Annotated in this window: 84 protein-coding genes and 1 pseudogene; 36 read left to right on the plus strand and 49 right to left on the minus strand. The window is 68.8% G+C overall.

Going from position 1 to position 95,062, the window contains the following annotated elements; translation table 11 throughout:
• A pseudogene (locus V8688_RS04245) lies at nucleotides 1-2,011 on the minus strand (hypothetical protein); the annotation flags it as partial.
• A 386-nt stretch (nucleotides 2,012-2,397) separates the two neighbouring features.
• Between V8688_RS04245 and V8688_RS04250 the strand changes: the two are divergent.
• Genes V8688_RS04250 through V8688_RS04260 form a run of 3 tightly spaced genes read left to right on the plus strand, consistent with a single transcriptional unit; the run spans nucleotide 2,398 to nucleotide 3,769 of the window.
• Nucleotides 2,398-2,781 carry a hypothetical protein gene (locus tag V8688_RS04250; protein ID WP_316573542.1) on the plus strand — a complete coding sequence of 128 codons (384 nt, stop codon included), beginning with the start codon at nucleotides 2,398-2,400 and terminating at the stop codon, nucleotides 2,779-2,781.
• A gap of 41 nt (nucleotides 2,782-2,822) precedes the next feature.
• Nucleotides 2,823-3,320, plus strand: a complete 498-nt coding sequence (locus tag V8688_RS04255) for a DUF6301 family protein (protein WP_218719441.1) — start codon at nucleotides 2,823-2,825, stop codon at nucleotides 3,318-3,320.
• Complete coding sequence (locus V8688_RS04260; RefSeq protein WP_342800204.1) at nucleotides 3,317-3,769, plus strand: hypothetical protein; 453 nt, start codon at nucleotides 3,317-3,319, stop codon at nucleotides 3,767-3,769. The genes V8688_RS04255 and V8688_RS04260 overlap by 4 nt, the downstream gene beginning before the upstream one ends.
• 30 nt (nucleotides 3,770-3,799) lie before the next feature.
• Here the strand turns inward: V8688_RS04260 and V8688_RS04265 are convergent, their stop codons facing one another.
• The 3 genes from V8688_RS04265 to V8688_RS04275 form a co-directional block, all read right to left on the minus strand.
• Entirely contained in the window at nucleotides 3,800-4,117 is a 318-nt protein-coding gene (locus V8688_RS04265; protein WP_218719439.1) for a hypothetical protein, read from the minus strand.
• A gap of 114 nt (nucleotides 4,118-4,231) precedes the next feature.
• Complete coding sequence (locus tag V8688_RS04270) at nucleotides 4,232-5,026, minus strand: ESX secretion-associated protein EspG (protein WP_218719438.1); 795 nt, start codon at nucleotides 5,024-5,026, stop codon at nucleotides 4,232-4,234.
• A complete protein-coding gene (locus V8688_RS04275) occupies nucleotides 5,023-7,032 on the minus strand; it encodes a hypothetical protein (protein WP_342800205.1) in 2,010 nt (669 codons plus the stop codon). Before V8688_RS04275 ends, V8688_RS04270 begins: the two co-directional genes overlap by 4 nt.
• Before the next feature lie 257 nt (nucleotides 7,033-7,289).
• On the opposite strand from V8688_RS04275, the gene V8688_RS04280 reads away from it, so the two are divergent.
• Complete coding sequence (locus tag V8688_RS04280) at nucleotides 7,290-8,789, plus strand: hypothetical protein (RefSeq protein WP_342800206.1); 1,500 nt, start codon at nucleotides 7,290-7,292, stop codon at nucleotides 8,787-8,789.
• A gap of 32 nt (nucleotides 8,790-8,821) precedes the next feature.
• Nucleotides 8,822-9,265: a D-aminoacyl-tRNA deacylase gene (gene dtd, locus V8688_RS04285; RefSeq protein WP_218719452.1), complete on the plus strand. Its 444-nt coding sequence runs from the start codon at nucleotides 8,822-8,824 to the stop codon at nucleotides 9,263-9,265.
• Between the two features lie 33 nt (nucleotides 9,266-9,298).
• On the opposite strand, the gene map is transcribed toward dtd, so the two are convergent.
• The 10 genes from map to V8688_RS04335 all read right to left on the minus strand — a co-directional run bounded on the left by map (nucleotide 9,299) and on the right by V8688_RS04335 (nucleotide 15,808).
• Nucleotides 9,299-10,096 (minus strand): type I methionyl aminopeptidase, encoded by a 798-nt coding sequence (gene map, locus V8688_RS04290; protein ID WP_316573537.1) that lies wholly within the window; start codon nucleotides 10,094-10,096, stop codon nucleotides 9,299-9,301.
• Nucleotides 10,097-10,121: 25 nt separating this feature from the next.
• Entirely contained in the window at nucleotides 10,122-10,667 is a 546-nt protein-coding gene (locus V8688_RS04295; protein WP_218719434.1) for an adenylate kinase, read from the minus strand.
• Nucleotides 10,664-11,986, minus strand: a complete 1,323-nt coding sequence (secY, locus tag V8688_RS04300) for a preprotein translocase subunit SecY (RefSeq protein WP_218719433.1) — start codon at nucleotides 11,984-11,986, stop codon at nucleotides 10,664-10,666. The genes V8688_RS04295 and secY overlap by 4 nt, the downstream gene beginning before the upstream one ends.
• A 155-nt stretch (nucleotides 11,987-12,141) precedes the next feature.
• Nucleotides 12,142-12,585: a 50S ribosomal protein L15 gene (gene rplO, locus V8688_RS04305; RefSeq protein WP_019045071.1), complete on the minus strand. Its 444-nt coding sequence runs from the start codon at nucleotides 12,583-12,585 to the stop codon at nucleotides 12,142-12,144.
• 1 nt (nucleotide 12,586) lies between these two features.
• Nucleotides 12,587-12,766 (minus strand): 50S ribosomal protein L30, encoded by a 180-nt coding sequence (gene rpmD, locus V8688_RS04310; protein ID WP_019045070.1) that lies wholly within the window; start codon nucleotides 12,764-12,766, stop codon nucleotides 12,587-12,589.
• Nucleotides 12,767-12,768: 2 nt separating this feature from the next.
• Nucleotides 12,769-13,419 carry a 30S ribosomal protein S5 gene (rpsE, locus tag V8688_RS04315; protein ID WP_218719432.1) on the minus strand — a complete coding sequence of 217 codons (651 nt, stop codon included), beginning with the start codon at nucleotides 13,417-13,419 and terminating at the stop codon, nucleotides 12,769-12,771.
• A 31-nt stretch (nucleotides 13,420-13,450) separates the two neighbouring features.
• Nucleotides 13,451-13,858 (minus strand): 50S ribosomal protein L18, encoded by a 408-nt coding sequence (gene rplR / locus V8688_RS04320; RefSeq protein ID WP_218719431.1) that lies wholly within the window; start codon nucleotides 13,856-13,858, stop codon nucleotides 13,451-13,453.
• Between the two features lie 2 nt (nucleotides 13,859-13,860).
• Entirely contained in the window at nucleotides 13,861-14,400 is a 540-nt protein-coding gene (gene rplF, locus V8688_RS04325; RefSeq protein ID WP_019045067.1) for a 50S ribosomal protein L6, read from the minus strand.
• 15 nt (nucleotides 14,401-14,415) lie between these two features.
• A complete protein-coding gene (gene rpsH, locus V8688_RS04330) occupies nucleotides 14,416-14,814 on the minus strand; it encodes a 30S ribosomal protein S8 (RefSeq protein WP_067491077.1) in 399 nt (132 codons plus the stop codon).
• A gap of 271 nt (nucleotides 14,815-15,085) precedes the next feature.
• A complete protein-coding gene (locus tag V8688_RS04335; RefSeq protein ID WP_342800207.1) occupies nucleotides 15,086-15,808 on the minus strand; it encodes a YoaK family protein in 723 nt (240 codons plus the stop codon).
• 326 nt (nucleotides 15,809-16,134) lie between these two features.
• Between V8688_RS04335 and V8688_RS04340 the strand changes: the two genes are divergently transcribed.
• Entirely contained in the window at nucleotides 16,135-17,709 is a 1,575-nt protein-coding gene (locus V8688_RS04340; RefSeq protein ID WP_342800208.1) for an alpha/beta hydrolase, read from the plus strand.
• Nucleotides 17,710-17,718: 9 nt separating this feature from the next.
• On the opposite strand, the gene V8688_RS04345 is transcribed toward V8688_RS04340, so the two are convergent.
• The gene (locus V8688_RS04345; RefSeq protein ID WP_342800209.1) at nucleotides 17,719-17,931 is read right to left on the minus strand and encodes a hypothetical protein; all 213 of its coding nucleotides are present in this window, start codon (nucleotides 17,929-17,931) and stop codon (nucleotides 17,719-17,721) included.
• A gap of 67 nt (nucleotides 17,932-17,998) precedes the next feature.
• A complete protein-coding gene (locus V8688_RS04350; RefSeq protein WP_342800210.1) occupies nucleotides 17,999-18,253 on the minus strand; it encodes a hypothetical protein in 255 nt (84 codons plus the stop codon).
• 147 nt (nucleotides 18,254-18,400) lie between these two features.
• On the opposite strand from V8688_RS04350, the gene V8688_RS04355 reads away from it, so the two are divergent.
• Nucleotides 18,401-18,838: a hypothetical protein gene (locus tag V8688_RS04355; RefSeq protein ID WP_342800211.1), complete on the plus strand. Its 438-nt coding sequence runs from the start codon at nucleotides 18,401-18,403 to the stop codon at nucleotides 18,836-18,838.
• A gap of 278 nt (nucleotides 18,839-19,116) precedes the next feature.
• On the opposite strand, the gene V8688_RS04360 is transcribed toward V8688_RS04355, so the two are convergent.
• Genes V8688_RS04360 through rplN form a run of 4 tightly spaced genes read right to left on the minus strand, consistent with a single transcriptional unit; the run spans nucleotide 19,117 to nucleotide 20,560 of the window.
• Nucleotides 19,117-19,302 carry a type Z 30S ribosomal protein S14 gene (locus tag V8688_RS04360; protein ID WP_014981705.1) on the minus strand — a complete coding sequence of 62 codons (186 nt, stop codon included), beginning with the start codon at nucleotides 19,300-19,302 and terminating at the stop codon, nucleotides 19,117-19,119.
• A gap of 4 nt (nucleotides 19,303-19,306) precedes the next feature.
• Nucleotides 19,307-19,870, minus strand: coding sequence for a 50S ribosomal protein L5 (gene rplE / locus V8688_RS04365; RefSeq protein ID WP_019045062.1), 564 nt, complete (start codon nucleotides 19,868-19,870; stop codon nucleotides 19,307-19,309).
• A 1-nt stretch (nucleotide 19,871) separates the two neighbouring features.
• Nucleotides 19,872-20,189 carry a 50S ribosomal protein L24 gene (gene rplX, locus V8688_RS04370; RefSeq protein WP_019045061.1) on the minus strand — a complete coding sequence of 106 codons (318 nt, stop codon included), beginning with the start codon at nucleotides 20,187-20,189 and terminating at the stop codon, nucleotides 19,872-19,874.
• Between the two features lie 2 nt (nucleotides 20,190-20,191).
• Nucleotides 20,192-20,560, minus strand: a complete 369-nt coding sequence (rplN, locus tag V8688_RS04375) for a 50S ribosomal protein L14 (RefSeq protein WP_043647623.1) — start codon at nucleotides 20,558-20,560, stop codon at nucleotides 20,192-20,194.
• Nucleotides 20,561-20,863: 303 nt separating this feature from the next.
• Here rplN and V8688_RS04380 point away from each other — a divergent pair, with 303 nt between their 5' ends.
• From V8688_RS04380 to V8688_RS04450, 15 genes are all read left to right on the plus strand, one after another.
• A complete protein-coding gene (locus V8688_RS04380; RefSeq protein WP_218719426.1) occupies nucleotides 20,864-21,310 on the plus strand; it encodes a hypothetical protein in 447 nt (148 codons plus the stop codon).
• Nucleotides 21,311-21,496: 186 nt separating this feature from the next.
• Nucleotides 21,497-23,479 carry a M13 family metallopeptidase gene (locus tag V8688_RS04385; RefSeq protein ID WP_342800240.1) on the plus strand — a complete coding sequence of 661 codons (1,983 nt, stop codon included), beginning with the start codon at nucleotides 21,497-21,499 and terminating at the stop codon, nucleotides 23,477-23,479.
• Between the two features lie 108 nt (nucleotides 23,480-23,587).
• On the plus strand, nucleotides 23,588-24,565 hold the full coding sequence (locus tag V8688_RS04390) for an ABC transporter substrate-binding protein (RefSeq protein WP_342800212.1): 978 nt from the start codon (nucleotides 23,588-23,590) through the stop codon (nucleotides 24,563-24,565).
• A 39-nt stretch (nucleotides 24,566-24,604) separates the two neighbouring features.
• A complete protein-coding gene (locus V8688_RS04395; RefSeq protein ID WP_342800213.1) occupies nucleotides 24,605-25,954 on the plus strand; it encodes a SagB family peptide dehydrogenase in 1,350 nt (449 codons plus the stop codon).
• Between the two features lie 93 nt (nucleotides 25,955-26,047).
• The gene (locus tag V8688_RS04400; protein ID WP_342800214.1) at nucleotides 26,048-26,554 is read left to right on the plus strand and encodes a YbaB/EbfC family nucleoid-associated protein; all 507 of its coding nucleotides are present in this window, start codon (nucleotides 26,048-26,050) and stop codon (nucleotides 26,552-26,554) included.
• A complete protein-coding gene (locus V8688_RS04405) occupies nucleotides 26,551-26,868 on the plus strand; it encodes a type VII secretion target (RefSeq protein ID WP_218719422.1) in 318 nt (105 codons plus the stop codon). The genes V8688_RS04400 and V8688_RS04405 overlap by 4 nt, the downstream gene beginning before the upstream one ends.
• Nucleotides 26,869-34,062, plus strand: coding sequence for a toxin glutamine deamidase domain-containing protein (locus V8688_RS04410; RefSeq protein WP_342800215.1), 7,194 nt, complete (start codon nucleotides 26,869-26,871; stop codon nucleotides 34,060-34,062).
• A 26-nt stretch (nucleotides 34,063-34,088) separates the two neighbouring features.
• Complete coding sequence (locus V8688_RS04415) at nucleotides 34,089-34,619, plus strand: SMI1/KNR4 family protein (RefSeq protein WP_342800216.1); 531 nt, start codon at nucleotides 34,089-34,091, stop codon at nucleotides 34,617-34,619.
• A gap of 14 nt (nucleotides 34,620-34,633) precedes the next feature.
• Complete coding sequence (locus tag V8688_RS04420; protein WP_342800217.1) at nucleotides 34,634-34,933, plus strand: hypothetical protein; 300 nt, start codon at nucleotides 34,634-34,636, stop codon at nucleotides 34,931-34,933.
• Nucleotides 34,934-35,267: 334 nt separating this feature from the next.
• Nucleotides 35,268-36,506, plus strand: a complete 1,239-nt coding sequence (locus tag V8688_RS04425; protein ID WP_342800218.1) for a hypothetical protein — start codon at nucleotides 35,268-35,270, stop codon at nucleotides 36,504-36,506.
• 299 nt (nucleotides 36,507-36,805) lie between these two features.
• Nucleotides 36,806-37,306: a DUF3558 domain-containing protein gene (locus tag V8688_RS04430; RefSeq protein ID WP_342800241.1), complete on the plus strand. Its 501-nt coding sequence runs from the start codon at nucleotides 36,806-36,808 to the stop codon at nucleotides 37,304-37,306.
• Between the two features lie 52 nt (nucleotides 37,307-37,358).
• Nucleotides 37,359-37,700: a hypothetical protein gene (locus V8688_RS04435; protein WP_316573528.1), complete on the plus strand. Its 342-nt coding sequence runs from the start codon at nucleotides 37,359-37,361 to the stop codon at nucleotides 37,698-37,700.
• Entirely contained in the window at nucleotides 37,700-39,049 is a 1,350-nt protein-coding gene (locus V8688_RS04440; RefSeq protein WP_342800219.1) for a hypothetical protein, read from the plus strand. The genes V8688_RS04435 and V8688_RS04440 overlap by 1 nt, the downstream gene beginning before the upstream one ends.
• Nucleotides 39,046-39,861, plus strand: a complete 816-nt coding sequence (locus V8688_RS04445; RefSeq protein ID WP_342800220.1) for an ESX secretion-associated protein EspG — start codon at nucleotides 39,046-39,048, stop codon at nucleotides 39,859-39,861. The genes V8688_RS04440 and V8688_RS04445 overlap by 4 nt, the downstream gene beginning before the upstream one ends.
• A gap of 2 nt (nucleotides 39,862-39,863) precedes the next feature.
• The gene (locus V8688_RS04450) at nucleotides 39,864-40,097 is read left to right on the plus strand and encodes a hypothetical protein (protein ID WP_342800221.1); all 234 of its coding nucleotides are present in this window, start codon (nucleotides 39,864-39,866) and stop codon (nucleotides 40,095-40,097) included.
• Nucleotides 40,098-40,194: 97 nt separating this feature from the next.
• Here V8688_RS04450 and V8688_RS04455 read toward each other — a convergent pair whose 3' ends face one another.
• From V8688_RS04455 to V8688_RS04480, 6 genes are all read right to left on the minus strand, one after another.
• Nucleotides 40,195-40,527: a VOC family protein gene (locus V8688_RS04455; RefSeq protein WP_218719414.1), complete on the minus strand. Its 333-nt coding sequence runs from the start codon at nucleotides 40,525-40,527 to the stop codon at nucleotides 40,195-40,197.
• Nucleotides 40,528-40,643: 116 nt separating this feature from the next.
• Nucleotides 40,644-45,329 (minus strand): amino acid adenylation domain-containing protein, encoded by a 4,686-nt coding sequence (locus V8688_RS04460; protein WP_342800222.1) that lies wholly within the window; start codon nucleotides 45,327-45,329, stop codon nucleotides 40,644-40,646.
• A 28-nt stretch (nucleotides 45,330-45,357) separates the two neighbouring features.
• Nucleotides 45,358-50,412, minus strand: a complete 5,055-nt coding sequence (locus V8688_RS04465) for an amino acid adenylation domain-containing protein (RefSeq protein ID WP_342800223.1) — start codon at nucleotides 50,410-50,412, stop codon at nucleotides 45,358-45,360.
• A gap of 14 nt (nucleotides 50,413-50,426) precedes the next feature.
• The gene (gene nbtC, locus V8688_RS04470) at nucleotides 50,427-53,579 is read right to left on the minus strand and encodes a nocobactin polyketide synthase NbtC (RefSeq protein WP_342800224.1); all 3,153 of its coding nucleotides are present in this window, start codon (nucleotides 53,577-53,579) and stop codon (nucleotides 50,427-50,429) included.
• Nucleotides 53,572-54,897 (minus strand): polyketide synthase, encoded by a 1,326-nt coding sequence (locus V8688_RS04475; protein ID WP_342800225.1) that lies wholly within the window; start codon nucleotides 54,895-54,897, stop codon nucleotides 53,572-53,574. Before V8688_RS04475 ends, nbtC begins: the two co-directional genes overlap by 8 nt.
• Nucleotides 54,894-55,646: an alpha/beta fold hydrolase gene (locus V8688_RS04480; protein ID WP_342800226.1), complete on the minus strand. Its 753-nt coding sequence runs from the start codon at nucleotides 55,644-55,646 to the stop codon at nucleotides 54,894-54,896. Before V8688_RS04480 ends, V8688_RS04475 begins: the two co-directional genes overlap by 4 nt.
• Before the next feature lie 255 nt (nucleotides 55,647-55,901).
• On the opposite strand from V8688_RS04480, the gene V8688_RS04485 reads away from it, so the two are divergent.
• On the plus strand, nucleotides 55,902-56,567 hold the full coding sequence (locus tag V8688_RS04485; protein WP_342800242.1) for a GNAT family N-acetyltransferase: 666 nt from the start codon (nucleotides 55,902-55,904) through the stop codon (nucleotides 56,565-56,567).
• A 339-nt stretch (nucleotides 56,568-56,906) separates the two neighbouring features.
• On the opposite strand, the gene V8688_RS04490 is transcribed toward V8688_RS04485, so the two are convergent.
• Nucleotides 56,907-58,196, minus strand: a complete 1,290-nt coding sequence (locus V8688_RS04490; RefSeq protein WP_308248552.1) for a SidA/IucD/PvdA family monooxygenase — start codon at nucleotides 58,194-58,196, stop codon at nucleotides 56,907-56,909.
• A 156-nt stretch (nucleotides 58,197-58,352) separates the two neighbouring features.
• Here V8688_RS04490 and V8688_RS04495 point away from each other — a divergent pair, with 156 nt between their 5' ends.
• The 3 genes from V8688_RS04495 (at nucleotide 58,353) to V8688_RS04505 (ending at nucleotide 61,038) form a co-directional block, all read left to right on the plus strand.
• Nucleotides 58,353-59,060 (plus strand): siderophore-interacting protein, encoded by a 708-nt coding sequence (locus V8688_RS04495; RefSeq protein ID WP_342800227.1) that lies wholly within the window; start codon nucleotides 58,353-58,355, stop codon nucleotides 59,058-59,060.
• Nucleotides 59,061-59,174: 114 nt separating this feature from the next.
• Entirely contained in the window at nucleotides 59,175-60,533 is a 1,359-nt protein-coding gene (locus tag V8688_RS04500) for a hypothetical protein (RefSeq protein WP_342800228.1), read from the plus strand.
• A gap of 85 nt (nucleotides 60,534-60,618) precedes the next feature.
• Nucleotides 60,619-61,038, plus strand: coding sequence for a TIGR03667 family PPOX class F420-dependent oxidoreductase (locus V8688_RS04505; protein ID WP_342800229.1), 420 nt, complete (start codon nucleotides 60,619-60,621; stop codon nucleotides 61,036-61,038).
• Nucleotides 61,039-61,087: 49 nt separating this feature from the next.
• Here V8688_RS04505 and V8688_RS04510 read toward each other — a convergent pair whose 3' ends face one another.
• Both V8688_RS04510 and V8688_RS04515 read right to left on the minus strand, forming a co-directional pair.
• Complete coding sequence (locus tag V8688_RS04510; protein ID WP_342800230.1) at nucleotides 61,088-62,824, minus strand: ABC transporter ATP-binding protein; 1,737 nt, start codon at nucleotides 62,822-62,824, stop codon at nucleotides 61,088-61,090.
• Nucleotides 62,821-64,662, minus strand: coding sequence for an ABC transporter ATP-binding protein (locus V8688_RS04515; protein ID WP_342800231.1), 1,842 nt, complete (start codon nucleotides 64,660-64,662; stop codon nucleotides 62,821-62,823). Before V8688_RS04515 ends, V8688_RS04510 begins: the two co-directional genes overlap by 4 nt.
• Nucleotides 64,663-65,091: 429 nt before the next feature.
• Here V8688_RS04515 and V8688_RS04520 point away from each other — a divergent pair, with 429 nt between their 5' ends.
• The 3 genes from V8688_RS04520 to V8688_RS04530 all read left to right on the plus strand — a co-directional run bounded on the left by V8688_RS04520 (nucleotide 65,092) and on the right by V8688_RS04530 (nucleotide 67,483).
• Complete coding sequence (locus V8688_RS04520; protein ID WP_342800232.1) at nucleotides 65,092-65,646, plus strand: putative glycolipid-binding domain-containing protein; 555 nt, start codon at nucleotides 65,092-65,094, stop codon at nucleotides 65,644-65,646.
• Nucleotides 65,647-65,666: 20 nt separating this feature from the next.
• Nucleotides 65,667-66,608: an RluA family pseudouridine synthase gene (locus tag V8688_RS04525; RefSeq protein ID WP_218719402.1), complete on the plus strand. Its 942-nt coding sequence runs from the start codon at nucleotides 65,667-65,669 to the stop codon at nucleotides 66,606-66,608.
• A gap of 137 nt (nucleotides 66,609-66,745) precedes the next feature.
• Nucleotides 66,746-67,483, plus strand: coding sequence for a CPBP family intramembrane glutamic endopeptidase (locus V8688_RS04530; RefSeq protein ID WP_342800233.1), 738 nt, complete (start codon nucleotides 66,746-66,748; stop codon nucleotides 67,481-67,483).
• Between the two features lies 1 nt (nucleotide 67,484).
• Here the strand turns inward: V8688_RS04530 and V8688_RS04535 are convergent, their stop codons facing one another.
• On the minus strand, nucleotides 67,485-68,141 hold the full coding sequence (locus V8688_RS04535) for a TetR/AcrR family transcriptional regulator (RefSeq protein ID WP_218719400.1): 657 nt from the start codon (nucleotides 68,139-68,141) through the stop codon (nucleotides 67,485-67,487).
• A gap of 102 nt (nucleotides 68,142-68,243) precedes the next feature.
• Here V8688_RS04535 and V8688_RS04540 point away from each other — a divergent pair, with 102 nt between their 5' ends.
• Together V8688_RS04540 and V8688_RS04545 are read left to right on the plus strand one after the other, a co-directional pair.
• Nucleotides 68,244-69,065, plus strand: a complete 822-nt coding sequence (locus V8688_RS04540) for an SDR family oxidoreductase (protein WP_342800234.1) — start codon at nucleotides 68,244-68,246, stop codon at nucleotides 69,063-69,065.
• 113 nt (nucleotides 69,066-69,178) lie between these two features.
• Nucleotides 69,179-71,683 carry a hypothetical protein gene (locus V8688_RS04545; RefSeq protein WP_342800235.1) on the plus strand — a complete coding sequence of 835 codons (2,505 nt, stop codon included), beginning with the start codon at nucleotides 69,179-69,181 and terminating at the stop codon, nucleotides 71,681-71,683.
• Nucleotides 71,684-72,005: 322 nt separating this feature from the next.
• Here the strand turns inward: V8688_RS04545 and V8688_RS04550 are convergent, their stop codons facing one another.
• From V8688_RS04550 to rpsJ, 13 genes are all read right to left on the minus strand, one after another.
• Nucleotides 72,006-72,443, minus strand: a complete 438-nt coding sequence (locus tag V8688_RS04550; protein ID WP_342800236.1) for a PIN domain-containing protein — start codon at nucleotides 72,441-72,443, stop codon at nucleotides 72,006-72,008.
• Nucleotides 72,440-72,664 (minus strand): ribbon-helix-helix domain-containing protein, encoded by a 225-nt coding sequence (locus V8688_RS04555; protein WP_342800237.1) that lies wholly within the window; start codon nucleotides 72,662-72,664, stop codon nucleotides 72,440-72,442. The genes V8688_RS04550 and V8688_RS04555 overlap by 4 nt, the downstream gene beginning before the upstream one ends.
• A 118-nt stretch (nucleotides 72,665-72,782) precedes the next feature.
• Nucleotides 72,783-73,052, minus strand: coding sequence for a 30S ribosomal protein S17 (gene rpsQ / locus V8688_RS04560; protein WP_110037226.1), 270 nt, complete (start codon nucleotides 73,050-73,052; stop codon nucleotides 72,783-72,785).
• The gene (gene rpmC / locus V8688_RS04565; RefSeq protein WP_019045024.1) at nucleotides 73,049-73,288 is read right to left on the minus strand and encodes a 50S ribosomal protein L29; all 240 of its coding nucleotides are present in this window, start codon (nucleotides 73,286-73,288) and stop codon (nucleotides 73,049-73,051) included. The genes rpsQ and rpmC overlap by 4 nt, the downstream gene beginning before the upstream one ends.
• On the minus strand, nucleotides 73,288-73,704 hold the full coding sequence (rplP, locus tag V8688_RS04570; protein ID WP_019045023.1) for a 50S ribosomal protein L16: 417 nt from the start codon (nucleotides 73,702-73,704) through the stop codon (nucleotides 73,288-73,290). The genes rpmC and rplP overlap by 1 nt, the downstream gene beginning before the upstream one ends.
• 3 nt (nucleotides 73,705-73,707) lie before the next feature.
• Nucleotides 73,708-74,502, minus strand: coding sequence for a 30S ribosomal protein S3 (gene rpsC / locus V8688_RS04575; RefSeq protein ID WP_067982377.1), 795 nt, complete (start codon nucleotides 74,500-74,502; stop codon nucleotides 73,708-73,710).
• Entirely contained in the window at nucleotides 74,503-74,913 is a 411-nt protein-coding gene (rplV, locus tag V8688_RS04580) for a 50S ribosomal protein L22 (RefSeq protein WP_189030373.1), read from the minus strand.
• A complete protein-coding gene (rpsS, locus tag V8688_RS04585) occupies nucleotides 74,910-75,191 on the minus strand; it encodes a 30S ribosomal protein S19 (RefSeq protein WP_019045020.1) in 282 nt (93 codons plus the stop codon). The genes rplV and rpsS overlap by 4 nt, the downstream gene beginning before the upstream one ends.
• Nucleotides 75,192-75,205: 14 nt before the next feature.
• On the minus strand, nucleotides 75,206-76,042 hold the full coding sequence (gene rplB, locus V8688_RS04590; protein WP_019045019.1) for a 50S ribosomal protein L2: 837 nt from the start codon (nucleotides 76,040-76,042) through the stop codon (nucleotides 75,206-75,208).
• A 33-nt stretch (nucleotides 76,043-76,075) separates the two neighbouring features.
• Nucleotides 76,076-76,381, minus strand: coding sequence for a 50S ribosomal protein L23 (gene rplW, locus V8688_RS04595; protein WP_019045018.1), 306 nt, complete (start codon nucleotides 76,379-76,381; stop codon nucleotides 76,076-76,078).
• Nucleotides 76,378-77,052: a 50S ribosomal protein L4 gene (rplD, locus tag V8688_RS04600; RefSeq protein ID WP_019045017.1), complete on the minus strand. Its 675-nt coding sequence runs from the start codon at nucleotides 77,050-77,052 to the stop codon at nucleotides 76,378-76,380. The genes rplW and rplD overlap by 4 nt, the downstream gene beginning before the upstream one ends.
• Nucleotides 77,049-77,714 carry a 50S ribosomal protein L3 gene (rplC, locus tag V8688_RS04605; RefSeq protein WP_019045016.1) on the minus strand — a complete coding sequence of 222 codons (666 nt, stop codon included), beginning with the start codon at nucleotides 77,712-77,714 and terminating at the stop codon, nucleotides 77,049-77,051. The genes rplD and rplC overlap by 4 nt, the downstream gene beginning before the upstream one ends.
• A 14-nt stretch (nucleotides 77,715-77,728) precedes the next feature.
• Nucleotides 77,729-78,034, minus strand: a complete 306-nt coding sequence (gene rpsJ, locus V8688_RS04610) for a 30S ribosomal protein S10 (protein ID WP_003938093.1) — start codon at nucleotides 78,032-78,034, stop codon at nucleotides 77,729-77,731.
• A gap of 529 nt (nucleotides 78,035-78,563) precedes the next feature.
• On the opposite strand from rpsJ, the gene V8688_RS04615 reads away from it, so the two are divergent.
• The 4 genes from V8688_RS04615 to V8688_RS04630 all read left to right on the plus strand — a co-directional run bounded on the left by V8688_RS04615 (nucleotide 78,564) and on the right by V8688_RS04630 (nucleotide 82,404).
• Nucleotides 78,564-79,040, plus strand: a complete 477-nt coding sequence (locus V8688_RS04615; protein ID WP_218719395.1) for a hotdog fold domain-containing protein — start codon at nucleotides 78,564-78,566, stop codon at nucleotides 79,038-79,040.
• 71 nt (nucleotides 79,041-79,111) lie between these two features.
• A complete protein-coding gene (locus V8688_RS04620; RefSeq protein ID WP_218719394.1) occupies nucleotides 79,112-79,990 on the plus strand; it encodes an ATP-binding cassette domain-containing protein in 879 nt (292 codons plus the stop codon).
• Nucleotides 79,987-81,168 carry an ABC transporter permease gene (locus tag V8688_RS04625; RefSeq protein ID WP_308248548.1) on the plus strand — a complete coding sequence of 394 codons (1,182 nt, stop codon included), beginning with the start codon at nucleotides 79,987-79,989 and terminating at the stop codon, nucleotides 81,166-81,168. Before V8688_RS04620 ends, V8688_RS04625 begins: the two co-directional genes overlap by 4 nt.
• Nucleotides 81,169-81,219: 51 nt before the next feature.
• Nucleotides 81,220-82,404: a lycopene cyclase family protein gene (locus V8688_RS04630; RefSeq protein ID WP_308248547.1), complete on the plus strand. Its 1,185-nt coding sequence runs from the start codon at nucleotides 81,220-81,222 to the stop codon at nucleotides 82,402-82,404.
• Between the two features lie 28 nt (nucleotides 82,405-82,432).
• Here the strand turns inward: V8688_RS04630 and V8688_RS04635 are convergent, their stop codons facing one another.
• From V8688_RS04635 to V8688_RS04645, 3 genes are read right to left on the minus strand one after another with little or no spacing between them, the layout of a single operon-like run.
• Complete coding sequence (locus V8688_RS04635; protein ID WP_316573508.1) at nucleotides 82,433-83,290, minus strand: ABC transporter permease; 858 nt, start codon at nucleotides 83,288-83,290, stop codon at nucleotides 82,433-82,435.
• Between the two features lie 5 nt (nucleotides 83,291-83,295).
• Nucleotides 83,296-84,099 (minus strand): ABC transporter permease, encoded by an 804-nt coding sequence (locus tag V8688_RS04640; RefSeq protein WP_218719391.1) that lies wholly within the window; start codon nucleotides 84,097-84,099, stop codon nucleotides 83,296-83,298.
• 5 nt (nucleotides 84,100-84,104) lie between these two features.
• The gene (locus V8688_RS04645) at nucleotides 84,105-85,106 is read right to left on the minus strand and encodes an ATP-binding cassette domain-containing protein (protein WP_218719390.1); all 1,002 of its coding nucleotides are present in this window, start codon (nucleotides 85,104-85,106) and stop codon (nucleotides 84,105-84,107) included.
• Nucleotides 85,107-85,402: 296 nt separating this feature from the next.
• On the opposite strand from V8688_RS04645, the gene V8688_RS04650 reads away from it, so the two are divergent.
• Nucleotides 85,403-86,917, plus strand: a complete 1,515-nt coding sequence (locus V8688_RS04650) for an aldehyde dehydrogenase family protein (protein WP_342800238.1) — start codon at nucleotides 85,403-85,405, stop codon at nucleotides 86,915-86,917.
• On the opposite strand, the gene V8688_RS04655 is transcribed toward V8688_RS04650, so the two are convergent.
• From V8688_RS04655 to V8688_RS04665, 3 genes are all read right to left on the minus strand, one after another.
• A complete protein-coding gene (locus V8688_RS04655) occupies nucleotides 86,914-88,161 on the minus strand; it encodes a TetR/AcrR family transcriptional regulator (RefSeq protein WP_218719388.1) in 1,248 nt (415 codons plus the stop codon). The two genes, V8688_RS04650 and V8688_RS04655, sit on opposite strands and share 4 nt — an antisense overlap.
• 171 nt (nucleotides 88,162-88,332) lie before the next feature.
• Entirely contained in the window at nucleotides 88,333-89,355 is a 1,023-nt protein-coding gene (locus V8688_RS04660) for an alpha/beta hydrolase family protein (RefSeq protein ID WP_218719445.1), read from the minus strand.
• Nucleotides 89,356-89,527: 172 nt separating this feature from the next.
• Nucleotides 89,528-95,062: amino acid adenylation domain-containing protein (locus V8688_RS04665; protein WP_342800239.1), on the minus strand; the 5,535-nt coding region annotated here is incomplete at its 5' end.

A 95,062-nucleotide genomic window follows, 5' to 3' on the forward strand; every position in this document is an offset into this window, starting at 1 on the left:
CGGCCCCGCCGCGCGGTTCGGCGGCGCCCGCCCGGCTTTCGCCGTCGGCGCGGGTGTCGCCCGCACCGTCGGTGTCGGCTCGCGACTCGCCGGTGCCGCCGTCTCCGAGGACTTCCGGTGTGGCGGAACGACTTTCCGGAGCCGACGGGGTTCCGTCGGGCAGTCCGGTCCGAACCTCCGGCGCGCCGGGGCGGGTCGACGGCTGTCCGCCCTGCCCCTGCGAGGTCTGCTGACCGGGCGTCGCCTGCTGCCCCGGTGTGGATTGAGCTGGGCTGGAAGGTGTTTGCGCCGGGGGGGCCGCAGGCTGACCAGCAGCGGGGGTCGCCGCTTGGCCCGTGACGGGCGCCTGGCCGGTCGCCCCCGGGGTCGGCCCGCCGGTGGCCACCGGGCCTGCACCGACCATCCCGGTCGCCGGCGCCGCACCGACCTGGGCGGTGGCGTCCCGGTTGGCCATCTGGGTGTCGTTGGCCTGGGTGACCGGCTGACCGCCGGACTGCGCGTCGGTGCGGGTCCCGTCGTTGACGCCCACACCGCCGGCGTCCGCCTCGGCTTCCCCGGCGCGCGAGGTATCGGGCCCCGAATCAGACTGTGCCACAGGGCCTTCACCCTCGGCACGGGCGCCGCTGTCCTGACTGCCACCGTCCTGACGCCCACCGTCGCCGACCTGTGTGTCCCCGGTCTGCACCTCCGGCTTGGACTCCTGGCGTCCGCTCCCGGCACCGCCGCCATCGGACGCCGTCTGCCCGTCGTCTCCGGAATCCTGATTCGCCTGTCCCGCAACGGTATTCGTCGGGCCGTCACCCTCGGCTTCCGGCGTGGTCCCGCCGGCGGGGCGCATGGACTGGCTGTCGTCGCCCGCGCCTGCCCGCGCCTCACCCGAGCCTTCGTCGCCCATGGTGTCGTCGCCCGCACCGGCGCGCACGCCGTCGTCGCCGCCCACACCGGTCGCACCGTCGTCGGCGCCCGCCCGATTCTCACCGTCTGCACCGGGGCGGTTGGTCGAACCGTCACCACCGGCGGTGTTGCTGTCCTGCCCGAAGGTCCCGAGGTCGTAGCCGGGCCCCATGGCCTCGCGGATCCGGGAACTGAAGCTCGGGCGCTCGAACAGGCCGGGGTTCATCTTGGACCACGCGGCGTTGGCGCCTGCCTTGTTCAGGCCGGAGATACCGCCGTTGGTCGCGCCCGCGCTCCACATGAGCGGATCGGCGGCCGCGGTCTTGAGGTTGTCCCAGGCCTTGTCCCAGCCCTGGGTGAAGCCGTCGTAGGCGAACTGGCCGAGCATGCCGCCGCCCGCGCCGACCAGACCGGCGCCGGTGCCGGTGATCGCGCCCTTGAGCCACGGCGACATTCCGTCGCCGAGCCGCTTGCCGAGGAAGTTGCCAAACGGACCGGCCGCCAGACCACCCGCGGCGGAGCTGACCGCCGCGGCCTTCACCTGGTTCCAGTCGATCTCCTTGCGGTGGCCCTGATCCACCTGCCACTGCTGGACACCGAGTTCCTGCAGGGTGCCGAGCGCGGTGTCGATCGCCACGTGCTGGGCGGCGAACTTCAGCACCCGGGTGATCACAGCCTTCGCGCCGTGGCGCAGGATCGCGGCCAGCACCCGGCCGAAGATGGTGCGCGCCACGACCCGGGTCGCCGCGATCGCGGCCGCCTCCACCGCGGGCGCGGTCGGCGGAAAGATCCACGCCGCAGCGATTTCCAGCGCCAGCAGTCCGAGCGACGACAGGAACATGATCTTCGTGTATTCGATCTCGGTACCGGTCTGATAGACCGAATCGCCGAGAATGTCGAACAATTCGGCGAGCTTGGTCACCGATTGGTCGCCGCGGGCCATTCCCTCGAAGGCCTTGAGCATCTCATCGACGCCCTCACCCTGCGGATACGCCTTGAACGCAGCGTCTTTGGCGGCATCGATGTCGTCGACGAGACCACGAAGACTGTCGGCGGCCGTGCGCCAGTCCTCGGCCATGGCCCACATCTCGTCTTCGTTGCCTTCTGGCCATTCCATGCCAGCGAGGATCGAGAGCCAGTGCAGCCCGGACGGCAGATCGATCATGGAGGGCTACGTCACCAGCTCGAGTCCGTGAACGTCGCCATCGCCCCTCATCCCTCCGCAGTGGTGCCGAGTCGAGCACACCACAAGTCGTTCGCCTGCGCAACAGAGTCGCAGGCACCGGCGAATCACCGGTGACGACAGAATGAACGAGAGGCGGCCGGAACGTGCCCCCGGCGCCGCCATCCACCGGTCGGTACGGATGAACTTGACGACCCGGTTGCGCACGCGAAGGATCGAGGTCGGCGGCTCGCCGAAGCGCGGGCTCGACCGACCAGCACGGACCGACGAGCACGAGAGCCGGGCACGAACTCCAGAACACCGAGAGCAGGACGCACGCAATGGAATTGAAGCCCGTGGCCATGTACCGCGAGATGTATGAGGGCGCGCACGACGAGCTGCCCTCGGTACACGACGCGCCCACCGGCGCCGTCGAAGCCGACCGCGAGCGAATCCTGAACTACATGCGCAAGGTCCGCGCGATCTTCGATGTCATGGGCGAAGCACCCGACCTGTTCACCCCCGGCACCGACATCGAGGGCGGCCCCTCCCTCTACTCCGACGGCGTCTGGATCTGGCGCGAGGACTCCCTGAAGTACCTCGCCGACCAGCCCCTCGTCCTCCCGGCCGAGTTCGTCGACCATGTCCGCGCCCTCGACTACACCCCGCAGAACTTCGACACCCGCGACCCCGATTTCGACGCGGCGTTCCTGTCGTACTTCTGACCGTGCCGTCCTTGCCTGTCGCGAGCCAAGAGGAGAAACCGTTGACCGACTTCCGAACCCGGACCCCCGACGAGGTCGCCGAGCTGGGCAGTCGACTGCGCGCACTCGACTGGTCCTGGCAGCTCGCCGAAATACCCCAGATCGCCGAACGATTCGGCTGGCGCGTCGTCGCCACTTCGGAAGACGACGACTGGGCCATGCTCGATACCGGCCTCGGCTCGGCCAGCGGAAAGGTCTTCGCCGACGACGGCGACGTCGAACAGATCCAGGTCAGCGCCAGCACCATCGGCCCCGACACCGACCAGACCCACACCCTCGTCCAGCAGGCCTACACCGCGATGGCCGCGCGACTCGAGGCGACGCTGGGCGCGCCGAGCGCCCGGATCACCGACGGTAGTCCCCAGCTGCGCTGGACCGGCTCCGCCTCGACACTGATCCTCGCGGCGCTCCCCCGCTCGATCACCCTCACCCTGGCGTCCAACGAATGGCTGGAACTCTTCGACGAAGGCGTCGAGCTCTCCCGACAGGGGCAGCTGTGACCGATTGGACCGCGTTCGCCGAACATCTGGCCGCCGAGCTCGAAGCCCTTCCGCTCGGCGCACGGGTGATCGTCTTCGAACCCGAACCCGCCCGCATCCGCCGCTTCGTCCAGTTCGCTCGCGACGAAGACGTGCTGTCGGCTCAGCTGATCGGTGACCGGTTTCTCGACGAGAGCCGGCGGCCCGACCCTGCCGGGTACCGGGCGATCACCGACGCCGGCTGGAACCAGCCCGACGTGGACAACGCCCATCTGTGGTGGGTCGACTTCGACGCGCCGATCACGGGCGAAGACCGTCGCCGCGCCGCCGAGCTCGCCGTCGCCGGACTCCGCGACGGGTACGGCATCACCAGCCCCGCCGGGCTCGTCTACGACGCCTGGACGGACCGCGCCGGCCACCCCGATCTCGACCTGCCCACGCTGGGCCTGAGCCGTCAGTCGATGCAGTAGCGGCCGGACCGAGCGCGTCGAGTTCGCCTCCTACGTCAACCCGTTGCGGTTGCCCTGTTCCATCTTGTCGATGTAGTCGGCGCTCTCGGTCTGGCCGTCCGCGAAGTCGCCCATGGACTTCGCCATGGTCTTGACGTTGTCGCTGGTGTTGGTCCAGGAGGAGTCGTAGCCGTCGTTGCCGCCGGGGCCGTCGTTGAAGCTCTGGCCGAGTTTGTCGTTGCCCCAGACGTTTCCGCGCCCGTTCAGCGAGCTGTTCAGGGTATTGATGATGTTGGTGAGCTGGGTTCCGACATTGCGCGACTTGCCCGCCGCGGTCCGGAAGTTGTCGGCGTCGTATTCGAACGTCATCGCCCTCATCCCTCCACGAGTGGTAGCACCGAGCACACCACAAGTCCTTCGCCTGCGCAACAGTCTCACACGGCGGAGCGAACCTCGCGTGACGCCGCCGTGAACGTCCGGTACCTAGGCGTTCGCCTCCCAATGGGACTCCACCCGCGACATCATTCGCTCGATCGAGCTGTTGACCGCGTCGACCAGATCGGATCTGGACATCGGTGTGGCGAGCGGGTTCTCGTTCGGCAGGCCGATGACGTAGCGGCCGTCGTCAGGCAGGTCGCGCCAGACCAGGATGTCGCGGTGCATGCCACGGGAGCCGAACATCGACTGGTTCTGCAGGATGTTGATCGTGCCGGTGCGCTCGGCGGGCCGATTCAGGAATTCGGCACTGCGATCGACGATCGAGGTGTCGGCTTCCTCGAAGAACATCGAGGTCTGTCGCTGCTGGTCGTCGTCGCGGCCGGTGCCGGTGACCAGCGGGATGATGCCCCCGCGCCCCGCGCCGGTGGCGGGCATGAGGTCGACGATCGCGTCGGCGAGCCCGTACGGCCCGATGTCGACGACGACGTAACCGCCACTGTGGGTGGGGGTTTCACCCGGAAGCTGGTAGATCAGATACCCGCTGGCACCGGCCCGGGCGGCGCGCGCCTTGAGCCAGTACTCGGCGTTGCTGCGCGCGTCGTCCTTCCAACCGCGCAGGCGCACATACGCTTCCGGCCGTTCGAGCACGTCGAAGACCGTGCGCAGCGCCGGATCGGCGGTGTGCTGTAGCCGCTGCCAGACCTGGTACTTCTCGGCCTCGTAGTCCTCGTGCAGACGCGTCGTGGACTGGAAGGTCAGTGGGCGTGGCAGATCGGTGCCGACGAAGCGCTGCCACAGCACCCGGAATTCGATGTCGGTGAGTTCCCAGCGCTGGCTCACGCGCCGACCTCCGGACGCGCACGGGTGATCGTTCCGGGATCAGTGTCGTCGAGTGGTGCAATCGGCGCGTGGAACTCCTGGTCGGGCATCGAGAACGCCTGGTCGGGCAGCTCGAGCACCGGGACCGACGCTTCGGCGCCCTCGACCACCTGGGCGGGCGCCTCGGTCGACAGCGACTCCGCGACCAGGCCGGTGATGGGGGCGACGATCTCGTCCAGGCCGGACAGCAGGTTGGAGAAGTCGGGCAGCGACGCCCGCGAAGCCGTGGCGGTTTCCGTCGTCTCCCCGGGCACGCCGGCGCCGTCGGGATCGGAGGTCGCGGTTTCGACGCCGAGCAGTTCGGCCAGCGGCGACAGCGCGGGGTTGCCCGCGATCAGCCCGGTGAGCTCGGGCGACTGCGCGAGGATCTCCTTCAGGTCGGGGAACTGACCGAGGAGGTTGCCGAGCTGGCTGAAGTCGGGTAGGCCCGACGCGGTGGTCGAGCCGGTCGTGTCGGCCGAGATCTGTTGCAGCGCAGTGGCCAGCGAGGGCAGCGCCTGCGTCAGGGAACTGACGGCGGAGGTGACCGCCGACATCACCGAGGACAGGATGCTCGACATATCGCCCGAGCCCGAACCACTGCTCGAGCCGGTCGACCCGCCCGACCCCGCGACCGAGCCGGTCGAGCCGGTCGAGCCGGTCTGACCGGTCGACCCGGTCTGCCCGGTGCCACTCTGGGTGCCCTTGGTCCCGTTCTGCTGCAACGCGGACTGCGCCTGCTGGGCGGCCTGCAACGCCGCCTGCTGGGCGGCCTGGCTGGCAGCCGTCTGCTGGGAACCGCCACCGGAGTTGTTGCTTCCGCCACCGGAGTTGTTGCCGCCGCCGTTGTTGCCGCCGCCGTTGTTGTTTCCGGCGTTGTTGTTGTTTCCGGCGTTGTTGCCGCCGTTGTTGTTGTTGCCGTTGTTGTTGTTATTGTTGTTGTTGTTCGGCGTCGTCACCGGGCCCTTGGGCGCCGCGGGTTCGGCCGCCGCCGGGAACAACTTCTCGGTGTTCATCACCCCGTTGACGTAGTGACGCTCGTACCGATCGCGGTTCTCCTGCAGATCGTCGTCGCACTTGTCCTCGGTCTCGATCGGCATGCAGACCTTGGTCGCGTACAGCCAGTTCGCGGTGTACTCGAGGTTCGACTGCATCATCCTGAAGGAATCGCTGGCCACCATCGCGGATTTGCCGAAAGTGGCGATCGCCGCCCGCGCGGTGTCGCCGCCCTGGCTCTGCCACCGATCGGCGGTGATCGAGGCGAGCTTCTGGTCGAGGTCGTAGGCGGCGCCGTGCACCGCGTTGGCCATCGCCTCCCAGATCGGGGCGTCGTTGGCCACTTCCTGCCAGGAGATGCGCTGACCGAGGTCGTACATGTCGCGCCAGGACATGTTGTCCGCCGCCCGCACCGGAATCCGCACCCCCACCGACTCCGCGGTCGCGGTACCCACGTGCTTGGGCACGTTGGCGGTCTCGATGTCGTAGTTGTGCTTCTCCATCTTGATTTCCATGCCGGTGCCCTGTCGCACCTTGACATCGACTTCCCAGTGCGCCGGCTTGTAGCCACCGGCTTCGGTGACCTCGCCCTTCAGGTCCTTGGCTCCGGGCGCGGAATTCACGTCCTTCAGCTGCCCCTTGAGCGCGGCGATATTGTCGCCCGAGCCCTTGTCGGTCTCGGTGTAGGACTCGCCCGCGGCCTTGAACATGGTCACCAGGTCCTCGAGCGAATCGATGTAGCGCCCGATGAGGTCCTTGGCCTGGGTGGCTTCGGTGATGAACTTGGTCCGCAGTGGTGGACCCGCGTCGACCTGGCTGCCGCCGAGCTTCGACTCGTCGTAGTTGTTGAGATCGTGGTCGCGAATCAGGTTCTGACAGCCCTTGAATATCTCGATCGCCGAGCTACACGCCTTGGCGGCTTCGAGCGCGGCGCCCGTCTCCACCTTGATCTTGGCCTTGCCCGCCAACCCCTCGTAGGGAGAATCTCCCACGCCAACCGCTCCTCGCAGCGCCCCACCGACGACCCTCGCGCAGTCGGCTCGATCGCATGCATTCTAGTAAGCAATGCGAAATATGCACAGCCACAGGGAAACACCGGACTCCCTCGTGGATGAACATCCGGGTTCGCCGGACGGTCCGGCAGCCACCGCCGATCTGTGCCAAACTCGGACGACACACTGAACGGCCGCCCAGTGGCCGTGCTCGAACGATGGATGAGGCCAGGATTGACGTCGCGATGGAATTGCTCATGACCGATGTGAGCGGCCTCGAACGGCGCGTAGCGGCCGACCGTACCGCGACCAGAAGCCAGGCCCCCGCCGACTACCTGCGGCTGGCCGGCTCCCTCGCCGAGCTGGCCCAGGGCCTACTCGCCACCCGGGATGATCCGTCGGGTCGCGATCGCACCGCCGAGGCGCTGGAACCGGCCCAGGAGGCGGTCGCCATCCGGCTGCACTGGCTGGTCGGCGGCTACGTCAGCTACGAATACGCCGGTGCGCTGCAGGATTCGCTGCGGCTGTTCGAGCAGGCGACGCGGCTGGTCGGACATCGGCAGCTGGCCACCAACACCATTCGCAGCGCGTGCCAGGCGTATCGCCAGGTCGCGCAGGACTATCCGGATGTGCAGCCGATGTGCGCCGACGGGCTGTCCAAGTGCGGCGTGTGGTTGATGCGGCTCGATCACGACGCCGCGGTGGCGGCCACCGAGGACGCGGTGCGGATCCGCGCCGCCATGTACGCGCGCACCTGCGAACAGCCCGGCAAGTATCTGGCCAGCCTGAGCACACTGCTGCGCACGATGATGGTCGGCCGCTCACGCAAGCAGGCCATCGCGAGCTATCGCACGCTGTATTCCGAGGTCACCTCCGCGGCGAGCACCGCGCGATTGCGCGAGACCCGGGTCGAAGAACTCGATCTCACCGTCAAGACCACCCAGGCGCTGATCAAGCTGGGCGCGCCGACGCTGGAGCGGGCCGGGCGGCTCACCCAGCAGCAGATCCTCTACCAGTCGGGTGGCGACCTGGCCACCATCGACGAGATCAATTGGCGGCTGGCGCTGGTCGGGCTCAAGCCGCTCGCGGCGGGCGCGATGCCGGAACCGCCGTCGCGGCCGGTGGAGATCTCGGCGACCTACGGCGCGCTCGCGGTGCGCTGCTCGGCGCCGGACGCGCTCGAGCAGGTGCGGGCGGCGATCGTGGCGGCTTTCGCGCGCGACGGTGTCGAGCCGGTGGACCCGGGACGATTCGCCGGGGTGCACGAAAAGCACTGGGGGGTCAAGGAACCCGTCACCAACCCGGCCGTAGAGCTGTCCGCCGATGTGGTGCTGGTCGAGAAGTCCTCCGGCAGCTGGATTTCGGTGAAGAGCCTGAACTGGGAGATCGGCGCGCTCGGCAAGCATCCGCTCGCCGTGCGGCTCTCGGAGAAGTGGCCGGTCCTGACCGTCGCCACCATCGAGAACATCTCCTACGAGCTCTGCCTCTACGACAACGGCGTCGCCACCCAGTACGCCGCGCTCGGCAGGCCCGCCGGACAGGCCCCGCTCGACGCGCCACTGGCGCCCCTGGACTTCGCGACCCTGGCCGACTACGGCGCCGACTACGCCTCCGAAACGCAGGTCCGCGCGGCCTTCGGCAACGCGCCGATGTTCGCCAAGGTCACCGAGCTGCCCGGCAGCGGCATCCGGCAGGCCGCGGAGAGTCGCCCGCTCACCGAGTACGGCACCGACATTCTGTTCTTCGGCAAGCCCTGACCCGTCGTCGGCGCCTGGCATGATCGGTGCTTGTGCGAGTACTGCTGCAGCGGGTGACCAGTGCCCAGGTGAGCGTCGACGACGAGGTGGTCGGCCGGATCGACCCGGCCGGCGCGGGGGTGCCGCACGGGCTGCTCGCCCTGGTCGGGGCCACCCATACCGATACCGAGGCGACCGCGAAAGCCCTGGCGGACAAGGCGTGGCGGCTGCGGATTCTCGACGGTGAGCGCTCCGCCGCGGACCTGAACGCGCCCATCCTGGTGGTCAGCCAGTTCACCCTCTACGCCAATACCGCCAAGGGCAGGCGACCGTCCTGGAACGCGGCCGCCCCGGGGGAACATGCCGAACCTCTCGTCGACACCTTCGCCGATACCCTGCGCGAACTCGGCGCGACCGTGGCCACCGGGCACTTCGGCGCGCACATGCGCATCGAGCTGACGAACGACGGCCCGGTCACCATCCTGCTGGAAGGCTGACCGGGCCGTCGTTCGAAACCTGCTGCGCGCCGACTACTCCGGGCGCAGGGTGAGAATGCGCGGACCGTCCTCGGTGACGGCGACGCTGTGCTCCCAGTGCGCGGCACGGGTGCCGTCGGTGGTGACCACGGTCCACTCGTCGTCGAGGGTCTTGGTCTCGGTGGTGCCCAGGGTGAGCATCGGCTCGATCGCCAGGACCGAGCCGACGACCAGGCGCGGGCCCTTGCCGGGGGCGCCCTCGTTCGGCAGGAACGGGTCCATGTGCATCTCGCGGCCGATGGCGTGACCGCCGTAGCCGTCGACGATGCCGTAGGCCCGGCCGTGCTCGCGCTCGGCGGCGCGGGTGCCGAGCTCGATGGCATGCGAGACGTCGGTGAGGCGATTGTCCGGCAGCATCGCGGCGATGCCCGCTTCCATCGACAACTTGGTCGCCTCGCTCAGCAGCGCGTCGGCCTCGATGATGGTGCCGACGCCGAACGTCCACGCCGAGTCACCGTGCCAGCCGTCGAGGATGGCACCGCAGTCGATGGAAACGAGATCACCCTCGGTGAGAATTTCCTTCGCCGAGGGGATCCCATGGACCACACGATCGTTGACCGAAGAACAGATCGAGCCGGGGAAGCCGTGGTAGCCCTTGAACGACGGCACGGCGCCCGCGTCCCGGATCACCTGCTCGGCGACCTCGTCCAGCTCCAGCGTCGAGACGCCGGGCTTGGCCGCGGCGCGGACGGCGACGAGCGCCCGCCCGACGATCGCGCCGGCTGCCGCCATGGCATCCAGCTCGCCCGCCGAACGGAACGGCACGACCTTCTTCTTACGGTTGAAGACCATCCGGCCTCAGTACTCCGATCGGTGGTTACTGACCGAGCGCCTTCAGCGCCCGTGCGTTGACTTCGTCGACCTCGCCGATACCGTCGACGGTCACGACCAGACCGTCGTAGTACTCGAGCAGCGGCTCGGTCTCCTCACGGTAGACCCGCAGCCGGTTGCGGATGACGTCCTCGGTGTCGTCGGCGCGCCCACGGGCGAGCATGCGCTCGACCACGGTGTCCTCGGCGACCACGAAGCACAGCACGGCGTCGAGCGCGGTGCCGTTGTGCTCGAGGATCTTCTTCAGCGCGTCGGCCTGGTCGGTCGTGCGCGGGTACCCGTCGAGGACGAAGCCGTTCGCCGCGTCCGGCTCACCGACGCGGGCCTCGACCATGCGGTTGGTGACGTCGCTCGGGACGAGGTCACCCGCGTCCATGTACTTCTGCGCTTCGCGACCGAGGGCGGTCTGCTGGCTGATGTTCGCGCGGAAGAGGTCTCCGGTGGAGATGTGCGGAACGCCCAGCTTTTCCGACAGCAGGACGGCCTGAGTACCCTTGCCGGCACCCGGCGGACCGAGCAGAACAACTCTCACTTGAGGAACCCTTCGTAATTTCGATTCATCAGCTGGCTCTCGATCTGTTTGACCGTGTCGAGACCCACGCTGACCATGATGAGGACCGCAGTACCGCCGAACGGCAGGTTCGCCGCTCCACCGGTCGAGCCCATGTCCAGGAACAGGTTCGGGAGGACGGCGACCAGACCGAGGTAGATCGAGCCAGGCAGGGTGATGCGGCTCAGAACGTAGTTGAGATAGTCGGCGGTCGGCTTGCCCGGACGGTAACCGGGAATGAAGCCGCCGAACTTCTTCATCTCATCCGCGCGCTCCTCCGGGTTGAAGGTGATCGCGACGTAGAAGTAGGTGAAGAACACGATCAGACCGAAGTAGATCGCGATGTAGACCGGGTTGCCCGGGTTCACCAGGTACTTCTGGATGATCTCCTGCCACCAGCTCGGCTCCGTCGCCGTGCTGGACCCGGTCAGCTGCGCGATCAGGTTCGGCAGGTAGAGCAGCGAGGACGCGAAGATCACCGGGATGACGCCGGCCTGGTTGACCTTCAAGGGCAGGTAGGTCGAGGAACCGCCGTACATCTTGCGACCGACGACGCGCTTGGCGTACTGCACCGGAATCCGGCGCTGGCCCTGCTCGACGAAGATCACGGCCACCAGGATCACCAGGACGGCGGCACACACGAGGCCGAAGATCAGGCCACCGTCGGAGTCGAGGATCCGCTTGCCGTCGATCGGCAGGCGGGCGGCGATACCGGCGAAGATGAGCAGCGACATGCCGTTACCGACACCGCGCTCGGTGATCTGCTCACCGAACCACATGACCAGCGCGGCACCGGCGGTCATCACCAGGACGATGATGATCATGCCGAAGATGCTGGTATCGGCGAGGATGGGCTCGGTGCAGCCCTGCAGCAGCTGACCGCGCGCGGCGAGCGCGACGAGACCCGTGGCCTGCAGGATCGCCAGCGCGATCGACAGGTACCGGGTGTACTGCGTCATCTTGGTCTGGCCTGCTTGGCCTTCCTTGCGCAGTTCCTCGAACCGCGGGATGACGACGGTCAGCAGCTGGATGATGATGCTCGCGGTGATGTACGGCATGATGCCGATCGCGAACACCGACAGCTGCAGTAGCGCACCACCGGAGAAGAGATTGATGAGCTGGTAGATACCGGCGGAATCACCGCCGGAGACCAGCTTCACGCAGTCCTGGACCGCGCGGTAGTCGACGCCGGGGGACGGCAGCGCGGCACCCAACCGGTACAGCGCGATCAACCCCAGCGTGAAGAGAATCTTCCGCCGTAAGTCCGGAGTCCGGAAGGCCGATACGAAGGCGGAAAGCACAGATCCTCCTGGCGAACGACATGGTCATGCCATGCGACTTCGGTTCTACGGAAACGTCAGCCGATGACGAGCTTGGCAGACAACACTTGAACTCTAACAGTGACACCGGACGAGCTCGCGACTCGTCCGGTGTCCACTGCTGACTAACAGTACCGTCAGGCCAGTTCGGTGACAGTGCCACCGGCTGCGGCGATCTTCTCCTTGGCGGAGCCGGTCACCTTGTCGGCGGTCACCTGGACCGCCACGCCGATCTCACCGTCGCCGAGAACCTTGACCAGCTCGTTCTTGCGAACGGCGCCGGCCGCGACGAGCTCGGCCTTACCGACCGTGCCGCCCTCGGGGAACAGCTCCGCGATGCGGCCCACGTTCACAACCTGGTACTCCACGCGGAAGCGGTTGGTGAAGCCCTTCAGCTTCGGCAGGCGCATGTGCAGCGGCATCTGGCCACCCTCGAACGCCGGGGAGACGTTCTTGCGGGCCTTGGTGCCCTTGGTACCGCGACCGGCGGTCTTGCCCTTGGAACCCTCACCGCGACCCACACGGGTCTTCTCGGTCTTGGAACCCGGCGCAGGACGCAGGTGGTGCAATTTGATGGTCATGTCAGACCTCCTCAACAGTTACGAGGTGGCGCACGACGTTGATCAGACCGCGGTTCTGAGCGTTGTCCTCGCGGACAACACTCTGACGGATCTTGCGAAGGCCCAGCGTACGCAGGGAGTCCTTCTGATTCGCCTTGGCGCCGATGGTGCTCTTGATCTGGGTCACCTTGAGATCAGCCATGGTCAGGCTCCCTGTCCCGCACGCGCACGCAGCATGCCCGCCGGAGCGACATCCTCGATCGGCAGACCGCGACGCGCGGCAACCTCTTCGGGACGCTGGAGCATCTTGAGCGCGGCAACCGTCGCGTGAACGACGTTGATCGCATTGTCGCTACCGAGCGACTTGGCCAGAATGTCGTGAATGCCGGCGCATTCGAGCACGGCACGCGCCGCGCCACCGGCGATCACACCGGTACCGGGCGAAGCCGGACGCAGCATGACGACGCCGGCCGCCGCCTCACCCTGAACCGGGTGGGTGATGGTCGAGCCGATCATCGGGACGCGGAAGAAGCCCTTACGAGCCTCCTCGACACCCTTCTGGATGGCCGCGGGAACTTCCTTGGCCTTGCCGTAGCCGACGCCGACCAGACCGTTGCCGTCACCGACGATCACGAGGGCGGTGAAGCTGAAGCGACGACCACCCTTCACGACCTTGGAGACACGGTTGATCGCGACTACGCGCTCGAGCTGGTTCTTCTCGGCAGCGTTGTCGCGGCGGTCGCCGCCACCGCGACGATCGCCACCACCGCGGCGGTCGCCACGGTTGCCCTCGGGGGCATTGCTGTTCTGTCCGGCGGGTCCGTTGCCGCCGTCACGCCGCTGACGTCCCGGCATCAGACGTTCCTTCCGTTCGAAATAACAGTCATCAGAACTTCAACCCGCCTTCACGAGCGGCATCGGCCAGCGCCGCGATGCGGCCGTGGTAGTCGTGACCACCACGGTCGAACACGACCGACTCGATACCGGCAGCCTTGGCGCGCTCGGCGATCAGCTGACCGACCTTGGCGCCCTTGGCGGACTTGTCGCCCTCCAGCGCGCGCACATCGGCCTCGATCGAGGACGCGGCGGCAATGGTCTTGCCCACCGAGTCGTCGACGAGCTGAGCGTGCAGGTGCCGCGAGGAGCGGTTGACCACCAGGCGCGGACGCTCGGTGGTGCCGACGACCTTCTTGCGCAGACGGAAGTGACGGCGGGTCTTGGACAGCCGACGCTTGGTCGAGTTGTCCTTGCCCAGCGGAATCCGCTTGGCCTTCTGGTTAGCAGTTTGCGCCATGATCACTTACCCGTCTTTCCGACCTTGCGGCGAACGACCTCGCCGGCGTAGCGGATGCCCTTGCCCTTGTACGGGTCGGGCTTACGCAGTCCGTGGATGACAGCGGAGATCTGGCCGACCTTCTGCTTGTCGATGCCGGACACAGAGAACTTGGTGGGCGATTCCACCGCGAAGGTGATGCCCTCCGGGGCCTCGATCGGCACCGGGTGGCTGTAGCCCAGGGCGAACTCGAGGTTCGAGCCCTTGGCGGCCACACGGTAACCGACACCGAAGATTTCCATCTTCTTCTCGTAGCCCTTGGTGACACCCTCGATCATGTTGGCGATCAGGGTGCGGGACAGGCCGTGCAGCGAGCGGTTGGCGCGCTCGTCGTTGGGACGGGCCACCTCCAGCTCGTTACCTTCACCCTTGGTGACGGTGATCGGCTCGGCCACGGTGTGCGACAGGGTGCCCTTGGGCCCCTTCACCGTGACGACCTGGCCGTCGATGGTGACGTCGACGCCGGCCGGAATCTCGATGGGCTTCTTACCAATACGCGACATTAGTCCTGACCTCCCTTACCAGACGTAGGCGAGGACTTCGCCGCCCACGCCCTGCTTGGCCGCCTGACGGTCGGTGAGCAGACCGGTCGACGTGGAAATGATCGCCACGCCGAGGCCGCCGAGGACCTTGGGCAGGTTGGTGGACTTCGCGTACACACGCAGACCCGGCTTCGAGACGCGACGCAGGCCCTGCAGGCTGCGCTCACGGCTGGGGCCGTACTTCAGATCGACGACGAGGGCCTTGCCCACCGGCGCGTCTTCGGTGCGGTAATCGGCGATGTAGCCCTCACGCTTCAAGATCTCGGCGATGTTCGCCTTGAGCTTGGAGTGGGGCGCCTTCACCTGATCGTGGTACGCCGAGTTGGCGTTGCGCAGACGCGTCAAGAAGTCTGCGATCGGATCAGTCATGGTCATGGTTAGACCTCGACACCTTTCTCGCTGCGGTTCCCATGCAGCATCGGCGCGCTCACACACGCCGACCGTGGGCCTACAACAATTCGGCTGGTCCGGACGGCACTTACCGACCGGATGAGTTCTCTTAACGAGCTCTCGGCGCCTGGACCGTCCGCCCGCTTACACACATCAGCGAGGCGCCAGCGGACACAGAGGTGCCCAGGCAACCGCTCTAGTGTAGGCAACGCCGTGGTCAGGACCAAATCGGGGTCGGTTCGCGCGGCCGGATGCGTCAGGCCGCGACCGCGCGCGCCGCCTTGGCGGTGAGCATCGCCGCGGCGGCCGAGACGGCGGCGGCCACGATGAGCATCAGCTCGCCACCGACGACCAGGCTCATCACACCACCGAGGAAGGCGCCGACCGCGAAGGCCGCGTACTGCCCGCCGTAGCCGAGCCAGTCGCGAGCGCTACCGCCGCTGACATGGCTTTCGATCCCCTGGCTCAGCTTCACGACGGTCCCGGTGGCATAGCTCAGCGGGACGCTGGTCTCGCCGTTCTTCACGAACGCGGTGTTGAGCGCGCCGACCGCGAAGGCGACGAACGCGATGGGGATGAACCCCACCTCCTGACCGCCGGTGCGGTCGAGGGCGAAGTCGACGACCGCGGCCACCACCAGCGCCGCGGTGGTCACCGCCGCGGCGCCGTGGCGGCTGTCGCGCCACCACCGCCTGCGCAGCAGCGAGGCGACGAACACGCCGAGCCCGAACGAGAAGAGCAGCGTGATGGCACCGACGGCCAGCAGCTGATCATTGTCGAACCAGCCGAGAACGGCCCGCTCGGTATTTCCGGTCATGAATGTCACGAAATATCCGGCGGAATGCGTATAGGCGGCCGCGCCGATGAATCCGGCCAATATCGAAAGAAAGGCGACCATCGGCATCGCGCCCGCGGGAATCCCGCGTAGCGGCGCCCGGTGGGCCAGGTCACGCCCGGTTTTCTCTGTGGTTGTCGTCACCATCCCACTCCTCCGGTTGTCCTGGAATTAGGGATCGTCTTTGACACCCGGTCGCGCCACATTTCCGCGCGACCATCCCGACCCTAGCGATGGATCAGAGGGTCGGCCACCGCGATTTCACGATTATCGGGAAAAACACAGAATTGACCTCGGGATATTTAACCTCACGTTCACCGAACAATTCGAAACAAATTCCCGCGCGGGCGGTCCGAACCAGACCGGACGGGGGTGCGCTCGGCGAATTCCGTTCGCCGCCAACTAGTTTCCTGAGGAAAGCATGTGATAGCTTCGCGAGGTTCGCCCGATCTGTGCAGGAGGCTCGGCAGTTGTATTCGCGCTCTGGGCGCCGTGGAACTCGCCGTAGCTGGACTCGCGTTCTCGCTGTTCTGCTCGGTCTCGGCGCCCTCACCATCCCCGCGCCCGCCCGCGCCGCCGATCCGTACGTCGACCCGCTCGCCGAGGCCGCCGGCACTCCCGACCTGCGGTGGTCGGATTGCGAGGACGGCTTCTCCTGCGCCTGGGCGCAGGTGCCGCTGGACTACCGCAGTCCGCAGGGCGAGCAGATCGACCTGGCGGTGATCAAGCTGCCCGCGACCGATCCCGACCGGCGCATCGGCACCCTGTTCGTGAACTTCGGCGGGCCCGGACCGTCCGGTGTCGATCGGCTGCGGGAGCGGGCGCGGTGGCCGTGGTTGTTCTCCGAGGAGCTGCGGGCCCGGTTCGATCTGGTGTCGTGGGACCCGCGCTCGGTCGCACGCAGCGCCCCGACCAGCTGTTTTCCCTCGTACGACGAGCAGCAGGCCTACTTCGCGACCTTCCCTGGCACACCGTCGAATCCCGCCGAGGAGCCGGAGTTCTTCGACCGCTCCGCCGATATCGCGGGCCGCTGCGCGGAGTCCGCGGGCCCGATCCTGGCGCACGCCTCGACCGCGAACACCGCCCGCGACCTGGAGTTGCTGCGCCGCGCGGTCGGCGATGCCGCGCTGAGCTATCACGGCATCTCCTACGGCACCCAGGTCGGCGCGGTCTACGCCAACATGTTCCCGGGCCGGGTGCGGGCGATGGCACTGGACGGGTCGCTGGACTTCGAGGGCAATGCGAACGGACACGGCACCGACGGCGCGACCCTGCCGCTGGACACCAGGCAGGGCGTGGCCGACGCCGTCGCCGAGACCTTCGACGCGTTCCTGCGCGCCTGCTCGGCCGCGGGCCCGGACTGCGCGTTCTCGGCGGGCGAGCCGAAACTCAAATGGATCGCGCTCGCCGAACGCGCGCGCTTGGCGCCCATCGTCGTCGACGGCACCCCGTGGACGTACGGGCAGCTCGTCGCGGCCGCGGGCAGCCTCGCGCGCCCGGAAACCTATCCCGACCTGGCGCTGCTGTTGCAGCAACTCTTCGACGCGGGCACCGCGCTGGTTCCGGCCGTGACGCACGACGCGGTCTTCGCGAAAGAGCAGCCGGGCAATCGCGTCGAGGCGTTCTATTCGATCCAATGCGCCGACAGCGCCGTCCCGACCGACCCCGCCGTCTACAGTCGGGCCGGCGCCCTCGAAGACCTGCGCGTCCCGTATTTCGGCCGCACCGCCGTCTTCAACGCCATGCCCTGCGCCTTCTGGCCCATCCACGACGCCGACCGCTACACCGGTCCATGGAACCGCGACACCGCCGCCCCGATCCTGGTCCTCAACAGCAGGTACGACCCGGCGACGCCCCTGCGCGGCGCCGTCGCCGGCGCCGCGCAGCTGGCCAACGCCCGCGTGGTCGTGATCGAAGGCGCGGGCCACAGCAGCATGTACGTGCCCAGCACCTGCGCCGAACACGTCAAGCGCGACTACCTGTTCACCGGCCAACTCCCCCCGGCCGACCTCCGCTGCGGAATCGACCGGTCCCCCTTCCGCTGACCAGCTTCGTCAGCGGGTCACACACACCATGCTGAGCAGCGGGCCGTAGGGATTCTCCGCACTGCCCGCGAGGACGAGCAGTCCACCGACCGGACTGCAGAGCACATCCAGACTCGACGAACCACTGTCCGCGACCGGCGCCTCGGCGTGCGCGGAGGCCGCGGTGACGGCGGGGGTGAGGAGGAACAGGGCAAGAGCGGAGGACACGGCAAACTTCTTCATGGGCCTACCGTGCCGTCCACCCTCGCTGTGCGCACGCCCCGAGTTGCCGGGGCAACAGCTCTGCGGGCTATCCGACGATCATGCACATCAGGTCGTACAGCGGCGGCTTCTCGACGCTGCCCGTGGCAAACAGCACCTGCGCGATCGGCGAGCAGATCAGCGCGGTCTCCGACGACCCCGACCCGCCCTGCGACGACCCCGTTCCGCCCTGCGACGACCCGGATTCGGCGACCGGTGCGGGCGCGACGGGAGCGGCGGAGGCGACGGCGGGCGCAGACAGCAGTGCGCAGGACAGAACAGCGACGGTAGCGATCTTCTTCATGCGCCAAGGGAACACGACAGAGCCGCCCCACAAGAGTGAAATTCGCATATTTCACCCATCTTCCGGTCACCACGCGCGCCGACCGGCCGAATTGTCGGTGCGGACTGCGATCCTGGACATCCATCGACCCGTGTGGGGGAAGAATCAATGACCTACGACGACTGCGGCTGGCACTCGGATACCACGTCGGAGCTGGGCTTGGACAGCGAGGCGGGGGCGACCCATATCGGGATGTTCTACGCGTGGGCCGTCGCCCACGACCTGCATTCGCCGACCGTGCTCGTCTGGGGCGAACCGGAACCCCGGCCGCGACCGGAGCTTGCGGCCTTGCGCGAGCGCACGAAGACACCCGGCCGCTATCTACTCGACCACTGCTGCGGAGAACTGAACGAGGGCGACCTCAATGCCCGCGGCCAGGCATTCGCCGCGGCCGTCTACCGCCAGTACCTGCGCGCCTACGACCGCGTCCCCGAGGTCGCGCGGTACGAGACCACCTATCACGTCCCCGACACGTGGGAGACCTACGACGCCGTCGCACCTCTGCTCGACGAGGCGTGGACGGAATGGCGGGCACACGCCGGCTGATCCATTCCGGAAACGCGCGAAGCACGGAGTCCCGGTGGGGACTCGCCTGCGGTTCGCTCCCCAAGCGACCGTGGGAACAACGACCACGGTCGATCGCCGCCGCCGCGCTGAGGCGATTGCCCGGATTCGGACCACGAGTCCATCGCCCGCATCACCGGGCCGCCCGTTCAACGCATCGACTGACCTCCGAATACGCAGCAGAGCACGGACTCCCTGTCGGGAGCCCGTGCTCTGCTTCGATATTCGCCTAGGTGGCTGCGCTCACGAGGAGCGCGGGGTCACCAGGAGCTCTTGTGCACGCCCGGGAGCTCGCCACGGTGGGCCATCTCGCGCAGGCACACGCGGCACAGGCCGAACTTGCGGTACACCGCGTGGGGGCGGCCGCAACGCTGGCAGCGGGTGTAGGCGCGGACCGCGAACTTCGGCTTGGCGTTGGCCTTGTTGACCAGTGCTTTCTTGGCCATGTGCTCAGTTCTCCTTGAACGGGAAGCCGAGGTGCTTGAGCAGCGCACGGCCTTCTTCGTTGTTGGTCGCAGTGGTCACCACGGTGATGTCCATACCGCGCGGGCGGTCGATGGAATCCACGTCGATCTCGTGGAACATCGACTGCTCGCTGAGGCCGAACGTGTAGTTGCCGTTGCCGTCGAACTGCTTCGGCGACAGACCGCGGAAGTCGCGGATACGCGGCAGCGCGATGGAGACCAGACGATCCAGGAACTCCCACATGCGGTCGCCACGGAGGGTGACCTTGGCACCGATCGGCATGCCCTCACGGAGCTTGAACTGCGCGATCGACTTGGTGGCCTTGCGGACCTCCGGCTTCTGACCGGTGATCAGCTCGAGGTCCTTGATGGCACCGTTGATCAGCTTCGCGTCACGGGCGGCGTCGCCGACACCCATGTTCACGACGACCTTGACGACGCCCGGGATCTGCATCACGTTGGCGTACTCGAACTCGCTGTTCAGCGCGTCCTTGATCTCGGCGCGGTAGCGCGCCTTCAGCCGGGGCTGAGTCTGCTCAGAGGTGGTCATGTCAGATGTCCTTCCCGTTCTTACGGGAGATCCGAACCCGCTTGCCGGTCTCTTCGTCGGTGCGGTAGCCGACGCGAGTCGGGTTACCGTCGGAGTCGACGACCATCACGTTGGAAACCTGGATGGGGGCTTCCTGGGTCACGATGCCACCCGAGGAGGCGCCACGCTGGTTCGCGGAATCCGCGACGTGCTTCTTGATCCGGTTCACGCCTTCGACGAGAACCTTGCCGGTCGCCGGGTAGGCCTGGATGACCTTGCCCTTGGCGCCCTTGTCCTTGCCCGAGATGACGAGGACGGTGTCACCCTTGTGCACCTTCATGGTCAGAGCACCTCCGGGGCCAGCGAAACGATCTTCATGAAGCGCTTGTCACGCAGCTCACGGCCGACCGGGCCGAAGATGCGGGTGCCGCGAGGATCGTTGTCCGGCTTGATCAGCACGGCCGCGTTCTCGTCGAACTTGATGTAGGAACCGTCCGGACGGCGGCGCTCCTTGACGGTGCGCACGACGACAGCCTTGACGACGTCGCCCTTCTTGACGTTCGCGCCGGGGATGGCGTCCTTCACGGTGGCGACGATGATGTCACCGATACCGGCATAGCGACGCGACGAGCCACCGAGCACGCGGATGCAAAGGATTTCCTTCGCCCCGGTGTTGTCGGCGACGCGCAGTCGCGACTCCTGCTGAATCACTTCAGCACCTCCTGGACCTGGATGTATACGTACGCCGGATTGCCGACCCGACGCACATGGTCAGTCACCCTCCGGACGCGCGCCTGCCAGCGGAAATACCTACCACTGGGGGTTCACTGCCGGATTGCGGGCGCAGAGCTCCCGCAGGCAACCGGTCTAGTGTAGGTGAATCCCCAGGTCGACCCAAATCGGGGGTCGTTCCCACAAATCTGAAGCAGATATGTTTCAAATCTCTGTGGGCGCGGTCACGCCGTTGCTACGGTCGCCCTGCTCGTCGAGGTACGAGCTGATGAGGAGTCGCACATGCACATCACCCTGCCGACCATCCGCCGGATCGCGACCACCGCGAGCGCCTTCGCCGCCGTGCTCGCCCTGGCCGCCCCGCACGCCACCGCGGGGCCGATCATCGACATGCTCACCGACACCCTCACCGTCGGCTGCACCTCCAAGATCGATGTCGTCGGCCTCGACGACTACGTCGGCGCGCAGGTCGACTTCGTCGCCAACGGCAAGTTCTTCGCCAGCGACACCGTCGACCTGGAGGTGAACGTCGGCGGCGTCACCGTGGCCAAGGCTACCGCCTACTACCACGTCGAGACCGAGGTCGAGGTGCAGCTGTCGCTGCTGCTGCACGCCACCGGAGCACCACTGGTCACCAAGCGCGTGCCCACCGTCGCGAAGATCCTGAACGCGGGCAGCGGACTGGCCTGCGACATGGCGACCGGCAGCGCGGGCATCTCCTCGGACTAGCCGTCCCCGATCCGGCCCGCAGAACGGGCCGGGCTCACCGCTACCTCCACCGATCGGCCCGCCCGCCGGTAGCCTGGGCGGGCTGGATCGCAACGAGCAGGGGTGCGGCTGCCGCATCGGGGAAGGAACCTAGTGACATCGTCCGGTCGTCCGTCGGTCGTGGATCGGCGCGCATTCCTGATCGCCATGGGCCTGGTGCCCGTCGCGGCCGCGCTGGCCTCCTGCACGTCCGATTCCCCCGAAGTGAAGCTCACCGGCGTGGACATGGGCGGCGGCGATCCGGCGATCCGCCCGCAGGACGACCTGTACCGCCACGTCAACGGCGCCTGGCTGCGCGACTACCAGCTGCCGCCGGACAAGTCCTCGGTCGGCGCCATCACCGACGCCAACGACCGCACGCTCGAGCAGCTGCGCGCGATCATCGAGGGCATAAAGGACCCGAAGCCGGGGTCGGAGGCCCAGCAGATCAAGGACCTCTACGACGCCCGCCTCGACCTCGACGAGATCGAGCGCCTCGGTATCACGCCGCTCAACGGCTTGTTCGGCGCGCTCGACAAGGCCGCGGGCAAGCCCGAGCTGGCCAAGGTCATGGCCGAGGCGCCGATCTCCGGGCTGATCGGGATGGGCATCGGCATCGACCGCAAGAACTCCAAGGCCTACATCCCCAGCGTCAGCCAGGCCGGGCTCACCCTGGGCGAGCAGTACTACCGCAAGCCCGAGTTCGCGACGCAGCTGGCCGGCTATCAGACCTACCTCGAGCAGCTGGCCAAGGGCCTCGGCATGGCCGACCCGGCCGGGGTGGCGCAGCGGACCGTCGACCTGGAGAAGCGGATCGCCGCGAATCACTGGGACAGCGTGCGCCTGCGCAACACCGACGCCACCTACAACCTGATGAGCTGGCAGGAGCTGACCGCGCTCGGCCCGCAGTTCGACTGGGATCCGTGGCTGGCGGGCATGACCGACCGGCCCAAGTCGCTGTTCGACAAGATGGTCGTCGGCCAGCCGTCGTTCATCACCGCGGCGGCGCAGCTGTGGAGCGAGGTCGACCTCGCCCAGTGGCGCGACTACCTCAAGCTGCACATCGCCAACACCTACGCGCGCTTCCTGCCCAAGGCGATCGCCGACGCGCGCTTCGACTTCGTCGGCCGGGTGCTCAGCGGCCTGGAGGAGAAGCCGGAGATGTGGCGCTCCGCGGTGGGCGTCGTCGACGACAATCTCGGCGAACCGCTGGGAAAGCTGTACGTGGACAAGCACTTCCCGCCCGCGGCCAAGGAACGCGCCATGGAGATGGTCGACGACCTGCGCGCCGCCTACCGCGACAACTTCACCAACTCGACGTGGATGTCGCAGCCCACCCGCGAGGCCTCGATCGCCAAGCTGGACAAGATCGTCGCCCAGATCGGCTACCCCGACAAGTGGGTCGATTACTCCTCGGTGCAGGTGACCCGCGGCAAGTTGATCGAATCTCTCATCGCCATCAACGCTTTCGAGTCCAAGCGCGCGTTCGCCCGGCTCGGCACCGAGGTGGACAAGTCGGAGTGGAGCATGTCGCCGCAGACGGTGAACGCCTACTACAGCCCGACCACCAACCAGATCGTCTTCCCCGCGGCCTACCTGCAGCCGCCGTTCTTCGACAAGGACGCCCAAGACGCGGTCAACTACGGCGCCGTCGGCTCGACGATCGGGCACGAGATCGGACACGGCTTCGATGACCAGGGCTCCAAGTACGACGGTGACGGCAACCGCCGCGACTGGTGGACGCCGGAGGATCGCGCCGCCTTCGACGCCAAGACCCAGCAGCTCATCGAGCAGTACGACGTGCTGGTCCCCGAGGGCGCGCCCGAGGGACAGCACGTCAACGGCGCGCTGACCGTCGGCGAGAACCTGGCCGACCTGCGCGGCCTGCAGATCGCGCTGGCGGCGTATCAGAAGCTCGCCCAGCGCACCGGCGAGCAGCCCGACTTCCGCACCATGTTCTTCTCCTGGGCGCGGCAGTGGCGCGACAAGCAGACCGAGGAGGCGACCCTGCAGTCCCTGCAGGACACCCACTCGCCCAACGAGTTCCGCTGCAACCAGGTCGTCCGCAATATCGGCGAGTTCTACACCACGTTCGAGGTGAAGGACGGCGACAAGCTGTTCATGCCGCAGGACCAGCGGGTGACACTGTAGGGACGATTCCCCCTCCGAAACCGACGTAGGTTAGCCTAGGCTGACCTACGCTGGAACCGGCTCGACGAGCCGATCGAGGAACCTTCCTCGATGAAGGAGGATGCAACGATGACGTCTGTTCGGACTTCGCGCGGCTGGCGGCGCGTGGCCGTGGCCGCACTCGCCGGTGCGCTCGCCTTCGGCGTCGCCGCCTGCGGTTCCAGCGACGATGCCGCGGGCTCGGGTGAGCCGGTCTCCATCACCCACGCCAAGGGCGAGACCACCGTCACCGGGACGCCGACGAAGATCGTCGCCCTGGGCAACCAGTGGCTCGACACCTCGCTGGCGCTCGGCGTCGTCCCCGTCGGCTACATCGACAACGTCTCCGCGGTCTCCAAGAGCACCCCGCCGTGGGAGCCGGAGAGCCTGAAGTCGGCCAAGGCCCTCAACACCACCGGCAGCATCGCCGAGCAGGTCGCCGCGCTGGAGCCGGACCTGATCCTGGCCGATCCGTTCATCGCCGATCAGAAGACCTACGACGAGCTGTCCAAGATCGCGCCGACGCTGCCCGCGCTGACCAAGGACGCCGTCAGCCCGTGGCAGGACCAGGTCACCGCGCTGGGCAAGGTGCTGCACAAGGAATCCGACGCGACCGCGGTGATCAAGAAGGTCGACGACAAGCTCGCCGCGATCAGCACCGCCAACCCGGGCCTGAAGGGCAAGACCTTCGCCAGCACCTGGCTGGCCAGCCCCGCGCAGCTGATGGTGCTGACCGACCCCAACGACGGCTCGGCCAAGGTCTTCACCCAGCTGGGCATGGGGATCCCGGCCAACCTCACCGCGCAGCCGTCCAACCAGGGCCGCCTGGCGCTCTCGCCGGAGCGCGTCGACGAGCTGTCCGCCGACCTGCTGCTGGCCGGCTACTCCCCCGGCCTGGACGAGAAGTACCGCCAGCTGCCCGGCTACAACGAGCTGCCGTCGGTGCAGAAGGGCTCGGTGGTCTTCCTGACCACGCAGGAGATCAGCGCCATCAACCAGCCGTCCGCGCTGTCGGTGCCCTACATCCTCGACAAGCTGGGCCCCGCCTTCGCCGCCGCGGCGAAGTAGCACCTCCCCCACCACGTTCGACCCAGCAAGGACTGCGCTGTGCTCGCCTCCACATATCCCGCCCAGACCCGATTCTCGCTGCGCGCCGGAGTCACCTGCCTCACCACCCCGGCCGGGGCGGTGCTGCTGAATCCGCCGCGCAACGTGAAGCTGACCGGGCTGGGCGCGGGCGCGCTGCAGGCGTTGAAGACGCTGAACCAGGGCCCGGCCACGGCGGCCGAGATGTCGACCGCCGCCGCCGGTGACGACATCACCGGGCTGATGCGCAAACTCACCGACGGCGGCTGGCTGGCCGTCACGGTGCGCGACGGCGGCCGCGACCTCTACAGCATCCGCCCGTTCGCCGAGCCGGCGCCGCGTCCCGAGGTGCCCCTGCCGACCTGGTCGGCGACGCTGTCGAAGTTCGCCGTCCTGCACCGCGACGCCCAGGGTTTCGTGCTCGAGCACCCGCGGGCGTGGTGCGATCTGCGCGTCCACGATCCGCGGCTGCTCGCGCTGCTCGACGGCCCGATGGCGGCCGACTCGCCGGTGCCCGCTGCGGTGAAGTCGCAGTTCATGGCCGATCTCCAGTGGTGCGGTTTCCTCGTCGACGGCGACGAGGAGGAGCACGAGTTCAGCACCCGCTCCTGGAGCGCCCCCGACCTGTGGTTCCACCGCCGCAGCACCCTCGGCGCCCGCACGGTCACCTGGGACGACTTCGGCCCGACCCGCTGGGCCGACGGCCGCTTCCCCGAATTGCCCGCCCGCCGCGCGCCGTTCGCCGGCGAGCCGATCGCCCTGGCCCGCCCCGACCTCGACGGCCTGCGCGCCGCCGACCCCAGCCTGACCGCCACGCTCGAGGATCGCGTGTCCACCCGCGCCTTCGACGACGCGGCCCCGATCACCGCCGACCAGCTGGGCGAACTGCTGTTCCGCAGCGCCCGCACCCGCGCCGACGGCTCCCGCCCCTACCCCTCCGGCGGCGGCGCCTACGAGCTCGAGATCTACCCGGTGATCCGCAATGTCGCAGGCCTGGCCACCGGGATGTACCACTACGACTCGGCCGACCACGTCCTGCGCCCGGTCGCCCCCGCCGACTCCCCCGCCGTCCAGAAGCTGCTGAAATCCACCTCGGCCACCCTCGCCGGCGGCGCCGAACCCCAGGTCCTGCTGCTGGTCTCGGCCCGCGCGGGCCGCGTCATGTGGAGCTACGAGCAGGTCGCCTACGCCAATATCCTCAAGCACGTCGGCGTCCTCATGCAGACCGTCTACCTGGCCGCCACCGCCATGAACCTCGGCGTCGTCGCCCAGGGCTTCAGCGACACCGCCGCCTTCGCCACCGCCACCGGCCTCGACGAACTCGAGGAATGCAACGTCGGCAGCATCATTGTGGGCTCGCGCACCGCCTGAAACTCCCGCGAGATCCATCTCACCTCCGGGGAACCGTCGGCGGGTCCGGCGCGTCCAACCTTTCGACGTACTTCCTATCGGATCGAGGGGTTCATGAACGAGGACTGGTCGGCGCCGACCCGTGCGGCGAACGACGCGTTGCGCGCGCAGATCGACGCGATGCTCGACTCGTTCACCGCCGACAAGTCCGCGCTGCTCGACGCCCAGGCGCGGGCGACCGAAGCGGTCAGCGCGTGGTCGGCCGATAACCTGGTCCGGGTCACCGGCACCATCGCCGGTGTCAGCGAAGTGCACATCGAGCCCGACGCCTTCAAGCGCTCGACACCGGATTCGCTGGGCCGCTCGATCACCGAGGCCATCACCGCCATGACCATCGAGGTGCGGCAGATCCAGGAACAGGCGATGGCACCCATCACGGATCTGGCCGGACAGTTCCCCGACCTCCCAGACTTGGTCCCCGGCGCCGTCAGCGTGAAAGACCTGATCGCCCAACTGACTTCGCCACCGGCCACCGAAGACCCCGAACCCCCACGCCGCCTCGTCGAGGACTCCGACGACGACGAGGGCGACTACTTCCGCAACCGGAGCTACCTGCGGTGACACTGGAAGTCGACCCGCAGGCCCTGCGCGCCACCCAACCGTCGTTCACCTCGGTCGCCGACACGATCACCACCGCGGCGGCCGCGCTGGCGCGCGTGATCGCCGACGAAGGCGAATGCTGGGGCAACGACGAGATCGGCCAGGCGTTCGCCAAGAACTACACCCCTGGCGTCGATTCCGGGCAGCAGGCCGTGACCGGATTGGCCACGGTGATGACCCAACTCGGCGCGAACCTGGTCACCATCGCCACCACGCTCGAAGCCCAGGACGCCGGCACCGCGGGCGCGCTCGGCCAAACCACCGGAACCGCCTGAATGGGCATCGAAATCCCCGATGAACTGCAATGGGTGGCGAAATGGATTCTCGGCGCTGGTGATTGGCCCGAGGGCGACGAGACCGCGATGCGCCGCGTCGCCGACGCCTGGACGAGCATGGCGCGGACGCTCGACACCGTCGACGACAACGCCGCGGTCGCGCTGAACGCGGCGCTGACGGCGCTGGCCGAAGGCGAAACCCACACCACCGTCGCCGCTTTCCGCGACAAACTGCTCAACGGTGACGCGGCGACGTTCGCCGCAGTCCGGAAATGGTGCGAGAAGCAGGCCGAACTGCTCGACGACGGCGCCAACGACATCGAGCACACCAAGCTGGTGATCATCGGCACCATGATCATCACCGCGGCCGAACTGGTGGTGGCCGGATTCACCGCGTGGACCGGGGTCGGCGCGGTGGCGGGCGCCGCGGCCAGGGTCGCCGGTCAGATCGCGGTCCGGGTCGCGATCAGACAGTTGATCGCGCGCATGCTGACCCGCGGCGCCGCCAAAGCCGCCGCCCGGCTCGCCTTGCGTGGCGCCGCCTTCGAAGCCCTGGAGGAGGGCGGCACCGACCTGTCCGCCCGCCTCATCCAGCTCTCCAACGGCGACCGCTCGCTGTCGAAGTTCGGCCTGACCGATCTGGGCCTGGCCACCTTCGGCGGTGCCGTCGGCGGCGCGGTCGGCGGCCTCCTCGGCGGCGGCACCGGCGCTCTAGGCGACCTCACCTCCTCCGCCACCGGCAAGCTGGCGGGCAAGGTGGTCGGCGGTACCGTCACCGAACTCGGCGCCGACGTCTCGGCCCAGGTCGCCGCCGCCGGCGTCGGCGCCGCACTCCTCGGCCAGGAATTCAAGCTCGACATCGGCCTGGAAACCTTCACCAGCGCGGGCGCCGGCGGCGTGCAGAGCACCATCGAATCCGGCGGCCACGGCGACCCCGCCACCGCCCCCGCCGTCCCCGAACTCGACACCGAGGCGCCCGAAGCCACCACGCCCGGCGACGACGCGGCACCGAGTGATCCCGGTGCGACCACCCCCTCCGGAACCGACACCGAACCCGACGCCACCACCCCCGCAGGCACCGACACCGAGCCCGGCGCCACTACTCCAGCCGGCGTCGATACCGAGCCCGCCGGCATCAATCCGGCCGAAACCGATGACGGCGGCGCGAATTCGCCCAACGGCGACGCGGAAGGCGCGACGGCCCCTGCCTCCACCGGTGACCCCGACTCACCGCCCGACGATGCGCCCGCCCCACAGAACAACGCGCCCGAGATCCCCGCCGCCGAGATCTCCTCATCTGATCCGAACAACGGTGTTCTGGCCCCCGATGACTCCACACCGTCCACCCCTGACGACTCCGCGCCGTCCGACCCGGACAACTCGGTCCCATCCACGGAAGACTCGGTGCCGTCCACCCTCGACGACAACGGCCCCACAGGCCCGAATCCCGCGGAAACCGCACCGTCGACGAATCCCGACAATGCCGCCCCGACCACCGACGACGCCCCACCATCGAACCCGAACAACGTCCCCGCCGAGGCCCCGCCCACCGACGACACCGCACCGTCCGATCCGAACGACAACGGCCCCGCCTCCGCAGAAACGACCACCGACCCCACATCGGACCTGCCACCGCAGTCCCTCCCGACCGACGCGAACCCAACGAACGACCCTCCCGTACAACAGGTTCTGACAACGCTGTCCCCGGATGCCCAGAGCCAACTGGACACGACGACAACGGCGAACCCACAAACCCAGCCGACCACCACCGACACATCGACCGCCGCCACCACGACCACGACCACTCCGGCCCCACCAACCGGAACCCCCACGCCCACAACAACTGCGGCACCGCCCACCACCACACCGTCGTCCACCCCGACGACCCCCACGCCGCCGCTGGCGCAGACCCCGGCCTCCACCACACCGACACCATCACCGAGGTCGACCACCACACCCCCGGCAACCAGGACCGCACAGTCCACGACGCCACCCGCGCCGAACCCGTCGAATACCAACCCACCTTCCCCCGCCGACACCACCCGGCCGACCTCAGCCGATTCACCGACAGTGGCGACGGATAGCCCGGACACCTCGGCATCCGCGTCGCCGACCACCACCACTCTGCCGACGGATCCGGCAACCGCCCCCGCCACTACCCCGTCCCAATCGCCGACACCCACACCAACTCCCGCCACGTCGGACCAACACCCCGAACCCGGCCACAGCCCAGACGCCCGTCCACTGCGCGACTCGTTACGCAACCTGCCATCCCAAGACGGGCACACCACCACGGTCGACACCAACCGGAAACCCGCCAACTCGCGCCCACCCGCGTATCGCATCCGGCGCTTCCAGGTCGGCAATCGCTGGGTCTCGGTCGCGACGATCCGGGCCTACATCCCGAACGCGCACCTGATGACCCAAGCCGAGCTGAACCAGGAGCTCGAATTCGCGCAGAGTGTCCTCGACTCCACCTTCAATCACGCGCAAGAACTCCGCGGCGGCGATCAGTTCCTCGTCGACGTCGAATTCACGACCGATCCGAACACCGCCTTCCGCCTCAACACCCAGCAGCACCCGTTCGACCTCGCCAACGACCTGCGCGACCACCTGGGACTGCCACCCGGCAAACCCGACCAGCCGCTGAGCGACAACGATCTCCGCGCGATCAGCAACGACATCGCCCGCGCCAACACACCCGCCCGATTCAGCAACCCGTCAGACAGCCGGGTCATGGCACCGAATCGGCTCGAGCCAGTCGAACAGGCACGGTTCCAGCATGAGGTCGAGGACCCACTCCGAAACGGCAATTCCTTTGTCGTGGGGGCTGATCCGCGCACGAACCCCTACGGCCGTTCGATCAACGACGGCGGCCCGACCGTCCCCGGTCGAAGCAACAATTGCCTCGACTGCTCGCTGTCGGCGCTGTCGTCGTTCTACGGTGTCCCCCAGGTATCCGCGCCGCGGTGGCCGGACGCTTTGCCCGACGGCAGCCGAGACACCCGGTCGGGCGAAGTCGGCGGCACAGCACGTGCGGAGGCCTGGCTCGGCACCACACCGCGGCACTTTCCGGGTGCGCCGATCCCCGCGCAGTTCCAAGCCCTGCACGACCAGATAGCGGCGATGGGCCCCGGCTCCTCGGCGCTCGTGATCAACACCTGGCAAGCATTCGACGCGAACGGTCCGAAATTCAATCCGGACGGCTCGCCGGAAATCGACGGCGCACATGCCACAGTCATCGTCTACCCGCCGGGTGCGAGCGGACCGGTGTGGTGGGATCCGCAGTCCGGCCAGACCTTCGATGCGCCACCTGCCCACATGGTCGCAGAGTCCTGCGCCCTGCGTTTCTACCCTGTCGACGCCAACGGAGGACCACACAATGCCGGAGCAAGTTCACACACCGGAACAGGCCCGACAACTGCTGGCCAAGGTCTTCGGGCCGAACCGGGAGTTCCGGATGATCGAGACCAGACACGGCTGGGTGGGTCGGGGGATCCTCACCCAGGAGGAACAAGCCCAGGGCATGGGGCTCGGCCAAGGGAACTACGTTCTGAACAAGCACACGGGGGTGATCACGGGGCATCGGAGCCTCCCGCCACGAATGATCGGGGAGGAATTCGACCAGGCGATCGAAACGGGCCAGCAGGTACAGGGCTTCCAGGTGTGGCCACCCCTGCACCGAATTCACCTGCGGAAGGCCTTCGAGGACCCACAGACAGTGCAATACCAGGTCCACGTGACCCAGCTGGATCACCCGAACGATCCGGGAACCACCCAGCTGGTCACGATCAACAAGGAGACCCTGCACTTCCAGCCGAGCGGCGGGCCCCTGTCGGAGGCGACAGCCTGGGCGGAGATGCTCAGCCGGACAACGGGATCGTGGCCGACCGAGGAGACGATCGAGCGGTAGCCGACCAGTCCCCTACCGCCGAGGCACCAACCGAAACCCCCAGCACCACAGGCGCTCCCGCGACCACGGCGGCGCAGCAGGTGAGCCCCCAGGCGGTGCCGATCGCAGGAGAGCCGAACACCGGCGGAAACGTTGCGCCCTCGACCGATGTCACCGCGATGCCACCCACACCCTCATCGGTCACACCGACGCCTCAGCAGGTGCACCACGCGAACCAATCGCGCGCAGCCCGCGAAGGTCTACGCAATCAGCAGCCCGACGGCGGGGTGCGGCCGGTCACCGACGAGAACGGCCGTCGACGCTTCACCTGGGGTCGATACACCAGCGCGCTCGGTGTCCCGGTCTCCGTCCTGCGGATCAGCGTCGCCATCACCGGCGCGGGAAACCTCGACCCGGCAACCGTCGCCGCCCTGCTCGAGCGGACCCAGCTCGCCGTCGACCTGTACTTCAACGGTGGTCTCCGGCTGCTGTCCGACGATTGGATGATGGTCGACCTCGTCCCGGTCGGCGGACCTGCCGACATGACCATCGACCTCGACCCAGCCGATCCCGGCAGCGTGGATCCCACCGCCGATGTAGACGCTCTCACCGCGTTGTCGCGGCAGCAGCTCGGATTGCCCGACGGCACCGACCTGGATCCGAACGACATCCGCGAGCTGAGTAACAGCATCGCGCGCGCCAATACCCCAGCGCCGTTCGACGGGCTCGGCGATACCAGGATCGAAGGCGAGCACTTGCTCGACAGCATCGAGCACGATGAGTATCAACACGACGTCGAGGACGCGCTGCGCGACGGCAACCGGTTCCTGGTCGGCGCCGATCCCCGGACAAACGACTACGGCCGGCTGATCAATGATGGCGGGCCATCTCAGCAGGGTCGCAGCAACAACTGCCTCGACGGATCGCTGGCTGCGTTGTCGTCGTTCTTCGGCAGACCGGAAGTCGGAGCGCCGCGTTGGCCCGATATCGGGAACGACGGGTCACCCGATACCGACAGTGGCGAAATCGGCGGCCCCGATCGGGCGGCAGCATGGCTCGGCGGTAGCTGGCAGTTCGGCGGCACCGACCAGCCGATCGCGCAGCAATTCCAGGCTCTGCACGATCAGATCCGCAGCATGGGTCCGGGTTCGGCCGCGCTCGTCGTCAACAGCTGGCACGCGTTCGACCAGAACACGGGACAGTTCAAATACAACGCCGACGGAACACCGACGGTCGAGGGCGCGCACGCCACCGTCGTCGTCTTCCCGCACGGTGCTACAGGGCCCGTATGGTGGGATCCCCAGCATTCGACCTTCTCCGACACACCGCCACTCGATCTGACCGGACAATCGGTCGGCCTGTGGTCGATTCCCCTCGACCCGCAAGGAGCGCCATATGCCGGGACCACCGCTGCTCACCACGGAACAAGTGCGGGAATACCTGGCGGAAGCGTTCCCGACCCGGACCTTCGCGGTGACCGAGTTCCAGCACGGGTGGGTGTGCCGACCGGAGCCGACACCGGAACAGACAGCGACGGGCCAGGCCCTCGGCCTGACCAGCTACGTGCTGAACAAGCAAACCGGGACGGTGACAGTCCACGGCAGCCTGCATCCGATGACGATCGGGCAGAACTACGACCGAGCGATCGAGACCGGTCAACCTATCCAGGGCAGGCAGATCTACCCGAAGCGCCACCGGGCGACATTCCACCGCACGGACGAGAACGCCACGACGATCACCTACCAAGTGACAGTGACGTCGCTGGAGAACCCCACCCAGCCACCCCAGACCTACCCGCTGACATTCGACAAGCAGACCCTGAAACGGACTCACCGCGGACCGATGGACTCCCTGGTGATCTCGAAGGCGAAGTGGCTCAGCCGTCCGGACCAGAACTGGCCGATGGACGGGACGATCGAGGACTAGACGAGTCGGCAGACGGCGAACCCGCGGCCGACGACGCGTTGACGGGTGGAGCCATCCGCCCGCGTGACGACGCGGCCGCATTCGACTGGGCCGAGGACGCCTACTCCCGGTTCCGCGCCGATGACAGCGATATCGATGAGATGGCGCAGCACCTGGCAGACCACCCTCGCGCGGACGGTTCCTACTTCACTCGCGACGACCTGGAACGAATCAAGAACCACGTGTTCTGCACGTCGCACCCGATGGTCGACTACGACGGCAATACCGTTCACCAGCGGTTCGATGCCAACCCGGACATGGCCGAAGCATGGATCAGGCTCCGTGCCGGTCGGCCGCTCCCGGCAGATATGGTGCTTCTCGAACACGAGCTCGCCGAATCGGCCTATATGCAAGCCAACTCTGGATCGACCTACCAGGAGGCGCATGCCCACGCGAACACTCACCACAATTGGTCCCGAGACGTTCCGCCCAGCACCGGGGAACGGTACGACACACACTGGGGAGACACGAATGGCCCTGCTGGTCTACTACAACCAGATCAGGAACGATCCGAACGAGGTGGAGTACCAGTTCGGGGAGACCAGGGACAATCTCCACCGGACCCTGGTCATCGACAAGACGAGCGAAGCGGCCCTACCCGGCCAACCGGAGGACGCGATCTTCCGAACGACAGTGGGCCGGATCGTGCACCGCGCCCGCCGCGAGAAGGAATGGCCCAGGAACGGCATGATCGCGTCCTAGACAACATAGATCGCGAAGTATCCACTGCGGGTCGGCAGGAGCCTTCAGGCCCGTCCCCGGAGAATCGCGCCGATAGTCAGCCGGAATCTGCCACCGACGGCACGGCCACCCCGCCCAACGGAACATTCCAGCAGGTCGAGGCGACTGACCCCGCAATCTCCGACCTCGTAGAAATGCAGCGCACTGTTCGGCGAGCTGCCCGAGTAGGCTGGCGAACAATGGGTGGCGCATTAGAATATTCGGTCGGTAGCCTGTCTGGCGCGTTCGCAGGGTTCAGCGGCGAGAGCCGCGTGGAGGAGAATGCACCGAGGGGGACAAGCCTTCCCGAGGTCGCACCACCCGCCAGAAACAACGCCATCGTGCCGAATCCCATACCTGAACTCGGATTTCGGCCGAATGATGCCGAAACCAACTTGCTCGAACATCTATTCGATCGGATTCGAAACCAATATCCGCTCGACGAAAGCAACTTGAACCCCGTAAGCGGAAGGGTTCGGTTGTTCTCCGAGCATCAGCCGTGCACGTCCTGCGACCCGACAATCAGAACGTTCATGGCAATGTATCCGAACGTGCAGGTGGATGTGTATTACGTCCTACCATATCCGCCGATTCGGCGGGATCGTCCAACGCTGTGATAAATCTACCGAGAGGTGCCGGTGCCATGGGCTTCATGCCAGCAATAGTTGAGCCGCTGATCGCTGACGGATACGTGACACGGGAATCAATCAAAGGCTGCTCCGAGCAACAGGTGTCGGCCCTGATGTCGGCTCAAGGCGTCGATACCCTTCCTGCCAGATATGTAGAGTTCCTGAGGTTCGGCGGCAAGAATCCGTACTGGCTCAGCCAGGATGCCGAGTGGGATCTCGGGTGGCTTCTGGAGGCGAAAGAAGTCGCACGCGAAATAGTCGTCGATGACTACGGTTCAGATTTCACCCCCTTCGAGAGGGCCTTCATTTTCCAGACACACCAGGGGTACATGTTCTACTATTTCACAGCCGAAGACCTCGGCCAGCCCGACCCAACCTTCTGGATATTCAATGGATCGAGGCCGATCAAGAATAGCGAAACAAAGTTTACCGACTGGATTCGGAAGCTAGCACAAAGCCTCCCCGAGACCGTCGATCTCAGGAAAAGACTGTACGGCTCATGGACGATCCCCGAGCTTGGGCCGCTGCCCGGCGATGATCAATAGCTCGAGGTGACATGATGGAGCCCGACATGCGCGCACGCGGCAATGCTGCACCGGCTCCGCCGACGTACACGTGGACATCTACTTCGACTGAGAAAACGCTGACGGAGCACTACACGGATCTTCGGGACCTGCTCGGCCAAAGACTTTCTCCACTGGGACGCAGTGGCGGCGAGCTCGGTCTATCCATCCTGGACAATGGCTGTCTAATCGGCGACTGGACTGCCGACATCTACCTTTTCGGCCGAACATTCACCGAAAGGATGGACCTGATCATCCGAAGATACCAAACACCAGAATGGCTTATGAAATACTGATTCCGGTGCGAACACGATCAGCGTGTTGCAGCGACAGCATTTTACGGTGACGATAGTGGCGATATATCTGGTTGTACGACTCGCTGTAGAGACCGACGCAGAGGTGACGTATCATTTCGGCGGGGCGGAGCATCGGTTCGAGCGTGAGCTTACGATCCGCAAGGCGGACTACTCGGTGAGGTTTGCCGACGGGAAGGAAGATCCCATCGGGGTGATGGCGGCAGGATTGGTGATCGGTCGTCACCGCGCCGGGGGTGAATGGGCGCGAGTCGCGAGCCGACAGTCTTGAGCGCGCTCGGGCGTTGTTCTTTGTAGTCACAATGAGGGAACACCGATGAAAACTAATTGGGATGAAGTTGTCGAAGCGGTCTACTATCGCATACAGTTCGAGCCGAAACTGGACGATTCCATCGTCGATTGGATCGCTCGCCTTCTGGTGAACAATCCGTGCAGGAATCTCACTCCACCACAGGAATACGACGCAATCGCTCGCGGGGTACTGTTCGGCGAGCCATTCCCGGCGTCGATTCCTACGAGACACACTACCACGGAACTACGGGACTTTCTTTCGAAGATCGTGCGCCGGATGGATGAGATGCGACCGTGGCCACAGCCCGCAGTCACATCGCTACCGGATAGCGAACTCCCCCGCTTCTCGAATGAATCCCCTGCGGCGGAAATCGAAATCACGGTCGATGAATTCCAGCAAAGAATATACCGTACGTTCAAGCCTCATCCCAAGGGCGGATTCTACCTTCTTCTCGGTATGCAAAACGGCGCTGTCATCGGGCTGTTCGCACCACCGGACCGGCAGCCCGTGTACGCAATGGTGACCGGAACATACGCAAGCAATGAAACCGACATATACCAACTCATCTTGGCGATAAATATCGCACCGAGTCGCGTGACGCGCATGGTCCTCGACAGCCGTGGCGGCGACTATCTTTCCGTGCTGGAGGGCCGAGACCCGCGCCGACCGCCAGTTCCTCCGTGGCTGACAGAAGTGAATGACTCCATATCGTTGCCATCCGACCCTCGCCTGCAGCGAGCGGCGGTGACGTCGCGAGAAGAAGCACAAGCGCTGTTAGGCAAAGTGTTCGCGCATGGCCGGGAATTCCGGACGCTGGAGTGCAAGCACGGCTGGGTCGCCCAAGCAATCTTGACGGATGCAGAAATCTCGAGTGGCGCTGGGCTGGGGCTGGGGAACTACGTGCTGAACAAGAAGACCGGCGCCGTGACGGCGCATGCGAGCCTGCCTTCCACCATGATCGGCGAGCAGTTCGATGCTGCGATCGAGGCTGGTGAGCGGGTGGCTGGATATCAGGTCTATCCCCCGCTCCGACGCATCCACCTGCAACGAGCCTCGGAGGACTCACGGAGCATCAGTTACCGCGTCGAAGTCGCTCGCTTGGACCGACCCGGTGAGCGGATGACCATCCAGCAGGTCAAGATCGTCAAGAGCACGCTCGGCTACACCCCGACGGACAGCGTCTCGAGTCACGTGGTGGCCTGGGCGGAGATGCGGCATCGAACGACCGGGGTTTGGCCGATGGAGGGAACGTTCGACCAATAACAGTTCGAAGCGGCTGGGGTGGCGATTCGTCGGTATCCGCGTTGGGAGTTGGGTGCGGGTCCGGAGTAGGCACGGTCAGGGACGTTCACGGGCTGCCGCGAGGAGGTTGTGTTCGGGGCAGGTGGGTATCCGTATGGTCGTCGGGGATGGCGGACAGCTGCGGTCGGGATGGAACCGGTCGGGGGTTGGGTGCGTCTAAGGATGTAGTGGCGGGGAACTGTCGCGTCTGACCAGGTAGGAGAGCTGTGCGAGGCGTTGTGGTGGTGCGGGCGCTGGCCTGTGGGCTGGCTGGTGTGGCTGTGCTTGCTGGGTGTGGGGATACCGAGCAGGGGGCCGGCGCGCCTACGAAGGCGGGGGCGACCGAGGTGTTCAACCCGTGTCGGGGGGCGCTGTCGGATGAGGTGCTGCGGAGCGTTGGATTGGACCCGACGACGAAGCTGGTCACGACTGATCCACCGAGTGGAGTGTCCGCATGGCGAATCTGCGACTGGGCACCGACCGATGATCGATACGGTTCGGGCCGCCGTATGGTCGGTGTCGGCTCGACCAGCCACACGCTCGACCAAGCCAGGGAGAAGGACGGCGTCACCGTCATCCGGGAGACCATGGTCAACTCCCGCCCCGGACTGGTCTCGAAGGAGAACAGCACTCCCGACATCTGCTACGTGTCATTCGAGGCTGAACAAGGCATGTTCGAAGTGACGGCAGCCTGGCTGAGTACTGAAGGGCCTCGAGTCGGCGATCTCTGTGACATGGCGGGGAAGTATGCGGCAGCGCTAGAGCCACACCTGCCGAAGTAGATACGGGGAGGGTATGGAAATGACTCAGGATCACGCCGCATACTGGCGGAACATGAAGCAACAGGCCGTCGACGGCGAGCTCGAGATCGACGAAGGCCTCGGCCAGGCGATCGCCGACGTCGCAAACCAGTATGTGATCGACCTCGAAGCGCAGAAGCTCGTCGCGAGCAAGCTCGACCGCATGACGGGATGGGGCGGTCTTCCCTCTGCAATGGCGATCCAGAAGAAGCTCGAGGCCAAAGCCACCGCCGACGAATCCGCGGTACAGCGCTTGGAACAGCACATCGCCATCGCCCGCGATCAACGCGATACCTTTCTCGCAGCCATCGGCAAACTACAAGCCGTCGACCAGCAGACCGCAGGCGAACTCGGAGCGACGGGAGCTGGCATCTGATGTCGTTCTGGACCGACGGCACCATCGGTGAGTTCTTCTTCCACGCCGGCACATTCGGCATTTTCAAAGTCGCAGACAACTATGACCGGGCAGACGAGTTCAGCAGGCTCGATCAGGATGGCCGGGAAAAATGGGAGGGCGATCGGACCATCATCAGCAGCGAGTGGGCGCGGCTGAGCGCCGATTCCGGACTGACAATGGACAAGGCATCGGTGACCGACCCGGAGCAGTTCAGTACCTGGTCGCACCTGAAGATATGGGAAGCGCTCAACGGCAAGGACGGCGCGGCCGGTGTCGATGCGACGGAGGTCAACGCCGGTGCGGATGGCTGGCGGCGGCTCACGACAGGGACCGAGACCGCGGTCAATACCTATCGGACCAACTTCGAGCGAGTGCTGTCCGAAAAGTGGTCGGGGCAATCGGGAAACGCGGCAATCGACGCGGTCAAGAGCTACACCACTGACGCAGCGAAGCTGCATACGGCGTTTCAGATGGTCGCCAACGGCATCGACCACATGGAAGGTCTCCTCGGGCAGGCGAAAATCGCGATTCCTAAGCCGGAGAACATATCCAGCTTCGACGAGTTCATCAGCCACATCCCCGGCAACGGTGTGGTCAAGGCCGCGAAGCACCGGGCCACCGAAGCAGAGGAAGACGCCCGGCTCTTCATGATTGGTACCTACCAGCCGGGTTCGATCATTGTCGACAAGCAGACTCCGGTCCTGCCACTGCCAGTCAACAACACCGAGAATCCCGGCGACGGCGATCCCAAGACCCGCAACGGCAACGACGGGACCGCCAACGGGACCACCAACAACAACGGCACCACGCCGGGAACCGATCCCGCTGGGACGCAGGAGAATCCCGGGACGACCTCGCCGCAGACGACCGATACCGGTGACGATCAGAACGACGACGGCACCGACGACAGCAGTGACGACGACTCGACCTCGCCCAGCAGCACCGATCCGTCGGCGACCACGCCCGCCACGACGACGCCGGGAACCGGGCAGCCGACGACCCCCGGTGACACCAAGACCGGCGGCTCGCCCGGCGGAGGATCGCCCGGGTCCGGTGTGTCCACCGGCGCGGGCGTGCCCGGTGCGGGGCGCAGTGTGTCAGGCACGCCAGGTGGCGCGGCCTCCGGCGCTCGCGCGGCGACGGCGGGTACCGCCGGTGCGCGGGGTATGAGCGGCATGCCCGGCATGATGGGCGGCGGGCGTGGTGGCAACGGCAAGGACGACGAGAACGAGCACACCAGCCCCGATTACCTCATTCAGGATCGGGAGAGCGAGCTCATCGGCCAGTTGCCGCCGACTCTGCCGCCGGGTGGAGTGATCGGCGCGTGAGCTGGGAGCAAGCCTTGGAGGACAGGGAACCGACGCGGGGCGAGCAGGTGCCGCTGGGCCGCTGGCGGCTCGACGCGCACGCGTTCGCCATCGGCGTCGAGGGGCACGGGCGGGACCGGCTGCCGTATCCGCTGACCTTTCGCCCCGAGTTCGCGGAGACGATCGAGATCCATGCCGAGCGGCGTCGGGCGGCCGGGCTGCGGCTGCAGCAGGTCTACGACCAGCGGCTGCACAAGGTGTTCGGCGCGCTGCTCGAGCCGGAGGTGCGGGTCGAGATCGAGGGCCTCTGCGGGCCCGGTCAGACCGAGGTCGTGCGGGTCTACGCGGGGATCATCGAGGATCACGCGGCCTTGGCGGTGCAGGCGCACGGGCCGACCCGGGACGAAGGTGGCGATCTCACGCTGAGCATCGTGCCGCTGGCCGACCTGGCCGCCGAGATCGTCGCGGCGCTGCCGCGCGTGCCGGGCGGGACCACGCCCCGCTTCGAGGGGCGCCGCAGCGATCTCGACGCGGCCACCTACGCCAGGCATCCGACCCGCCTGTCCACCGTCGAGCAGACGCAGCGCTTCTTCCGCCGGGCCCGGATCGGGACCGGCGAGATCACCGTCTACCCGGGCTACCAGGTCGACGCTCGACCCACCGGCGACGGCAAGGCTTTCCTCTGGCTGGACTACCCCGACGACGGCCGATACCTGCTGCAGCACCAGGGCCCCGACGAGTTCACCGTCATCCCCGGCCCACCCGCCGAACTGACCCACCGGCTCGCCCGGCAGATCGCGATCTGCGCCGACCGACGGTCCGGTCGGCGCTGACGATGGCGATCTACCTGGTCTTCCGGCTGCGTTCGGAGGCGGACGACCACGTGGTCTACGAATACGCCGGGGTGGACCACGTGTTCGACCGGACGGTCGTGATCAGAACCGCCGACTACGCCGTCAGCACGCCGGACGGCGAGAGGGGCGGGCCGGCCGCGCGCGTCGCCGGAACGGCGATCCACCGGCACCGGACCTCCGGAACATGGCTGAAGGTCGGCTCGCAGCAGTCGTAGTTCGAGACAAGCGCCACTGCATTGTCATCGCTGATACCTCCGACCTGATCGATGCCATCGCGGCCCGGCCCCGGAGGGGGACGCCCGGCCGGGATGTCTACTTACCGCGGAGGCCGAAGGGGTTGCCGTCGGGATCGGTGAGCACGCAGACGCGCAGGCCGGGGGCTACTTCCCGGGGTGCGGAGTGTTCGGTGGCGCCCGTGGCGAGCAGGGCGGTGCGGGTGGCGTCGACGTTCTCGACGTCGGTGAAGGCGATGGGGCCCGCGCCTGCGTCGCCCTGGGGGTTGAGGCTGATTTCGAAGCCGTCGACGTTGTAGCCCACGTAGTAGGGCTCGTCGGTGTGGGGAGTGCCGTAGAGGGCGGTGTAGACCTTCTTGGCCGATTCCAGGTCGGTGACGGGGATGACTACGGCGCCGATGGTGGGGCTCATCTTGGCTTCCTTCCGAAGGGTGTCGGTGAAGAACGTGATGCTCCGTCCGCCAGCCTAACCACCGGAAACGGCGAAAGCGGGCAGCCGGGGCTGCCCGCTTTCGCCGGTGTCTCGCGTCAGATGGCGTCGGCCAGAGCGGCGATCGCCTCGGTCCAGAGGTCGGCGAAGCGTGCCGCCTGGGCTTCGGTGAACAGGGCCGTGCTCCAGCGGAAGTTGGTGGTCAGGGCGGGGCCGTCAGGGGTGGTGCCGATGCCGGCGATGACGTCGACCGCGTACCGCAGCGGCAGGTCGGGTTCGGGGTCGAGCGGCAGGGCCGCGTCGTGGGCGCCGACCAGCAGCGACCAGGGGTTGCCCTCGGTGCCGGAGAGGTCGATGCGGCCCAGGTAGTTGAACTCGACCTGGGGTTCGGCCGCGCCGCGGAGTTCGGGAACGCGGTCGACGTAGCGGAGCAGGCCGTAATCGAGGCCCTGGTGGGGGATCTCGCGCAGGTGGGTCGCGACGCTGTCGAGCAGGGCGCGGGCGGCGGCCGGATCCCCTTGTGCGCGAGTGAGATCCACCGCCTGATCACCGACACCCAGGCGCACGGGGAAGACACTGGTGAACCAGCCGAGGGTGTTGGCGGTGTCGGTGCCGAGTTCGGCGTCGGCGCGACCGTGACCCTCCAGCGCGATCAAAGCGCCTGCGGCGGGGTCGTTTCCGTTGTCGGCGTGCACCGATGCCATGGTCATGGTGAGGGCGGTGAGCAGCAGCTCACGGACACCCTCGTCCTTGCCCGCGCGGGCCAGCAGACGTTCGGTCAGGGCGACCGGGGTCGCGACCGTGCTGACGCGCAGAGTGGACCAGGTGTCGGTGGCCGGGGCGGGCACTCGCGCGCCCAGCGCGGCGTCGGGCGCGGCGACCTGGGCGGCCCAATAGTCGCGCTGGGCCAGCACTTCCGGTTCGGCGGCGCGCTGCCACAGGGCTTCGGACCACTGCCGGTAGGAGGTGAACTCGGGCAGCATCTTCGGCGTCACGCCGGACTGGACCTGCTGCCACGCGGCGGCCAGGCCGTCGATCATGATGTGCCAGGAGACGACGTCCACCGCGAGGTGATGGATCGCCAGTAGCAGGACGTCACCGTCGTTCCCGGCCACACCCGAGGTAGTGCCGCCGACCGCCGCCGCGGCATCCGCGGCACTCCCGGTCCCGGCGAACCACACCGCCCGGACCATGTCGCCCGCGCGCGGGTCGATGGCGTCGTTGGCGGTGCGCGCGAATTCGGTGATGGCCGAGTCGAGTTCGGTACCGGTGAGGCCGCGCGGCGCCTCGATGACGACATCGGCGGCCCGCACCGCACCGGGCGCCCTGGTGACCATGCGTGGTCCGTCGGGGGTGTCGGTGAGCACGGCGCGCAGGGTGTCGTGCGCGTCGAGCAGGGCTTGCAGCGTGGCTTCCAGTCCGGCGCGGTCGATTTCGGCGGGCAGGCGCAGCAAGGCGCTCTGGGTGAAGCGGCGGTAGTTGCCGTACTCGTACATCCACGACACCACCGGCAGCGGCGGAACCACGCCGTAGGCGTCGGCGCCGGACTGGGCGGCCACGGCCGGGCCGTCGTCGGCCGCGGCGGCGAGTTCGCGAATGGTGGGGCAGGCCAGCACCATTCGGGGATTGAGCGCGATGCCGCGGCGCCGGGCCTTGTTGACCAGGGAGATCGCGACGATGCTGTCGACGCCGAGCTCGTAGAAGTCGGCGTCGACGCCGGGGGCGCGGCCGTCGAACAGTTCGGCGAAGACCTCGCTCAGCGCGATCTCGGTGGGGGTCTCGGCGGCGGCGTTGCCGTCGGCGGCCGAGAGGGTCCGCTCGGCGAGTTCGTGCAGGGCGTGCCCGTCGAGCTTGCCGTTGACGTTCACCGGCAGCTGCTCGAGGACGACGATCCGCGCGGGAATCATGTACGCGGGCAGGCGCTGGGCCAGGTCGGCGCGCACCCGGCTGACGACCACCGCGCGTCCCGCCTTGCCGACGACGAAGCCGACCAGCGAGGCGCCACCGGCGCGCCGCACCACGGTCACCGCGGCGGTGTCGATGTCGGCGGAGCGGCGCAGGGCGGTCTCGATCTCGCCGACCTCGATGCGGTAGCCGCGCACCTTGACCTGCGCGTCGGCGCGGCCCAGGTAGCCGAAACGGCCGCCGGGCAGCCTGCGCACGAGGTCGCCGGTGCGGTACATGCGCTGACCGGGCCGGTGCGGGTCGGCGCAGAAGCGGTCGGCGGTGATGGCGGGCTTGCCGAGGTAGCCGCGGGCCAGCTGCACGCCCGAGAGGTAGAGCTCGCCGACGATGCCGGGCGGCACCGGGCGCAGCCGCGAGTCCAGGACGTATCCGGCCATGCCGCCGTTGGCGGTGCCGATGGTCGGGATCTCCGAAGTGGCGACCGGGGCGACGACCGCTTCGACGGTGGTCTCGGTGGGGCCGTAGCAGTTGTAGACGGCCGTGCCGGGCAGCGCGCGCAGGCGAGCCCACAGGGCGGTGTCGATCGCCTCGCCGCCGAGTGCGAGCACCGGCAGCTCCCGGTCGAGCAGGCCCGCCGCCGCCAGCTGCGCCAGCATGGACGGGGTGGTGTCGATCATGTCGATGCCGAATTCGGCCATGCCGGAGACGATCTGGTGCGCGTCGCGCATTTCCTCGGCGTCGAACAGGTGCAGCGCCTGACCGGCGAAGAAACCGACCATCGGCTGCCAGGACGCGTCGAACCCGAGCGACCAGGCGTGCGCGATCCGCAGCGGGCGGCCGAGCTTCGCCATCGCGGGGCGGTAGAAGCGCTCCAGGTGATCGGCGAAGTACCCGGCCAGGGCGGCATTGGTGCCGACGACGCCCTTGGGCTCGCCGGTCGAGCCGGAGGTGAAGATGATGTAGGCGCTGTGCTCGAGCTCGCGGCGCACCGCGGGGGCCTGCGCCGGGCGGGCGGCGACGCGGTCGACGACGGCGGGGTCGTCGAGCAGCAAGATTTCCGTCGATCGCTGATCGACCCGCGCCGAATCGTTCCCGGCGCGGGGCGACCCGGCATCGATCGCTTCCGATCCGCCGAGTCGGTGACGGTCTCCCGCCGAACCGAGGGCGATACCGTCGAGCAGCGCACGATCCTTGCCGAAGGCGATGGCGAGCACCGGGTTCGACTGACGCAGAATGGATTCGATGCGGCCGGCCGGCAGCGAGATATCGACCGGCACATAGGCGGCCCCGGCGGCGAAGGTCGCAAGGATGGCGACGATCGACGCGGTGCCGCGCGGGAGCATCAGGGCGACAACGGTTTCCGGTCCCACTCCGTGAGCGGCGAACTCCCCCGCCAGCCGGCAGGCCTGATCGTGCAGCTCGCGGTAGGTGAAGACCTCACCCGAGGTGGTGGTGAGCGCGGTCGCGTCGGGTGTCGCTGCGGCCTGGCGCGCGAACAGTTCCCACGGTGTGGCGGTCGGCGCGGGCGCGATATCGGTTGCCGCCGAGCGTAGTTCGGCGTGCTCCTCGACGGTGAGCAGGTCGATCGCGTCGAGCGTGGCCTCGGCGTCGAGCCCGGGCAGCGCGCGCAGCACCGCGACCAGGCGAGCACCGAGATCGGCGGGGTCGAGGTGGCCGAGCAGGGCCGGGATCGCCTCGACGAGGACCAGCAGATCGCCCTCGCTCAGGTGCGAGACGACGGTGAGCGGGTAATGGGCCAGGCTCTCCATCTCGATCGGCCGGAACCGCGCGCCGTCCGGCGCGGTGACGGTCTGGATGGCGTCGTCGATCGGGGCGTTCTCGAAGACGAACAGGGTGTCGAACAGCGATCCGTGCCCGGCCGCGCGCTGCAACGTCGACAGGCTCAGGTAGCCGATGTCGCGCATGGCGGCCGACTCCCGTTGCAGGCGTGCGCACTGCGCGACGACCGGCTCGGCCGGGTCGAGCCGGTGCACGACCGGGACGGTGTTGATGAACAGCCCGACCATGCCCTCCACGCCCGCGAGCTTCTCGGGACGGCCGGAGATGGTGGTGCCGTAGACGACATCGCGACGATCGGTGATCCGGCCGAGCAGCAGCGTCCAGGCGAACTGGACGGCGGTATTGAGCGTCATGCCGTTGGCGCGGGCCCAGCGCTGCAACCGCTCGGTCTCGGTGGCGGACAAGCGGAGTCGCGTGGTCTGCGGCACGGCGGAACCGCGCTCGCCGGTGCCGTCGGCGAGCACCAGCGGTGCGCTGACCCGCGACAAGTACTCGGCCCACCGGCGGGCGGCGGCGTCGTGATCCTGGGCGCCGAGCCAGCCGATGTAGTCGCGGTAGGGACGCGGGGCGGGCAGCCCGTCGAGGCTGCCGCCTGCCTGGTAGACGGCGAGCAGTTCGGTGAAGAACACCGCGACCGCCCAGCCGTCCATCAGAATGTGGTGCGCGGTGAGGATCATTCGCTTGCGCGGCTCTGGCGCGTCGGTGACGTCGAGCAGCAGCACCCGCAGCGCCGGGCCCCGGTTGAGCGCGAACGGCACGCGCCGCTCGGATTCGGCGATCGCGTCGAACTCCGTGGTGCGCGCGTCGCGCTCGGTCCAGGGCAGCTCGGCGCGGGACGGGATGATCTGCACCGGCTTGGGCACATCGGTGTCCCAGAACGCGGCACGCAGGTTCGGATGCCGGTCGAGCATGGCCTGCGCGCTGCGGCGCAGCAGCTCGGCGTCGAGCGGGCCATCGATGTCGACCACGAATTGCATCGTGTACAGGTCGATCTCGGTGCCCGCCAACCGCGACAGCGAGAAGAGCCCCTCCTGCAGCGGGCTCAGCGCCAGCACGTCCTCGATCTGCGGGGCACTCATGCGATGTCCTTCCGTCCCTGCGTGTTCACTAGCCCTGCGCCTGCCAGGCCGCCGTCAGCGCCGACAGCGCGTCGGCCTCCAGGCCGGAGGCGCTCATCGGGGCGTGCGAGACCTGTTCGGGCTCCTCGGCGTTCGGCTGCTCCGCGGCGGCGGCCGCGTCGACGGCGGCGGCCAGTTCGGTGATCGTGAAGTACTCGAACACCATCTGCGGAGTCAGCGGCAGGCCCAGCGCCGCGGCACGAGCCGACCACTGGATCGAGATGACGCTGTCGCCGCCCAGGGCGAAGAAGCCGTCCTCGCCGGTGACGTCGTCGATCTCGAGCAGTTCCTCGATCAGCGCGATGAGCTGACGCTCGGTGTCGGAGTCCGCCGCGCCCGCACCCGCGGTGGTGGCGGCGGCGATCGGCGCCGGTGCGGCGAGCAGCCGGTCCAGGTCGGCCTGCGGCAGCACCCGCAGCTCGGCGACCGGCAGGTCCGGCGTCTCGGCGAAGGCGCGCAGGGTGGCGGCCAGCGCGTCGGCGATCAGCGCGGCCGTGGCGGGGTCGTAGAGGTCGGCGTTGACGACGACGCGCACGTCCATGCCGCCGTCGGCGGTCACGTTCAGGCTCAGGTTCAGATCCAGGAACGAGACGTCGAAGTCGGCGGGCAGCACGGTGACCGTCGAGGCGCCCGAGGACGCGAACGGCAGCGTGGTCGGCGCCCAGTCCGCACCCCGGAAGTGGATCATGCTCTGGAACAACGGGTTCCGCGAGCGCGAGCGGCGCGGGTTGAGCGCCTCCACGAGCCGCTCGATCGGCAGCTCCTGATGCGCGTTGGCGTCGAGGACGACATCGCGGGCCGCGCTCACGGTGTCGCGCAGGGTGGGCGCGCCCGAGAGGTCGTTGCGCAGCACCACCATGTTGGCGAACAGGCCGATCAGGCCGGTCGTCGCCGGATCGGTGCGCGCGGCGACCGGGGTGCCGAGGGTGATGTCGGTGCCGCCGCCGAGGGTGTGCAGCAGCGTGGCGACCGCGGCCTGACACACCATGAACTCGGTGGCGCCGCTGCGCATCGCCAGCGCCTCGAGCCCGGAGCGCACGCTCGCGGGCAGCGCGAAGGTGACCACCTCGCCGCGCTTGCCGAGCACCGGTGGACGCTGCCGGTCGTGGGCGACGGAGATCTCCTCGGGCACGCCGGCCAGCGCGGTCTTCCAGTAGTCGATCTGGGCCAGCGCGAACTCGCTGGGCGCGGCCTGGTCGAACAGCTCGCGCTGCCACAGGGCGTAGTCGGCGAACTGGATCGGCAGCGGCGCCCAGCCGGGGGCGCCGCCCTGCTCGCTGCGGGCCCGGTAGGCGGTGGTCAGGTCGTCGAGCAGCACGCCGAAGGAGGCGTGGTCGGCGACGATGTGGTGCACCAGCAGCGAGAGCACATGGGTGTTCGCGTCGAGCACCAGCAGTTCGGCGCGGAGCAGCGGTTCACCGTCGAGGGTGAACGCGTAGCCGGCGATGGCCGCGAGTTCCGCGGTGAGGTCGGCGGGCGCGATCTCGCGGATCGGCAGCGGCACGGCGGTGGCGGGATGCACCACCTGGTAGGGGACGCCGTCGTGTTCGGGGAAGGTGGTGCGCAGCGACTCGTGCCGGGCGACGACGTCGTCGAGCGCCGAACGCAGCGCCGCGATGTCGAGCGCGCCGTCGAAGCGCAGGGCCAGCGGCAGGTTGCCGACCGAGCCCGCGCCCTCCATGCGGTACTGGAACCACATGGCCAGCTGCGAGTACGACAGCGGGACGCGCTCGCCGCGCGGCCGGCCACCGATCGCCGGACGGCCCGGATTCGCCTGCGGTGCAGCGCTTTCGACCGGCTCCTCGACGGTCTCCTCGTCGGAGTCGACGGCGTCGAGGTCGATGTCGAACTCGGCCAGGAAGCGGGCCACCAGATTCGCGGCCAGCGCGGCCGGGGTCGGGCTGTCGAAGACGACGCGGACATCGAGCTCGACGCCGAACTCCGCACGCACCTGGGCGACGAGCCGGGCGGCGAGCAGCGAATGCCCGCCCAGCTCGAAGAACGAATCCTCCGCGCCGACCTGGTCGAGCCCGAACAGCGTGCCGAACAGGGCACACATCTTGCGCTCGGTGGCGGTGGCGGGCGCGCGATGGGTGCGCGCCACGGCGGGGGTCGCGGCGGGCAGCGCGCGCTTGTCGAGCTTGCCGTTGACGGTCAGCGGGATTTCCGGGATCACCGCGAAGGCGCTGGGCACCATGTACTCCGGCAGCCCCGTCGAGGCGAAGGCGTGCACCTGTTCGAGGTCGATCGACTCCTCGGCGGGCACCACGTAGGCGGCCAGCATGGCGCCGACGGCGGGGTCTTCGGTGACGATGACGACGCAGTGCGCGACGGCGGGATGCGCGGCGATCGCGGCCTCGACCTCGCCGAGTTCGATGCGGAAACCACGCACCTTCACCTGCTCGTCGGCGCGGCCGACGAACTCGAGCTCACCGAAGCTGTTGCGGCGCACCAAGTCACCGGAGCGGTAGAGCCGTGCGCCGGAGGTGAACGGGTCGGCGACGAAGCGCTGCGCGCTCAGCGCGGGACGGTCCAGGTAGCCGCGGGCCAGCTGGTCGCCGCCGAGGTAGAGCTCGCCGACGACGCCGTCGGGCACCAGGTGCAGCGCCTCGTCGAGGACGTAGGTGTAGACGTTGCGGTTGGGGATGCCGATCGGCACGACGCCGGTGCCCTGCGGGCCCGCGACCGGCATGTGGGTCGAGCAGACCACGGCCTCGGTCGGGCCGTAGTGATTGCGCAGTTCGGCGTCGAGAGTGTTGGCGAAGCGGTCGGCGACCTCACCGGGCAGCGCCTCACCGCCGACCGGGACCTGACGCAGCGACTGCCATTCGCTCACCTCCGGCAGCAGCAGGAAGGTGCTCAGCATCGAGGGCACCATGTGCAGCACGGTGACCTGGCGGCGGGTGATCAGATCGGCGACGTAGCGGATGTCGCGGAAGGCGTTGGGCTTGGGCACGATCAGCTGCGCGCCGACCGTGAGCGTGATGGCGATATCGACCAGCGAGGCGTCGAAGCTCACCGACGACGACTGCATCAGCCGGTCCCGCGCGGTCATGCTCCAGTCGGCGGTGAAACACACGATGTGCTCGGCGATCGCGGCGTGCGGCACCGGAACGCCCTTGGGCTTGCCGGTCGAGCCGGAGGTGTAGATGACGTAGGCGAGGTTGGCGGGCAGCAGCGGGCGCAGCCGGTCCGCGTCGGTCGGCGCGGTCGCGGGCAGCTCGGCCGCCACGGCCTCCGCGGCCGCCAATTCCACCGCACCGAGCAGCAGCCGGGGGCGGGCATCCTCGACCAGGTACTCGATCCGGTCCTGCGGGTAGGCCGGGTCGATCGGCAGGTACGCGCCACCGGCCTTCAGCACGGCCAGCACGGCGACGATGAATTCCACCGAGGTGCCCAGGCGCAGGCCGACGATGTCCTCGGTGCCGATGCCCTGCCCGATCAGCCAGTGCGCCAGGCGGTTCGCGCGCGCGTGCAGCGCGCCGTAGCTGAGCTCGAGGTCGTCGGAGGCGAGCGCGGGGGCGTCGGGGGTGGCGGCAGCGGCGGCCTCGAACAGCGCGACGAGGGTGGTCGCGGGCTGGTCGACGAGCACGCCGTGCGAGCGCTCCAGCAGCGCGGCGCGGTCGGCGGCGCCGAGCATGTCGAGATCGGCGAGCCTGCGGCGCGGGTCGCGCAGCGCGGCGTCGAGCAGTCGGCCGAAGTGCGCGAGCAGCTGGTCGACGAGCGATTCGGCGAGCACGTCGGTCTGGTACTCGGCCTCGACCACGGCGGTGCCGTCGTCCTCGAGCACGATCGCCAGGGCCAGCGGAACCTGCGCGCTCACCGCGCCCAGTTCCAGCTGAGTGGAGCGCACGCCGTCGATGGCGAAGCCGTCGGCGCTCTTGCGCACGCTGAAGCCGAGGCGGACCAGCTGGTCCATGCCGTCGCGGCCGGCGACGCGATCCGGGTTCGCTTCGCGGACCACCCGATCGATGCCGACGCCGCGCCGGGCGAACGCGCCGGCGCAGGTGTCGCGCACGGCGGCGACGAGCTGGGCGAAGTCGTCGTCGGCGCCGAAGGTGGCGCGCAGCAGCAGGGTGTTGCCGAAGTAGCCGATGAGCTGTTCGGTGCCTGCCGGGCGATCGGTCACCGGGATGGAGACGAGGAAGTCGGCGGCGGCGGTGTAGCGGTGCACGAGCGCGTCGAAACCGGCCAGCAGCACCATGAACGGGGTCGCGGCGTGCTCGCGCGCGAACTGCTCGGTGCGGGTGACGAGGTCGGCCGGGAGGCGGTGGGTGCGGCGCTGGGCCTGCCTGCCGGGCGTCGCGGCAGGCGAACCGGGCAGTTCCAGCGGCTCGGGCAGCGGACGCAGGGCCTGGCGCCAGTAGTCGATGTCGGCGTCGGCGGGCTCGTCGGTGGACGCGATCGCGGCGAACTGGACGGTGGCGCCCGCGCCGGACCCGGCGCGGTAGGCGGCGTTGAGCTCGGCGAAGAACACCGACCAGGAGTCGTCGTCCCAGCAGATGTGGTGGATGGCGAACAGCACGACGTGCTCGTCGGCGCCGGTGCGGATCAGGGTGGCGCGCACCGGGAGTTCGGTGCCCAGGGCGAAGGGACGGCCGAACTCGCGCCGGGCCAGCACCTCCACCCGCAGGTCACGCCCGGATTCGGCGAGGTCGGTCAGGTCGTGGGTCTGCCACTGCGCGCGGGCGTCGTCGGTGAACACCTGGTAGGGCTCGCCCTCGGCGTCCGCGCCGTAGGTGGTGCGCAGGATGTCGTGGCGGGCCACCACGGTGTCGAACGCGGCGTGCAGGCGCTCGCCGTCGAGCGGGCCGGTGAGCCGGTAGGCGACGCAGATGGACAGGGCGGTGTCGTCGGCGTCGCGGGTCTGCAGGAACCACATGCGGCGCTGGCCGGGAGTGAGCGGACGGCGCTCCCCCGCCGCGATGCGCGGCACGGTCACGGGTTCGGGAGTGGCGGCGGCCATGCCGCTCGCGCGCAGCTTCTGCTGGAGCAGTAGCTTGCGGCGCTCGGCGACGGACAGGGTGGCTTCGGTGTCAGACATGTTCGTTCGGCCCCTCAGCCCTGGTTGGTGTTCTGTGCCATCAGCAGCACGACGTCGTCGAGCGACGCGCCGCCGAGAATCGCCGCGACCGGCAGATCGCGATCCAGCTCCGCCTTGACCCGCTTGCGGAAGTCCAAGGCCTGCAACGAGTCGAGGCCGAGCGCGACCAGCGGCATGGTGGCGTCGATCGAGTCGGCGCTGTCGCCGCCGATGACCTTGAGCAGTTCGGTGCGCATGCGCAGATCCAGCGGGGTGCTGTCGGCCGCGGGCGCATCGTTCACGGCGGGTGCGGGCGCCTGGCCCGGGTCGGCGGACCCGGTCGCCGACGACTCCGCCCGCGCCACCGGCGCACTGGACTCGAGCCCGGTGAGCACACTGGCCTGCCCGAACGCGCCGAGCACCTCCCGCAGGAAGTCCCAGTCCGCGGCGATGATCATGCCGTCGCGGGCGGGCAGTGCGAGCCCGGCCTCGATCGCGTCGGCGGGCGCCATCGGGAACACCCCCGCCTCTTCGACGCGGGCGAAACCGGCGTCGTCGAGCGGACCGGCGACGCTCCACAGACCCCACTGCAGGCTGGCCGCGTCGATGCCGCGGGCCCGCAGCCGGCGAGCGGCCACATCGAGCATCCGGTTGGTCACCGCGTAGAGGATCTGTCCACGTCCGCCCAGGGTCGCCGCCATGGACGAGCACAGCAGCACCCGCGCGTCGGCCGCCAGCGGGGCGGCCTCGATCAGGTTGTCCAGGCCACGCAGCTTGGCGCCCGCGGCGGTGCGCACATCCTCGGCGGTGATCTCGCCGAGTTCGGCGTCGACATAGTTCACCGCGGTGTGGATCACCAGATCGACCGGCCGATCGGCGATCTCGGCGCCGAAGGCGGCCACCGCCGCGACATCGCCGACATCGCAGGCGCGCACCACGATCTCCGTACTGCCCAGCGCGCGCAGCCGTGCCAGTTCGCCTGCCAGCGTCGCGGTTTCGCCGCTGCGGCTGAGCAGCGTGACGCGACCGGCGCCGGTGCGCGCCAGATGGTCGGTGAACCGCAGCCCGAGCTGACCGGTGCCGCCGACGATCACCACGTGATCGAGATCGGTGCCGAGCGCACCGGTCTCGGTGGCGGTGTCGAGCACCAGCCGCTTCACGAACATCTTGCCCGCGCGCAACGCCAGCTCGGCCTCCCCCGTGGAGTGCACGGCGGCGACGATCTTGGCGGCTTGCGCGGCCGCGGGTTCGGACGCGGCGAGATCGAGATGGCGGAACAGGATGCCGGGGTGTTCGATGCCGACACTGCGGAATCCGGCGGTGACGCCCGACTGGAACAGCGCGGGAATCGGATCGCCGCCGAGGACGGTCTCACCGCCGACGGTCAGCAGCCAGCACTCGCCGCCGGGGCGCAGCGCGGACAGCGCGCCCGCCCAGGCGCGGTCGGCGTAGAAGCCGGTCAGCGCGTCGACGGCGGCGGCGGTGTCGTCGTCCGTGGTCTCGGGGAGCAACACGACCACGGTGTCGGCGGCCGCACCGTCACTCAGGGTGAAGGCGGCGCCGGAGGCGAGGTCGGCCGGGCCGAGCACGCGCGCGCCGGCACCGTGGCGGTCGGCCGCCGCGAGCAGCGCGGTGGCAAGGTCGGCGCACTCGCCGGTGTGGTCGACGAGCAGCAGGGTGCGCGGCGCGGTGAGCGAGCGGCGCTGCAGCGGGCTCCACTGTTCCACCAGCCGTTGCGGTTTCGGCGTGGTGACGACCAGCTCGGCCGGGGTCTCGTGTGCCCCCAGCGGTGCCCACAGCCGCTTGGGCGCGGTGACGGTGTGCGGGAAATCGCGCAGCGGCAGGGTGACGGTGTCGTCGACCCGCAGTGCGTCCCACCGATAGTCGGCGTCGAGGACGGCGACCTGGGCCACATTCCGGGCGAACTCCGACAGGCCGTCCGCGGTGCGCAGCGAGGTGCCGAGCACACGGAAGTCGCGCGGGGGCAAGCCGGGACGGTTCGGGACCAGACTCAAGTTCTCCTGGAGCGCCAGTTGCAGCACCGGATGCTCGGCGACCTCGATCATCAGGTCGACGCCGTCACTGCCCGCGCTGATCACGGCGCGGTCGAACCGGACTCGGTTGCGCAGGTTCCAGTACCAGTACTCCTCCTGCTTGAGGTCGGGCGTGATCACCTCACCCAGCGTCGCTCCGTAGCAGGGGGTCTCGGAGGCGGCGAAGTTCGGGGCACTCATCTCGTCGCCGAGGAAGCCTTCGAAATCGGCCCGCACCTCGGCGACGATGGAGGTGTGCGCGGGGAAGGCGACCCGGATCTCCCTGGCGAACTGGCCGCGCTCGGTGGCCGCGGCTACCAGCTCGACGACGGCGCCGCGTTCGCCGGAGATGGCGATGATGTGCGGCGAGTTGACCACCGCCAGCTCGGCCCAGCCCGAGTTGCGCGCCATCAGCGCTTCCACGCTCTCGCGGTCCATCCCGAAGACCGCCATCGAATAGCCGCGCGGGGACAGCCGGTCCGCGAGCAGGGCCCGATGGGTCACCGCGAGCACCGAATCACGCAGCGTCATCACGCCGGAGACCGCGCCAGCGGCGAGCTCGCCCTGGCTGTGGCCGATGGTCGCGTGCGGTCGCACGCCCGCCGCCTGCCACGCCGCGGCCAGGCCGGTCATGTGGAACATCAACGCGGGCTGGACTTCCCACACCGTGTCGTCGTAGCGACCCTCGTGGCCCAGCAGATAGTGCAGCGGCTTGGAGTGCCCGAAGCGTTCGGCGTGGATGGCGGCGCACTCGTCGACAACGGCGCGGTAGGCGCCGGACAGCGCGTAGAACACCGCGCCCATGCCGGGGCGCTGACTGCCCTGGCCGGGGAAGACGAAGCCGACCCGGCGCGCGCCGGCGGCGGTGTCGGCCCGGACCACCGCCGGGTGGTCGGTGTCGGTGGCGATCGCGTCGAGCGCGGCCGTCAGGTCGGTCCGGGCGGCGTCGGTCGTCGACGGCGGAGCCAGCACCAGCGCGCGGCGACGACGGGCGACGCGGGTGCGGAACAGCATGTCCGCCAGGCGTTCCGATGTCGCCTCGGCATGGGTCTGGACGTAGTCGCGCAGGGCGGCGGCCTCGGCGCGCAGTCCGTCGACGCTGTCGGAGGACAGCAGGACGGGCACGGTGCCGTCGGGCAGACGGTACTCAGCCATGGTTGGTCTCCTCCAGCACCGGCAGGCCGACGATGGCGTGCGCGTTGGTTCCCGCGACACCGAACGAGGACACCGCGCCGTAGCGCATGCCGTCCGCGCGCGGCGCCCAGTCGGTGAGTTCGGCGGCGAGCCGCAGACTCGTCGCGTCCCAGTCGAGGTCGGTGGTCGGGGCGTCGGCCCACAGGCTCGGCGCGATCGCGCCGTGCGCGCCGCACAGCAGCACCTTGATCAGGCCGAGCATCCCCGAGGCGGCCTGGGCGTGGCCCGCGTTGGACTTCACCGAGCCGAGCAGCGGTCCGTCCGTGCCGCGCTCCGGATCGCCGTAGGTCGCGGCCAGTGCGGTCAATTCGAGCGGATCGCCGACGGCGGTGCCGGTGCCGTGGCCCTCGATCAGCCCGATGTCGTGCGTGCTGATCCCGGCGGCGACGACGGTGGCCTCGATGAGCCGCTGTTGCGCCTGCGCGCTGGGCACCGCGATCGGCGCGCCCGCGCCGTTGTGGTTGACCCGCGAGCCGAGCAGCTGCCCGTAGACCCGGTGTCCGAGCGCCTCGGCCCGCGACTGCCGTTCCAGCACGACCACGCCCGCGCCCTCGCCCCACAGCGTCCCGGTCGGGTCGGCGGCGTAGGAACGGCAGTGACCGTCGGTGGCCAGCGCATTGTTCTTGGAGAACTCGTAGAACGCGCCGGGCGAGCCCATCACGCAGACGCCACCGGCCAGCGCCCAGTCGCATTCGCCCGCGCGAATGGCCGAGGCGGCCTGATGCACCGCGGTCAGCGACGAGGCGCAGGCGGTGTCCACGCTGATGGACGGGCCGACCAGGCCGAGCCCGTGCGAGATACGTCCGGCGACCGCGCCGAGGGCGGTGCCGGTGGCCCGGTAGCCGCTGTACTCGTTGACACCGGCCACCCGCGGCCCGTACTCGACCGTCGAGACGCCCATCCAGACACCGGCCGGATCACCGTCGAGCGCACCGGGATTGATGCCGGCGTGCTCGAGCGCGCGCCAGGCCACTCGCATGGCCACCCGCTGCTGCGGGTCCATGGCGACGGCCTCGCGCGGGGTGATGCCGAAGTACTGGGCGTCGAACTCGGTGGCGCCGTCGAGGAAGCCGCCCGCGTCGCGCACGGGAGCCCAGCCGTCGAGCCTGCCGAGGGCGAACAGCTCGTCGAGCGGCCACTCGCGGTCGCGCGGGAACGGGCCGATCAGTTCGCGGCCCTGGGCCAGCGCCGACCAGAACGCAGGCAGGGTGTCGACGCCGCCGGGCGCTTCGACGCCCATGCCGACGATGACGATGGGGTCGGGGGTGGACTCGCTCATCGGGCGAGCGCCTGACCGGCCAGTACCTCGGCGATGCCGTCGATGTTCTCGTCGATGTAGAAGTGGCCACCGGCGAACAGATTCACCTCGGCCTCGGCGCTGGTGCTGGTCTCCCAGGCGTAGAGATCGCGGGGGCCGACGAACGGATCGTCGTCGCCGCCGAGCACCAGCAGGGGCGCGGCGACCTGGACGTCCGGGCCGCAGGAGTAGGCGTCGAAGGCGCGGTAGTCGGCCTTGAGCACCGGCAGCGCCATCCGCATGACCTCACGGCTGGCCATCACGTCGGCGCCGGTGCCGTTGAGCGCGGCCATGTGGTCGAGCAATTCCTCGTCCTCGGTGGGATGTCCGGGAAGCTCGGCGATCCGGTGCGGTGCGGCCGCCGCGGAGGTCACCAGCAAACGCACGGGCAACCCGGCGGCTTCGGCCAGCCGGACGAACTCGAACGCGACGATGGAACCCATGCTGTGACCGAAGACGGTCAGCGGGGCGCCGGTGTCGTGGGCGGAGCCACGGAAGGCCTCGAAGGCGCCTGCGGCGAGCTCGGGCAGGGTCTCGGCGGCGGCTTCGCGCACGCGGTCCTGCCGACCGGGGTACTGCATCACCACGGTGTCGAAGTCATGGGCCGTACGCTTGGCGAACACCCGGTAGGCCGAGGCGCCGGCGCCCGCGTGCGGGAAGACGATCAGCGGCGGTAGGGAGTCGGTCCGGGGGGCCTGGAATTGCCGGATCCAGCCGAGTTCTCTTGCCATGTCGTTCTCCCTCACCGGTCGCGCACACGCTGCGCGGCCGTTTCGCACTGTCCAACGCCGTGCCGACGCACGGGCCCGCCCGGCGCAGTCGTCCGGGACCGGGGCGAATCCTGTTGCGCCCGAAGCCGACCCGGTTCGGTCGTGCCCGGCAACCACCGGGCGATCGGTCGGGCAACAGTAACACCCGGGCATTAGTATAGGCTAGCCTTACCAACCGAGGTGACCAAGGTAACGATCGAACGGAGCACCCAGCAGATGAACCCCGCCGGGACCCCCTACGTGCTACCCCGCGAGCAGACCGACCTGCCCGCCGAGGTGGCCGCCGCACCGGCGCCGACACTGCCGGTCTTCGCCGCGCCCTTCGCCCTGCGCGTAGCCGACCCGGACGGCGCCGATCCCGAGCTGCTGGCCGAGTGGATGGCCCGACCGCACCTGCTCGAATCGTGGGAGCAGGACTGGGACGCCGACCGCCGCCGCGAGGATTTCCGGGCCCAGCTGGCCGGAACCTACTCGCGCCCCTGCGTTCTCAGCCTCGACTTCGCCGTGCTGGGCGAGCCGGAGCTCGGTGTGCGCGACATCGCCTACCTCGAGTTCTACCGCGCGGCCAAGGACGAGATCGGCCGGCTCTACGACGCGCAGCCCGGCGACATCGGCTTCCATATCGCCACCGCCGACACCCGGGTGATCGGCAAGGGCATCATGTCCGCCTGGATCTCGACCATGGCCGCCGCCGTCTTCGCCGCCAACCCCGACTGCCGACGCATGCTCGGCGACCCGGATCACCGCAACCAGGCCATCTGCCGCAGCTTCGACAAGATCGGCTGGCACCGCGTCGGCGAATTCGACGTCCGCCCCACCCGCCGCATCGCGCTCTACGCGACCCCGCGCACCCCGACCGACCTCCCGGCCCCCGCCTCCTGACCGGACCCCCACGCCCGCCCTCGACAGGGACAGGGACAGGGACAGCGGCACACCAGCGCTCCAACAAACCCAGCCACCCACGCCCGACCCCTAGGGAGGGCAGGCCGACGCAGTCGGCCGTCGGCGGCCGTCCCGCCGGTCAGGCGCCGTGGCGTACGCGACGAAGGAGCAAGCCACGGTCCCTGACCGGCGGGACACAAGGGGCCGCCGACTCGAGCGCGCCAGCGCTCCAAAAACTCAAGCCTGCTGGGCGATCCAGTTGTGCATCCAGGTGATGGCGGTCTGGCCGCCACCCNCCCAAGGGGCCGCCGACCTCGAGCGCGCCAGCGCTCCAACAACTCAGCACGCCGCAAGGTGGACCGCGCCGGCACGGGCCCGGGCGGGTTCGGTGCGCAGCACGCGGTCCGAGAGTTCGCCCAGGCAGCTGAGATTGGGGAAGCCGGGGCCCTGTGCCATGGCGGCCATGTTCGGCAGGTACAGCTTGCCCGCCAGGCCGGTGACGGCCAGGTCGTAGCCGATCGAGGACTCGATCCGCTGCTGGGTCAGCGGGCCGCCGACGGCGAGCTCGAGCAGGTCGGCGGTCTGCTGGTCGAACATGTCCAGGAACCACAGCGGCTGACCGCCGGTGGCGTCGACGACCAGGTCGAAGTTGTGTACCTGATCGGCCCGCAGCTCGTTGGTGAGGGTGAGGGCCAGCACCTCGCCCTGCGGCACGATCTTGGTGACCCGGCCCTGCAGGTGGTGCACGCGGCTGTCGCCGAGCAGGCTCTCCTGCACCCGCACCGAGAACACGCCGCGGTCGGTGCGCCGGATGACGTCGCGGCGTTCCTGGATGCTCAGCGCGTTCCACTTCACCGGATCGCTGAACAGCGAGTTCTCGAAGAAGCTCTCACCACGGGTGTAGAGGGTGGCCATCGGCGAGATCACCGAGATGGTGAGCATCTCGTGCCGGACCAGCTCGTCCAGGGCCGAGCCCGCGGTCTCGCCACCGCCGATCACCGCGGCGCGGGAGGCGGCGGGCAGGCCGCGCTTACCCGCGAGGTCCCAGAACTCGGCGATGCTGAGCACGCGCGGGTGGTCGGCCAGCGCGCGACTGCTGCGGCCGGGGCCGGTGATCATCAGGCCGTCGGCGGCGAGTTCGGTGCGATGGCCGTCGGCGTCGACGACGCCGACCTGCCACTGGTCGCCGATGCCGTTGCCGCCGTGGCGGATCTGCTCGACCCGGCCGAGCACGAGCTCGAGGTCGATGGACTTGGCGACCCACTGCAGGTACTTGGCCCAGACGTGGTGCTGCGGGCTCGGCCTGCCGCGGTCGATCCATTCGGCGTAGGTGCCGTGCTCGATCAGGAACGAGGTCCAGCTGAACGCGGCCATCGCCTGGTCGATGTCGCGATTGCGGCCGCGCGCCCAGGTGGAGTGGTAGGGGAAACCGATGTCCTTCTCGGGGCTGGTGCCGAGCCGGTGCTGACCGTCGGTCCAGCCGCCGCTGGGCAGCCAGTTGCCGCCGACCGCGTGCGATTCGACGACGACCACGCGCGGGGCGGGCAGGCCGAGGGTGCGCAGGACGTGCGATTTCGCCGCCACCGCAAGGGCTTTCGGCCCCGCGCCGACTACCAGGAGGGTCTCCACCGGTTCGTTCTCCACTCTCTCACGCATATCCGCGCCGGGATCGTCCACAGGGCGATCGCCCGGACACGATCCCCATATTTGCATAGGCTTACCTTATCTGGCTAGTGCAGTCCTACCCGTGCAGACAAATTAGTGACCTTAGGCTAACCTAACGGCATGGGTAAGGGATTGAACGGCCTGATCACCAAGGCCTGGGGCGGCGCCGACTACAAGCTGACGGTGACATCCACCGAGCAGATCACCGACAAGTTCGTGCGGATCGGCGTCGACCTCGGCGGGTTGCTCGCCGACCACCCGGTACACCCGACCCAGTGGATCCGCCTGTGGATTCCGGATGCCGACAGCGACAAGCTGCACCACCGCGGCTACACCCTCGTCGACCCGAACCCGGAAACCGACACCGCTTACATCGACTTCGCGCTGCACAACGGCCCGGCCGCCGACTGGGCCCGCCGCGCCGAGCCGGGCGACCCGCTCGATGCGACCGTCCTCGGCTCGGACTTCCAGCTGCCGGAGCAGACCCCGAGCGAGTACATCATCTTCGGCGACACCGCCTCGCTGCCCGCCATCAACTCACTGCTCGACGCCATCGGCGACACCCCGGCGCGGGTCTGGCTGGAGTGGCAGTACGAGTCCGACCAGACCATCCCGGTGCGCACCAAGCCGCATCACCAGCTCACCTGGCTGCAGCGGGTCGACGACGGCCGCCTCATGCGCGAAGCCGCGCTGGAGATCAGCTGCGCCGCGGACGCGTTCGCGTGGGTGGCCTGCTGTGGACAGACCACCCGCTCGATCGTGAAGACCCTCAAGGGCCAGCACGCGCTGCCCAAGACCGCGATCAAGTCGCAGGCGTACTGGAAGTAGCCCCCGAGGACGACCAGCGGTCGGTCTCGGTGCTGATGCGGCCGGAGTAGGCGCTGCGGCAAGCTGATCGGACAAGTCGGGAACGCCCGAGCCGTCCGGATCGAAACGAGCGCCGTGTCCGTCATCGATGCTGTCTTGCTGGTCGCCACCGTGGCGCTCGCGATCATGCTGGTCGCGTCGCCACGGCTCGGCAGGCGCGTGGCGCCGTTCGCGCTGCCGGTGGTGATCCTGGGCACGCTGCTGCTGTGGGTGCTCGCGAGCTCCTGGCATTGGTGGCCGCTCTACCTGCTCATCGCGCTGATGCTCGCGTTCGTGCTGACCGATGTCGCCGGAGCGCGGCGGCGGGCGTGGTTCCGCGCGGGAATCGGCGCGCTGGCCGTGCTCGCGATCCTGCCGTGGGCGGTGCCGCCCGCGCCGGAACTGCCCGAACCCACCGGACCGTACGCCGTCGGGTCGGAGATCTTCCGCTGGGTCGACGAGCGGCGGCCCGAGCCGGCGACCGCCGCCGAGGAAGACCGGCGCAATGTGGTCGTCCAGGCGTGGTATCCGACCGAGGTCTCGTCCGGTCGCCAGTGGGTGTATCTCGACGGGCAGGACCGGTTGCCGTCGAAGGTGTCGGGTATTCCGGGATTCCTGCTGGCGGACACCCGGATCGACACCCACGCGACCGCCGACGTCGCCGTGTCGCCGGACCGGGACCGCTGGCCGGTGGTGCTGTTCTCCCCCGGCTACGGCGCGCCGCGCGCCTTCTACTCCGGACTGGTCGCCGACCTGGCCAGTCGCGGCTTCCTCGTGCTGGCGATCGATCATCCCTACGAGTCGGCGGTGACCGAACTCGCCGACGGCACGGTGGCCACTACGGTCGAGAACATCGCCGCCGACGACCCCGATGCCCTCCGCTACATGACCGAGCGTCTCGAAACCCGCACGGCCGACCTGCGATTCGTACTCGACCAGCTCGCCCGGCCCGAGGTCCTCGGCCCGCTGGAAGGCCATGTCGACCTCGGAAACCTCACCGCCATCGGACATTCCCTCGGCGGTGCCGCCGCGCTGTCGGCCATGGCCGCCGACTCACGGCTCACCGCCGCGGCCAATCTCGACGGCACCCTCTACGGCGATCTGCCCGAGCGCGCCCTCGATCGCCCGGTGCTGCTGCTGGAGAGCGACCACGCCGTGACCGGGCATTCCCAGCGCTATCTCGACGGCAATCGCGCGGTGCTGGAACGGCTTCGCGCCCCCGGCTTCCGCTTCGAATTCGGCGACGCCGACCACTACAGCTTCACCGACGTGCCCCAATTCCTGGCCGCCCCGGTGCGTTTCGTGGCGACCAGGATCGTCGGCGGATCACGTACCCCGGCCGACATCCAGCGCACCGCCAACGACATCCTCACCCCGTTCCTGCTGGGCCGATACGCCGAGGTCGGCGTCGCCGCCGGTCATGCCGGGGTCACGGGCGGTCCGGTGCCGCGCTGACCAGACGTGGTGGCGGGGGCGGGCGATTTCGGCGAAGGTGGACAGCGGAACGCAGTACGGAACCCACACCCGCGAGGAGTACGCCGTGTCCGTTCTCGACGACAGCACACCCTTCGGCGCCACGGTCGCCCAGCGCCTGGCCGACGAGCACGTTCTCTGGCTGACCACCATCGGCGCCGACGGCACCCCGCAGCCGAACCCGGTGTGGTTCCTGTGGCAGGACGAGACGTTCCTGATCTACACCATGCCCGAGGCCAAGCGGCTACGTCATCTCGCCCGCAATCCGCGGGTCGCGCTGAACTTCAACAGCTCCGCCTCCGGCGGCGAGGTGGTCGTGTTCACCGGGACGGCACGCGTCGGCGAGGCGGTGTCGGACGCCACGATCGCCGACTACAGCCGCAAGTACACCCAGGGCTTCGTCGACATCAAGATGACCGAGGCCGAGTTCTTCGACACCTACTCGGTCCCGATCCACATCACCCCGGACCAGCTGCGAGGCTTCTGACACACACGAGGGCCGTCTCGTCGAGCGAGACGGCCCTCGTCGTGGCGGGTCAGACCGAGACTGGCTCGAGCCGCCAGCCGGTGGCGCGTTCCCGCTCGTTCCAGAACGCGGCGTAGCGGCCGTCGAGCGCGAGCAGTTCCTGGTGGGTGCCGCGTTCGGCGATGCGGCCGCCGTCGAGGAACAGGATCTGGTCGGCGTGCGCGATCGTCGAGAGCCGGTGGGCCACGACGAGAACGGTCTTGTCCCTGGTCAGTTCGTGGATGCCACGGACCACCACGGCCTCGCTGTGCGGGTCGAGCGCACTGGTCGCCTCGTCGAGCAGGACGATCGGGGCATCCTTGAGCAGGGCCCTGGCGATCGACACGCGCTGGCGTTCACCACCGGACAGCGACGCGCCGCCCTCGCCGACCAGGGTGTCGAAACCGTCGGGCAGCCGCTCGACGATCTCGTCGACCCTGGCCGCGACGGCGGCGCGCTCGAGTTCGGCGTCGGTGGCCGCAGGCTTGCCGATGCGGATGTTGTCGGCCACCGAGCGGTTGAACAGGTAGACGTTCTGGAAGACCAGCGACAGCTGATCGAGCAGCGTCTCCGACGGCTGTTCGCGCACATCGTGTTCGCCGACCGAGACCGCGCCGGAGCTCACGTCGTAGAAGCGGGCGGCCAGCCGCAGCAGCGTGGTCTTGCCCGCGCCGCTGGGGCCGACGATCGCCGTGGTGGTCCCGGCGGGCACGGTGAAGCTCAGCTCCGACAGGACGGGCTCACCGGGCCGGTAGCCGAAGCTCACCTCGTCGAACACCACGGCGGGCGCACCCGGCGTCACCGGCTCGCTGGGCGCGGGCAACGTCGGCTCGGCCAGCAGCTCGGTGATCCGGTCGGCGGCCGCGGCGGCCGACCGCAGGGCCGCGCCCAGTTGGGCGGCCTGGTTCACCGGCTCGATGAAGCGCGAGCTCACCGCGATCAGCGCGATCGCCGCGGCCGCCGAGATCGCGCCGTCGGTCACCCGCACCACCGCGAGGTAGGCCAGCACCAGGAACACCGCCTGCACGAACAGCGCGAAGACGATCAGCCCGGGCACGGTCGCGACCATCATCTTGCGCACCGCCGAGCGCTGACCGACCAGCGCGGCGTCGAGCGCCTTGTTGCCCGCGCCGACCGCGCCGAACGCGCGCAGCACCGGCTGGGCCTGGGCGAATTCCACCACCCGGGAATCGGCTTCGGCCGCGGCGGTGTGCAGACGGGCGTCGGCGCCGGTGTAGGCGCGGTTGGCCAGGTTGTTGACCAGGTACAGCACGGGCGCGGCGAGCAGCATGGCCAGCCCGATCCGCCAATCGATGAACAGCATGCCGAGCGCGACCACCAGCGGCACGATGATGCCGGTGAGCACCTTGGCGAGCAGGTAGGCGATCAGGCCCTGCATCTCGCGGACCTGCTCGACCATCACCCGCGACAGCGGGCCGGAGTCGCGGTCGGCGAACCAGCCCAGCGGCAGCGCGTTGAGCTGATCGCCGAGCCGGGTCTGCAGGCCACGCTGCATGCCGAGGCCGATCCGCAGGCCGAGTACAGCCTGTAGGTAACCGAAGACGACCACACCGGCCACGGCCACGGCCATGCCGAGCGCCCACAGCCAGGCGCCACCCAGATCGTCACCGAAGAGCGTTTCCAACACCGGGACCAGCAGCAGATACGCGATGGCCTGGCACAGCGCCTGGAGCACGATGGCGGCGAGCAGGCGCGGGATCAGCGGGGCGAACTCGTCGGGGACGAGGCGGAAAACCTTGCGAATCATCGTGTTTCCTCCACCAGGGCGAGCGTGCCGAGCGCGGCCTCGTTGATCTCCCACAGCCGCTGATACAGCCCGCCCGCGGCGCGCAGCTCGGCATGGGTGCCCTGCTCGACGAGGGTTCCGTTCTCCAGCACCAGGATTCGGTCGACGCCGGTGATGGTGTGCAGGCGGTGCGCGATCACCAGCACAGTGCGGCCGGCCACGAGCGCGGCCAGCGCGTCCTGCACCGCGGCCTCGGATTCGGGATCGGCGAAGGCGGTGGCCTCGTCGAGGACCAGTACCGGGGTGTCGGCCAGCAGCGCGCGGGCGATCGAGAGGCGCTGGGCCTCACCGCCGGACAGGGTCGCGTCGACGCCGATCTCGGAGTCGTAGCCGCGCGGCAGCGCCGTGATCCGGTCGTGGATCTGCGCGGCCCGGCTCGCCCGCTCGATCGCCGCGTCGTCGGCGTCGGGACGCGCGATCAGCAGGTTCTCGCGGATCGAGCCGCGGATCAGGCGCACGTCCTGGAACACGAATCCGACGGTGCGGTACAGCTCTTCGCTGGTGAACTCGCGAATATCACGGCCGTCGATGGTGATCCGGCCCGCGCCGACGTCGTAGAAGCGGGGCAGGAGTTTGGCCAGCGTCGATTTGCCGGAGCCGCTCGGGCCGACCAGCGCGGTGATGGTGCCCGGGGTCAGTTCGAGATCGAGGCCGCGCAGCACGTCATGGCCGGTGCGGTAGGCGAATTCGACCCCTTCGAAGCGGACGACGCCGTCCTGGCCCGTGCCGGGCGCGGTGGTCGCCGCGACGATGTCGAGCTCGGGAGTCTGCTGCAGTTCGTGCAGGCGCAGCGCCGCGGCGCCACCGGCCCGCAGCGCCTGCGAGCCGTAGCCGAGACCGAGCAGCGAACTGCCGATACCCAAGCCGACCAGCAGGAACGGCAGCAGGTCGAGCGGATTCACCCAGTCGAGGCCGACGAAGGCCAGCCCGCCGACGACCACGATCAGCATGACGAAGACCGGCATGACGACGATGTCGGAGGCCGACTGCACGCGCAGGATCGGCATCTTCATCCGGTGCGCCGCCTGCACCTGACCGTCGACCGCGTGCTGGAACTCGGTGTGCGCCTTGCCCGCCTGGCCGAACGCCCGCACCACCTGGATGCCGTCGACGAATTCGATCGTGGCCTCGGCGGTGCGGCGCTCCCAGCGGGTGTAGACCGCGAGACGGTCGCGGCCGTCGCGGTCCATGATCTTGCCGAACAGGAAGAAGTAGGCGATCAGCGGAATCAGCAGGACCAGGGTGAGCCGCCAGTCGACGGTGAACAGGTAGCCGAGGGTGACCAGCGGAACCACCAGCGCGCCGACGAACTCCAGCCGGGCGTGCGCCACGAGGTAGTGCAGCGCCTCCACGTCGTCGCGCAGATAGGTCTTGACCTCGCCGGAGCTGCGTTCGCCGAACCAACCGAGCGGCACCCGGGTGAGCTTGTCGGCCAGGGCCCGGCGCAGGGTGAGCTGGTACCCGGCGTCGACCGCGTGCGACCAGGTCAGCGCGACGGCTTGCAGCAGCGCGCGCACGATCAGGACGACCACGGCCGCGCCGAACAGCCACCACACCCGATCGGTGTCGACCGGGGTCTCGAGCAGTTCCCGGCAGGCCTGCACGATCAGCAGGAACGGCACGACGGTGCAGACCGAGGCGACCGCGACGAGCAGGCTCGCCGACGTCAGCATTCCCGACACCGGCGCCAGGATCTCCTTGCGCGCCCGCGCTTGCTGTTGCTTCTGCGCTTTCGCAGCCGCCTTGGGCAGCCGGTTCCCCGACTCCACCCCCGGCGGCGGCGCTACCTGCACCGTCATAACTTCTCGCCCTCTCGACCTGTCCACAGCAGTGTGCCAAGGGTAGGTTAGCCTAAGTTGAGTGGTTGTGGCCGACCGGGGAAGGTTGTGTGAACTGGCGGTCAACCCCCTCGGCAATTCGACATTCCGGGCGTAATTTCCTCTCTACCTCCGAGTCCTTTCGCACGGCGGGAGAGCGAAAATGTTTGTCACGTCAATAATTTCGGCGATTGCGGACTGCCATATCGATCCCGGTCTTCTGACGCCCGACCAAGCGCATCGAGCCATGCAGATTCATCTCGAATGCAGCGTCGATCTGTGCCGGGTGCGCAGGCGCGCCCGGCACACCCTCGTCGAAGCGAAATTGATGGTCCTCGACCAGCGCGCCGGTTGACGATTGGCCGCCAGAATTCCGGGAAATCATTTCTGGTGTTCACTCCTCTGCCATCCGTGGCCGCCTGGGTGCATCACCAGGCGCGCACCGGGTTCGAAGTGACCTATTTCCGCGACGGCGAACGCGGCGTTCTCATCGAAGGGTGCGCGACCGCGGTCGAGGACGGTCTCGCCTGGGCGATCGACTATCGCCTGCGGGTCGACGGCAGCTGGCACACCCGGTCGGCGCAGATCACCGGCCGCTACCCCGACACCCGGCGCTCGCTCACGCTCCGTTCCGACGGGCTCGGGCGCTGGCAGGTCGACGGAGCGCCCGCGCCCGAACTCGACGGCTGTCTCGACGTCGACCTCGAGGCGTCGGCGTGCACGAACGCGCTGCCGGTGCACCGGCTCGGGCTCGCGGTCGGGGACGCGGCCGACGCGCCCGCGGTGTACGTGCGCGCCGCCGACCTCGCGGTCGGCCGGCTCCCCCAGCACTATCGGCGGATCACCGACGGCGCAGGTCAGCGCTACGACTACCAAGCGCCGAGCGTCGACTACCGGGCGACGCTGGACTACGACGAGGCCGGTCTGATCGTCGACTATCCGGGGCTGGCGCGCCGCCACGCCTGAGGGCCGACGAGACTGGCGGTATGCGACGCAGGCAGCAGCCGCCGCTGCCCAAGCGGCACGGCCTCGATCCCGCCCGGCTCCGGCTCCCGGAGGACGGGCAGTGGGCGACCGTGCGAGACCACCTGGTCGAGCGGCTGCCGCGCGTCGATCCGGCGCGAATCGACGAGATGCTGCGGGCCGGCGAGATCGTCGACCTGACGGGGCCGCTGCCGCCGGACGCGCCGTTCGTGCCGGGCGGGGCGGTGTGGTTCCACCGCGATCTGCCGGTCGAGACCGAGGTGCCGTTCGAGATCGGGATCGTCCACCGCGACGACGACATCCTGGTCGTCGACAAACCGCACTTCCTGGCGACCATCCCGCGTGGCCAGCACATCCTCCAGACCGCGCTCGTGCGCCTGCGCCGCGACCTGGACCTGCCCGATCTGATTCCGGCGCACCGGCTCGACCGGGTCACCGCGGGCCTGATCCTGTTCGTGGTGAACCCGGCGGCGCGCGGCGCCTATCAGACGATGTTCCACCGCCGCACCGTGCGCAAGGAATACGAGGCCATCGCGCCCTACGATCCGGCACTGGAACTGCCCAGGACCGTGCGCAGCCGGATCATCAAGGAGAAGCAGGTGCTCGCCGCGCAGGAGGTGCCCGGCGAGCCCAATGCCGAGACCGAGGTGGAACTGGTCGAGCACCGCGACGGGCTCGGCCGCTACCGGCTGCGGCCACACACCGGGCGGACTCATCAGCTGCGGTTGCATATGAACAGCCTCGGCGTGCCGATTCTCGGTGACGACTTCTATCCGGTGGTCACCGACAAATCCGTCGACGACTACACCCGGCCGCTGCAATTGCTGGCGGCCTCGCTCGAATTCACCGATCCGATCAGCGGACAGCCACGGCGGTTCGAGACCAGGCGCACCCTCCAGGCCTGGTCCGACCTGCCCGGATGGTCCGCGACCGCTGTCGAGTAGCTCACAGGCCGGGGCCGGTTGTCGATCTTGATGACCACACGCAGCGCCGGTCGGTCCCGGTTTCGCCCAGGAATCGCGCGCTGACCTGCGGTCATCGCACCGTTTCCATTCCGTGATATTTCCGTACACTCGGTCGGGTGCCCGTACCCGCCACCGTCGCCGATCCCCGGCCGAAGCTGCACGCCTATCTCGATATCGGCGTGGTCGTCGTCGTGCTGGCCTGCACCAATCTGATCGCGCATTTCACCACCGCGTGGGCCAATATCGTCACCGTGCCGGTCGCGGCCTTCGCGCTGCTGGCGCTGATGCGCAAGCGCGGGCTCGGCTGGGCCGAACTCGGCCTGTCCCCCAGGCACTGGCGTCGCGGCACGATCTACGCGCTCGGCGCGGTCGGGATCGTGCTCACCGCCGTCGCGATCGGCGCGATCCTGCCGATCACCCGGCCGTTCTTCCTCGCCGACCGGTACGCCACCATCTCCGGCGCGCTCATCGCCTCGATGATCGTCATCCCGTTGCAGACGGTGATCCCGGAGGAACTCGCCTTCCGCGGTGTCCTGCACGGCACCCTCGACCGGGTGCTCGGCGTCCGCGGACTGTTCGCGGCGGGCTCGCTGCTGTTCGGCTTCTGGCACATCGCCTCCTCGCTGGGCCTGACCAGCGGCAACAAGGGCCTGTCCGGGATCGTCGGCGGCGGCCTCGTCGGCCAGATCATCGGCATCGCCCTCGCCGTCGCGGCCACCGCGGGCGCGGGCGTGGTGTTCACCTGGCTGCGCAGGCGCAGCGGCAGCCTGCTCGCCCCGATCGCCCTGCACTGGTCGCTCAACGGCGCGGGCGCGCTCGCCGCCGCCGTCGTCTGGCACACCGCGCTGCGCTGAGTCAACGCTCGTCGGCCAGGGCCGGGTCGGTGGTGCGAACGGCGGCGAAGACATTCGCGCAGACCGTCACGAGGTCGTCGGGGTGGGTGGTGCGGCCGTCCATCAGCCAGTCGACCAGCAGGTGGTTCACGCCGCCGACCACGGTGACACAGGTCAGTCTGCTGCGTTCGGGGAGCGGCTGGGCCCGTGCCGAGGCCCACAGCCCGGCGACCAGTTCGGCGTAGTCGCGCAGCACGCCGTGCCTGCGTTCCTCCATCCGCGCGGAGACGCCGACGACCTCGATCAGCACCACTCTGGCGCGGCGCGGGTCCTCGGTGAGATACCCGATGAAGGCGGCCAACCCCGCCGTGATCACATCGTCGAGGCGGGGCCCGGCACTCGACAGTGCCGCCACCGTGCGCTCGCGGAGCTGGGCGGTCGTCTCGTCGTAGAGCGTGGCCAGGCAGGACTCGCGGTCGCGGAACGACTCGTAGAAGTAGCGCTCGGTGAGACCGGCGATCCCGCACAGCTGCTTGACCGTGCCCACCGCGTAGCCCTGGGTGCCGAAGAGTTCGAGCGCGGCATCCAGCAGTGCGGTTCGGCGCTGCTGGACTCGCTCCGCAGAGGTCCGTCCCGAGTACCGCCGACCCGCCGGGCGATCGGCGGACTGGTCTGTCATCGAAGTCTGTCCTTCTGTGCGACTGCGTGGAATACTAGGCCACAATTTCTGACAAGACGACATGTCAGAAGACTGTTTCCGCTGGATCGAAAGGCTTCGCCGATGAAACGCACCCACGCCGGCTCGGTCGTCGCGGTGACCGGCGGCGCCGCCGGCATCGGCCGCGAGATCGCGCGACAGTTCGCTGTCGCGGGCGCGCGCGTCTGCATCGGCGATCTCTCCGGCACGGCCGCCCGCACCACGGCGCGCGAGTTGCCGGGAACGGTGCACGGGTGCGAACTCGACGTCACCGACGAGCGCTCGTTCCACGATTTCCTCGCCACCACCGAGGCACTGCTCGGACCGGTCGACGTGCTCGTCAACAACGCGGGCGTGATGTGGGTCGGCGCGTTCGACACCGAACCCGACACCGCCACCACCCGGATGATCGCGGTGAATCTGCACGGCGTCATCCGCGGCGTGCGCCTGGTCGCGCCCGCGATGCGCACGCGCCGCCGCGGACACATCGTCACCATCGCCTCTGCCGCGTCCCGACTATCCCCTCCTGGCGAATCCACCTATGCCGCGACCAAACACGGGGTGCTCGGCTATCTGACCGGTGTGCGGGAAGAACTCCGGGGCTCGGGTGTGCACATCTCGGTGATCATGCCGGGTGTCGTCGACACCGAATTGGCGGTCGGCACGGCCACGGGCGCAGCCGAACTCCTGCAACCCGCCGATGTCGCGCGGGCGGTGCTCGCCGTGGTCGAGCGACCGCGCTTCGAAGTCTCCCTGCCCGGCTATATCGGCCCCCTGACCCATCTCGCCGGACTGCTGCCGCAGCGGCTTCGCGATATCGTGCTGCGCCGCGCGGTACCCGACCAGGTGGCGGCGGTCGCCGGGTCGTCCGCACGCGGGAAATACGAGAAGCGCACCCTCCCCTAGATCCACCCCGATCGCCCGGTTGTCGTTGACCACGACGCGGACGGCGTTTACGCTCTCTGGCAATCACACATATGTTCGATAGTCCATATGTTCGAGTGACCGGAAGGCGCCAGATGTCCGACGATCGGTCGATGGAGGATGCCGTCAGCTCGCCGAACACCGAGATCACGGCACTCGCACAGCAGGTCGCGACCGCGCGCGGCAAGCTCCCGCTGCAACACGACACGGCGCTCTACGACGCACTCTCCGACGCCGAGATCCGGGCCGAACGCGAACTGGCCGAATGGATCCGCGCCCAGCGCCGCAAACAGCGCCGCCACGCCGTCGCCGACGAACTGGCCGCCGAACAGCGCGACCGGCGCACCGGGGCGCTCATCCGCCGCGCCGACGAGGCCGACGCCCGCTGGCACCGCAAGGCCCTGGCCGCCCGGCGCCGGGTCTCCAGCGCCGACGCGCGCCTGGCCCAGCTGTACCGGCGGGCGGAGTGGTCCTCGCGCGCACTGATCGGGGTCGTCATCCTCGGCATGGTCTGGGCGGGCGTGAACGTCCAGCACAATCTCGTGCCCAGCGGGGACATGAGCGACCCGCTGTACTGGCTCAGCTTCGGTATCGAGGCGATGATCTCGATCCCGATCATCACCATCATGGTCGCCGCCACCACCGCCGCCCGCTGGGGCCGCGAGCTCGAACGCGGCAAGGTCCTGGTGTTCGAACTGGCCCTGCTCGGCACCACCGTCGCCCTCAACGCCGGACCCCACCTGGCCTCCGGATCCTTCGGCCGCGCCGCCGAATACGCCATCGCGCCGGTGATGGTGGGTGTGGTGATCTGGTTGCACGCGTGGGTGTCGGCGCGATACGCGTTGCTGATCGAAGGGGCTTCGGTCGAATTGCCCGGGGAGGCCGGGTACTCCGCTGCCGAGCGAGTGATGTCGATGGCGGGGGTCAGCTCGGTTGCGGCAAGCGCGCCGGAACGTATTGCGGTGCAGGATGGTTCGATGCCCCGCGCGGTCGGGCACGACACCGCCGCGGGCGCACACAATGGCGCGGTCGAGCGCGAGACCGTGCCGGTCGGCCACGGAACTCTCACAGACGCACACAATGGCACGGTCGGGCACGACACCGTCGCGGCCACAAACGAATCCGTTGCGGTCGCACACGATGTTGCGGTCGAGGCCGAGGCCCTCGCGGCTGCCCACGGAACCGGCGCGGCCGTTCATAATGGCGCGGTCGAGCGCGAGACCGTGACGGTCGCACACGCCGGCGCGGTCGGGCACGGAACCGTCTCGGTCGCAAACGATGTCGCGAGGACGTCGGCGACGGGGCAGTCGGGGGTTGCCGCCGACAAGGAGCGGGCCGCGATGCTCGCGGGTGCCGCCCAGACGAGTGCGCTCGAACCGCAGGAGACTTCCGTAGCGCAGGTAGTCGCACCGGTGACGACTGCGATGGACTACGCCGACTCCGAAGCTTCGACGTTGCGGGATGCCGCACCGGAACTTACCGCCGCGCAGGTCGACTCGGCTTCCGTCGAGACCCTTGCTGGTCGCGGTCAGCTCACTCATGGTCTCCGGCGGCCGTCTGCCGACAAGGTGACCGCGCCCGGCACCCTCGAGCTGATCCACAAGGCTGCCGCCGAGTACCGGCGCAACGGCGACCACGCCCGCGTCAACGGTGCGGTGCCCACGCTGCGGCGAATACCGGTCACCGCCGCCGCGCAGGCCACTGCGGGCGAGGCCACCGGTACCGACCCGGTTCCCGAGGCGACGGCGCACGCCGGCTCCGTCGCCCGTGACCGCAACGGCGACACCGCGGCACCCACCGAATCGGTAGTGGTGCACAACGATCTACAGGCACCGGTCGATGTGCCGGAACAGCTCACCCTGACGCCGGACCTCTCGCCCACGTCCGAGCAACTGCCGAACACCGGCCCGGCGCAGCGGCGCACGGTGCGCGAGCCCGCACCGAAACAGCAGTCCACCAAGCCTGCGGCGGCTTCTAGGCCCGAGCCGCAGCTGACAGCGGCCACCACCGTCTCGCCACAGCTCGACTCGGCGTCCGTCGCCGAGCAGCAGCCTTCGGCCGATGAGCTGTCGACCACGACCGAGCAGATGACGAAGTCGGCAGCGGCGAGCACCGAACAGCGGCAAACTACGGAGTCCGCAGCGAGCATCGAACAGCAGCAGGCCACGAAGTCCACGACCCGCGATGCGCAGCAGCCCGATGAGCCGGAATCCGTTACTTCCGAAGCGGAGTCAGCTGCTAGGGCCGAGCCGAGCGCTCTCTCGACGAGGCAGCCGACGAAGGTCGCGGCGGTGGTTGCGGCTCCCGCGAGCGAGCAGTTCTCCGAATCGGTCGAGCCCGATCTCGATGAGGACGAGGACCACCTGATCGACGAGTACGACTTCGACGACGACACCGAGGTTCGCGCCCTGGCCCGCCAGATCGCGCACCGCAGCCCGCTGCGCCTGACGCTCGATCAGATCGAGGAGATCCTCGAGCTCACCGATCAGTCGTGGTCCGCGCGCAGCATCGGGGCCGAAGTCGGCGTCTCCGGCAGCACGGTCACCAATATCGTCGAGTTCGCCCGCAAGATCCGTCAGCCGTACGCCTTCACCGGCTGACCACCGACTGCGCCCCGGCCCCGGCTCCAACGGGGCCGGGGACGCTTCACCCGAGCGACGGACCGGTGACCGCCTTCGTCGTGGTCCGCAGGCCGACCAGCAGGACCGAGCGGCGAAGTGCGGCACCCGCACCAACGCCCCGAGCAACACGGTATTGCGCACCGCCCCGATCGACAGCACGTCCCGATAGGCCCGCATCGACGGATGCGTGACAGCACCCACCCCGCCACCGATTTTCCCCGGATACCTAGCCAGCATGTCGAGGTCGTCGCCAGACGCCCAGCAGCGGTCAGGTACGCCGGGGGTTCGTCAGCGGCACCAGTCATTCACAGTCGTCGAGAAACAGCCGGAATGCGGGGTAACCGTTCAGTGGCCGAAGGACGCGGAAGTCGCGGCGATCAAGCGTGAGAATAGCGTCGGTGTCGTATTCCGCCGCCAACGCCACACAGACCGCATCGACCAGATCCAGATCCAGACCGTCGTAGGTCCCACGCACCGAGATCGCGGTGGCCAGCTGAGTGGCATCGACCTGAGCGAGGACGACACGAGTGGACGCGATGCGCTCTGCCAACAAGCCGAGAATCCGGTCGGCCACCTTTCGCCCGGCCCGGACACTCGCCACATGATGAACCTCGGTCAACGCCAACGGGCTGACCACGAGCGCACTAGCCGAATCCGCCGCGCGCCGAACCGCGAAGTGCTCCGGGTCCGAGCGATTGAACATCGCGAGCAGTCCAGAAGTGTCAGCGACAACGATCATGCGGACCGATTCATCGCGTCACGAATATCGTCCTTGCCGACCGGGCCACCGAGGTCGAAGGTTTCATCGTCTGCGAGTAACGGCGTCTCCCACTGTCGATTGCGCAAAAGGTAGGCACGCAGCGCATCGCGCATGATCTCGTTCTTGGACCGACCCTCGCCGTCTGCTTGAGCAGCGAGCGCCGCCTCTTCGTCAGCTGTGAGCCGCATTGTCCACGCCATGAAACCCATGGTATCAACGATGAAACCACAGCGGTATGACCCGAGGAACGGCGAAGGCCCGCTTCCCAGGGGGAAACGGGCCTTCGCTGCAACGATCTCGATGGATCGAGGAGGGACCTTACTTGGCCTTCTCCAGGACCTCGACCAGACGCCAGCGCTTGGTGGCCGACAGCGGGCGGGTCTCCATCAGCTGAACGCGGTCGCCGACGCCGGCGATCTCGTTCTCGTCATGCGCCTTCACCTTGGAGGTGGTGCGAATGATCTTGCCGTAGAGCTTGTGCCGGTGACGGTCTTCCAGCTCGACGACGATCGTCTTGTTCATCTTGTCCGAGACGACGTAGCCGCTGCGTACCTTGCGGCTGTTGCGCTCTTCCTTGTTCTCGCTCATGCCGCATCTCCCTTGCCAGCGGGTGCCGTGGCCAGGCCGAGCTCGCGCTCACGCATGACCGTGTAGATCCGCGCGATCTCATGACGGACGACGCGCAGACGTCGGTTGTTGTCGAGCTGACCCGTCGCCATCTGGAAGCGCAGGTTGAAGAGCTCTTCCTTGCTCTCGCGCAGTTTGGCCACGAGCTCTTCTTCGTTGAGCTCGCGGAGCTCTGCGGCCGGTGTTCCGGTAGCCATCAGAACTGCTCCTCCCTGGTCACGATCCTGCACTTCATCGGGAGCTTGTGCATCGCGCGGCGCAGGGCCTCACGAGCGATCTCCTCGTTCGGGTAAGACATCTCGAACATGACCCGACCGGGCTTCACGTTCGCGACCCACCACTCCGGCGAACCCTTACCGGAACCCATGCGGGTCTCGGCAGGCTTCTTGGTGAGCGGGCGGTCGGGGTAGATGTTGATCCAGATCTTGCCGCCACGCTTGATGTGGCGGGTCATCGCGATACGCGCCGACTCGATCTGACGGTTGGTGACGTAGGCGGGCTCGAGAGCCTGGATGCCGTACTCACCGAACGCCACCGCGGTGCCGCCCTTGGACATGCCGGAGCGACTCGGGTGGTGCTGCTTGCGGTGCTTGACCCTACGGGGCATCAGCATGCGTCAGCCCTCCTGACTCTCTGCCGGAGCCTCCGCCACTGCAGTGGCGGCACGCCCGACCTCGGTGCTGGTCGCGGTGGTGCCGGTGGCGCCGGACCGACGGGGGCGGCTCGGACGCTCGCGACGCGGGCGCTCCGGAGCAGCAGCGGCAGCGGTCAGCTCACGACGACCACCGACGATGTCACCCTTGTAGATCCAGACCTTCACGCCGATGCGACCGAAGGTGGTCTTGGCCTCGTAGAGGCCGTAGTCGATGTCCGCGCGCAGCGTGTGCAGCGGGACGCGACCCTCACGGTAGAACTCCGAGCGCGACATTTCGGCGCCACCGAGGCGGCCCGAGCACTGCACGCGGATGCCCTTGACGTTCGGCGAACGCATGGCCGACTGGATGGCCTTACGCATCGCGCGACGGAACGCCACACGGTTGGACAGCTGCTCGGCCACACCCTGAGCAACCAGCTGCGCATCCGACTCGGGGTTCTTGACCTCGAGGATGTTCAGCTGAACCTGCTTCTTGGTGAGCTTCTCCAGCTCGGCGCGGATGCGGTCGGCCTCCGCGCCACGACGACCGATCACGATGCCGGGACGCGCGGTGTGGATATCCACACGGACGCGATCACGGGTGCGCTCGATCTCGACCTTCGAGATGCCTGCCCGCTCCATGCCGGTGGCGAGGAGCTTGCGGATCTGAACGTCTTCCTTCACGTATTCCGCGTACTGCTTGTCCGCGTACCAACGCGACTTCCAGTCGGTGGTGATACCGAGGCGGAAGCCATGGGGGTTGATTTTCTGTCCCATTTACTTTGCCCCTCCCTTCCGGCGGCTACGAGTGGCGCCGGCGGTGGGCACGCTCTCGACCTCGATGGTGATGTGGCTCGTGCGCTTGCGAATCCGGAACGCGCGGCCCTGGGCCCGCGGCTGGAAACGCTTCATGGTGGCACCCTCGTCGACGAAAGCCGTCGAGATGACCAGGGTGGCCGGGTTGAGGCCGAGGTTGTTCTCGGCGTTCGCCGCGGCACTGGCCACGACCTTGGCGACCGGCTCGCTCGCGGCCTGCGGCGCGAACTTCAGGATCGCCAGGGCATCCTCGACACGCTTGCCGCGGACCAGGTCCACGACGCGACGCGCCTTCATCGGGGTGACCCGCACGTGCTTAGCGGTAGCGCGGGCAGTCGGGTTCTGAACCGTTTCGGTGTTGGTTTCAGTCATCGCCGCTTGCTCTTCCGGTCGTCCTTGACGTGGCTCTTGAACGTCCTGGTCGGCGCGAACTCACCGAGCTTGTGGCCGACCATGTTGTCCGACACGAACACCGGGACATGCTTGCGACCGTCGTGGACGGCGAAAGTGTGGCCGATGAAATCGGGGATGATGGTCGAGCGACGCGACCAGGTCTTGATGACCTGCTTCGTGCCCTTCTCGTTCTGCACGTCCACCTTCGCGAGGAGGTGGTCGTCGACGAACGGGCCCTTCTTGAGGCTGCGTGGCATTTCTTACCTCCTCCTTAGCGCTTCTTGCCGGTCTTGCGGCGGCGAACGATGAGCTTGTCGCTCGGACGGTTGGGCTTACGGGTGCGGCCCTCAGGCTGACCCCACGGGGAGACCGGGTGGCGACCACCGGAGGTCTTACCCTCACCACCACCGTGCGGGTGGTCGACCGGGTTCATGACGACACCACGGACGGTAGGACGGCGGCCCTTCCAGCGCATACGGCCGGCCTTGCCCCAGTTGATGTTCGACTGCTCGGCGTTGCCGACCTCGCCGACGGTGGCGCGGCAGCGCACGTCGACACGGCGGATTTCACCGGAGGGCATACGCAGGGTCGCGTACGGCCCCTCCTTGCCCAGCAGCTGAATGCTCATGCCTGCGGCACGGGCCATCTTGGCGCCGCCGCCCGGACGCAGCTCCACGTTGTGGATCGTGGTACCGGTCGGGATGTTGCGCAGCGGCAGGTTGTTGCCCGGCTTGATGTCGGCCGTGGGGCCGGACTCGATCGGGCTGCCCTGCTGGATGCCCTTCGGCGCGATGATGTAGCGCTTCTCGCCGTCGGCGAAGTGCAGCAGTGCGATGTTGGCGGTGCGGTTGGGGTCGTACTCGATGTGAGCGACCTTGGCCGGGATGCCGTCCTTGTCCAGGCGACGGAAGTCGATGACACGGTAGGCACGCTTGTGACCGCCACCGCGGTGACGCGTGGTGATGCGACCGTGCGCGTTACGACCACCGGACTTGGTGAGCGGGCGCAGCAGCGACTTCTCCGGCGTCGACCGGGTGATCTCGGCGAAGTCCGAGACGCTGGAGCCACGACGGCCCGGCGTTGTCGGCTTGTACTTACGGATTGCCATGAGTTCTTCTCTACTTTCTGGATGACCAGCCGCTTACGCGACCGGGCCTCCGAAGATCTCGATGGGCTTGCTGTCGGCCGAGATGGTCACGAGCGCGCGCTTGGTGTCCTTGCGCTTGCCGTAACCGAAGCGGGTCCGCTTGCGCTTGCCCTGACGGTTGGCGGTGTTGACGCTGGTGACCTTGACGCCGAAAACCTTCTCGACGGCGATCTTGATCTGCGTCTTGTTCGAATCCGGGTGCACCAGGAAGGTGTAGGTGCCTTCCTCGATCAGTCCGTAGGACTTCTCCGAGATGACCGGTGCGAGCAGGATGTCGCGGGGGTCGGCGATGGTGCTCACTTGCTCTCCTCCTGGGCCGCCTCGGCGGGACCGTGAACGAACGCGTTCAGGGCCTCGACGCTGAACACCAGTTCGTCGCTGTTGAGGACGTCGTAGGTGTTGAGCTGATCCGGGGCGATCGGCAGCACGTTCTGCAGGTTCGCCACGCTCTTCCACGCGGCGACGTCCTCGCGACCGACGACGACCAGGAACTTCTTGCGGTCCGACAGCTCGGACAGGAAGCTCTTGGCGGCCTTGGTCGACGGGGTCTGACCCGCGACCAGCTCGGTGATCACGTGGATGCGCTCGTTGCGGGCCCGGTCGGACAGGGCGCCACGCAGGGCGGCGGCCTTCATCTTCTTGGGGGTCCGCTGGCTGTAGTCACGCGGCTGCGGGCCGTGGACGGTGCCACCGCCGGCGAACTGCGGCGCACGGGTCGAACCCTGGCGGGCGCGGCCGGTGCCCTTCTGGCGGTACGGCTTCTTGCCACCACCGGAGACCTGACCACGAGTCTTCGTGGCGTGGGTGCCCTGGCGAGCGGCGGCCAGCTGCGCGATGACGACCTGGTGCATCAGCGCGACGTTGGCGGTCACGTCGAAGATCTCCGCGGGGAGTTCGACGGTGCCTTCGGTCTTGCCGCCTGCGGCCTTCACGGTCAGCGTCAGGTTGGCCTTCTTGTCGAGGCTGGTCATGCGTGCGCACCACCCTTCACGGCGCTCTTGACGATCACGACGTTGCCCTTGCGGCCCGGGATGGCACCCTTGACCAGGAGCAGGCCGTTCTCGGCGTCGACCTTGTGAACCGAGAGGTTCTGCGTGGTGACGCGGTCGTTACCCATACGGCCCGACATACGCATGCCCTTGAACACGCGGCCGGGAGTGGCGCAGCCACCGATCGAGCCCGGGCGACGGTGCACAGCCTGCGCACCGTGCGAGGCGCCCTGGCCCTTGAAGCCGTGGCGCTTCATGGTGCCGGCGAAGCCCTTGCCCTTGCTGATACCGGTCACGTCGACGTAGGTGCCCTCTTCGAAGACATCGGCGGAGAGCTCCTGGCCGACCTCGAAGGTGGAGGCATCCGCGACGCGGATCTCGGTGACGTGGCGGCGCGGGGTGACACCGGCCTTGGCGAACTGGCCGGAAGTCGGCTTGTTCACCTTGCGCGGGTCGATGGCGCCGAAAGCGATCTGAACGGCCGAGTAGCCGTCGCGCTCCACGGTGCGGATCTGGGTGACCACGTTCGGGCCCGCCTTGATGACGGTGACCGGGACGACGCGGTTCTTCTCGTCGAAGACCTGGGTCATGCCGAGCTTGGTGCCCAGGATGCCGGCTGCGGGCCGGTTCTTGTTGTCAGTCATATCTCGAGTCCCCGTCACTGAATGTTGACGTCGACGCTGGCCGGCAGGTCGATGCGCATGAGCGCGTCGACCGTCTTCGGCGTCGGGTCGAGGATGTCGATGAGGCGCTTGTGCGTACGCATCTCGAAGTGTTCGCGCGAGTCCTTGTACTTGTGCGGCGAACGGATGACGCAGTACACGTTCTTCTCGGTGGGCAACGGCACAGGCCCGACCACACGGGCGCCAGTGCGGGTCACCGTCTCCACGATCTTGCGCGCAGACGCGTCGATCGCCTCGTGGTCATAGGCCTTGAGCCTGATGCGGATCTTTTGTCCCGCCACGCTAAGTGTCCTTTTCTCCGCTTTCCTTCGTGGTCACAGGAGCTGGCTCCTGCACCACCCTCATTTGCACAGCCCGAACACACGAAGACGTCTCAGTTTGGAGACCGCAACCGGGCACCGCCCAGTCCTCGCCGCTGTTCATCTGTCATGGTTCTCCGGCCCACGCGGTCGGGCGTGTCGCCTTCTCGCTCATTCTTCAGCCCTGGTCACTTGCTCACCCTTGGCCTGGAACGTGGTCCCGGACGTATCCACACCGGCTAGCCGGAGAGATACAAACTACTGCTCGCCTCGCTCGACCCGTCTTCTCCGTGGAGAAGACATGATCCTGTGCAAGGCAACCCGAACAGTATGCACCATGCCGACGACGCTCTTCAAATCGGGGGTCCTGAGGTATCGATCACGCCCCAACAGGGCCATCTACCTGGACCGCACCGCCGGCTGAGCTGTACCGACCCATGGTAGCTGGCACGACGCTACCGCTGGTCAGCAGAGGGTTCCGCGCTACCTTACTTTTGAGTAAGATACGGGCATGGCACAGGAAACCGCGACGTACCGCGGCTGGAAGAAACTGCCCGACAACCGACTCGGGCACACGCTGTTCTCGCTCGGCATGGTCGCTCGGGTGCCCTACTTCGGCACGGTGCTGCCCCAGGTCGTGCGGCTCGAGCCCGGCGTCTGCGAGGTGACCTCGCCCAAGTGGTTCGGCATCCACAACCACCTGGGCACCTTCCACGCGATCGCGGCCTGCAACCTCGCCGAGGTCGCGATGGGCATGCTCAGCGAGGCCACCGTGCCCACCACTCATCGCTGGATTCCCAAGTCGATGAACGTGCAGTACCTGGCCAAGGCCGAGTCCGGACTGCGCGCGGTCGCCCGGCTGACCGAGATCCCCGACTTCGACGCGATCACCGAGGGCACCGAACTCACCGTCCCCGTGTCGATCTACGACAAGGACGGCATCGAAGTCGTGCACGCCGACATCACCACCTGGGTCACGCCGCGCTGAGCTGAACATCGGGCCCTGAAAAGCGTTGGATCGGTACGGTTGTGGCGAGACGACAACAGACGGGGAGTTCGATGTTGGAAGTCGCGCGACTGGTCCGGCGCTTCGGCGACAACGTGGCGGTCGACGAGGTGTCCTTCGCCGTGCCGCCGGGGGCGCTGACCGGCTTCGTCGGGGGGAACGGGGCGGGCAAGACCACCACCATGCGGATGATCATGGGGGTGCTGGCCGTGCACGGCGGCGAGGTCAGATGGGACGGGCGGGCGGTGACCGCGCTCGATCGCCGCTCGTTCGGATACATGCCGGAGGAGCGCGGGCTGTACCCGAAACAGCCGGTGTTCGATCAGCTCGTCTACCTGGCCAGGCTGCGCGGACTGAGCGCGGCCGAGGCGAAGGCGCGGGCCACCGAACTGCTGGAACGCTTCGGTCTCGGGGCCAGGAGCAAGGACAAGCTCGAGTCGCTGTCGCTGGGCAACCAGCAGCGGGTGCAGATCGCGGCGGCGGTGATCGCGCAGCCGACCGCCCTGATCCTGGACGAGCCGTTCTCCGGGCTCGATCCGGTCGCCGTCGATTCCATGGCCGAACTGCTGCGCGAGTACGCCCAGCAGGGGGTGCCGGTGCTGTTCTCCTCGCATCAGCTGGATCTGGTCGAGCGGTTGTGCGATCAGCTGGTGATCCTCGCCGCCGGGCGGGTCGTCGGGCAGGGCACGGTGGCGGCGCTGCGGGCGACGAGCGCGGCGCGATATCGGCTGGTCACCGATGGTGACCCGGGGTGGTTGCGGGAGTTCGCGGGGGTGCGGGTGGTCGAGACGAACGGATCGGCGGCGGTCATCGAGCTGGCCGGGGCGAGTACCGACGCGGTGCTCGCCGAGGCGCTGGCGCGGGGGTCGGTGCGCGAATTCGCCGAACTGCGGCCGACGGTGGCCGAGATCTACCGGGAGGTGACGGCGTGAGTACCTCCGCGTCGCGGGGCGTGTGGCGGATCGTCGCCGCCAGGGAGATCGTGGTGAAGCTGCGTGATCGCAACTTCGTCATCTCGACGGTGATCACTATCGTGGCCATCGTGGCGTCGCTGGCCGTGAGCGGGTTCGTCAGCAGCAGACCCGACAAGATCGAGGTCGCCGTCACCGGGCCGGAGACGGCGGCGGTGGTCCAGGCGGCCGGTGGCCTGGCCGCCGCGGCCGACACCGACATCACCTTCACCGCTTATCCGCTCCCGGATCGGGCCGCCGTCGAGCAGCAGGTGCGCGACGAGAACGTCGAAGTCGGGCTGGTGCCGGTGGACGGCGGCTGGCAGCTCATCGGTAAGACCGCCGAGAACGACGACGCCACCACCTACATCACCGCCGCCGCCGCGCAGCTCGCGTTGCAGCGCAATGCCGAGGCTGCCGGAGTGTCGCTCGAAGAGCTGGCGCGCGGAGCCGGGGTGACCTACGCGCTGCTGGAACAGGGTGGGGTCGATCCCGGGCTCGCCAAGATCGTGGCGTTCGTGTTCGCGTTCCTGTTCTATCTGGCGTCGGTGCTGTTCGGCATGTCCATCGCGCAGAGTGTGGTGGAGGAGAAGCAGAATCGGATCGTCGAGATCCTGGCCAGCGCGATGCCGTTGCGGCAATTGCTGATCGGCAAGGTGGCGGGTAACGCGGTACTGGCGTTCGCGCAGCTCAGCCTGTTCGTCGGCGCGGGACTGATCGGCTTGGCCGCCACCGGGCAGGCCGATCAGCTGGGCCGGATCGCCGGTGCGGCAGGGTGGTTCATCGTCTTCTTCCTGGTCGGCTTCCTCGCCCTGGCCAGCCTCTGGGCGGTGGCGGGCTCGCTGGCGACCCGCAGCGAGGACCTCCAGTCCACCGCCACTCCCCTGTCGATGCTGATCATGATCGTGCTGTTCGCGGGGATCTTCCTCAGCGGCACGGCCCGGGTGATCGCCTCCTACGTCCCGATCATGTCCATCGTCGCCATGCCGGGCCGCCTCGCCGACGGCACCGCCGCCTGGTGGGAACCGTTCCTCTCGCTGGCCCTGATGGCGGTGGCCACCTACGGCATCGTGGTCGTGGCCGAACGCATCTACCGCCGCTCGCTGATGCAGACGCAGGGCCGACTCACCGTCCGCCAGGCCCTGGCCCTGGAGGACTGAGCCGAGCAGCGGTGCTTGCGCCGTGCGGTCCGGTGCGGTTTGAATGCGGGCGTGAGCGTTGTGCGGGAATTCGATATCTGCGTGGTCGGGCTGGGTCCGACCGGGCGGGGGTTGGCGCATCGCGCCGCGGTGGCGGGGCTGCGGGTGGCGGCGGTGGATCCCCGGCCGGAGCGGTTGTTTCCGCCGACGTTCTCGTGCTGGATCGACGAGCTGCCGACGTGGCTGCCCGCGAGTGTGATCGCGCAGCGGATCGAGGCGCCCACGGTATGGACCAAGACCGAGCATCGGATCCAGCGGCCCTACTGTGTGCTGTCCAAAGCCGGGTTGCACGCGGCCCTGGCCCTCGATGACGCCACCGTGTTCGCGGATCGGGCGCGCCGCGTCGACCAGCACGAAGTCGAACTCGCGGACGGGACGGTGCTCTCCGCGGCGGTCGTGTTCGATACCCGCGGGTTGCCCGTGCTGGGGCGGCGCCGGGCGGCGTCGGCACACGGGATCTTCGTCGACGCGGAAACCGCGGCGCCGATGGTGGCCGACGGCGAGGGGCTGCTGCTGGACTGGCGGCCCGAGAACGGTGCCGGTCCCGACGAGCCGCCGTCGTTCCTCTACGCGGTGCCGCTGGGCGACGGGACGGTGATCTTCGAGGAGACCAGCCTGGGCTTACGCGGCGGGATGCCGCAGCACGAGCTCCGCAAGCGAACGCTGCGCAGGCTCGCGGCGCACGGCATCCGGCTCACCGGCGACGAGCCGCACGAGGCCGCGCACTATCCGCTGGACCAGGCGCCGCCGAAGAAGGGCACCGCGGTCGCCGTGCCGTTCGGTTCGCGCGGCGGAATGATGCACCCGTGCACCGGCTACTCGGTGGCCGACTCGCTCGCCCTCATCGACACCGCGATCGATGCCGTTCAGCAGGGCCGCGACCCCATCGCCGCGCTGTGGCCGTGGCAGGCACGGGCGGTGTACTGGATGCGGATGCGCGGATTGTGGGGTCTGGGCCGGCTCACCACCGACCAGTCGATCGCCATGTTCGAGGCGTTCTTCACCGAATCCGAACGCGGTCAGCGGGCCCTGCTCTCGGCCCACGCCGACTACACCGCGCTCGGCGCCGTGCTGTTCAACACCGTCGCCCACACCTGGCCGTTCCGCTGGCGCTACGACCTGGTCGGCTGGACCAACCGCGATCGCTGGCTCGACTACCCGTTCGCCCCCGCGAACGAAGAACGGCACGTGGGCTGACCCACGTGCCGCTCGCTGCCGGAAGGACCTACGAGGTCTCGGCGGCCTTCTTGTAGCCCACGATCGCCGGGTAGGCGAAGACCGCGATCATGCCCACGGTCCACGCCACCGTCTTCAGCAGCGGCTCGGCGACCGGGCCGCCGTAGGACAGCCCCTTCATCGCGTCGATCGCGCAGCTCATCGGCTGGTTGGCGACCACGTCCTGCAACCAGGTCGGGTAGGCGAAGACCGGGACGAAGCCGGTGTTGAAGAACATCAGCAGGGTGTTGAGGATGCCGATCAGGCTGATCAGCATCACGCCCTCGGTGATCGTGGCCAGGGCCGTCACCATCACCGCGAAACCGAGGCCGAACAGCACCGGCACGAAGATCAGCGCGATATTGGTGAGCGGGTCCTCCATGAACAGGAAGCCCAGCGGCACCGCGACGAGCAGCACGATGATCGTGGTGATCAGGATGCGCAACGCCTCGGCCAGCAACCTGCCGGTCAGCAGCGAGGCCTTGTTCAGCGGCATCGTGTAGAAGCGGCTGAGCAGGCCCGCCGCCTTCTCGCGTTTGAAGCCGAGCGCGCTCACCACCGCGCCGGTCATGGCCGCGACCAGGGTCAGCAGCGCGGCCTGGCCGTAGATGCTCGGGATGCCGGTGGCCGCGGTGATCGAATCCCCGAGCACGATGCGGAACATCAGCAGCGTCACCGCCGGATAGGCGATGGTCTGGATGGTGGTCGACGGGTCGCGCAGCCACACCATCAGCAGCCGTTTGCACTGGATCAGGCTGTGGGTGAACCACACCGAGACCGAGCCTTCCGGCTTGGCGTGCACCACGGGCAGCTCGGCGGCGGTGGCCGCCACGGACTCGGGCGGTTGGATCCGTTCGGTCGTATCCATTGTTGTCATGATCGCCTCACACTCGCCCACACCGCCAGTGGGAGGAACAGGATCGCCAGTCCGCCCAGCCACACCAGCGACACCCAGGTGCCTGCCCAGCTCAGGTGACCGGCGGCCATATCGCTGAGGGTGTGCGCGAACTGCGAGATCGGCTGGTTGCGCGCGAACGGCCGCACCCAGGCCGGGAAGCTGGCCTCGGGCACGAACCCGGTCGACATCATGCCGAAGATCAGGATCGGCAGGGTGAGCGCCTGGCTGAGCGCCTCGGGGTTCTTGGTGAGGCTGCCCAGCGCGTCGGCGCCGAGCGTGAGCACGATGCCAACGGCCAGCGCGAACCCGCAGAAGGCCAGCGCCTGCAGCCAGCCGCCGGTGAACCGGAAGCCGATCAGGTAGCCGTAGCCGACGGTCGCGATCAGCGACACCACCGACCGCACCAGACCGGCGCAGATCCGCGACATCAGTGGAACCAGCGAGCCGATCGGCATGGTCTGCAATCGTGTGCTCAGACCGGTGAGCGCCTCGAACGCCGCCAGCTGCGCGTTCGACATCATCGTCATCGCCATGGTCTGCAGCACCACGATGGGCATGACGTACTGCGCGTAGTCGATGCCCTGCACCTTCATCACGTACCGCAGCGGCAGATAGAAGGCGACGGTGACGACCAGCGGGGTGAGCACGGCGACGACCAGCTCGCCCTTGGTGGCCATGGTGCGAACGATGCGCCCGGTCAGCGCGCGCCACTGCGCGAAGCTGCTCGGTCGCACCTCGGGTAGCTCGGCGAACAGTGTGCTCGCCGCGGGAGCGGACACACTCACTAGTGGCCGCCCGAATGGCCGGTGATCGACAGGAACACGTCGTCGAGCGAGGGCCTGCGCAGCGCGATGTCGGCCAGGTCGATGCCGGCGTTGTCGAGCCTGCGCAGCGCCTCGGCGAGGGTGGCCGCGCCTTCGGGGGCCGGGATGGACAGCTTGTCGGCGCCGTCGATCTCGGCGGCGACGGCGGCCGGGACCAGGTCACCGAGGGCCTGCACGGTCGCCGGGATCCGGCTCACGTCGAGCGGGACGATCTCGCAGAAGCTGCCGCCGGTGCGGGCCTTGAGCTGATCGGCGGTGCCCTCCGCGATGACGGTGCCCTTGTCGATCACGATGATGTTGTCGCTGAGCACGTCGGCCTCTTCGAGGTACTGCGTGGTCAGCAGGACCGTGATGCCCTGGTTCTTGAGCGCGGTGACCAGGTCCCACACGCCCTGCCTGCTGCGCGGGTCCAGGCCGGTGGTCGGCTCGTCGAGGAACACCACCTCGGGCCGCACGACCAGCCCGCAGGCGATGTCGACGCGGCGGCGCATACCGCCGGAGTAGTTGCGCACGGCGCGCTTGCCCGCGCTCACCAGGTCGAATTCCTCGAGCAGGGTGTCCGCGCGTTTGCGGGCGGCCGACTTGGCCAGGCCCATCAGCCTGCCGAACAGCTCGAGGTTCTCCCGGCCGGAGAGGTTCTCGTCGAGGGCGGCGTACTGGCCGGTCATCATGATCGAGCGGCGCACGCCCGCGCTGTCGGTGAGCACGTCGTGCCCGGCGACGACGGCGGTGCCGGAGTCGGGGCGCAGCAGCGTCGACAGGATCTTGACCGTGGTCGTCTTCCCCGCGCCGTTGGGTCCGAGGATGCCCAGGACGCTGGCCTTCTCGGCCTGGAAACTGATGCCCTGCAACGCGTGCACATCGCCGAAGGACTTGCGCACATCGGACACCAGCACCGCGGGCTCACCGCCGCGCGACGCGACGCCACCTGCGGGCGAATCCACTGAGATCGAACTCGGCATCAACTCTCCACCATCGGCCGGGTGCGGCGCCCTGACCGGACGAGCGCACGCGGAATTTGCTTCCCGGTAGGTGATCCATACCGTTCGGCGCGATGTTACCGGTCCGGCGCTTTTCCGGGTCGGGACTGCGTGGACCCGGCCGGTTTCGCGCGCCGGGAGTGGTCTTGCTCACCAGGGCAGTGGAAGGGCAGTGCGCTGACCTTGTCGGCACGCTCGGCCGCCCATACGCTGGCGGCGGGGAAACACTCGTCTCACCGGCCCGCGCGCGGGCGTGTTCGATCTCGTGAGAGGTGACAATGGGCGACTCAGCACCGGCAGGCGCCGCCGCGCCGACGGGCCGATCCGACGCGCTGACGTCGTTCGACCCGCGCACCGGCGAAGAGCTCGCGCGGTATCCCGTGCACGGCCCGGCCGAGGTCACCCGCGCGGTGCGCACCGCCCGCGCCACCCAGAACTGGTGGGGCGAACTGGGATTCGCGGGCCGCAAGCGCCTGCTGCTGGACTGGCGCGCGCATATCGCCAGGCACACCGGCGAATTGGTGGAGATCCTGCGTGCCGAGACGGGCAAGCCGGAGGCCGACGCCGCGCTCGAGGTGATGCTCGCGGTGGAGAACCTGGACTGGGCAGCCCGCAACGCCGAGCGGACGCTGGGCCGAAAGCGCCTGGCGACCGGCTGGTTCACGCGCAATCAGCACGCCTCGGTCGGGTATCTGCCCCTCGGGGTGGTCGGGGTGCTCGGCGCCTGGAACAACCCGGTGTTCACGCCGATGGGGTCGATCGCCTACGCCATGGCCGCGGGCAACGCGGTGGTGTTCCACCCGCACGAGCTGACCACCGGCGTCGGCACCTGGCTGGCCGCGAGCTGGGCCGCGGTGTCGCCCGATCAGCCGGTGCTGCAGGCCGTCACCGGTGACGGGCGCACCGCGACCGCGCTGTGCAAGTCCGGCGTCGACAAGATCGCCTACGCCGGACCGGAGGCGGCCGGGCGCGAGGTGATCGCGCTGTGCGCGCAGACGCTGACACCGGTCGTGCTCGAGCACAGCGGCAAGGGCAGCATGATCGTGCACGTCGACGCCGTGCTCGACGCGGCGGCCGAGGCCGCGGTGTTCGGCGCGATGGCCAACGCCGGGCAGAACGCGTCGGGGATCCAGCGCTGTTATGTCGCCGACTCGGTCTTCGACGACTTCCTGGCCAGGGTGGCCGAGCGCGCGGCGAAGCTGCGCCCCGGCGCCGACAACCGCGCCGCCTACGGCCCGATGATCAACGCCGCCCAGGTCGACGTGGTGCGCAGGCAGGTTCGCGACGCCATCGCGCGCGGCGGGCACGCGGTCCTGGGCGGACTCGATTCCTTCCGCGACCCCTATGTGGAACCGATCGTGCTGTCCGAGGTGCCGGAGGAGAGCATCGCGATCACCGGAGAGGGCACCGGCCCGGTGCTGGTGGTGAACCGCGTCGCCGACCTGGCCGACGCGGTGACCAGGGTGAACGCGGCGGGCAACGGCATCGCCGTCACCGTCTTCACGCGCGATATCCCCAGCGCGGAGTTCATCGCCGAGCAGCTCAGGGTCGGCGTGGTGACGGTCAATTCCTCGACCGCCTTCACCGGCATCCCGGCGCTGCCGTTCGGCGGCGTCGGCGAGTACGGGCAGGGCCACAGCCACGGCCAGCAGGGTCTGCGCGAGTTCAGCCGCACGATGTCGATCGCACGCAGGCGCTACCGGGCCCCGATCCGACTATCGACCTTCGATCGTCACCCCGGGCATCTGCATACGGCGCGCGCCCTGTTCCGGCTGCGGCACGGCCGCGGCTAGGTCGCGGCGTCGTCCCGGTCGCCCTTGTCACCGAGCAGGACCGCGCCGGTGAGCGCGCCGAGCCGGGCCAGCTGCTCGGGGCGGGAGTCGAAGCGCAACAGCCGGCCGACATCGATGATCTGACCGATCGCGGCGTGCACGCGGAACCTGGCCTCGATCGGGTCGCCGTCGAGCAGGTTGGCCCATTCCAGGACGTTCTGGCGCTGGATGGCGCGCAGCCGGTGCTGTTCGGCCTGCGGGAGGTTGCTGAACTCCGCGTAGTAGACCGGCATGATCTCCGGCGTGGCGAAGGTGAGCCGGGCGTAGCGGTCGGCGATGAGGCGTGCGGCGTCGGCGCGGCTCTCGGACTCGGCCAGCGCCTCGCCGATGGCCACGGCGAGCCGGTCGCCGGTGCGGTGGAAGGCGGCGGCGAGCAGGTCGGCCTTGCTGTCGAAGTGCCGGTAGACGCTGGAGGCGTTGATGCCGACAGCGGCGCCGATCTCCTCGATGCCCGACTCGTGGTAGCCGTTACGGCCGAAGATCTTGATCGCCTCGGTGAGCAGCTGTTCGCGTTTCGACGTCACCGGCAGCCCGCGATTCTGCTTGTCCGGCTCGGCGGCGGCGGGCGCCGGCGGCAGCTCGGCCCGCACGATCGCCCAGGCCATGTCCAGTTGCAGCGCGAGGATGCGCGAGTGCGAGAGCGTGGTGCGGTGCGCGGCGATGCTGGCCAGCGAACTCAGCGCGCCGACCGCCCGCAGGGTGACATTGTCGGGGCTCTCCCCGGGGTGCAGGTCGGCGATCGGCGCCGCGACCATGGCCTCGAGCTCGCGATAGAACGCGCGGATGCGCACGCGGTCCTCGCGCTCGAGGTAGCGGCGTTCCCAGCGGTAGAGACCGGCCTCGCGCCGGAAGTCGATGTTCTGCTCGGCGACGGCGGTGAGCAGCGCGTCGAGCCGGGCCCGCGGGGGCAACGCGGGATCGTCGGCGGCCGCCGCGCAATCGCGCAGTCCCCGGGCGCCCTCCTCCGCGGCGGCGACCAGCAGGGCGTATTTGTTGGCGAAGTGCCGGTACAGGGCGGGCCCGGAGATGCCGACCTCGGCGGCGATCTCGTCCACGCCGACCGGGTAGTAGCCGCGGGCGCTGAACGCGCGCGCGGCGGCCCGCATGATCTGGATCTTGCGGTCCTTGGGCCTGCGGCGCACGACCCGCGCCGGTGCGGTGGTCGGCTCGCAGGCGCGTTCGGCCTCACTGCGATCGGCGACCATGCACTCACTTTCCGTTCCGCGAACCGGGTACTGACAACTGGCTGCGCGCCCACCGGGCGACGCCGGACCAGTCAACCTAAGTTAACCACAATTCGCAAACGTCGAGAGCCGGTCCGGGAAACGAAAACCGCCCCGGCGATACCGGGGCGGCCTTCGTCGAACGTGTCGACCCTACAGGCCGAGACCGCGGGCCAGGACCGGCCACGACAGCTTCAGCTCGTCCTTCCAGTAGCCCCACGAGTGGGTGCCGTTGGGACGGAAGTTGAAGGTCGCCGGGATACCCAGCTCGTTGAGCCGGTTGGCCAGGTTGTGCGTGCAGAAGTTGGTGCCCGCCTCGATGACGCCGCCGATGACGATCTGGTTGGCCAGACCGTAGGCGCCGGGCAGCGCGTACGGACCGTCGAGGGTGTCGTACGGACCGGGCAGGCCGTTGCCGGTGGAGATGTAGAGATCCAGCCCGCGCAGCCCCTCGGCGTGCACGTAGGGATCATTGGCGACCCACTCCGCCGAGCCCTGCGGGCCCCACATGTTCATGGTGTCGCCGCCGCCCCAGGTCTCGACCGTGAGCTTGACGAACTCCGAGCCGACCGGGTCGGAGGTCTGCGCGCACCCGGAGTAGGCCGCGGCCGCCTTGTACAGGCCCGGCTTGGCGATCGGCAGCGCGAGCACGGTGGTGCCCGAGGTGGACAGACCCGCGATGGCGTTCACGCCGTTGGTGCCCAGCGCGCCGTCGATCAGCGGGGGCAACTCCTCGGTGAAGAAGGTCTTCCACTTGTTGCGGCCGACCACCGGGTCGTCGGCGATCCAGTCGGTGTAGTAGCTCCAGGCGCCACCGATCGGCTGGATCACGTTGACGTTCTTGTCGCCGAGGAACTCCAGCGCGTCGGTCTTGGCGACCCAGGACGCGGAGTCCTCGCCGCCACCGGCACCGTTGAGCAGGTACAGGGTGGGACGCGGCACGGAGGCGTCGGCGGGGCGCTGGACGTCGACGATGATGTTGGTGTCCATCGCCGCGGAGTACACGTGCAGCCGCAGGCTGCGCGAGTCCTTCACCTCGGCCTTGACGATCTTGGAGCCGTCCTCGGAAACGGGGTTGGCGAGCAGGCTCTTGGAATCGATGATCGGGTCAGCCGAGGCCGGGCTCGCGCCGATGCCGGACAGCAGTCCGGCGGCCACTGCGGTCGCCGCGATCATCGCCGCGGCGCGGGAGCCACGACGCCGGGTGTGCCGACGAATCAATTTCGCACCTTCGCTTCGTTTCGAATGGGTTGCACCACGCCAGAACCCTACGGGTTACCCAGGCGATACAACAGTAGGAATCGTTACAACAGCGCGGTCACATCATGCCTCACCGGCATCACCGATGTCATCGTGCCCCGGACTCCCGGTCGCAGACATCCAGCAACTCCGCCAGGCGCGGGCCGATTTCGGCGAGCGCCTCCGGTGAGGTCATCTGATCATGCACCACCGCGACCGGCCGATCGCGGACCTCGCCCTCGACATACGGCGCCCAATTCCGCGACGCCGTCTCGTGTCCGAGCGCGCTGAAGTACTCCAGCCTGCCCCGGAAGACCGCGGGTTGGTGCTCGGCGATCAGCTCGGCCGAGCGCACCGCGCTGCGGTAGATCCGGCGCAACCGCTCGGGGGTCAGCACGGCCATGTTGGCGGGCACGATCGCGTGCAGGGCGGCCAGGCCGTCCTCGCTGAGCTCACGCACGCCCGAGGCGGGCAGCGCCGCGCTCAGGTCGACGCCGAGCTCGGCGAGCGCGTCCCGGACCGCGGTGTGGAAATCGGGCACGTCGATATCGGGGTGCGAATCGAGCATCACCAGCAGCGACACCTGCTCCCCCGCCGCCTGCAACTGGGTGGCCACGTCGTGGGCGAGCACACCGCCCAGCGACCAGCCCATCAGCCGGTACGGACCGTGCGGCTGCTGCGCCTTGATCTCGGCGACGTAGCGGCGGGCCATCTCGGTGAGCGTGCCGGGCAGGTAGCCCGCCTGGCTCAGCGCCGGCGACTGCAGACCGAAGATCGGCCGCCGCGCCGGGATGTACTGCGTCAGGCCCGCGTAGCACCAGGCCAGGCCGTACATCGGGTGGATGCAGAACAGCGGCCCGCTCGCCTCGGTGCCGTGCGGCACCCGGTTGCGGATGGGCAGCAGCACGCCGAGCGCGTCGTCGGAGTCGACGTCGTAGTCGCCGGTGTCGGACTGCGTGGCGTCGATGCGCGCGGCCAGCGCGGCGACCGTGGCGTCGGTGAAGAACCACTGCACCCGCACCTCGGCGCCGACCCGGGTGCGCAGCCTGCTGATCGCCTTGGTGGCGACCAGCGAGTTGCCGCCGAGTTCGAAGAAGTCGTCGTCGAGGCCGACCTTGCCCGCGCCGAGCACCTCCGCGTACACCTCGGCGACCGCGCGCTGTAGCGGGGTCGTCGGCGGCCGGTAGGGCCGGGTGGTGAAGGCCGGTACCGGCAGCGCGTTGCGGTCGAGCTTGCCGCTGGCGTTGAGCGGCAACGACTTCAAGGTCACCAGGGTCGAGGGGACCATGTACGAGGGCAGCGCGGTTCTGGCGTGGGCGAGCAGCGCCGCCTCGTCGAGTCCGGTGGTGCCCGCGCCGCTCTCGATGGAGTATCCGGCCGCGGGCGGCGTTGTCGCGGCCGACGGCTGCTCGGCCGTCTCGACCGGGACGACGTAACCGACCAGCCGATCACCGGTCGGGCCGTGCACCAGCGCGACGGCGGCGTGCCTGACCTCGGGGTGATCCAGCAGCACGGCCTCGACCTCACCGAGCTCGATCCGCTGGCCGCGCAGCTTCACCTGGAAGTCGCTGCGCCCCAGGTATTCCAGCTCGTGCTCCGCGGTCCAGCGGACCACGTCGCCGGTGCGGTAGAGCCTGCCGCCGCCCGCCTGGGCGACGAACCGTTCGGCGGTCAGCGCCGCGGCGCCGAGGTAGCCGCGCGCCAGCTGCACCCCCTCCAGGTACAGCTCGCCCGCGGTGCCGGGCGGCACCGGCCGCAGCTGCCGGTCCAGCACGTGCACCCGGGTGTTGGCCACCGGCGTGCCGATCGGAATGCTCACGGCGGCACCGGCATCGGCCCGCGCGGCGGTGACGACGGTCGCCTCGGCCGGGCCGTACCAGTTGATCAGGTCGACGCCGGGCAGCGCCTGCGCGAAGCGCCGGGCGGTCGCGCCCGACAGCGCCTCACCGGCGGCGAACACCCGGCGCAGGGCCGGGAAGCCGCTGTCGGCGCGGTCGGCGAGGAACGCGTCGAGCATCGACGGCACGAAATGCACCGTGGTGACGGCATGCTCGGCGAGCACGCCGGCCAGATAGGCCGGGTCGCGGTGCCCGTCCGGGGCCGCGATCACCACGGTCGCGCCGGTCTGCAACGGCCACAACAGTTCCCAGGTCGAGATGTCGAAGGTGACCGGCGTCTTGTGCAGGACCACGTCGCCGGGGCCGTGCGGGTAGGCGCGCTGCGCCCAGCGGAACTGGGCGACCAGCTGTCGGTGGGTGAGCATGACGCCCTTGGGCGTTCCGGTGGAGCCGGAGGTGTGGATGACGTAGGCCAGGTTGTCCGGCCGCACCGTGGCGCGCGGCACCGGCGCCGACGTCGCTGCCAGCGTGTCGACGGTGACGACGGAAACCTCGGCGGCCGTGCCGAATCCGGTCTCGGTGGTGGTGAGCACGCAGACCGGAGCGGCCGCGGCCAGCACCCGGTCGGTGCGCTCGGCCGGGTGATCCGGGTCGACCGGCACGTAGGCGGCGCCGGTGCGCAGTACCGCGTAGATCGCGGTCACCAGGTCGATGCCACGGCGCATGGCGACGGCGACCAGCGCGTCGGGACCGGCGCCCTGGGCGTCCAGCGCGGCGGCGAGCGCCCGCGCCTTCGCGTCGAATTCGGCATAGGTGAGCGAGGTTTCGCCGTCGACGAAGGCGACGGCGTCCGGCGTCTTCGCGACCTGCGCGTCGAACAGCGACAGCAGCGTCGCCTCGTCGAGCAGTTCCGGCGCGTCGGTGGCGTTGGCGGCCGACAGGACGGCACGCTCCTCGGCCAGCAGCACGTCGATCTCGGCGATCCGGCTCTCCGGCGCGGCGGTGAACCGGGCCAGCAGCATCGAGAGTCGTTGTGCCAGTGCGGTCGCGGTGGCCTCGCCGAACACGTCGCGCAGGTACTTGACCGACACCCGGAGCTGACTGTCGGCGACGACCTGCACGGTCAGCGGGTAGTGGGTGCCGTTGGCGGCGTCCATCCCGGTGACCGCGGCGGAGCCGGACGCGGCCTGCGCCAGGGCCTCCCGGTCGACCGGGAACGACTCGAACACGACCAGCGTGTCGAACAGCGCGTCGATGCCCGCGATCTCCTGGATCTCGCCGAGGCCGAGGTAGTGGTGATCGAGCAGGGCCGCCTGGTCGTCCTGCAGCCTGCGCAGCAGTTCGGCGACGGTGTCGCCGGGCCGCAGCCGAACCCGCACCGGGATGGCGTTGAGGAACAGGCCGACCATGCGTTCCACGCCGTCGAGGGTGGCGGGCCTGCCGGAGACGGTGGCGCCGAACACCACGTCGTCGCGGTCGACCAGGCGCGCGATGAGCAAGCCCCACGCGGCCTGGACCACGGTGTTCACCGTGACGCCGAGCCCGGCGGCGAGGGTGCTCAGCGCGACGGTGTCGGCCGGCGACAGCTCGAAGCCGGTTTCGCCGGTCCCGGTGGCGATCTCGCGGCCCTGGTCGACCGGCGCCAGCGGCGTCGGCTCGGCCAGGCCGGTCAGCGCGGTGCGCCAGGCCTGGCGCGCGGCGTCGAGATCCTGTTCGGCCAGCCAGGCCAGGTAGTCGCGATAGGGCGCGACCTTCGGCAGGCGGCGGGACCGCCCACCGACCGCGTAGGCCGTGAGCAGTTCCTGCAGCAGCAGCGGCGTCGACCAGCCNGCCAGGTAGTCGCGATAGGGCGCGACCTTCGGCAGGCGGCGGGACCGCCCACCGACCGCGTAGGCCGTGAGCAGTTCCTGCAGCAGCAGCGGCGTCGACCAGCCGTCGATCAGGATGTGGTGGCTGGTGACCAGCAGGTGCGCGCCTTCGGGGGTGCGCACCAGCGTGAAGCGCAGCAGCGGCGCGACCGCCATGTCGAAGTGGGCACTCAGGTCGGCGGCCTTGATCCGCTGATAGGCGGCGGCCGCCGCGTCGAGACCGGCGGGCCCGGCGGCGGTAGCGGAGCGTGACCACGCAGTGCCCTCGGGGTCGACGCCGTGGGGCACGGTGTCGATGACCTGCCACGGCACGTCGATGTCGTCGAGCACCACCTGCAGCGGGGTGCCCGCGGCGTCGGTGGCGAAGGCGACGCGCAGGTTGTCGTGGCGGTCGAGCACGGTCTGGGCGGCCTGGTGCAGCCGCTCGTCGTCCACGGCCGGGTCCAGGTCGAGCACGAACTGGGTGATGTAGGGGTCGACCGAGTTCTCCGCGAGCAGCGCGTGGAACAGCATGCCCGACTGGAGCGGGGTCACCGGCCAGATATCGCTGAGCAGCGGGTAGCGCCGCACCAGCCGGCCGAGTTCGGTCTGGCCCAGGCGCACCAGCGGGAAGTCCGACGGCGTGAATCCGCCGGCGCCGGGCCGTAATCCGTGCTCGGCGAGGCCGCCGAGCGCGCGGATCCAGTGCTCGGCGAAGGTCTTGACCGCGTCGGCGGTGAGCAGCGCGCCGGCGTAGTCGAAGCGAGCGACCATGCCGTCGTCGGTGGCGTCGACGGTGAGCACCAGCGCCAGATCGTCGGCGGCGAGGTCGGTGTGCACCCGGGCCGGGCGCAGGTCCCGGAAGCGCACCGCGAACCGGCCGCGGTCGAGCGAGCGCACGCTGTCGGCGGTCTCGACGTCGAGGTAGCGCAGCAGGCCGAAACCCGCACCGTGCGCGGGCACGCTGCGGCGCAGTTCCTTGATCTGGGCCAGCGCGGCTCCGGCGGCGGGCCCGCCCACCAGCGCATCGGCGATGTCGACCCCGTCCAGGCGCAACACCAGCGGGTAGTCGGTGGTGAAACCACCCACCACGCTCTCGGCGTCGGGCCTGCCGAGCACGCGCTGGTCGGCGCGCAGGCGGACCACGCTGCCGATGACCCGCGCGACGGCGGTGTCGGCGGCGGTGTGCAGCGCGAGCGCGGCGGCGGTGAGCAACACCTCGTCCACGGTCGCGCGGTAGGCGTCGGCGACGGTGGTGACGGCGGCGGTGCCCTCGCCGGTGATGCTCAGCGAGACCCGGTGGCGCTGGCGCAGATCGGCGGTTTCGCCTGCCCGGGACCGGATCGCGCGATGCCAGTACTCGCGTTCGGCGCGGGCGCGGGCCGAGGACGGGTATTCGGCGAGCCTGCGCACCAGGTCGCCGAGGCCTGCGTCGGGCGCGGCGGGCGCGGCGTGGCGGCCGCGGCTCCACGCCGTGGTCAGCTGGTCGACGACCGAGCGCCAGGACGGCTCGTCGAGGACGAGACTGTTCGCGACCACGACCAGGGTGGAGTTGTGTTCGCCGTCGCCGGTGAGCACGAAGTGGATATTGCGGCCCTCGTCCGGGTCGAGCGCGGCGGCGGCCGCGGCGACGATGTCGTCGACCGGTAGCGAGGACTCGCCGTCGGTGGCGTCGAGCCTGCGGAAGGCGTCGCCGGTGCGCTCGTCCTGCGACGGGATCACCAGCACCGGTTCGCTGCCGCTGCGGTCGAGCACCGCCCACAGCATCGGATGCTGGTTCATCACGGCGTGGACGACCTCGGCGACCGCGTCGTCGGAGCAGTCGACGGGCACGTCGAGCAGCACGGCGCGCGGTTCGACCGCGGTGTCGCCCGCCTCCATCAGCTGGGCCGCGGTGGCGGTCAGCGGCAGGGCGGCGGGGCGCGAGCCCGCGTCGAGGGTGACCTCGGCGCGCCCGGC

Source organism: Nocardia sp. No.11 (assembly GCF_038752175.1).
Taxonomy (GTDB): domain Bacteria; phylum Actinomycetota; class Actinomycetes; order Mycobacteriales; family Mycobacteriaceae; genus Nocardia; species Nocardia canadensis.

Coding starts and splice junctions, on each gene's coding strand:
- V8688_RS04250 (WP_316573542.1), top strand. CDS start 2,398: ATGGAATTGAAGCCCGTGGCCATGTACCGCGAGATGTATGAGGGCGCG.
- V8688_RS04265 (WP_218719439.1), bottom strand. CDS start 4,117: ATGACGTTCGAATACGACGCCGACAACTTCCGGACCGCGGCGGGCAAG.
- V8688_RS04280 (WP_342800206.1), top strand. CDS start 7,290: ATGACCGATGTGAGCGGCCTCGAACGGCGCGTAGCGGCCGACCGTACC.
- map (WP_316573537.1), bottom strand. CDS start 10,096: ATGGTCTTCAACCGTAAGAAGAAGGTCGTGCCGTTCCGTTCGGCGGGC.
- rplO (WP_019045071.1), bottom strand. CDS start 12,585: ATGACCATCAAATTGCACCACCTGCGTCCTGCGCCGGGTTCCAAGACC.
- rpmD (WP_019045070.1), bottom strand. CDS start 12,766: ATGGCTGATCTCAAGGTGACCCAGATCAAGAGCACCATCGGCGCCAAG.
- rpsE (WP_218719432.1), bottom strand. CDS start 13,419: ATGCCGGGACGTCAGCGGCGTGACGGCGGCAACGGACCCGCCGGACAG.
- rplR (WP_218719431.1), bottom strand. CDS start 13,858: ATGGCGCAAACTGCTAACCAGAAGGCCAAGCGGATTCCGCTGGGCAAG.
- rplF (WP_019045067.1), bottom strand. CDS start 14,400: ATGTCGCGTATTGGTAAGAAGCCCATCGAGATTCCGGCCGGCGTCGAC.
- rpsH (WP_067491077.1), bottom strand. CDS start 14,814: ATGACCATGACTGATCCGATCGCAGACTTCTTGACGCGTCTGCGCAAC.
- V8688_RS04345 (WP_342800209.1), bottom strand. CDS start 17,931: ATGAAGAAGTTTGCCGTGTCCTCCGCTCTTGCCCTGTTCCTCCTCACC.
- V8688_RS04350 (WP_342800210.1), bottom strand. CDS start 18,253: ATGAAGAAGATCGCTACCGTCGCTGTTCTGTCCTGCGCACTGCTGTCT.
- V8688_RS04355 (WP_342800211.1), top strand. CDS start 18,401: ATGACCTACGACGACTGCGGCTGGCACTCGGATACCACGTCGGAGCTG.
- V8688_RS04360 (WP_014981705.1), bottom strand. CDS start 19,302: ATGGCCAAGAAAGCACTGGTCAACAAGGCCAACGCCAAGCCGAAGTTC.
- rplE (WP_019045062.1), bottom strand. CDS start 19,870: ATGACCACCTCTGAGCAGACTCAGCCCCGGCTGAAGGCGCGCTACCGC.
- rplX (WP_019045061.1), bottom strand. CDS start 20,189: ATGAAGGTGCACAAGGGTGACACCGTCCTCGTCATCTCGGGCAAGGAC.
- V8688_RS04380 (WP_218719426.1), top strand. CDS start 20,864: ATGCACATCACCCTGCCGACCATCCGCCGGATCGCGACCACCGCGAGC.
- V8688_RS04385 (WP_342800240.1), top strand. CDS start 21,497: ATGGGCCTGGTGCCCGTCGCGGCCGCGCTGGCCTCCTGCACGTCCGAT.
- V8688_RS04390 (WP_342800212.1), top strand. CDS start 23,588: ATGACGTCTGTTCGGACTTCGCGCGGCTGGCGGCGCGTGGCCGTGGCC.
- V8688_RS04400 (WP_342800214.1), top strand. CDS start 26,048: ATGAACGAGGACTGGTCGGCGCCGACCCGTGCGGCGAACGACGCGTTG.
- V8688_RS04410 (WP_342800215.1), top strand. CDS start 26,869: ATGGGCATCGAAATCCCCGATGAACTGCAATGGGTGGCGAAATGGATT.
- V8688_RS04415 (WP_342800216.1), top strand. CDS start 34,089: ATGGGCTTCATGCCAGCAATAGTTGAGCCGCTGATCGCTGACGGATAC.
- V8688_RS04420 (WP_342800217.1), top strand. CDS start 34,634: ATGGAGCCCGACATGCGCGCACGCGGCAATGCTGCACCGGCTCCGCCG.
- V8688_RS04425 (WP_342800218.1), top strand. CDS start 35,268: ATGAAAACTAATTGGGATGAAGTTGTCGAAGCGGTCTACTATCGCATA.
- V8688_RS04435 (WP_316573528.1), top strand. CDS start 37,359: ATGAAGCAACAGGCCGTCGACGGCGAGCTCGAGATCGACGAAGGCCTC.
- V8688_RS04440 (WP_342800219.1), top strand. CDS start 37,700: ATGTCGTTCTGGACCGACGGCACCATCGGTGAGTTCTTCTTCCACGCC.
- V8688_RS04450 (WP_342800221.1), top strand. CDS start 39,864: ATGGCGATCTACCTGGTCTTCCGGCTGCGTTCGGAGGCGGACGACCAC.
- V8688_RS04455 (WP_218719414.1), bottom strand. CDS start 40,527: ATGAGCCCCACCATCGGCGCCGTAGTCATCCCCGTCACCGACCTGGAA.
- V8688_RS04460 (WP_342800222.1), bottom strand. CDS start 45,329: ATGAGTGCCCCGCAGATCGAGGACGTGCTGGCGCTGAGCCCGCTGCAG.
- V8688_RS04465 (WP_342800223.1), bottom strand. CDS start 50,412: ATGTCTGACACCGAAGCCACCCTGTCCGTCGCCGAGCGCCGCAAGCTA.
- nbtC (WP_342800224.1), bottom strand. CDS start 53,579: ATGGCTGAGTACCGTCTGCCCGACGGCACCGTGCCCGTCCTGCTGTCC.
- V8688_RS04475 (WP_342800225.1), bottom strand. CDS start 54,897: ATGAGCGAGTCCACCCCCGACCCCATCGTCATCGTCGGCATGGGCGTC.
- V8688_RS04480 (WP_342800226.1), bottom strand. CDS start 55,646: ATGGCAAGAGAACTCGGCTGGATCCGGCAATTCCAGGCCCCCCGGACC.
- V8688_RS04485 (WP_342800242.1), top strand. CDS start 55,902: ATGAACCCCGCCGGGACCCCCTACGTGCTACCCCGCGAGCAGACCGAC.
- V8688_RS04495 (WP_342800227.1), top strand. CDS start 58,353: ATGGGTAAGGGATTGAACGGCCTGATCACCAAGGCCTGGGGCGGCGCC.
- V8688_RS04510 (WP_342800230.1), bottom strand. CDS start 62,824: ATGATTCGCAAGGTTTTCCGCCTCGTCCCCGACGAGTTCGCCCCGCTG.
- V8688_RS04515 (WP_342800231.1), bottom strand. CDS start 64,662: ATGACGGTGCAGGTAGCGCCGCCGCCGGGGGTGGAGTCGGGGAACCGG.
- V8688_RS04525 (WP_218719402.1), top strand. CDS start 65,667: ATGCGACGCAGGCAGCAGCCGCCGCTGCCCAAGCGGCACGGCCTCGAT.
- V8688_RS04535 (WP_218719400.1), bottom strand. CDS start 68,141: ATGACAGACCAGTCCGCCGATCGCCCGGCGGGTCGGCGGTACTCGGGA.
- V8688_RS04540 (WP_342800234.1), top strand. CDS start 68,244: ATGAAACGCACCCACGCCGGCTCGGTCGTCGCGGTGACCGGCGGCGCC.
- V8688_RS04545 (WP_342800235.1), top strand. CDS start 69,179: ATGTCCGACGATCGGTCGATGGAGGATGCCGTCAGCTCGCCGAACACC.
- V8688_RS04550 (WP_342800236.1), bottom strand. CDS start 72,443: ATGATCGTTGTCGCTGACACTTCTGGACTGCTCGCGATGTTCAATCGC.
- V8688_RS04555 (WP_342800237.1), bottom strand. CDS start 72,664: ATGGCGTGGACAATGCGGCTCACAGCTGACGAAGAGGCGGCGCTCGCT.
- rpsQ (WP_110037226.1), bottom strand. CDS start 73,052: ATGAGCGAGAACAAGGAAGAGCGCAACAGCCGCAAGGTACGCAGCGGC.
- rpmC (WP_019045024.1), bottom strand. CDS start 73,288: ATGGCTACCGGAACACCGGCCGCAGAGCTCCGCGAGCTCAACGAAGAA.
- rplP (WP_019045023.1), bottom strand. CDS start 73,704: ATGCTGATGCCCCGTAGGGTCAAGCACCGCAAGCAGCACCACCCGAGT.
- rpsC (WP_067982377.1), bottom strand. CDS start 74,502: ATGGGACAGAAAATCAACCCCCATGGCTTCCGCCTCGGTATCACCACC.
- rplV (WP_189030373.1), bottom strand. CDS start 74,913: ATGACTGAAACCAACACCGAAACGGTTCAGAACCCGACTGCCCGCGCT.
- rpsS (WP_019045020.1), bottom strand. CDS start 75,191: ATGCCACGCAGCCTCAAGAAGGGCCCGTTCGTCGACGACCACCTCCTC.
- rplB (WP_019045019.1), bottom strand. CDS start 76,042: ATGGCAATCCGTAAGTACAAGCCGACAACGCCGGGCCGTCGTGGCTCC.
- rplD (WP_019045017.1), bottom strand. CDS start 77,052: ATGACCAGCCTCGACAAGAAGGCCAACCTGACGCTGACCGTGAAGGCC.
- rplC (WP_019045016.1), bottom strand. CDS start 77,714: ATGACTGACAACAAGAACCGGCCCGCAGCCGGCATCCTGGGCACCAAG.
- V8688_RS04615 (WP_218719395.1), top strand. CDS start 78,564: ATGGCACAGGAAACCGCGACGTACCGCGGCTGGAAGAAACTGCCCGAC.
- V8688_RS04620 (WP_218719394.1), top strand. CDS start 79,112: ATGTTGGAAGTCGCGCGACTGGTCCGGCGCTTCGGCGACAACGTGGCG.
- V8688_RS04635 (WP_316573508.1), bottom strand. CDS start 83,290: ATGGATACGACCGAACGGATCCAACCGCCCGAGTCCGTGGCGGCCACC.
- V8688_RS04645 (WP_218719390.1), bottom strand. CDS start 85,106: ATGCCGAGTTCGATCTCAGTGGATTCGCCCGCAGGTGGCGTCGCGTCG.
- V8688_RS04650 (WP_342800238.1), top strand. CDS start 85,403: ATGGGCGACTCAGCACCGGCAGGCGCCGCCGCGCCGACGGGCCGATCC.
- V8688_RS04655 (WP_218719388.1), bottom strand. CDS start 88,161: ATGGTCGCCGATCGCAGTGAGGCCGAACGCGCCTGCGAGCCGACCACC.
- V8688_RS04660 (WP_218719445.1), bottom strand. CDS start 89,355: ATGATCGCGGCGACCGCAGTGGCCGCCGGACTGCTGTCCGGCATCGGC.